This window comes from Halobacterium sp. KA-6, from assembly GCF_021029015.1.
Lineage (GTDB): Archaea > Halobacteriota > Halobacteria > Halobacteriales > Halobacteriaceae > Halobacterium.
Map to the genome: position 1 here is coordinate 1 of NZ_JAJJZH010000007.1, position 104994 is coordinate 104994.

Below are 104994 nucleotides of genomic sequence, written 5' to 3' on the forward strand. Positions count from 1 at the left end.
GCGATGCCGTGCGAGCGCTGGGCTGGTATCGACAGTTCCGTGAAATTGTCTTGATGTTCGCCATCATCAACATCGAACCGCTGTGTGAGCCGCTATAACCGTGACTCAACATCTATTCAACACAGCAGACGTCGCAGTCGTCGGAATTCCGGACGACCGCCGCGGCGAGACAGTCAAAGCGTTCGTGGTGAAAGCGCCGGACGCCGACGTGACTGGCGACGAACTCAAGCAGTTCTGCTTGGACCGCCTCGCGGAGTACAAACACCCACGCGAAGTCGAATTCGTGGACGAACTCCCGCGCACGACCACGGGGAAAGTCCAGAAGTTCGAACTCGTCGAGGAGTAGTCCAACCCACCACGGGTTGTCACGAGTTGACACAGATTTATGCGGTGAGATGCGAAACACGGAGTCGTGACCGCCCGCACCGTCCACTTGCCGGTCGCCGCACAGGACTCGCTGTCTGACGTCGTCGGCATCGGCGAACGCGCCGAAGCACTCGGCTACGACCGCGTCTGGTTCCCGGAGACGTGGGGCCGAGACGCCGTCACCACGCTGGCCGCGCTTGCCGACCGCACCGACACCATCGGCGTCGGCACCAGCATCGTGAACACGTACTCTCGTAGCGCCGCGCTCCTCGGGCAGACCGCCGCCACACTCCAAGAGCACTCCGACGGGCGGTTCCGCCTCGGCCTCGGCCCGAGCGGCCCCGCAGTCGTCGAGGGCTGGCACGGCCAAGAGTTCGGCAACCCCCTGAAGCGAACGCGCGAGTACGTCGAAGTCGTCCGCCAGGTGCTATCGGGCGAACAGGTCGACTACGACGGCGACATCGTCCAGACGCGCGGCTTCCGGCTGCGACAGGACCCGCCCGAGCCCGCTCCCGAAATCGACGTCACCGGCATGGGCCCGAAAGCCGTCGAACTCGCGGGCCGATTCGCCGACGGCTGGCACGCGCTCATGTTCACGCAGGCGGGCTTCAAGGACCGCTACGCGGACCTCCGGCGCGGCGCGAGTCTCGGCGACCGCAGCGCCGAGGACGTTCGCACGACGTTCGTGTTGCCGTGCTGTGCGCTCGACGATGGTGACGCCGCCCGCGACCTCGCGCGCCAGCACCTCGCGTTCTACGTCGGCGGCATGGGGACGTTCTACCGGGACGCACTCGCCCGCCAGGGCTACGAGGACGCCGCCGAGACCATCCACAGTTCGTGGCAGGACGGCGACCGCGAGCGCGCCGTCGCCAGCGTCTCCGACGACCTGCTGGACGCGCTGGCGGCCGCCGGCACACCCGAGACTGTTCGCGAGCGCGTCGCGGACTTCGCGGCCGTCGACGGGGTCGACGCAATCGCCGTCTCGTTCCCCCGCGCCGCCGACCGCGAGGTCATCGACCAGACACTGGCGGCCGTCGCACCGGAGTAACTGTTCAGCGGCGAAGACTTCGACCGCTCTTTGAGCTATCCAGCGTTCTTTACATCCACTCTACCAGGGGTAGGTATGGACAGTCGAAGCAAGCGGGTCGTGCTGGTCGCGCTCGTCGGCATTCTCATCGCGACTGCGGGCTGTAGCGCACTCGGATTCGGAAATTCAGCGACGACGGACATCCTCCTCGTCAACAACGACGAGACGAGCCACAACGTGACCGTCGAAGTACTGAACGACGGTGACAGTGTGTACAGCGAGGATGTGACTGTGAACGCCGAAACTGACGAGGAACTACCGGCGTTCGAGGGGAGCGGCGAGTACACCGTCGCCGTCACCGTTGACGGGGAGACGACCGAACAGGTCTACGACTTCACGAACGACGACGACACCGTCTCCATCGGCATCGCCGACGACGACACCGTCTCCATCGGCATCGCCAACGACGCGACCGTCTCGGTCGGCGGATAACTACGGAATCGCGTCGATGCTGTCGCGTCGCCCGCCGAGCACGTCGAACTGGTCGCCACGCCGGCGTTCGAGCCAGTACAGGAGGCGTTCGGCCCACGCCAGTTTCTTCGCTTTCTGGTCGCCGACCGACGGGTCTTCGAAGTCCCACCCCGGGAAGACGAGGTCGGCGGCACCGAGGTGGTCCGCGAGGAACGCAGCGCGGTCGCCATCCGTGAACCCGCCGAAATTATAGACTGCATCTACCGGTTCGGCCTGCGTTGTGCCGAGGACGTGCGCGAGATCGAATTCCGGGACGTACTCGCGGACGGCAGGGATGTTGTCGCCGTGGGCGTGTGCCGCCACCGGCGTCTCAGACTGGGTGAGCTGGCGTGCAGTACCGGGGTTCTTGTCCAGGTCGGTCACCATCAAGTCGACGTCAACGCCCGCATCGTCGAGCACGTCGACGGCGGTCGACGCCGCGAACACGACGTCAGCATCGGCTGCGACGGCGGTCTCGTCGGCCAGCGACGATGCGCCTCCGGCGATAGCGACCCGCTGGCCCGTGCAATCAAGCCGTGTCAGGTCGAACGGCTCGGCGTACTCCGCGAGCACGTCTCGCGCCTGCTCGTCGGCGGCTCTGTCGAACCCGAAGTCGGCGAGAACCTCCTCGTAGACCGGCGCCCAGTCGGCGAACTCCATGGCTGTCGCTACGAACCTGAATAAATGAAAGGATTCCTGGTTCGAGCCGAGACGCCCCGCGAAGTACCCCTACCCAGCGGGGGTCCGGCTTCCAATCTCGGATTTAGGCCCCGCCGGTATAAGTTTTCTCGTTACGTACGAGTTGACCACGCCGCTGTGAGTTCCCCCAGCACGCCGTCCGGGGATTCGAGTTCGTCCGCGGCCGCCCGAAGCACACTAATCGGGGCTGCGACGAACGCCGGGTCGTCCCCCGTGACGGCGACACCTTTGGCCGCCAGCACCGCGCGGTCGTCGCCATCGAGGCCGTGTACCTCGTACGCGCGAGCGGCCGCGTCGCCGGCAGCGTCGAGGTCCCCGTCCAATCGCGTCACGTGGCGTTCAGCCTCCGCAACAGTCGTTACGTCCAATTCCTCGACGCGCTCAGCCTCGTAACGGTCGCGGCGGAACTCGTAGCCGATGAGCGCAGCGTCCCGCGTTTCGGCGACGTCGTGCGTACGTACGATGTGTGCGCCACGCTCGACGGCCATCGACGTCGCCGCCAGCGACACCGGGAGCGCCTCCTCCGTGGAGCGGTCGGCGACCTCCCGGAGGAAGTTCTTCCGATTGATGGATACCAGAATCGGGTAGCCGTGCCCGCGGAACTCACGGAGGCGGTCGAACGTCTCGCGGTCGTCCGCGAGCGTCTTGTCCTCGCTCCACCCGCCGAACGCCGGGTCGACGATAGTCTTGTCCGTGAACCCGTTCAGCGTCAGCGCATCGTAGATGTCATCCACGTCCTCGATTGCGCCGGGACGTTCGAGGTCCGGCGGGCTCGCCATCTTCACGACGGCCGCGTCGTGAGCCTCACACACCTCGGGCATCTCGGGGTCGGCGAACCCACAAATGTCGTTGACCATGTCGAAGCCACGCGACAGCGCTTCGTCGGCGACCTCCGCGTACCGCGTCTCGATGGAGAACACCGCGTCGCCCTCGACGCGCTGGATGGTCTCGACGGCGGTGTCCAGCCGGTCGAGTTCCTGCTCGGGGGAGAGCACGTCGAACTTCTTGTTCGCGGATTCGAGGCCGACGTCGACGATGTCCGCACCCTCGCCGACGAGCTCCTCGTCGACGTACGCGGCCGCCTCGTCGGGGTCGTCGAAGACACTGGGGTCGTACGGCGATTCCTTCGAGACGTTCAACACGCCCATGATACGGGGCGGGTGGTCGTCTCCGATTTGGAGGCCGGCGGCGTCGACCGTCTGCATACCTCGAAGGCGGGACCCCGCGCTCAAAGGCGAATCGGTTCCGGGGCTCGCGGCCGCCTCCCGCGGGTGCCTTCAGGCGACTTTTGTACGTCGGCCGCCTACAAGCCGCTAATGAGCAAGGTGAGCATCGGCTTCCGGGGGTGGCGCTTCGACGAGGACGAGGTCTTCGACGAGCACGGCGACTACCGGGACTTCGACGAGATGCCCGACGACGCCAGCGCGCGCCTGCAGCGACTACCGGCGCTGATGGACCGGCCGTGTGACGCCTGCTATCTCCTCCACGGCGACGACGATACGTCGCGGAACACGCCCGCTGCGGTGTACGGCGAACCCCGCGCCGAAGTCCTGCTGTGCGCCGAACACGAGGTCGACTTCTACTACTGGTTCCTCGAAGCCGGCGGCGAGCAGTACCGCGGCACCGAAGAACTCCAGGAGGCATTCCGCGAGTGGTTCGCGGACGGCGAGCGCTCGCCGGAGTGGTACGACGGCCCCGAGCACGTCGCCACCGACCCCGAGCAAACGCCGAATCCGGACATCCCGGACCCCGAGATTCACAACGTCGAGTTGCCCGAGGACGAACAGGCCGGCATCGACCTCCGGCCGGAAATCGAGGATGCCGACGAACTCGACCTCGACCTGGACGCCGACTACCCCACGAGCGATGAGTAAGCCAGCCGTCGCCGTCGTCGACGCCAAGACCTCCGGGAACGTCGGCACCATCGCGCGGGCGATGAAGAACTTCGGCTTCGAGGACCTCCTGCTCGTGGACCCGCCGTACCTCGGCCGGGACTCCGAAGCCTACGGCTTCGCGGGCCAGGCCCGCGAGGACGTGCTCCCGAACGCCCGCGAACTCTCCTTCGAGGACCTCACGTCGGAGTTCCACACCGTCGGCTTCACCGCCATCACGAACGAGGACGCCACCAAGCACGTGCGCTTCCCGTTCCGCACGCCCGCGGAACTCTCCGAGAGCCTCGCGGACGTCGAGTCGAACACGGCGCTGGTGTTCGGCCGCGAGCGCGTCGGCCTGACGAACGACGAACTCGCGCAAATCGACGAAGTGGCGTCGATTCCTGCCTCCCACGACTACCCCGTGATGAACCTCGGGCAGGCCGCCACCGTCGCGTTGTACGAACTCCGGGACCTCGCGATGAACGAGACCCAACTGCCGGACGTTGAACGCCACCGCGCCGAGGAAGAGGAAATTGAGCGCTTCTACGACCACGCCGATGCGTTCCTCGCGGAAATCGACTACCCCGAGGAGAAACGCGACAAAGTGATGCGGATGCTCCGCCGGATGGTCGGCCGCACGCACCCGACGGGCCGCGAGATCAACACGGTCCTCGGACTGCTGCGGCGCGCCGAGAACCAGATGGAGTAACGGTCATCACTCGTCGGGCAGCCACGACGGCCGGTCGACGGTCGCGTTACCGAATTCGGAGAGCCGGTACTCCATGTGGTTCGTGAAATCGTCGTTTCTTCGCGTGATGTCGTACGACGCGATGTATCCGGTCTGCGTGACCGTGATGTAGCCACTCGCGTCGGTCGCTGGGACGACATACGGGTCGTCGTCGATGCCGGTCACGTTGTACCGGACCGCCGGCGTTCCTTCGACCGTGACGACGTCGGCGGCTTCGAGTGCGAGGTCCGTGAGCGGTCGGCCCATTCGGTCGATGTCGGCGAACCCCGTCATCGTCCAGTTCTGGTCCGCGGGCCGAACCAGTTCATTCGTCTTCAGGTTGTACTCGAACACGCCTTCCGGCCCGAAGTACGTGTAGAGCTCGTTCCCGAAGAGCGTGTCATTCCACCGTAGCGAGGCGGTACCCGCCTCCACATCGACCGTCCTGACGACTGTTCGATTACCGTCGTCGTAGCTGACGACGAGGCGAGCACGCCGCGAGACGTTCTGAACGACGTCATCGTGGGTCTGCTCGGGGAGCCCGATATCCGTGATGCCGTCCTGCGACCACCCTGTCGGGTACGAGAAGTTCTCTACTGTCGTCTCGGGCGCCGAAGGCTGTTGGTCAGTCGTAGGCAGACCGGAGCAACCGGCCACGACGAGGAGGGTAACAAGTGCTACCGCAGAGAGGGACCAGCGAGGGCGACCAGCCATACTGGTAGGCGACTGTACTAACGCGAAAAAAGCTTGCGACGGGACTGGGAGACGGACGTCTCCGGCGCGAAGGCCGATTATAGCGCGTGATAGTGCGGAACGAGTGCTTTTCACCTAGGACAGATTCGTCCGTGGTATGTCAGGGGCTACGAGCAGACCGGGGGTCGACCAGTCGTGGGGGCAGCGGTGGGAGCGAGCGCTTCGTGACGTTGTCAGGTACACACCGAGCGGCGACACGATTCCCGACGAGACGTGGCGGAGCCGCCACCGGAACGTGCTCGTGTTCCTCGCGGCACACGTGCCGTTTCTCGTGTTGCTGGGCACCTACGAGGGGACCGAGCCAGTGACGGGTGCGGCGATACCCGAACTCCCGTTGACCACGGTTCTCCTCGAAGTCTGCGTCGTCGTGGCATTCGGCGTGCTCGCAGCGCTCCCGTGGTTCGGACGGCGCACACGAACCGGGCTCGCGACGATGGGATTAGCGACCACGTCGGCGTTCCTCGTCCACTTCTCGGGCGGCTACATCGAGGCGCACTTCCACTTCTTCGTCGTGATGGCGGTCGTCGCCGTCTACGAGGACTGGGTGCCGTTCGCGCTCGGCATCGCGTACGTCGGCATCCAGCACGGCTACTTCGGGACGATAGACCCGAGTCGCGTCTACAACCACGCCGCAGGCATCAACAACCCGTGGGCGTGGTCGTTCATCCACGCTGCGTTCGTCCTGTTGTTGGCGGGCGCGCTGCTGTCCCACTGGCAGTCCACCGAGCGCTCCCGCGAAGAGGCTCAAGCCCAACTCGCACAAGCACGCGCGAAGACCGAGGAAGTGGAGGACTTAGAGGAGAAGCAGGCGGAACTCGAACGCGCTCGAGCACAAGCCGGGGAGGCGGAAGCCGCGGCCGAAGCCCGCAAGGAGGAGGTCCAGCAGTTGTACGCGAACCTCGAAGCCGACGCGGACGCGTACAGCGCGGCGATGGAGCGGGCGGCCGACGGCGACCTCGGCGTGCGGCTAGACGCCGACAGCGACAGCGACGCGATGCGGGAGATTGCGCGCGCGTTCAACGGGATGATGGACGAGACGGAGCCAGCGATGCGCGAGATTCAGTCATTCGCCGACGAGGTCGCGGCCGCCAGCGGGGGCGCAGCCACGGACGCTAGCAACGCCGAACAGGCCAGTGAGGCAACCAGCGAGTCGATTCGCGAGATTTCCCGCGGCGCGAACGAACAGCGGGAGATGCTCGAAACCGTATCCGGGGAGATGACGAACCTGTCGGCGACCGTCGAGGAGGTCGCGGCGTCCGCCGAAACCGTCGCCGACCGCTCCCACGAGACGGCTAGAATCGCCGATGAAGGCGAGGCGACCGCCGAGCAGGCAATCGAGGAGTCCCGAGCGGTCCAGACGGCGATAGCCTCGACCGTCGAGAACGTCGAAGCGCTCGACGAGCAGATGGCCGAAATCGGGGACATCGTCGACCTCATCGGCGACGTCGCCGACCAGACGAACATGCTCGCGCTGAACGCGAACATCGAGGCCGCCCGCGCCGGCGCGGAGGGAGACGGGTTCGCCGTCGTCGCGAACGAGGTCAAGCAGTTAGCCGAGGCGACCCGCGAGTCCGCGAACGACATCGAATCCCGAATCGAGGAGACCCAATCGCAGACAGCGTCCGCGGTCGAGGACGCGCAGGCGGCTGAGCAGTCGATGCAGGAGGGCATCGACGCCGTCCAGGAGGCCGTCGACGCGTTCGAGCAGGTGGCGGAGAACGCCGAGGAGACAGACACCGGCATCCAGGAAATCAGTGCGACGACCGACGACCAGGCTGCAAGCACTGAAGAAGCAGTGTCGATGGTCGAGGAGGTCGCGGACATCAGTCGCGCGACGGCTGGGGAGAGCGACGACGCGTCCACGGCTGCCGCCGAGCAGGCCGCGTCGATGTCCCGGGTGAGCACGAACGTCACGTCGCTCAGCGAGCAGGCCGAACAGCTCCAGGCGTTACTGGGGAACTTCGAGGTCAGCGCCGCACAGACAGACACCCACTAACTAAAACGCGGCCATCCCCTCGCGGCTATTCTACCTCACCCGACTATTCTACCTATTGTCTCTATTCGACTGTGCTCGGGCCGTCACTCGGTTTTTCGGCACGCGTACATAACCGTCGGCCGCATCTCCAGTTTGACTTCGCCGTCCTGGTTGGTGACGGTGTGGTCGAGCGTGACGATGCCACGGCTCGGGTCGCTCTCGGAGCGTCGTGTCTCCGTGATTTCGACGGTGACTGTCAGCGAGTCACCCGGAACGGTCGGGTTCGGCCAGCGGAGTTCCTCGATACCGAGCGCGCCGAGACCGGCAGCCTCACTGTAGTGGCCATCGACGACGAGCCGCATCGCCATCGCACAGGTGTGCCAGCCAGACGCCGCGAGGTCGCCGAAGTGCGACTCCTCGCGAGCGCGCTCGGGCTGCGTGTGGAACCACTGTGGGTCGTAGCGCTCGGCGAACTCCACGATTTCGTCCTCGGTGACGTCGTACGTACCGAATTCGAGGACGTCTCCCTCGTCGAGGTCTTCGAAGTAAACGGTCACGTCGAGGGGTTCGAAATGAACTGCGATATCTGTTGGGGACGATTCCGACTAGTGGGAGCGGACGGCGTCGGCAGTGGTGACAGCCGCTTCGAAGAGGACGTCGCGCTCGAGCAGCGCGAATCCGACGAAGATGGCCGCGAAGCCTGCGAGTGCCTGCGAGTCGACGACCTGTCCGAGCAGCGCCCATGCCATCAGCGCGGCGACGACAGGTTCGAGGTAGCCGACGAGGTGGAGTTCCGCCGCGCCGATGCGGTCGAGGAGTTCGAAGTACAGCAGGAAGCCGATGCAGCCCGCGACCAGCGTGAGGTACGCGAGGCTGGCGAGCGCGGGGAGCGTCCATTCGACGCCGGCGAGGGACTCACCGCGGGCGCCCGCGCCAATCCAGAGGACGCCGGCTCCGAGCAGCATCGCCCACGCTTCCATCGTCTCGACGGGGAGGTCCGTCGAGAGCGGGCGCGCGAGGACTGCGCCGAGCGCGAACGCGACGGCACCGCCGAAGACGAGCGCGACGCCGAGCAGGTCGGTGCCACCACCGCCGGGTGAGGCGACGATGACGACGCCGGCGAACCCGGCGAACAGGCCGAGGCCTTCGACGAGGTCGATGTCGCTGTCGAGGAGGATGGCGGCCAGTCCGGCGGTGAGCACGGGCGAGAGGCTGACGACGATGGCCGCGACGGCGCCGGAGACGCGGAGTTCGCCGAGGTATAGCAGGCCGTGGTAGACGGCGATGACGAGGAGGCCAGCGACGCTGACCGCGAGCCACTCCTCGGTGCTGCGGGGCCGCCAGCGGTCGGTGGCGTAGGCAGCGTACCCGAGAATGATGAGACCTGCGAGGCTGTACCTGATGGCGGCGAACGAGAGGGCTGGCACGGTGTGCAGCCCGATTTCGATGGCTGGGAACGAAGTCCCCCAGATGGCGGCGAGCGCGAGGAACATCACGGCCGCGGGGGAGACGCCCAACCGGGGACGTCGGTAGCTCATATTTCTACAAATAGCCGAGCATATATTAGAGTTTTCTTCAAAGAAGCCTTCGTTGATGGTTCACAGGGCAATATAACGGTCGTTCATTAGTGTCGCTGCCAAAACTCTCCCGGGGACGTTGTAGCCGACTCCCACAGGCTTATCCTCGCGCCTATCGATGCCGACAGGCATGGACGAACGCGACGTACGCCTCCTGAAAGCCATCTCCGACCTCGGCACCGGCAGCCCCGAGGAACTCCACGAGGAGACCGACATACCCGTCTCCACCATCCACTACCGCCTCAACAACCTCCGCGAACAGGGCGTCGTCGAGAACGACCTCTACGACCTCGACCTCGACGAACTCGGCCTCGGCGTGACAGTCGTCCTCGAAGTCCTCACCTCCTACGAGGGCAGCTACGAGGACGTCGGCGAGAAAATCAGCGGCGTCGAAGGCGTCACGCAGACGTTCTTCACAATGGGCGAGACCGACTTCATGGTGCTCGCGCGCCTCCCACACTCCGACGACGTCGAACGCCTCATCTCCGACTTCGAGGCCATCCCCGAAGTCGACCGCACGAACTCCACGTTCGTCATTGCCCGCCAGAAAGACACCCAGCGCCCGCTCCAGAGCTACGAATTAGAAACGCTGCTCGAAGAACTGGCCGACGAGTAGTTAGGCGCGCTTCTGAATCTCCTCGCGCAGCACCTCACTGACGAGGTCGCCGTCCGCCTTCCCGCGGAGCGCCCCCATGCACTCGCCCATCAGCCCGGAGAACGCGCCCATCCCTTCCGCTTCGACCTGGTCGCTGTTCCGCTCGACAACCTCCACGACCGCCTCGCGGACTTCGTCCTCACCCGCGGAGCCGAGCCCGAGATCCTCCGCGAGGTCGGCGGCTTCCCGGTCGGGCTGCTCGGCCAGCGCCGCCAGCAGCTCCGGAACCCCTTCCTGGGCGAGTTCGCCCTCCGCCACAAGATCGAGCACGCCGCGGAAGTGGTCGTCGGTGAGATTCTCGACGGGGACGTCGTCGCGGCGCAACTCCGTCACGGTCGACTCCAGCGTCTGCGCAGCGAGCGTCGCATCCACGCCGGCCTCGACGCGCTCCTCAAACAGCGGCCACCGCCGGCCGTACGCAACCTGCTCGGCGAGCCCCGCATCGAGGTCGTAGTCCTCCTGGTACCGCTCGACCTTTTCGGTCAACAGCTCCGGCGGTTCGACCTCCGATGGATCCGGGTCGACGGGCGGCACGTCCGTCTCGGGGTACATCCGCGCCGCGCCCGGCAGCGGCCGCAGGTACTCCGACGTGCCATCGTCGTTCGCACCACGGGTCTCCTCCGGGACACCCTCAATGGCCGTCTCCGCACGCTCCGCAACCGCATCGATAGCGCCCGTCGCCACCGACGGCTCGTCCGCGACGATGGCGACCGCGTCGTTCTCGTCCGCGCCGACTGCCTCCCGGAGCGCTTCGACTTCGTCCTCGGTGACGCCGTACGCCGGCAGTTCGTCCGTGTGGAAGATGCCGCCCGCGCCGTGGCGCTTGGCGTGGTCGGAGAACTCCGTGCCGAGCCGGCGGTCTTCCTGGACTTCGCGGCCGACCAGCCCGTCGAAGCCGTACAAGGGAACCGCATAGACGACGCCGTCAGCATCTAGCGCGCCCCGAATGACGCCCGATCCCGTCTCGGCGAAGACGTCGGAGACGTCCTGCGTATCGCCGACGCTGGGGTCTCTATCTTGGAGTTCGTCGGCGATGTCCACGAGTTCGACCTGTCGACGGACCTCCTCGCGCACCAGGTCGTCGATGTCGCCGAGGCTCTGAACGCCCTTCATCTCCACGCGCGCGCCCTCCGCGATGGAGACGTTGACGTCCTGGCGAATCGTCCCGAGCCCGCGCTTGACCTTCCCCGTCGAGCGCAGCAACATCCCGATGCGCTCGGCGGCCTCCAGTGCCTGCTCGGGCGTCGAGATGTCCGGCTTCGTGCCAATCTCAACGAGCGGAATGCCGAGGCGGTCCAGCGAGAACTGCACGCCGCCCTCGCGTTCCTCCACGCGCTGGGCGGACTCTTCTTCGAGCATCAGGTCCTCGATGCCGACGCTACCCTCGCTGGTCTCGATTTCGCCGTCGTGGGCGAGGAGCGTTGACCGCTGGAACCCAGAAGTGTTCGACCCGTCGATGACGACCTTCCGCATCACGTGCGCGCGGTCGACCGGGTCCATGTCCAGCAGTTGCGTGATTTCCAGTGCCGTGCCAAGAGCTTCCTCGTCGAGGCGGTGGGGTGGTTCGTCGTCTTCCTCGACGAGGCACGTCGTGTCGTACGCGAGGTACTCGAACTCCCGTTCGACCTTGCTCTCTTCGAGGGCGGCCTCGTCGATTTCGCCCAATTCGGAGCGCGTTGGGTGGAGGTAGCGCGTGAACGTACGCTCGGCCTCCTCGGGCTCGCGGAGTTCCGTCGGGCACTCGCAGAACAGCTTCGTCGCCGTGTCCAGTTGCTGGTGGATTTCCAGCCCGGCGACGAGTCCCAGCTCGTCATAGTCGAACTCGGTCATTACGTGGTCGTGTGCGGGCGAACGATAAAAAACCGTTCAGTCTGTCGTCCCGACTACTTCCGGTCGCGCTCGTAGATGACGTCGAGGACGCGGTCGCGGACAGCCACCGCGATGCTGTCGGCGTCGTCCTCGTCGCGGTCCAGCGCCGCGGCGTCACCCGCCGATATCGAGCGGGAACCGGCGGTGTCGAAGATAACCGTCGCGAGCCGCCAGCGCTGCTGGAAGACCGTCTGCCGTCGGATGACCGTCTGAATGCGGCGGTAGGGCACGATGCGCGTGCTGCGGTTCCAGAACCCGCCCTGCGTAACGACGTGGTCCGGGCCGACTTCGTAGCCGCGGTGGCGGTGCGTGAGCCGTGCGGCGGGCCATGCCAGCAGGAGCAACACGCCAGCCGCGTACCACGGGACGCTCGTGAGGAACTGGTCGACGAGGAACCCTGTGGCGACCACCGCGAGGCCCACGAGCAGGTACCGACGGACGTAGCGCTTGCGAGCGCGCTCGGGCGGCCGTTCGACCTCGAAGTCGTGGAACGGTTCGAGCGTCTGCGCCAGCGAAAGCACGTCTTCGCGGGGCGCAATCGGGATGGCTGCTTCCGAGCCGCCGCTGGGCTGACTACCGGGCGCGTAGCCAGCGGTCTCGACGGCCAGCGACGCGAAGCCGAAGCGCCGCATCAGGACGTTCTCCTCGACGGCGACCGTCTGGAGCTTCGATAGCGGAATGGTGCCGTCGTGCCGCGAGAGCAAGCCGCGCTCGTAGCGCAGGTCGTCGCCGACCCGACGCAGCCGGAAGCCGTAGAACTGGACGATGCGCGCGACCGCCGATGCCGCCCACAGCGCGAGCGCGGCGACGACAGCGAACCCGACGATAGCGGCGATGCCGAGTCCGGACAGCGAGATGCGGTCACCGAACGTGGGCGCGAGGAATGTCGCGAGCGCGACCACGCCGGACGCCAGCCGCGGGTCGAACGAGAGCGCGCCGTACAGCACGAGGTCGCGGTCCGAGAGCTCGAACAGTGTCTCGCCGCCCGCCGACGCCGCGGCTTCCGCTTCCTCGGTTTCGGCCTCCTCGCCCTCCTCGCGCTGGAGCGCAGCGCGCTTCGCCCGAATCGCTTCCTGCAGACGGTCGGCTTCCTCACCGCCAACGAACCGCAGGTTCGCCTCGGTGCCGCCGCCGCCCGCCGTCTCCACGTCGACGACCGCGATGCCGAGCAGGCGTGCGACGAACGACCGCGTCACGTCGACGTTCTGCACGCGGCGCAGCGGAATCTCTCGGTCGCGCCGCGAGAATACCCCCGAGGAGATGTCGAGGCTTTCGTCGGTGAGTTCGTAGTCGAAACGCCGGTAGTACGCCACCTCGTAGCCCGCAAGCCCCGCAAGCACGACGACCGCGAGCACGACGACGCCGCTGAGCAACAGCGGGTCGCCGCCCGCGAGCGCGAAGCCCGCGAAGATGAACGCCCACACAATGCCGACGGCGCGCGAGACGACGCGGACGGGAATCGACAGCGGATGGAGTTTCACACTGCATCCCCGGCGTCGCCGGTTTCGGGCTCGCTCTCGATTGCCAGGCGCCGCAGCGTCTCCTGGACATCGTCGGCGCGGTCGGCGACTAGTCCCGGAATCGAGACGTCCGCCCCACGGGACCCAGCCGTGTAGACAACGACGCTACTCAGCCCGAGCGCGCGCTCGATTGGGCCGCGGCGGGCGTCGACGTGCTGGACGCGCACGAACGGGACGACCGTGCGGACGTTCACGAGCACGCCGCGCTCGATGTAGAGGGTGTCTTCGCGGACCTCGAAGCGCCACGCTCGGTACCTGAGGACGACGTGGATGGCGCCGAGCACGAGGAGGACAGCGAACACGCTGCCGCCGACGAGGAGGGGTGAGACGGTCACGCTGTCGACGAATCCCGTCACGATGGCTGCGATGACGCCAGCGACAAGGGAACCGACGAACACGCGGAGGAACCAGATGAGGCGGACGCGGGAGTCGAGTCGTTCCATGCGTCGATCATCGAAACGCGGGTACAAGAAGGTGGGCGGGCTGAATCGACGAGACAGGACTCCGACACACTCACGTGACCCACTCCAGACGAGGAGGACATGGAGGTAGCGAAGTTTCCGTCAGTCTCGCTGTACAACGTCGCGGAGACGGTCTCAGCGGAGTGGGCCGACGGCGGCGACCGATTCTGCCGCGTTCCGACCGCAGTGAGCGACGGCTTGAACGACATGGCCCGCGACCGCGTGGGCCACCCGACCGGCAGTGAGGTCAGATTCGTCCTGCACACCGACGACGCCGAAGTCGAGGTGACGCTGTCCGCGTCCGAACCGGCCGAGATTCACATGTTCTGGGGGAGTTCCAGCCGTGGGAGCCGACCGAAGTCGGCACCGACCCCGAGACGCTGACGTTCCGCGTGCCCGAGCGCCTCCGAGAACTCACGTCCGACGAGACCGGCCGGTTCGACCCGCGCGTCTGCCGCATCCAATTCGACCGCCACCAGGCCATCGCTGTCCACGACGTCACCAGCGACTGCCGGCAGCCCACCGCCGACGAACTTCCCGACCAACGATATCTCGCGTACGGGACGTCGATTACCGAGGGCGCCGCGGCGTCGGTCCCACACACGGACTACGTCACGCCCGTCGCACGCAACTGCGGGGTCGACGCGCTGAACCTCGGCTGCTCCGGGTCCGCGTACTGCGAGGGCGCGATGGCCGAACACATCGCCGCCCGCGACGACTGGGACGTCGCGACACTCGCCATCTCGGTGAACATGGCGGCCTCCGGTGGCTTCTCACCCGAGGAGTTCCACGAACGCGACGACGACTTCGTCAACACCATCGCGGCCGCCCATCCAGAGAAGCCGATTACGTGCGTGACGCTGTTCCCGTACTGCGACGACGTGACCGAATCAGGCGACGCCGAACACGCCACAGCGTACCGAGAGACGTTGCGCTCCATCGTCGAGGACTCACCCCACGACAACCTCTCGCTCGTCGAGGGCCCCGAACTACTGCCACTCTCCGGGCTGGCCGCGGACCTGCTCCACCCCAGAGATTACGGCATGAAACGTATCGGCGACGAACTATCGCAGCGGCTCGACGTCTAACTGCGAGCGCCGTCCGACGCGCCGCAAAAATACTGTGCTCGACTACTTGCCGTCCTGTGTTGTCAGTCGTCGCCCGAGAGGATGCCGCGGTGGGTCATCTTCTCGGGGTCGAGGACGTCCTCGGCTTCCGACTCGGAGAGGTACCCCTTCTCGACGACGACCTCCTTGACGGACTTACCCTCCTTGAGCGCGGCCTTCGCAACCTCGCTGGCCTTGTCGTAGCCGATAGCGGGGTTGAGCGCGGTCGCCAGCGCCATCGAGCGCTCGACCTGCTCCTCGCAGTACTCCTCGTTGGCTTCGAGTTTCGCCACGAATTTCTCCGCGAACGCGACGCTGGCGTTCGCGATGACCTTCGAGGACTCGAGGAAGTTGTGCGCCAACACGGGCTTGTAGAGGTTGAGGTCGAGCTGACCCTCGACGGCGCCTGCGTTCACGGCGGCGTCGTTGCCGACGACCTGCTTGTGGACCTGATTGACGGCTTCAGCCACCACGGGGTTGATTTTCCCGGGCATAATCGAGGAGCCGGGCTGGTTCTCGGGCTGCTCGATCTCCCCGAGGCCGTTGCGCGGCCCGGAAGCGAGCAGGCGGAGGTCGTTGGCAATCTTGTTCAGCGAGCCCGCGACCGTGCGGAGCGCGCCGTGGGCCTCGTTCATCGCGTCGTGGGCGGCCTGGGCCTCGAAGTGGTCGTCCGCTTCGCGGAAGGAGACGCCGGTCTCCTCCGAGATGTACGCGGCAGCCTTCTCGGGGAACTCGGGATGCGTGTTGAGCCCGGTGCCGACCGCGGTGCCGCCGAGCGCGAGCTCCGAGAGGTGGGCTTTCACGTCTCGCACGCGCTCGATGCCCTTCTCAACCTGCGTCCGGTAGCCGCCGAACTCCTGGCCGAGGCGCACGGGCGTAGCGTCCTGGAGGTGCGTGCGGCCGGTCTTGACGACGCCGTCGAACTCGTCGGCCTTCTGGTCGAGCGCGTCCGCAAGCAGTTCGAGCGCGGGTTCGACGTCCTTCTCGACGGCTTCCAGGGCGGCGACGTGCATCGCGGTCGGGATGACGTCGTTGCTGGACTGGCCGTAGTTGACGTGGTCGTTGGGGTGGACGACGCGCGCGCCGACCTCTTCGCCGAGAATCTCGGCGGCGCGGTTCGCGATGACCTCGTTGGCGTTCATGTTCGAGGACGTTCCGCTCCCGGTCTGGAAGACGTCGACGGGGAACTGGTCGTCGTGCTCGCCCTCGATGACTTCGTCGGCGGCCTCGACGATAGCGTCGGCTTTCTCGTCGTCGACCAAACCGAGGTCGTTGTTCGCTTGCGCGGCGGCCTTCTTCACGACACCGAGCGCGCGCACGAAGCGCCGCCCGAACGTGCTGTCCGAGATGGGGAAGTTCTCGACGGCGCGTTGGGTCTGTGCGCCCCAGTAGGCGTCCGCGGGAACTTCGATTTCGCCGAGACTGTCGCGTTCGGTTCGGTAGTCGTCTCCCATACTCGGGGGGACGAAGTGGTGGCGCGTAAAACCCACCGAATCGGTTCCGGACAGCACGACGACGACGCAGGTCTTCGTGGCAACACTACCCCGACACCTCCTCTCGGATAAGAAGGACAGAGCGTGGACCTACCAGAAGTAGACGAATCGTTTGACGACGACTATCACCGCGTCGAGCGCGACGAGTGCGTCGTGCGGCGAGTACCGACAACGTTCGTGACAGACCGTGAGACTCACGTATCTGGGGGGTAAACGACCTCTCACGGTGGACGAGACCGTGCTAGTGTTGAACCTTACTCGGTTTTGGATAAAATATTAGCAACAATTAAGTGGAGCGCTACGAATGGCTTGGTTAGGTTTCGCACACGGTAAATCATGACTTCCAATAACAACCTCACGCGACGACGATACCTGCAGGGTGCCGGCGCAACGGGCGCTGTGCTCACTATGGCTGGCTGTCTCGGCGGCGGCGGAGACGGCGACAGTGGCGGCGACGGCACGACCGAAGCCGGTGGAACGACGACTTCCTCGGGCAGCCAGGAGCTCGAAATCGTCCACTGGTGGACCGCAGGCGGGGAAGCCGACGCCCTCGAAGCCCTCGTCGAAGGGTTCGAGGAAGAGTATCCCGAAGTCACCGTGACAAACAATGCCGCACCCGGCGGCGCAGGGAGCGCGCTCGACACCGAAATTCAGAGCCGCATCCTGAACAACAACCCGCCGAGCACGTTCCAGATCTGGCCGGGCAAGGCGCTGAACACGTACACGGAGTCCGAAGTCCTCGAGGACATCGGCGACAGCGTCTGGGATCAGGAGATGCGCGACGCCTACCTCGACGGCGTCAAGCAGATGTCCCAGCCGGCCGGCAACTACGTCGCCGTCCCGCTGAACATCCACCGGCTCAACAACCTCTTCTACAACGTCGAGGTCGTCGAGTCTGCGGGCGTCGACCCGTCCAGCCTGAGCACGCCGGCCGACGTCCTCTCCGCGATGGAGACCATCGACGCCGAGACGGACGCCACGCCGATGGCACACCAGACGCAGGCGCCGTGGTCGACCCTCCAGCTCTGGGAAAGCGTCCTCATCGGTGCCGCGGGCGTCGACACGTACAACGACATCCTCGCCGGCAACGTCGCCGCCAACGAGGACGTCGTCCGCGAGTCCCTCCAGCTGGTCGCCGACTACAGCGAGTACTTCAACGAGGACGCCGGCTCCGTCGCCTGGGACCAGGCGAACAACGGCGTCATCCAGGGCAACGCCGCGTTCCTCCACCAGGGCGACTGGGCAGCCGGCCAGTACCAGGCCGCCGAGGACTTCGAGTACGAGTCCGACTGGGACTACGTGCCGTTCCCCGGCACCGACAGCGTCTACCACGTCGTCACGGACTCGTTCGTGATGCCAACGTCGAACCCGTCCCCGGAGGCGACCGAGAAGTGGCTCAGCTACTGCGGCTCCGTCGACGGGCAGGAGCGGTTCAATCCCATCAAGGGCTCGATTCCGCCGCGCACGGACGTCCCGAACGACGAGTTCGGACCGTTCCTCACCACGCAGCGCGAGGACTTCAATAACTCCGACGCACAGCCGCCGTCCATCGCTCACGGGACGGGCGTCACGCCGGAAGTCAAGAGCAACATCGAGGGCGTGTTCTCCTCGTTCAACGGTAGCTGGAACGTCGACAACGCCTACAACGGCCTCACGAACGCGTTCTAGACAACGAAATGCGTTCCCGTATTTTGCAATCGCTCGGCGTGACCGAAGAGGACGACCCAGGGGAGACCCGAGGAGACGTCCGCACGGACGGCGGAACGACCAGTGACGCCGCCACCACCGGCGAGTCCTCGCAGTTCCGCCGGCTGCTCGACAGCGAGTTCGCGCAGTCGCTGCCGTTCTGGCTACCGGCGACGCTGCTCGTCGGCCTGTTCGTCTACGGCGCCATCGGCTGGAACTTCCTCATCTCGCTGACCGACTGGCGGGGACTCCGCCAGCCCACGTACGAGTCCTTCGACTTCGAGATGTACACGAGGTTCTTCGAGGGCGTGTTCGCGGGCGGACTGCTCTCCGGCCCCCAAGAGTACTGGGCGCTCCGGAACACGTTCGTCCTGCTCGTCGTGTTCACGGTCGCGGCGCTGGCAGTCGGTCTCTTGCTGGCGATTCTCGTCGACCGCGACATCCGCTTCGAGAACACGTTCCGCACCATCTACCTCCTGCCGATGAGCCTGTCGTTCGTCGTGACGGCCATCTTCTGGGCGTGGATGTACAACCCCCAGTCGGGGCTGATAAACCAGGGGCTCAGAACGATTGGCCTCGGGTCGCTCACCCAGCAGTGGATCAGCGACCCGCAGTTCAAGCTGTTCGCGGTGATGTTCGCGCTCGTCTGGCAGTTCAGCGGCTACGCGATGGTCGTCTACCTCGCCGGCCTGCGCGCAATTCCGTCCGACCAGTACGAGGCCGCGAAAGTTGACGGCGCCGGCCTCCTGAAGATGTATTGGCGGATCATCGTCCCCCAGTTGCGGGCGTCGACCACCAGCGCTGCCGTGGTGCTGATGGTGTTCGCGCTGAAGGCATTCGACTTCCTGTACGTGATGTTCGGGACCCGGCCCGGGCCCTCGGCAGACATCCTCGCGATGATGATGTACCGCGAGTCGTTCGGCACCACCAACTGGGCGTACGGCTCTGCGATCGCGATGATTCTGTTCGCGCTCGCGCTCGGGGTCATCGCACCGTACCTCTACCTGCAGTTCAAGCGAGGTGAACTCTGATGACTACCGGACAATCCGACTCCGCTGTCGCGTGGAATCGCGTCGGCCTGTATGCGGCGCTTGGCCTACTGGTCGCGTTCTACCTCTCGCCGCTTGAGAGCGCTATCATGACGGCGTTCAAGACCCAGACCGGGTTCTTCCAGACGTCGCCGGTGGTCCCGCCGACGCCATCGACGTTCACGCTTGACGCGTGGGGGCAGGCGTTCGAACGCCTCCAGGGCGGCCTCGTGAACAGCCTCCTGTTCACGATTCCCGCGACGCTCTTGTCCGCGACGTTCGGCAGTCTCGTCGCGTACGGGCTGACGAACACGAACTGGCGCGGACAGGCGTTCGTGCTCGTGTTGCTAGTTGCGGGCATCTTCATCCCCTACCAGTCCGTGCTCGTGCCGCTGTCCCGGTTCTGGTCCATCGTCGACTTGGCGTCGGTTTTCGCGTGGCTGCCGCCGGTCGCGGACCGCTCGGGGCTGGTCGCGCTCGCGGTCACGCACACTGCGTACGGCGTCCCGATTACGACGCTGCTGTTCCGCGCGCACTACAAGTCGCTGGATGACTCGATGCTGGAGGCCGCGCGACTGGACGGCGCCAGCATCGCGAAAATCTACCGGCGGATCATCCTGCCGCTGTCGATTCCGATGTTCGCCGTCGCTCTCATCTACCAATTCACGAACATCTGGAACGACCTGCTGTTCGCGCTCGTGCTCATCCAGCAGCCGAGCAACGACGTTGTGACGATTTCCCTGACCTCGCTCCAGGGGTCGATGGTGAGCCAGTACAACCTACAGATGGCGGGCGCGTTCATTACCGCGCTCCCGACCCTGCTCGTGTACATCTTCTTCGGCGAACAGTTCGCCGAGGGTGTCGCTGGCGGAGGTGCTTAACATGGCAGAACTACAACTCGACCACATCACGAAGACGTTCGACGACGGAGGCGACGAAATCGTCGCAGTCGACGACGTATCCATCGACATCGAGGACGGCGAATTCCTCGTGCTCGTTGGGCCATCCGGCTGCGGCAAATCGACGACGCTGCGGACCATCGCAGGTCTGGAGACCATTACCGACGGCGCCATCCGGCTCGGCGGTGAGGTCATCAACGACAAGCGTCCGCAGGAACGGGACACTGCGATGGTGTTCCAGTCGTACGCGCTGTACCCCCACATGACCGTCCGGGAGAACATGTCCTTCGGCCTCGAAGAGTCGACGGACCTCCCGGACGAGGACATCCGCGAGCGCGTCACGGAGACCGCGGAGATGATGGGCATCGCGGAGCTGCTGGACCGCAAACCCGGCGAGCTCTCCGGCGGCCAGCAACAGCGCGTGGCGCTCGGCCGCGCCATCGTCCGCAACCCCGCGGCGTTCCTCATGGACGAGCCGCTGGCGAACCTCGACGCGAAGCTCCGCGCGCAAATGCGCACGGAACTGCAGCGCCTCCAAGAAGACCTCGACGTGACCACCATCTACGTCACCCACGACCAGACGGAGGCGATGACGATGGGCGACCGTATCGCCATCCTCGACGACGGCGAACTCCAGCAGGTCGGCACGCCGCTTGAGTGCTACCACGAGCCGTCGAACCTCTTCGTCGCAGAGTTCATCGGCGAACCGTCGATGAACACCTACGAGACGCGCGTCGACGGCGACCGACTGGTTGCCGAGCACTTCGAGTACGCGCTCGCGGAGCGCCACCGCGACGCCGTCAACGACGACCGCGTCGTCTTCGGCATCCGACCCGAGGACGTCGAAGTCGGCGCCGACCTCGACGACAGCCACACCTACGAGGTGACCGTCGACGTTGTCGAGCCGAAGGGCGACGAGAACTACGTCCACATGACCTTCGACGCCGACCGCGACGAACCCGAGACATTCACCGCGACCATCGGCGGCCTGCGTCGCGTCGACGAAGGCGACACGGTCGTCGTCCGGTTCCCACCGGAGGCCGTCCACTTCTTCGACGCCGACACCGGCGACGCCGTGCTGAATCGGTCGCTGGACACCGTCGAGGACGTCGACCCCGTCCTGTAGACTCGCCGCTCGCGTCCCGGAACGCCCTTGCGTCGCGAGCGGTTCCCGACACACGCTAATGGTACCGGCTCCCTTCGCGTACCCGTTCCGCGGCGAGCGCGGCTTCGACACGCTGCTCGCCGGCGGCGCACTCCACCTCCTCAGTGTCTACGTTCCGGTAGCGCCGCTGGTCGTCGTGCTCGGGTACCTGCTCGTCGTCCTTCGTGAGACCGCAGGCAGGGACGCCGACGAGCGCTTCGACGCGCTGCCGCCGCTCGGGAACATCCGTGAGATTCTCCGCCTTGGCGTCGGCGGCACGGTTGTCGTCGCCGCGTTTCTCCTCCCGGCAGCGGTGACGCTGCTGGTGACCGTCGCGGGCGCGACTCAGTTCTCGCTCCCCGCCGGCGAGATCCCGTTCACGGTCTCGCTGGGTTTCGCACTCGGGTCGACGACGTCACTACTGTTGGCAGTCGCGTTCGTCTACCTGCTGCCGGCCGCGCTCGCAAACTACCTCGCGACCGGCAGACTCCGAGCAGCGATCGACCTCGACGTACTCCGTCGCGCAGCCGCCCACGGCGGCTACTTCTACGACGTCCTCGTCGGCGTCGTCGTGGGGAGTCTTCTGCTTATCGTCGCGCGCGCCACGACACCGTTCGCCGTCGGATTCTTCGTCGCGTTCTACGCGGAGGTCGTGACCATCGCATTCTGGAGTCGCGGCGTCAGCCGCGCCATCCCCGACGTCGTGGACGCGGCGTAACTCCTACAGCGACTCCAGCGTCTCGATGCACTCCACGAGCGCGCGACCGTTGTGGTACGCGCCCTTGTACATCGCGCCCTTCCGACCCAGCGGCTGCCGGTCATCGTCGACGCCAGAGTGCCACTCACCGTGCTCGTCGTCGACGTGATACTCTTCGACGAAGTCGTACGTCTCCGCGAAGACATCCCGGTAGGTCTCCTTGCCGGTCGCCGCGTACATGCGCAGTGCGGCAGTCATGCACTCTGCCTGCACCCACCACGCCTTGACGCGGTTGGTCGCGTCCCCATCTAGCGGGCCGAAGAAGTAGAAGCCGCCGTGTTCGTCGTCGTAGCCGTGCTCCAGTGAGAACTCGAAGAGAGACTCGTAGAGGTCGACGAACAGCCGCGGAGAGACGTCCAGCGCGTCGGCGGCCTGCATCGTCAGCCAGACGTTCTCGAGGTCGTGGCCGTACGAGACCACGCGGAAGTCCTCGTCGTCGAGCCGCGGCGTCCAGTCGGGATCGTACTTGTCCGTGCACGCCGTCAGGTCCTTGCGGACAACCGTGTTCGTGAGCACGTCCAGCAGCTCGTGGAGGCGCTCGCGGGCGGTGTCGTGGCCAGTGGCGCGGTAGAACGTCGTGAACGCCTCCATGAGGTGGAGGTGTGTGTTCATGAGCTTCAGTGTCGGATCGAGGACCGCTTCCCCTGACTCCTTAGGCGACCAGTCGGGTTCGATGTTCGCAAGGTACGTCGTTCCCGTCGTAACCTGCTCCCAGTTGGGCTCGAAGTACTCGTGGTAGCCGCCGTTGGCGTGGTCTTTGGCCGCGTCGTCGATAGTCTCGAAGAGCTCGACGGCGAGGTCCCGGGCGGCGTCATCGCCGGTCGCGCGGTAGTACTCCGAGAGTCCGTAGAGCGCGAACGACTGCCCGTAGAGGTGCTTGCGGGGTTTCTGAACGTTGCCTGTGCGGTCGACTTCCCAGTAGAACCCGCCGTGGTTGCCGTCCCACATCTCCGTCCGCAGGAATTCAAAGCCCAATTCGGCCTCGTCGAGGTAGTCGCCGTCGACGACGTCCGCCCGAGAAAGCCGGGAGAACAGCCACAGCATCCGGGACTGAGTCACGATCATCTTGTCGTCGTTGCCCGCGAAGTCGCCGGTCTCGTCGAAACTCAGGAGGTATCCGCCGTGCTCTTCGTCGAGACACCGCGGGAGCCAGAAGTCGAGGACGACGTCCTCGAGGTTCCGTCGGAGCTTCGGGAGGTACTCGGCCGCGAGGTCGCCAGAATCAGTACTCATAGTCGAGTGAGTGATTCGTAGACGCCCCACTAATTCCTTCGCATCCGCTCGACGGGGCTCGAACGAGACACCGCTACTGTGCGTGCTCTTCGTACTCCTCGGGCGTGTACGTCGACAACTCCAGTGCGTGAATCTCCTCAGTCATGTGTTCGTCGAGGGCATCGTAGACGAGCTGGTGTTGCTGGACGAGGCGCTTGCCCTCGAAGGCGGGCGAGACGACGGTTGCCGCGAGGTGGTCGTCGTCGTGCTCGCCGCGCATCCGCGAGATAGTCGCCTCGGCGTCCGGAATCTCGTCCTCGATGATGGCTTCGATATCCGCGAACGTCAGGTCCATACTCTCTATTCGGTGAGCCGGCGAGAAAAGCCCGTGGGTCCCGGCGTCAGGTCCACTGGTCGAGCCCGGTCTGGACGACGCTGTCCTCGATGCGGGAGAACCCACGTTCAAGTTCCGCAGCGTCGACCTCCCACTCCTCGATTACGTACTCACGCGCTGCGTCGATGTCCGGCGACGGCTCCAGATTGAGGTCGTAGTCGTCGGTGACGTCCGGGTTCAAGAACATCTCGCGGATGCGGTCGGCGTACTCGATGTGCTCACCCTCGGCATCGAGGACACTCCAGAGGTCGCCGTGCTCGTGGATGGCCTTCAGCGCGGTCTTCGGACCGAAGCCCGTGATGCCCTCGTTGAAGTCCGTGCCACAGAGGATGCCGACGTCCACGAGTTGCTCCCACGTCAGGTCGTGCTCGTCGAGCGTCGCTTCGAAGTCCATTCGCTCGGGCGCACCCTTGCTCGTGAGTTGCCGGAGCGTCACGGGCGCGCCGAGCAACAGGCAGTCGTAGTCGTCGCTGCCCGCGTAGTCGACGTCGTCGTCCACGCGCGCCATGTGCGCTGCCTGCGCCTCACCCTCCGCGGGCGCCTCGACCTGCGGCACGTCCAGCAGGTCCAGGAGTTCCCGGGAGGTCTCGTGGATGGTCTCCGTGAGGCGCTGCGTGCGGGCTTCCAGGCGTGCGGCCTCGATTGCCTCGCCCGCTTCGCGTGCTTCTTCGAGTTCCTCCTCGTAGCGCTCGCGCTGCTCGCGGCGTGCCTCGACCTCCTCGTCTTTGAGTTCCGTGACGCCGCCGTCCCAGATGAAAATCGGCGTGAGGTCGTGCTCGAAGAACTTCGGCAGGCCCTGCACGATGCCCACCAGGTTCGCGACCTCGATGCCCTCGCTGGTCGTGTAGATGCTCTCGCTGGTCCACTGGACCGTCGTCGTGAGGTACTTGTACAGCCAGTTGTGCGCGTCCACGGCCACCACGTCCCCCTCCAATTCGTCGAAGGGGACCTCCTCGATGACCGCGAGCTGCCGGAGGTCCGCGTTACCCATTACGCGCCCGTAGGCGGCCCCCGGATTTAACGGTTGAGCTACGACGCGATGCCGTTCCCAACGAGGAGCAAGGAGATGCCGATACTGGTCACACCCACACCGAAGCCACGCCACTCGCCGCGGTTGCCGACCGCCTCGGCGTACCGCTCCGGGAGGCTGGTACGCACGAATCCGGGCGCGAGCAGCAGTGGAATCCTAGCAGCGAGGTGGACTGCACCGAGCGCAAGCAGGGCCGTCGAGAGCAGCGTCACGAGTTGGGATCCGAGCCGGACCCGGAAAAAGTTACGAGTCGATTCGCGCGGGCGGCCCGCTGCCAGCCTTCCGGTCGAGAAACGCCGCTTCCTCCTCGGATAGGTCGCGTTCGCGGTAGACGTCGAGGCCGTCCTGATAGCGCGCCGCGCGGTCCGCGCAGGGACGCTCCAACACTAACTCCGCGATGCCGGTTTCCTCGCCCGTGAACCCGAACCCGGCCTTGTGGAGCGCTTCGTACGCCAACGGGTTGTTCACCGCAATCTTAACGCGCTCGTGGTCAGCAAGCAGGTGGTCGGCCGCGAACGCGCAGAGGCGCGCTCCGATGCTGTCGCCGCGGCGGTCCTCGCGCACCGTGACGTACCGCAGCCACGCCGTCCCGGAGTCGGTGCGGTCGTCGTTGAACGAGACAGCACCCACAATATCCGCAACCGGGTCGTCGGCGTCGCGGGCCGCCGGCGGCCAGTTCGTGCGCTCGGCCAGCGGCGCGCCCTCGAACGCTATCGCTTTCCCGGTGTTCGACATCACGAACTTCCCGGCGTAGCTGAACGCCCGCCAGTCGAGGCGGAGCGTCGGGCCGTCGTCGGGACCACCGAGTACCGCGTACTGCACGCCCGTCGGTTGGATGGCGAGGGCAAAGAGTTGCGTGCCTGCGGGCCGAAGGAAGGTGTATGCACGACGTCCAGTACTTCGAGTGGTTCGCGCCGGTGTACGACCTCGTGATGCCGGCCGCGGACCGCGGCGACCTCGTAGCAGGGCTGGCGGCGGCCGAACGCTCGGTCGAGCGCGTGCTCGACGTCGGCGGTGGCACGGGGCGCGCGGCTCGTGCGCTCGCTCGGGACACCACCGAGGTCGCAGGCCGGGACGTCACGGTCGTCGACGCCAGCGCTCGGATGCTGGCGGAAGCCCGCGAGAGCGGACTGCCAGCAGTTCGCGGCGACGCTGCCGCACTCCCGTACCGCGACGACAGCGTGGACGCGATTACTATCGTGGACGCGCTCCACCACTTCCCCGACCGAGACGGTGCGCTTGCGGAAGCAAAGCGCGTTCTTCGACCCGGTGGCGTGCTCGTCGTCCGCGACTTCAATTCAGAGACGCTGCGAGGCCGCCTGCTTGTCGCTGCCGAGCACGCCGTCGCGTTCCACTCGTCGTTCGACGCGCCCGTCGACCTCGCCGCGCGGATGGAGAAGAAAGGACTGGACGCTCGCGTGCTCAACCGCGGGTTCGCGTACACCGTCGTCGGCGTCGAACCGGGACCAACATAGTCCCTCGTTCCGAAGGCTCCGATATGGACCTCTACGACGCCGACCCGCGCGCAGTCGTTCGATTCCTGCCGGGTGACCTGCTGGCCATCTTCGCGTTCGTGCTCGTGGGGACGCTCTCGCACGGCTCACTGACGCCGCAGCGGTACGCCGGCGTGCTCGTGCCGTTCGTCGTCGGCTGGGTGGTCGTCGCGCCGTTCGCGGGCGGCTACGACGCCAGCGTCCGCGAGTCCACGCGCGCCGCGCTGCTGTACGGCGCGGCGTCGTGGCTGGGCGCAGACTTCCTCGCGCAACTGCTGCGCGGCACACCGTTCTTCCCGGGGAACGCCGACCCCCAGTTCTTCGTCGTCGCGCTCGTATTCGGCACGATAGCGCTCACCGTCGCGCGATTCCTCACGCTCGTAATCGTCGACTACCGTAGCTAGAAGGAGCCGCTACCGGGCGGCGAGCACGGCTGCAATGCTCGCACCGCCGAGCGCGAGCACCGCGAGCACGCCGAACAGCACGGTCGCGTTCGAGTATTCGAGGATGCTCCCCGCCATCGCGGAGCCGGCGGAGCCGACGCCGAACACGCCGAGGTAGGTGTAGCCGTAGGAGAGCCCGCGCGTCCCCGAGGGCGTGTACTGGGCGACGGTCGCCTGGTACATCGGCTGGATGACGAACAGCGTGAACCCGAGGAGTGCGCCGACCACCAGCAGCGGCAGGAGTCCGGCGTTCGCGGCCGGGAGGAAGACGACGGCGAGTACCGCGAGCGCGGCGAACGTGATGCCGATGCCGCGCTCGGTCGGGATGCGCTCGGTGAGTTTCCCGCCGGCGTACTGCCCGGTGACGCCGACCATCAGCAGGCCGGCGTACGCGTAGCGGTACGGCTCGAGTTCGCGGCCGGCGAACTGGACGGGTGCGAACGCGGGCAGCTCGGAGAGCAGGTCGGGGAGGAACGTGAGGATACCCCGGTAGTAAAGCCCGCTCAGCATGACGATGACGAAGACGGCGACGAACGGTCCGGCGAGCAGGAGTTTCGATTCGGCGAGGAACTCGCTCACCGAGGAGATGCCGACGCTGGCTTTCGAGTCGCCGCCGTCGGTAGCGGCGACGGCAGCGTGTTCGTCGAAACGCACGCGGAGGGCGACGAGTCCCGCGACGACGGCGGGCACGGCGAGCAGCGCGGTGACGACCCGCCAGTCCGCTACGAGCAACAGAAGCGTGACCGCGAGCGGGCCGGCGGCGGTGCCGACGTTGCCGGCGATGCCGTGGTACGCGAAGGCGTCGCCGCGGTCCTCGACGCCCGTGGAGATGAGTGACAGCCCGGAGGGGTGGTAGACGCTGGCGGCGACCCCCCAGCAGACGAGCGCGAGCGCGACGACGAGGATGGAGGGCGCGACCGACAGTAGGGCGAACGACGCGGCCATCCCGAACAGGCAGCCCGCGATGAGCCGGCGCGAGCCGACGGTGTCCGAGAGGATGCCGCCGGGGAGCGCGCCGAGGCCGAACAGCGCGTAGCCTGCAGCGACGACGAGTCCGATGGTGCCCTGGCCGACTGGGAATGTATCCAGCCACAGCGGGATGAGAATCGGGATGGAGAGTTCGTACGTGTGGACCATGGCGTGTGCGAGCGCCACGAGTCCGACGATAGAGCGGTCGTTCCGGTTCACTGTGTACAGGCGCAGAATCGCCTGTCAGCGTTATAGGCGTGTGGCCTCCGGCAGCCGAGTGCTATAACTTATGCAGATAATACGCAAAACCTGCACCAAACTATTATGTGGCTGCGCGCAGACGTACCAGGTGACCATGAGCAGTTACTACGACGCCTTGCTCGCGGCGCTCCCGCTCTCGCTGATCGGGCTCGCGGGCGGCCTCTACGCGGTGGGCGTCGACCTCACCGTGGCGCTCACGCTCGGTGCAGTCGTGGCGACCGCGCTGACCGCGCACGGGCTGTTCGTCAACGACCCCGCGTCGGTGACCGAGCGGCACGCCGACCCCGGCTACGAGTCCGCAGACTAACTCCCACGAGCCTTTTCTACGCGACCGCCGAAACGGCGCGTATGACCGAGACGCTGTTCCTCTCTGACGACGACGTCGCAGGGCTCGCAGACCCCGCCAACTACGTCGACGCTGTCCGCGACGCGTACCGACAACGCGGCGAGGGCGCGCCCGCCAAGCCGCGCACAAAACTCCTCAACAAGTCCCCGCCCGGCATGTTCACCGCGTACGCTGCCATCCTCCCGGAGACCGGCGCGATGGGGGGCTACATGTACAGCGCGGGCTTCGCGGACGCCGACGCGTGGTTCGTCACGCCGCTGTTCGACGCCGACACCGGCGAACCGATCGCCATCGTCGACGGCGCGCGCATGAACCCGTTCAAGACGGGTGCGGCGGGCGCGGTCGGCGTCGACGCGCTCGCCCGCGAGGACGCCAGCACGCTCGCCGTCATCGGAAGTGGCGCGCAAGCCCGCGGCCAACTCCGCGCGACCGCCACAGTCCGAGACTTCGAAGAAGTGCGCGTGTTCTCGCCGACTGAAGCCAACCGCGAAGCGTTCGCCGCAGAGATGGACGACGACCTCGCCATCTCCGTCGAGGCTGTCTCGTCCAGTACCGCGGCCGTCGAGGGTGCAGACGTCGTCGTCACCGCGACGAACGCGAGCGAACCTGTCTTCGACAGCGCGGACCTCGCGGACGGCGTGCACGTTACAGCAATGGGACAGTACCATCCCGAGAAGCACGAACTCGACGCCGAAACCATCGAACGTGCGGTCTACGTCCCCGATCTCCGCGACCGCGTCACGCAGGACGCCGGCTCGTTCATCCACGCGCTCGAGGAGGGCGTCGTCACGGAGGACCACGTCCACGCGGAACTCGGCGACGTGGTCGCCGGGAACGCGCCCGGTCGCGTCTCCGCCGACGACGTGACCGTCTTCGACAGCGGCGGCACGGGCATCGAGACTGCCGCGGCCGCGTACATGCTCTACGAGCGCGCGAGCGAGCGCGGCCTCGGCACCGACATCGAGTTCGCGCCCGCGAGCGAGGCGCTCACCGGCGAGTAGGACGAAGGTTGAAGTACGAGAGCGGGACCACCGGGTCCCGTGACTTGACGAGTTGCGCGGAGCGGTTCGGCGGGAGTGTGGTGGCCCGGTCCGCGACTTCGTTTCGCCACCTGTTCGCCCCGACTAGTCGCGACTTCAGCGCGCTTAGACGTACGGCGCGAGCCCGAGCGCTTCCACGAGTGGGATACCCGCTGCGACTGCACCCACCAGGTAGCCCGCGATAGCGCCACCGTTCAGCAGCGGGAGACCGGCGTGCGCACGACCCGCGAACACCATCCGCATCAGGACGAGCAGCCCGATTAGGGTCCCGACAATCGCGGCTAGCGCCACCAACTCCACGCCGAATACGACGGGCGTGTCGAGGAAATGTGCCGCGCTTGCGATGAGAATCGTCGGCATCACGGCGTCCCCGAGCCCGATGAAGTACGCCTCGCGTTCCTCCTCGTCGACGCCTTCGAGTTGGCGCTCCTCGGATTCGCTCTCCTCGTCACCCTCGATGTCTTCTTCCTCGACGACTTCGGCGTCGCCGTCGGCTTCTTCGAGGAACGAGTAGCCGCGCGTCGCCGGCACAACCAACACGATGGGGAGCCGGAGTTCCATCACGCCTTCCGCGAGCGTGAGCATGTGCTCGGTGCCGTAGACGCTGATGGCGTCGTAGACGGCCAGCACCGTCAGCAAGACGAGTGCCGGCAGAATCCCGAAACTAATTCCGAACAATGCCGCCGCGCCCATTCCGAGAATGGCGCCCGCGCTGTCGATGACCCACCACTCCGGGTAGACGTACAGCGCGACGACGAGCGCGACTGCCGGCCCGTAGGTCGCGAGGTCCACCCCCGCGAGCTCGACCGTCGGGAGCACGACCCCGAACACGTACGTCGCGATGAACCCGCTCGTGAACAGGATGAACCCGCGCAGAATCCACTGCTGGTCGTACTTGATGACCAGCAGAATACCAGCCGTCGCAACCAGCAGGAACGCGACGTAGAAAATGCTGTTCAGCGGGTTCTGGGGGTTCTCGGTGGACTGGAGGCCGGCGCTCTCGAACGGTTCGAGGAGCGCGAGCGCGCCGAACTGCACGACGAGAAACAGCGCGACGACGCCCACGATCACCGGGACGCCGCGCAGCGAATCCTTCATGCCCGGGCAGTCGGCCCGCCCGTGCTTTGGCTTTGCGACTCGCCGACCTACCGAATGTACAGCGTCTGGCCGACCAGCACCGGGAGGTGGACGCCCTCGTTGGGCGTGACCGAGAGGTAGGGGCGTTCGACCGGCCCGAAGACGTCGACGACGCGCCCGACTTCGTCGAGGTTTTGGTCGACGACTACAGCCCCGATGTCAGGATGGTCGTCGCTCTCGCAGCGCACGACTGCGACGTTCTGCGCGGTACGGACGACGTCGCCGGCGCGCTCCATTATTCGCGCAGCGCCGTCACGTACGCCGCGACGGCCTGCAGGAGGTCTGACTTCCCGGCGTCGTCGGCACCCTTCACGAGGACGCGCCCGGAGTCCTCCCATTGCTGGCGTGGGTACGCGACGTCGCGTTCGACGACCGCGTCGTAGCCCACCTGTTGGACGGCGGTCGCGACCTCGTCAACCGTCGGGTCTTCGACGGAGAGGGATTCGGGGACGCGGCGGCCCTCGCGACGCGACAGCGTCGCGTCGAAGTACGCGGGCCAGATGACGTTCTCGACCATACGTCGGCTAGCAGGTCGCGCCCTTAAACGGTATCGGACGCGTGGCCGAACGAAGTGAGGCCACGAAACGAGGGAGTGGAGCGCCCCCAGCAGCCAGTAACGCTACTCGAAGCGCCGCGCGAGTAGTCCGGCGACGAGCAGCGCGAGGAGCGCGACCGGGATGCCGAATCCGGGAATACCCGTGCCAGTTCCGAGGTTACCGGCAGACACAGTCACCGACGCGTCGCCGGCTGCGAGCGTGTACTGGCCCGCTTCCGGAAGCGTCACGTTCAGCGTTCGAGTGACGGTCGCACCCGGAGCGAGCGACGCGTCGACGGTCGCGATCTCCTCGCCATCGAGAGTTACGGCGACCGGTCCCGTCGCGGGCACGTCGTTGGGATTCGAGAGCGTGACAGTTGTGGTCACGTCGCTTCCTGGTTGGACTCTGGACTCGGCCACAGAGAGGTCACTCACGGAGAGGTTCCCCGGTTTCCGTACGTCGAGGGTGGCCGTGGTCCGGCCGGCAGTCACGTTGTACGTGCCGGCAGCACCCACTTCCTCGCGGAGCGCGACCTCGATGGTTTCGCCTGACGTAAGGTCGCCGCGCGTCTCCACGAGCACATCACCCTCGAACCCGACGGTGGCGACGTACTCGCCGGTTTGACCGCCGTCGTTGGTCACCGAGCCGACGACGGTGACGGTTTCGCCGACGTACAGCGTCGGCGGCTGCGCGAACGTCTTGTTCCGGAACGGCCCGCTGACGCGGTATTCCTGCACCTCGAAGTTCATGTGCGCAGGCTGCGTACTGAACGCGTCGGCATGCTGGCTGCGCGTCCACATCTCGGGCGTTTCGCGGGTGTTCGTGTACTGGTTCGCGCGCTCCTCGACCGACGGAGTGGAGACCTCCAGCACCACGGCCAGCACGTTCGCGTTCGTCACGGATTCGGAGCGCTGGTTCAGTCGGTAGAGGACGTCGGCCATCGTTGCAGTGCTGTTCGTGACGAGGCGTATGCGCCGGTCGATCGCTCCCCAGACGAGGCTGCCTTTCACGTAGTTTGCGCCGACGGGCCACGTCGACGGCTGCGAGAGGATGGCGTCCCTCCACGGGTCGCGCTCGCCGTACGAGATGTGCGTCTCGAACGCCGAGAAGCTCACGTAGTCAGTCTGTAGCGCCAGAAGAGCGGCGTAGTACTCGGCGCCAGCTTCCATCGTCCACCGGCCGCTCTCCGCCGTGCTGAACGACTGCCTGGTGTGGACGTACTCGTGGAACCAGACGTTACTGGCTCTGTCGATCCGGGCATCGGCGACCACCCACGCGTCGTTGCCGCCGTACTCGACGCCACGAACGCCCCAGTCGGCGCTCGTTGGCGCAGCGACGAACCAGACGTCGTCGTCCCGCGCGCCGACGTGGAGCTGGCTCGACGCCGCGCCGAGCGCGTCCAGCACCTCGCCGGACGACTCGACCATCGACGCGTGCTCGGGAACGGCAAGCGTGAACTGCTGGCCGTTCGCCGTCTGCGTGTACTCTTCGACGGGCCCGAGGTACGCGATTTCGCCGCCCGTCGAGCCCTCACCAGCGACGGTGACGTCCTCCGTGATAGTTACTGATCCCTCCGGCCCGCGGTAGCTCCATCCCGTCCGAAGTTGGGGGACCGTAATGAGCGCCCACTCGCCGGTGTCGACGAACGAGTAGTCGCCGCCGGCTTGCACGGTCGGTCCGCGCGAGCCGCTGGCGGTCTGGTTCGCGGGCAGCGTGAACTGCAGCGTCGCGGGGTTGGTCGTTCCGTCCCACTCGTAGCCGTCGGGCGTCTGCGTGAACGACTCCGAGTCGACGTTTTCAGCGCCCGAGGGAAGCGTCACGCTCAGCGCTGTCACAGCATCCGGGATGTCGTACGTGGCCACGACGTCGACGGAACCTGGTTCGGACGGCGTGAGGTGGAGTTCGATGTCCTTCTGAATCGTCGACGATTGTGCGGTCGCGGCGTCGACTGTCCCGCGGTCGGGCTCGGTCGCCACCTGCACGTTCGAGGACTGCGCGTCCGCATCGAGTGGTCCTTGTACGGCGGCAGCGCCGACAGCCTGTGTCGCGAGGATGACGACGAGTGCGACGGCCACGCGTCTCATAATTGCAGCTGTGTCGGCGACACACAAAGGCGATCCGGCTCCCCCTCAATTGTCCGCCACGTTGCCGCCGTCGGCGACCGCGAACGGCTCGGGTTCGACGTCGAGCGCCGCGAGCGCGTCCACGAGCGAGACGAGTTCGACGCGCGCACCAGCGACAGTTCGCGGGCCAGCGTCGCCGACGACGACGGCTGCGTCGGTGGCGTCGCGAAGCGTCCCGTTCGCCCCCCACGAAACGGCGTCGCCAGCCACGACGACCACATCAGCCGCGCCGACGAGGTCACGGGCGCGAGAAACCGCAGCGTCGTCGGGCGTCGAGAACGGTGGGACGGTGACGGCCTCGAATCCGAATCGAGTCGCAGTCTCGTGGTCCAGCGACCCCTCGCTGACAGGGCCGACAGTCACGGTCGCGCCGGCGTCAGCGAGTTCGCGGAGGACGGGCGTCGCGGCGTCTCCGCCGCCGAGCACGTGGACGCGCTCGGCGAGGTCACCCTCGGCGTCCGGGAGCGGCGTGACTGTCGGGTCGCCGGTCGCAGGGTCGGTGCCGACCGCGACGCGGGCATCGAAGGCTTGCCGTACCTGATCGGGCGTGAGCACGTCTTCGGGGCGGCCGGAGTCGAGCACGCGGCCGTCCGCGACGAGCACGAGTTCGTCGCAGTACCGGGCCGCCAGGTCCAGGTCGTGGATGGCCGCGACGACGGCGCGGTCGGCGTCGTCGGCGAGCCCACGCACGAGTTCGAGCGTGCGCACCTGGTGGTTGACGTCGAGGCTCGCGGTCGGCTCGTCCAGCAGTAGAACGGGCGCTTGCTGGGCGAGCGCGCGCGCCAACAGCACGCGTTGTTTCTCGCCGCCCGAGAGCGAGGTGACCTCTCGATCCGCGAACTGCGCGACCTCCGCGCGCTCCATCGCGCGCTCGACCGCCTCCGGGTCGGGGTCGGAGCCGAACCGTGGGACGTGGGCGTGGCGCCCCATCTCGACGGTCTCGCGGACGGTGAATTCGAAGCCGAGGCTCGTATCCTGTGGGACGCTGGCGATGCGGCGGCTCGCGGCCTTCGACGGGAGTTCGTGGACAGCTTCGTCGTCGACGAGCACGGTGCCGGCGACGGGTTCGACGACGCCGTTCATCGCGCGCAGCAGCGTCGACTTCCCCGCACCGTTCGGGCCGACGACGCCAACGAGGCGACCGTCGCCGACGGCCGCGCTCACAGCGTCCAGAATCTGCGTGCCGCCGAGTTCCACGTCTACATCGCGGACGTCAAGGGTCACAGCGCGTGCACCTCCCGATTCCGGAGCAAGTAGAGGAAGAACGGCGCGCCGACGAACGCCGTCACAATGCCCACCGGGAGTTCGGCGGGGCCAGCACGCGCGAACGTGTCCGCGGCGACGAGGAACGCGCCCCCGGCGAATGCCGACGTGGGCAGCAGGATGCGGTGGTCGGGGCCGACGAGCAGGCGCATCACGTGTGGGACGATGAGCCCGACGAACCCGATGACGCCAGCGACGGAGACGGCGGCCGCGGTGACGACGCTGGACACCGCGAGTAGCACGCGCTTGGTGCGCTCGACTTCGACGCCGAGCGTGTGCGCGTCCTCCTCGCCGGCGAGCAGAACGTTCAGGTCGCGGGCGTACGCCAGCAGGACGACACTGCCAACGGCGACAATGGGGAGCGTGAGTTCGACGTCCGCCCAGTTGGCGAGGTGGAGGTGACCCATCAGCCAGTACATCGCCTCGCGGATGCTGTCCCCGGAGTGGACGATGACGTATGAGGTGATGGCACCCAGGAACGTCTGGACGGCCACACCAGCGAGCAGAAGGGTTGCAACGGGCGTGCGGCCGCCGTCGGTGGCGAGTAGGTAGACGCCGAATGCGGCGACGAGCGCGCCCGCAAACGCCGACACTTGGATGCCAAATGGGAGCAGGAGAGGGAAAGCGATGGCAGTAACGGCGCCGACTGCCGCTCCCGAGGAGACGCCGATGATGGAGGGGTCGGCCATCGGGTTCCGGAAGAATCCCTGCATGACCGTGCCGGCGACGGCGAGCGCGGCCCCGACGACGGCTCCGAGGACGATGCGGGGCAGCCGGATTTCGCCGACGATGAGTTGCTGCTGGTCGGGGACCGCGAAGTCCAGCGGCGAGGTGTAGGCGAGGTCGACGGCGAGCCACGGCACGTCGCCGACGGCGGGAAAGACGACGGAGGTGACGTAGAACGTGGCGGCGGAGGGGACCGCGAAGGCGTCCAGCGCCGCGAGCGCTACCCGGTCGAGGGGGATATCGACCGGGCCGATGGTGGCGCTGGTGAGCATGACGGCGACGAGCGCGAGGAACGTGCCGACGGTCCACGCGCTCGCCCGGGTGTAGGCGCGCATCTGGACAAACGTAGTTTCTTTAGGCAAATATTTATTGCGTTAGGCCTGTCCTCCCCGCATGCATCAGGCTGCAACCGTATTTGGAGTGGTACTACTGCTGTTGTCCGCCGTTGCGCCAGCCGCTGGCGTCGCGGCTTCGCCCGCTGGTGACGCCGTCACGAACGCCAGCGCACAGGACCTTGACTGCTCGTTCCCGGTCACCAAGGAGGACGCGAGCGGGTCCAACGTCACCGTCGTGGAAGAGCCCGAGCGCGTCGTCACGCTCAATCCGAGCGCCGCCCAGACCATGTGGGAACTCGGTGCCAGCGACAAGGTCGTCGGCGTCTCGCAGTTCGCCGGCTTCCTCGATGGCGCCGAAGACCGGGAAGTCGTGACCTCCGGCTCCCCTTCCTCCGTGGACGTCGAGCAGGTCATCAGCCTTGACCCCGACCTCGTGCTCGCGCCCAACACCATTAATAACGAGACGGTCGCCCAGCTCCGGGACGCCAACGTCACCGTCTATCGCTTCGCGGCGGCGTCCTCCATCGAGGACATCTACCAGAAGACCGAGACCATCGGCCAGCTCGCCGGCGAATGCGACAGCGCCGAGTCCACGGTCACGGAGATGCGCGATCGCGTCGAGACCGTCGAAGCGGCCGTCGAGGGCGAGGAGAAGCCGAGGGTCTTCTACGATATGGGCGACCGCTACACCGCGGGCCCGAATACGTTCATCGGCCAGATTATCTCGCGGGCGGGCGGCCACAACATCGCTGCTGACGCGAACGCCACCACCGCGTACCCGCAACTCTCCGCGGAGTTCGTTGTCGAACAGGACCCCGACTTCCTCGTCGTGAGCGCGCAGCCCAGCCAACTCGGCAACGACAGCCGGTCGTACATCGCCGAGGACTCCATCCTCCGGAACACGACCGCCTTCGAGGAGGGCAACATCGTCGTGGTGAACACCAACCACATCAGCCAGCCCGCGCCCCGCGTCGTCGAACCGATGACGCAGATGGCGCAGGCGTTCCACCCCGAAGCGTACGCGGAAGCGAACACGACCACGCAGGAACCCACCGCAACTGAGACCGCGACCGCCACCCAGACGACGACCGAGACCACGGGCACGACCATCCCTGGCTTCGGCATCCCCGCCGCAGTCGTCGCCGCTCTCGGTGCAGCGCTGATCGCGCGGCGTTCGTCGTAACGCCACACTTCTCTTCCTGAGCGAGCACGTAGCCGTTAACACACGTCGGCGAGAACCCCACCTGTGAATCGACGCGCACTCGCCGCGCTCGCCGTGGTCGCACTTGTCGCCAGTGCTGGCTGCGTCGGCCCTCTCACGGGCGACCAACAGCCAGCAGAGAGTCGGAACGCGACGGTCGTCGGCGCCGTGGACGGCGACACCGTGGACGTACGGTTCGCGGACGGCACGAAGGAGCGCGTCCGCTTGCTCGGCGTGGACACGCCCGAGGTCCACGCGGATGTCTCCGCCGGCGAGTTCGAGGGCGTCCCGAACACGGAGGCCGGCCGGTCGTGTCTGCGGTCGTGGGGGGAGCGCGCCAGCGGGTACGCCACCGAGCGGCTCTCTGGCGAATCCGTGACCGTCGAATTCGACGCGGAGAGCGACCGCCGCGGCGGCTACGATAGACTGCTCGCGTACGTTATCGTCGAGGACCAGTCGTTCAATCGCGCGCTGCTCGCGAATGGCTACGCCCGGCTCTACGACAGCGACTTCACGCAACGCGACAACTACGCGGCCATCGAGCAGCGGGCGCGCGAGAACGGAACCGGGCTCTGGACGTGCGCGAGCTAACCCCCGAGGCCACGGAAGGCTTATTCGCTGCGCGCCGGCAGTCCCGAACGTGACAGCACGTCTCCGCGCTGCCATCGCGCGTCGGTTCGGCGTCGACACGCGCGCACTCGCAGCACTCCGCGTGTCGCTGGCAGCGCTCGTGCTCGTCGACCTCTGTCTCCGTGCGCGCTTCCTCGGCGCATTCTACACCGACGCGGGCGTGCTCCCGCGATCGCTGTTGTTCGAGCAGTACGGCACCATCTCTCGGCTGTCGATACACGCCATCTCTGGAGCGGCATGGGTGCAGGCCGTCTTGTTCCTCGTGACCGCGCTCGCCGCGCTGGCGATGCTCGCGGGCTACCGGACGACGCTGGCGACGATCGTCACCGGCGTCTTGTTGGCGTCGCTGCATTACCGCAACCCGCTCGTGTTGAATAGCGGGGACACCCTCCTCCGCATGCTGTTCCTCTGGGGCGTCTTTGTCCCGCTGGGCGAGCGCTGGTCCGTTGACGCGCTCCGCGACTCTGACGACGGTCCGCGCCGCGTGGCGAGCGTGGCGACCGCTGGCTTGCTCGTGCAGGTTATCGTGGTGTACTCGACGAATGCACTCCTGAAGCTCCGTGGAGAGCACTGGATCACCGGCGACGCCATCCGTTACGTCCTTGAACTCGACATGTTCACCGTTCTGCTCGGGGACGTGCTTGCGGATTTCCCCATGCTACTTGCGGCGTTCGACCGGTTCTGGCTGGTGCTGCTGGTCGTGTCCGTACTCTTACTCGTACTTACTGGATGGCTGCGCGCGGCGTTCGCGGGGCTGTTCGTCGCGATGCATGCCGGTATGCTCGTCTCGATGCAGCTTGGGCTGTTCCCGCTGGTCTCGATGACTGCACTCCTCCCGTTCCTCCCGTCAGCATTCTGGGACCTGTTGCCCGGCTGGCAGCGCGTTCCCGGCCACCGTGCACTTCCGATTTCGCGGTACACGAGCATCGTTGAGAGAGAGTTCCCGCTTGTCACGCTGCCAGCGATTCCGAGCGTGGCGCTGCGCTGGAAGCGCCGTGTCGTGCCGGTCGTAGTGGCCGTGGTGCTCGCCAGCATGCTCGTGTGGAATGCCGCATCCGTCGGCGTTGTCGACGCCACTGCGGCCGACCCCGTAACCGAGTCGCCGGAGCCGCGCTGGTCGATGTTCGCCCCCATACCCGCGAGCACCGACTTCTGGGTCGTCGCGCCCGGGGAACTCGTCTCCGGGGGGAGCGTTGACGCGTTTCACGGCGGGGCGGTGACGTGGCGCGAACCGTCCGACGTCGCCGGGAGTTACCCGAGTGCGCGCTGGCGCAAGTACGTCGCCAATTTACGCGGCGCGGACCCAGCGGTTGCCGACGGGTTCGCCGACTATCTCTGTACGCGGTGGAACGGCGGCCAGGACGACGAGCTCGCGTCCGTGAGGGTGTTCGTCGTCGAACAGCAGGTACGCCTCGACGGCCCGGATCCGACCGACCGCGTCGAACTGGCGGCGAAAAACTGCTCGGTTCAGTAAGGGAGCGCGTACAGCGCGACGGCGAGGAATGGAATTAACAGCAGCAGCATCGCGACCGCGTACCCGAACATCTCGCGGGCCTTGACGCCCGTGATGGCGAGCAGCGGGAGCGCCCAGAACGGATTCAGGAGGTTCGTGTGTGCGTCACCGACGGCGTACGCGATGGTGGCTTTCCCGACGGGCACGCCGAGGTCCTGGGCCGCAGCGATAATCGAGGGGCCGAGGACGATCCACTCGCCGCCACCGGACGGAACGAAGAGGTTGACAACGGAGCCGACGAGCCACGCGACGACCGGGAACGTCGCCTGCGTGGAGACGTCCAGCAGTGTCTGCGCGAACGTCTCCGAGAGCCCGGAGGCGTTCATCATGCCCTGGATGCCCGCGAAGAATGGGAACAGCAGGATGATGCCGGCCGCGGACTCGGCGGCCTCACCGAACCGCTCGCGGTACAGCGACGGGCGCTGGTAGATGGCGAGGCCGGCGAACAGGAAGCCGAAGTTCACGACGTTCAGCGTGAGTGCGTCGAGGCCGTCGGTCGCGAACAGGTACGCGACGTACGCGACGCCCGTTAGCGCGATGATGGCGCCGAGAAGTCGGCTGTTGTCGATGCGCTTGGCGGGGCTCACCGTCCCGCCGTCGGGGGTCGGTTCCGGGGATTTGCCGTGTTCTTCAGTCGCCGAGTCGGTCAATTCGCTCTCGTCGACGTAGTCCGTGATGGGGCGGGCGCGCTTCGGCGACGGCGACAGCAGGTAGAGCATCGCCGCCGCGAACAGGATAGAGAGGACGGTCAGCGAGAGTGCGTACGAGCTGAAGATGGTCTGCGTGGTCGGGACGACGCCGTCAATGACGCCGGCCTCAATAAAGTCGTTGCCGGGCGTCGCGAGCGCGAGCGGTGCCGAACCGGATAGCCCCCAGTGCCACGTCAGCCCGAGGCCCATGTAGCCCGCGACCGCCAGTAGGGGGTAGTGGATGTCGATGTCGTTTTCGAGGGCAGTCTTGCCCATCTCGCGGGCGAAGATGGCGCCGAGGATGAGGCTGAAGCCCCAGTGTACCCATGCGATGGCCATCGAGAACACGCCGACGAGCACGACGGCCTGGCCGGGCGAACTCGGGAACTCCGTGAGCTTCTGGAGCACGCCGTTCACGCGCGGGTGGTACGCGATGACGAATCCGGTCATGAGGATGAGCGTCATCTGCATCGCGAAGCTCAGGAACGCCCAGAAGCCGTCGAACCAGAAGCCGACCATCTGGCCGGGACCGGTTCCCTCGACGGCGATGCCGACGACGAAGACGACGTAGCTCAGCAGGATTGCGAACAGGAACGGGCTCGGCATCCAGCGCTCGACGACGCCGGCGAGCCGGTGGCCCATCCGTTCGAAGGCGTTGCCGCCCGACTGCGATGCTGTGTCTCGTGATGACATATCGGGAGCAACCACGGCGGAAGAGTATAATAAAATTAAGGGATATAATGGCAGTATTCTCATCTGAACTCGAATCGCTGATACGCGAGGTACCACGTCCTTGTGCCGCGGTCGTCGCACACTGATCGGAGAAACATACGCGAAGCAGTACGTTTGGCCACGCGCTGGGCTAGACCTGTTCGGACCAACACCTATGAGTCAGCCTGCCCTCCGTTCCGAGGATGCCACGAGTCGACCGATTGCGCGTCTATCCCGTGAAGGGGCTGGACGGCATCGACGTCGAAGCAGCCGATGTCACGGAGGGCGGCACACTCGCCGACGACCGCACGTACGCACTGTTCGACAGCGACGGCGACGTCGTCAACGGTAAGCGTACCGCGCGGGTTCATAACCTCGATACGGACTTCGACCGCGACACCCACGAGTTCGTCGTCGAGACCTCTAGCGGAGCAGTCGAGCGATTCGACCTTGACGACGCCCCCAAGCGGGCCGAGGTGTGGTTCTCGGACTTCTTCGACGAGGACCTCACGCTCGAACGCGACGACCGCCTCGGCTACGTGGACCGCCGCGAGATGGGGCCGTCGGTCGTTAGCACCGCCACACTGCGGGAAGTCGCGTCGTGGTTCGAGGACCTCACCGTTGACAGCGTGCGCCGGCGGCTCCGCGCGAACGTCGAAATTGCCGGCGTCCCCGCGTTCTGGGAGGATCGCTTCGTCGGCGAGGACGCCCCCGGCTTCGACGCCGGTGACGTGCGCTTCGAGGGCGTCACTCCCTGCGGGCGGTGTGTCGTCCCGACACGCGACCCAGACACGGGGGAGGGCACGCCCGACTTCCGGGAGACCTTCGTCCAGCGGCGACAAGAGACGTTCCCCGACTTTGCCGACGAGGCCGCCTTCGACCACTTCTACACACTCATGCTCATCGCAGACGTCCCCGAAGCGAGTCGCGGGCAAACGCTGCGCGTCGGCGACGAAGTACGGGAAGACTGACGCTCACGCGCTCGACCCCGCTAGCTCCGTGGGGTTGGCCATGCCTTCCTTGACACCAACCCGGAGGAGCGCCACGTTCACCGGGAACGCCGCCACGAATCCGACGGATAGCGAGAACGCGAGCGCACCCCAGAACAGCGGTTCGCCGATGGTCGCGCCACCCGCCAACAGGAGGTCCGTACCGATGGCGGTGACTTCCATCACGGTAATCGAGGGTGTCTCCGTGTATAACGCGTCGGCGAGCGCGGTGGTGAGCGTCTCGCCGTCCTGGAGCAGTGGCCCGACGGTCAACGCGTACCCGAACGTGTACGCGAACGCGAACGTCCCGAGCGTGGTCACAAGGGAGTTCCCGATGGCGAGCACGCCGACCAGCAGGACGACCCCCGTCACTTCGCCGGCACCACATCCTGAGTAACAGTGTGCAGTCGAGCGCACGCCCCGGCGCCACAGCGAATCCTGGGATATCTGCGTTCGACCCGCGTACCAGTACAGCGCCAGTCCTGCCGGACCCGAGTACACCACGACGAGCGACCAAACTGCCCGCATCAGCGACGGAATCGCCTCGTTGTTCCGCCGTAGGTCCCACCACAGCACGCCAACCGACGCCGCGACCAGCACCGCCCACGTGGCAAGGACGCGGTGGTCCGAGACGACCGGCCGAACGACCTCACGGGCCGGCGCGAGCGCGTCCTCTATCGAGTGCAGGAGACTAGCGGCGGACATACCCGCTCCTCGTGCCTTCACGCCTTAGGAACTGGTGGCGGCGTCCTGTTCACGGCTCGCCCTTGCTGACCCGTCGACGGTGAGCGGAGTGTCCGAAGTGATGCGTTCGAGGTGAGTCTCGGGTCAGTGAAATCCCGCGGAGCAGTCCTCATATTTGGGCTTCCACCCACTCGCGAGCGTCCGCAATCGAATCCGGCAGCTCGTCGACGTCGAGGACGTAGCACTCGCAGAACGGCTCCCCGCGATAGTACCGACTAATCTTGTCCGAGACGACGTCCTTTGTGGGGTTAGTCTCGACCTCGACTGCGAACGGTGGCTCGTCGAGTCCGTACGCGACGACGTCGATTTCCCCGACGCCGTCCTTGACGACCTCGGTGTCGATGCGGTAGCCCCGGTCCCGCAGCACTTTCGCGACCAGCGTCTTCGCGACGAGGTGTCTGTCTGTCTCACTTCCGGAGTTGAACGCCACGGCGTCTCGCTTCTCGACCTGCCAGCCAGCGTCCTGGAGGGCCTTACGGCCGCCATACTCGTCGTGGTGGCGCTTGTTGTTCACTGGTGGCCTCCCCAGATGTCACCGAACTGTGGGCCACGTGAGTCGGTCGCCAAGTCGGAGATTTCCCAGGAAACGGTCGTGTACACAACTCTCCGATAGTTGTGCAGCCGCTATCCCGGTTCCGGTCCGACGAACGCCCCAGTTGGACGACGCTAACGCTCGGACGTTAGCACTTGGAAAATGTGGGTGCAGGCTTCGAACCTGCGACGTAGAGCCGGTAAAGGGCTTTCAACCAAACCTTTACCAGCCGACGGATAAACCGTTGTGTCGTGACTTCCAACCCGAAACGCGCCATCGACACCCTTCGGGGCAAACTCGACACCGGAGACCGCGGCGGCTGCACTCGAGACCGCGAACTCCTCCTCGAGTTCAGCGACGAACTCCAGCTCCGCCACGAAGACTACGGGAACCATCGACACGAGAAGCTGCTCCGGCACCTCACGCGCATCAGCGAACACGCGGACGCCTGCCTCCACGACACCCTCACCAAGGAGTCCGACACTCCCGACGCTGAGGAGACGTTCGAGGACGCGAAGGACGCCGCGAAGACGGTCGTCGGCTGGATTCACGAGACCTACGACATCGAGGACGGCAGCCAGGAGACGAACCGCGACTACCGCGTCGCCTTCCGCCTCCTCGGCAAACACGTCACCAGGGGCGACGACATCCCCGACACGCACGACTGGGTCTCGACGAAGACCAGCCGGGACTACCAGCCCGAGCCCGACGAGGCCGACATGCTCGACCTCGACGAGGACGTCAAGCCGATGATCGAGGCTGCCCGCAACCCCCGGGATGCGGCGCTCATCGCGCTCCAGTTCGAGGGCGGGTTCCGTGGCGGTGAACTCTACGACCTCCGCGTGAAGGACATCACGGACGGCGATCACTCGCTGAAGGTGCGCGTCGACGGGAAGCGCGGCGAGCACGACGTCCACCTGATCACGTCCGTTCCGTACGTCAACCGGTGGCTGGCCGAGCATCCTGGTGGGCGCGACGACTACGTCTGGACGAAGCTCACCGAGGCCGAGCGGTACAGCTACCAGCGGTTCCTCCAGTGCTTCAAGCAGGCCGCTAAGCGCGCTGGGGTCGAGAAGCCGGTGACGCCGACGAACTTCCGGAAGTCCAACGCGTACTGGCTGTCCACGCGCGAGAAGTCCCAGGCGTTCATCGAGGACCGCCAGGGCCGTGCCCGTGGGTCGACGGTCATCAGTCGGTACGTCGCGAAGTTCACCGGGGAGACCCAGGAGAAGCAGTACGCGGCGATGCACGGCCTCGAGGTTGAGGAGGACACTACCGAGGAGAAGCCGCCGGTCCCCTGCCCGCGCTGTGAGAAGGACACGCCGCCGGATCGGGACTTCTGCGTGCACTGCAACCAGGCGCTGGACCTGGAGACGAAGCAGCTCCTGGACTCCGTGAGTGAGACGCTCGACGAGGAGGTCGTCCAGGCCGAGGACGCGGACGACCGGCGGGACCTGCTGCGTGCTCGGCGCACGCTCCAGGACAAGCCGAACGTCATGGACTCGGACGAGCTTCATGAGCTGGCCTCCTCACTTTCGTCCGAGGACTGAAGCACGACGTCACAGATGCGTTGGACGTCGTCGTCCTCGTAGTCTTGGAGTCGTTCGAACACCTCGCGCTCGTCGTCGGTGAGCTCGTCGTCGCGCTGCTGGTGGCGTTCGCTGGGGGTGGTGGTTTGACTCACTCGTGTAGCACCTCGGGGTACTGGTCGCGGACCGCCGCGCGGACGGCGTGCCCGTGGAACGTGTCGACGCGGTCGAGGTCGAAGCACGTCACGAGCACGCTACTTCTCCGGAAGAGGACGGTCCTCGTGTCGGGGTCGATGCGTGCCTCGTCGTGCTCGGGGAGTCGGGGGTACGCGCCCGTGGTGTAGCCTTGCGGGATGTCGAGTGGGTGGGCGCGGTACCATGCGGTCTCCGGGTCGACGTCCCTGGTAAGGGTTGCGCGACCGGGCCACCGTTCCTCGCTGAGGTGGTGGCTCGATTGGATGCCGGGTTGGTAGGTCGCACTCATGGCTTCCCTCCCTGCGTTTGGTCGGGCTGGAGATGCTGGGGGAGGTCGTCGAGGTCGCTGGCGTCGACGCCAGTCATCACCGCGCGGTTCTCGTTCGCGAACCCGCAGTGCTGGCAGTCGAACTCAACGATGTAGTGATAGTCGCTGCCGTCGTAGTCAGTCGAGAACTCGAAGTCCGCGTGCGGGTTCTCACGACCGCAGCCTCGACACGTCACCAGCTCTTCCGCGGTTTGGTTGCCGACGTTGGGGGCGTCGGGGTTGATGTCGGCGTACTGTTGGCGTTCGGGGCAGTCGTCTTTCTCGTGGAGACGCAGCCGAGTGAGCGTCTCGAAGGTCTCGCCGCAGGCATCGCACTCGTGCGTCATGGCTGATCACTCGATTCCTCGAGGGTGATGCGGTAGGTCGTCCGGCGCGCGTCGTCCTTCCACTTGGAGAGCGCGCCCGCTTCCGTGAGTTTTGCGAGTGCGGCGCCCGCCTTCTGGGGTGTGACGTCGAACTCTCGGGTGACTTTTGTCGCGGTGACGTACGTGTTGCCTTGCTCGTGGCGGCGGTACCGACAGTACTCCCGGACTTGCGTGCGGAAGTCCTCGACGTCCGAGGCGACACCAGCGCTGGTACTGTTGGGTGGGTAGTGGTGGTCGGCGAGTTCCGACATCAATCGTCACCTCCGGCGGCCGTAATCTGCTCCCAGGCACTCTGGATCTCGCCGAGGAGTTCTGGGTCGGTCGGCCCGTAGCCGCAGTCCGTACACTCGGTGTGGTCGGTGAACCCCCAGCGGTGGCTGCCGCACTCGGGGCACTCCGGCTGCTCGACGTCGGTGCGCTCGAGGAGTTCGTTCCAGACTTGCTGACGGCGCTCGCGGTCGGCTTCACTGGCGGTGTGGGAGAACCGGCGTTCGTTGAGTTCGCGGTACTCCTGGGTGAGCGTCGCCTCGTCGAGTGCTTCCGGGGCGGTCCCGTAGTTCACCTGGCCGGGGTGTTCGCGGAGCTGGGCTTGCACTGTCGGGGAGACGCTGGGTGCGCAGTCGTGGCAGGCGACGATATTGTCTCGGTCATCGTCGTCCTCGCGCATGGTGGCTTCGTAGACGGCCACGACGTCGGCGTCACGCGTACAGGGTGTTCGAGGCGGTGGTCCAGTCCAGCACTGGCACTCGCGGTCCTGTTCGCCTCGGGGGAGTTCAACGACGTCGTAGATCGTCGGCTCCTTGGCTGACCGCGCGGACATCAGGCTTCACCCCGGTTGTCGATATCGTCCTTGCACACGAGACAGACCTCGCGGCCATCCGACGCCTCCTCGAGGCCGTACTCGGGCTCGCGGCCACACACCTCACAGACCTCCGCCTCGGTGTCGTCGAGGGTCTGCTGGGCGTCGGCCGTCCCGTCTTCATCGTCGCCGTTGTTGCGGGCTTGCTCGCAGGCCTCGCAGAGGATGTCCCCGCCCGGGACCTCGCGAAGCTCGTGGGTCTTCCCGCAGTCGTCGCAGCCGTACTCGAAGTCCGCGTCACCGCGGGCGATGTCCTCGGCGCTGCCGACGTCGGGGATGCCGGAGAACTGGAGAGGTGGTTGCCGATCCACGCGGCCATCTCCACGGCACCCCAGGATTCGGGCGTGTAGAGTTCGGCGTACCCGGACGCGGCGATGGTGCCGTCGAGGAACTCGCCGCCGTCCTGGTAGTGGAACCCGATCTGGTTCTTGTGGCGGTCGAGGCCGTGCTTGACGATCTCGTTGTCGTTGCCGACTTCGGGGTAGATGACGCCGGATTCCTCGTCGAGTTCGTCGGTCCAGCCGACTTGCCACCAGTTCGCGTTGTACTCGTCGTCAAGGTACTCGGCGATGGCGTCGACGTTGTACGCGGCGTCGCTGATGATGCCGTCGGCGATCAGGCCGAGGGTGTTGCGCGCGAATCGGTTGTCGCTCGTGTTGAACGCGGCGAAGCCGGGGTTGGCGTCGGGCACCGCGAAGAAGTCGACGACCTTGTGATCGGGGATGACGCGCGTGGTCTCGGTGATCTCGAGGCTGTCGTCGGTCTCAGTGATCTTTGGCGCGGAGACTTCCCGCTCTCCCTCGTAGGCGGCTGTGCCTTCGTAGACGGTCGTGCCGTCGAGGGACTGTTGGACGTCCTCGATGGCGATGGTCGTGTTGCCGCGACGGAGGGATTCCAGTTCGGAGTCGGCGGGTTGGGCGAACAGCCCGAGGATAGTCCGCCGCATCAGGCATCACTCCGGATGGCGCGGATCTCTTCGACGCGCTGGCGGGCGTCCTCAAGTGCTTGCTGGATGTCGTCGAGGTCGTGGTCGCCGGCGATGGCGGACTCCAGGCTCGAGTTGAGCTGGTCGCGGAACGCCTCACTCTCCCCCGACATCACGCACCACTCTCGTTGTCGTGGTCGCGTTCCAGGTGACTACGGCGTGCACCCTCGGTCGGGAGGACTGCAGGACAGTCGTCGTAGTCGCAAAGGAACGGAGCGCTTTCGCTGGTGGTTAGAGTTGGTTCGTCCGGGTTTGTGGGGCTGGTTTTATACCCCGTCTGGCTCGTAGATTGCATCGGCGTCGGATGTCGTATCGTGGGTTTGGTTCGCGTACGGTACACCGGCGCCACCCCCGCACGCTCGCGAACCCGCCGTCTTTGGTAGGGTGGGCGGATTCGTGGGCGTGCGACAGGGGCAGCTGTTACGCTTCTGCGGTAGTGGTTTCCAGGTAGTCGGTCCGTGCCTCCTCGAGCAGTGCGTCGAGGTTGTGTTCGTCGCGGTCGTCGAGGAGGAACCGGAGAGCGATGGCCTCTCGGATGTACTCACTACGGCTGGTCGTGGAGTGCCGGCGATCGTCGATGTCGGTTTGCATCGCGTCCGGCATGCTGAGACTTGGCTGGGCCATCTTTTGCTAACGTAGCAGTGTGGTTACTTAGTTTTAACGCAGGTTCGCGGATTAGCAGTATCGCTGTTCTGCGTGGGGTGTCTTTTATGTTGGTGTCCGGCTAACCTGCTAACATGGCAAACCCGAGTTTCAGTATCGATGACGAGGTCCTCGACGACCTCGACGACGTCATCTGGGAGAAGAAAGTCGCCGGGGAACTCGACAAAAACACCTCTCGCAGTGAGGTAGTCCAGGGACTCATCGAGGACTACATCGAGGGAAACGGGAACTCCTCGACGGGGACGAAAGCGACAGCGACGAGTAACTAACGCCACCGCTACGCCCCCGTCGCGTACTCCGTCAATCGTTCTTCCACCTCCTCCGGTAACTCAACGTCGGCGAGCTCGCCATCCCGCCAGGACGCCACGACCTGCACGCCGTCCCGGGCGAGGACATCGACGTGCCATTTGCAGTTGCCTTGTTCGATGGCGACGCGACCGCCGCCCTCGACGCGTCGGAGTTCGGTGAGCTGGACGTCGCCGGTGCGTGTTTCGAGCGTCGGCATACACGACTAGCTATGGGGAGTGGTTACTTAGCCGAAGGGAGATATTTCGGATAATTCGCAACCTATCGCTCCGGGCCTTTTTTCTTGATATGGTGCGAGCAACTGTCCGTAATGTCACCAGACCTCGAAGAACTCTTCATGATCCCCGTGATAATCGTCATCGGTATCGCACTAATCGCCGGCGTCTGGATCGGTGGACAAGGCGGCGACATCTCCTGGGTCGACGACTTCGTCACAGCGCTCATCGGGCCCGCACTACTCGTCGGTGGCGTCCTCGTTATTGCAGCGGTACTTTTGGACGCCCTCTAAACCGAACCCGAGACGGTCCCCGACGACAGCACTCGGTACGTCCGTCCGCGCTTCTCACCCTCTGCCACCACCAAATTATACGACTCCAACTTCCCGAGATAATCGCTCACCCGGCGCCGGCCCCTAGCGTCCTCCCCACCAATCCGACTGACGTACTCGTCGTAGACCGCGCCCAGTTGGGACTCGCCGAGCTCCTCGAGGGCCTCGAACACGATACGCTCGTGGCGCTGCAACCGCGACCGTGTCTTCCGCCTGATTTGTTCGACCGCCGCCTCGACACCCGCCTCGACATCCGCAACCTCAATCGCACGGTGGTCCTTCTCGTGAGCGTGTTCGGCAGCCGCCCGCAGCCCCTGAATCGCAACGCGGGCGTTCCCCTGGGCGCGGGCGGCGACCTCCTGGAGAGCGCCCGTTCGCGAGTAACTGATCTGGAGGCCGCGGCTCGCGCGTGGGCGGAGAATGTCGACGAGCTCGCGCTCGCTGTAGGGGCCGAACGGGATCGACTCCCGCCAGTCGACAGTACTGGACGTCCGGTCGAGGCGGTCGCGGAACCCCTGCTCGTCGTTGACGATCGCGACGACGGCGATGCCAGTCATCGCATCGAGGTCCCGGAGCAGTCCCGGGTCGTCGAGTTGGTCGGCCTCGTCGAGGACAACCACAACGCCGCTGTCGGGGGTGGCGTCGCGGACGCGGTCCCGGAGGACACTGTGTGGGGTCTGTGGTTGGACGAGGCCGGCTTTCCCGAGTTCCTGGAGGATCGCCGCAAAGGTCTGGTAGGGTTTGTGCGCGGTCCAGGCGTCGACGAGTGCTGTCCGGACGGCGGTGGTCTCCTCGAGGTCGTGGAGGACGTACCGAGCGCTGGCGGTTTTGCCGGCGCCGGGTGGCCCGGAGAGGAGGACGGGCTGGGGCGCGCGCCAGCCGCGGGCGAGGTCGTCGAGGACTTGGGCGAGCGCTTGGAGCTCGCCGTCCCGGGAGTGGAGGTCCTCGGGCACCCAGCCTTCGTCGAAGACGTGATGGCGGGCGAACATACTGGGGAGTGGTCGCTGGGGTGTGATAAGCGCGCGGGGTTATTTCGGAAAACACACCGTGTGTGTTGATGCGTGGGATCTGGTGTTAGCAACGCCCGGGTGCCAGTGTTCGGTTCGCTGTCTGGCGATTTACGCGCGCACGCGGAACGTGGGGCTTTTTATGTCAACGACCGGTCTAGACGCGTAGCGCCCGAAAAAGGCGCAAGTCCACGTTCGTGGGCGATAGACCGAAGATATGCTGGAAGTATCTCACTTGCCGGCACCGACAGCAGGCGTTCTCGTCTCGCTGGGCGCGCTGGCTCTCGGCTACCCCGCCTGGGCTCTGCTATACTGCATCCTGGGACTCGGGATTTATGTCTACCTGCAACGGTAGCTTGCTCGACCACTAATACGAGTCGAGTCCACGCACGGCCCTACCAGGGGCTATTCTTTGCATTAGTGAAAGACCGAAGAGGGATGCTGGAAGTATCCCAGCCCCGCGTCACTCGAGATTCGCTATGTTGAATCCGACTGTGACACGACTTGGGATCGCCTCTTAGCGGCGTACGTTGGCAGGCTGCATGGTCATGGCCACCTCACAAAGGAGGTGGTCGATCTGCCAACGTGAGCTATTCGTTCCTCTGGCCAAATAAGAGTAACGGGGATAACACGACAGTACGGCCCGAGTACTCCCTTAATCCCCGGTCGACAAGAAGTGGTCGCGCCACCACGGCGTCCGCGCCCACCTTTGCGGGCAGTCCGGGTCGTGGGGGAGTTCGTCGACGCCCGGCGAGGGCTCCTCAGTCAGGAGCACGCGAGCACTGCAGTGCGCGCACTCGAGATACTTCGGCTCTCCCAGCTTGTATCCATCCTCACTGATGGGGGTCTCGCTGCGCTGGATTTCGAACTCCGTGCTGGGGTCGAAGACGTCCTTCACGCCCGACCACCCTGGATGTAGTCGCCAAGCTGGTCGTCGACGCGATCCTCCTGGACCCAGCCGGGGATGTCGCGCTGGCCGGTGGCGAATTGGACGCGGCGCTGGTGCTTGCACGTGGTGCCGCGGTAGAAGCTGTCCGCGCACTCGCAGCGCCCCTCCCGGTGGTCGACGAGATAACTGGCGCCCGACGAGGAGACGACGACGTAGAGGTCGGGGGCGTCGCGAGCGCGGCCGATGTCGTCGAGGACGGTCATTGGTTCGGTGAGCGCGTCGGCGTCACGCTTCTCGAGGACGTCACTGGAGGACTGGACGGCCGCCATCAGTGGTCACCCGTGGCGCTCTCGATGACGGTCGTCCCGAACTCGCCATCATCCCGCGACGTGGTTTCGTCGGCACCGTCGTGGGGGCACGCGGTCGAGTGAATGCGTTCGGCGAGCCCGGTCTTGCCACAGCAGGTGCATTCGACGAGGCGTTCTCCGACAGTGTCCTCGGCGGGTGGCTGGGTCGTGATCGGCGCCGACACCAGCGCATCGCTAGCGCGGCGAGCACTCCGGCGCGCGTCCTGGATGCGGGCCGCGACACTGGGGTCGTCGACGTCCTGGAGGGCGAGCCGGAGTTGCTTGCGTGCGCCCTTGAGGCGGCTTGCTGGGCTGCCGGTCTCGTGGTTACTCATCGCTGTCCTCCGTGGTGTCGAGGCGTTCTTCGAGTTCGTCGAGGCGCTCCGCGAGCGTGCAGGTCGGACAGTCCCGCTTCGGGTGGAACACCATGACGGTGCCGCACTGTACGCAGTAGGACAGTCCGTCAGGGAGGTCGGGGTTCGGTTCGGTGGCCGGCCCGTTAAACGGCATTAGTCGCTCACCTCCTCCTCGTCGTCGCGATCGTGCAGCGGCGTCTCGAGCTCCAACCGGCTCCGCGGGAACGCGTAGTCGTCCAGGTGGTCGATGTCCTGGGTGGTGCGCTGGGGGTACCGCACCTCGATGACGCGATCGTCCTGAGGGTAGTCCTCGTTGTAGTCAGCGACCGTCTTGTCGCCGACCGCGTACTCGGCGGCGGTCTTGGGGCTGACCGCGGTGACGAGCAGCGTCGCGTCGTCGTCCTCTTTGTCATGGACGTGGTCGCCGACGTGCAGCTGGGGCTGGCCGTTAGTCATCGGTGGCCTCCACGAGGTCCGCGAGCAGCTCGTCGCCACACGGCTGGCAGAACGACACCGCGAAGTCCTCTCGGTCGTCGTCGTGGTAGGAGACGGAGACGCTCGTGAACGGGTCGCCGCCGTGGCCGGCTTCGTACTCGGTGCCGCAGCGCGTGCATTCGTACGTCGACATTAGGCTTCACCCGTGGTGGTGGCGGTGACGCGGTGGCCTTGGCGTGAGTACTCGTCGGCGGTCGCGGCGTCGCGAGTGCGGAGGTAACTGTACTCGGTTCGACGGTGTAGGCAGTTGCCGCCATCAGTCTTCGACCTCCAGGGCGTCCGCGAACGCTTCACCAGCCGAGTCGAAGAGGAACCGGGTGTCCCAGCCGCGCTTGCCTTCGACGTAGTGCATCCACTCGCTGACGAAGTGGCCGTCCAGGTCCTGAACGAGCTCGCGCTCGCCGTTCTGGATGACGTGGACGGCGTTCGTGCGGGTGTCGTGGATGTGGTGCGCGCCCTCGTTGTCGATGCCGAGGAGGCTGTAGTTGGGGCGTGGGTCGCTGCTCTTATCCTGAGTGCGTGGTTTGGTACTCATGCTGGTTACTCCAGCACGGTCAAGGGCGCTCCAACGCCCGCGACCACCCTTTCTGAGTGGCCGACTCCCGTGCTCTACCTAAGGGTAGGCGTCCCGACCACTTAACCTTTCTGTTGTAAACTACTGTTTGGAACATCTAACCAGAATGGGCGACAGAAACTTTATCCGGCCGGCACGAGTCGTTACTGTTGTAAATGACGGGAAGAAACCCACAAGCAGTGACCCTCACTGCCGACGACCTCAACGATCTGGACGAGGCAGTGCTGGATCTCCTTCACGAGGGACGAGTCACGCCGACACTCGCGCAGAAGCTCCTGGTCGATCGCGGCGAGAAAGACAGCGTCTCTCGCCAATACGTCAACCAGCGACTGAAGCGCCTCGAGGAACACGAACACATCGAAAACCTCCTCGACACCGGCGTGTACGAACTCGACTCCGACCCCCGTGAACAGGCCAGCACACCATGAGTACCCAGCCAACCCTCGACGACGCCAGCAGCGACGGCGGCGACCCCGACGGCGACGAGGACCTCCGGCTCGACGACATCGGCGACCGGCTCCGCAACGCCACCCCGAGCGACCTTCTCGCGTTCGCCGATCACCTCGACGAGCTCGCGCGCCGCCACGAAATCACGCACCGCGCGAACATCGCCACCGACGAAGACAACGACGACGTCGAGGAACGCATCCGACTGTACCCGAGCCAGCTCCGGCTGCACGTCGACAGCCCCAGCCAGGAGACGAAGACGACGCTCGGGAACTTCGCGCACCTCGAAGAGACGAGCCTTGACGGCGACGCCTCCATCTACGAGACCGACCCCCTCGACATCTGGACGAGTCCCTACGAGCACCTCGACGTCCTCCTCGACGACTACGCCACAACCGTCGGCCAGCTCCCTGACTCCGTCGAGCAGCAACTCCGCCGGATCTGGGAGCGCGGCCACGCCTTCACCCTCCGCACGCACCCCGACGGCTACACCGTCCTGGAGGCCAGCAGCGAGGACCTCTTCGAAGACGTCGCGAAGGAGAATCTCGAACACAACACCCACTACACGCAGTACCTCTCGGACACCGAGATGCGCGTCAAATCCGGCGCCGAAGGCGACGTGAAGAACGCGCTCTACGACGCGGGCTACCCGCCCATCGACCACCGCGACCTCGAAACCGGCGACCCCCTCGACGTCTCCCTCGACGACGATCTCGAACTCCGGGACTACCAGTCGGAGTGGGTTGAGCGGTTCCTCGATGCTGGGTCGGGCGTGATCGACGCGCCGCCCGGCGCCGGGAAGACCATCGCCGCGCTCGCCATCCTCGCCAGGCTCGGCCAGCAGACGCTGATTCTCGCCCCATCGCGGGAGCTCGCCCAGCAGTGGCAGGACGAACTCGAAGCACACACCGATCTCGCGTCGGGGTACAGTCCGAAGATCGGGCAGTACCACGGCGGCGAGAAGAACATCCGCCCGGTGACCATCACGACCTACGACATGGCCTCGAAGAGCCGGCACGGACGGAAGCTGTTCGACCGTGAGTGGGGGCTCGTCATCTACGACGAAGCCCACCACACGCCCGCCTCGGTCTGGCGCCGCACCAGCAACCTCCAGGCACGCAGCCGCCTCGGGCTAACTGCGACGCCGGTCCGGTCGGACGGCAAGAGTGAGGAGATCTTCACGCTCATCGGTCGCCCGGTGACGTCGACGTGGGAGGAGCTCTACGAGGACGGCTGGGTGCATCGGCCGAACGTCGAAGTCCGGTTCGTCCCCTGGGCGAGTGCGGGTGACCGCGACACGTACCGGAGTGCCGAGGGGACGCGGAAGATGATGGCGGCGGCGATGAACCCGGCGAAGCTTCGGGAGACCAAACGCCTCCTCGACCAGCACGCCTCGGAGAAAGTCCTCATCTACGCTGGGTGGACCGACCAGGGCAAGCACTACAGCGACGAGCTCGGGCTGCCGTTCGTCCACGGCGAGACCAGCCACGCCGACCGCGAAGAGTACTACGCGGCGCTCCGCGACGGCGACCTCGATGGTCTCATCGTCTCGCGTGTCGCCGACGAGGGCATCGACTTGCCGGACGTCGACGTCGTGGTGATGGCGTCGATGCTCGGCGGGAGTCGTCGGCAGGGCGCGCAGCGTGTCGGGCGTGTGATGCGGCCGCTCGGCGGCGCCGACGCCTACCTACTGGCGACGCGTGGCTCCAGTGAGGAGGAGTACGCGCGCGGGCAGATGGACTACCTCCGTGAGCGTGGGACGACCGTGACGGAGGTGGAGGTCGACGGTGGCGAGTAGGCTTCACAGGGCACGTGACTTCTGCTATTCTCCGGTACCCAGCTCGGAGCGCCTTTAGCTGAGTACGATGGTTGCGAATGCGAGCGCTTCCTGAATTAGCTCGAAACCGTCAACGCCGCCCTCGATGGCGTCGACAACTTCACTCGGGGGGATGTCCCGGCCGGTCCCCCAAAGGTAGAGGGTATACCCCATTATGCCGACGAGACACGTCCCGGTGATGAACTTGATGGCGTCTATGATTTGGGTTAATCTTGACATCGGACATAGACAGGGACGCGACCACTATAGTTCTTATCCGCCAAATGATATTATAAAGGGTGAATGGGCCACACCCTCCGGGGTGAGGCCCCGGGTCGCGTACGCGCGTGCGAATGCTGACAGACAACCGGCAATTACTGATAAAACATCGATAATCCGGGGAAAGAATTAAGTTTGAAGTATAGTTCCGCATCGGCGCCGATGTGCTATCTTCTTCGCGTCCTAACCCTACTCGGGAATCGGCAGTCCCGATGCCTGCCTCCGCGAGTGTGGGGCGACTGTGACGGAGGCGGAGGTTGGCGATACTGAGTGGTGTGTGAGAAGTCTTGCCACTGTCAAAAGCCACACCATCAATCCGCTCACAGTATGCTCTCGTGTTGCCGGGACTTGCCATCGGCTGACACACCCGCCACTGAGGCTTCGAGGACCCCTGTCCGGCAACACCCCGCCATCTCGCTCTATAGTACCAGGCTACTCGGATACTGGTGTGTACATTGAAACACTTGTAGTGGTCCGAAAACATACAATACCCCAGTAACCACTCTCGAATGTGTCGCCGGCCCGGCGGTAGAAGTGAGACCGCTGCCGCCATATTGCCTGTCATCCACCCCACTTCGGCGACACACCCCCTTTTAGACACCCAGCAAAGCCAGCGTCCACTACGAAGGAAGTACCCGAGACAATTAGCCAGGGGCGGAATACGCGACCTCCCCATTCACCAGAATCCGGATCCGGAAGTTCCCCTGATTAATCTGGGTTTGCTGCTCATCAGTCGCATCCGCAACCCCCTCACCCTCAACCAAGTCAGCGATCGTCCACGTCAACTGCCGTGACTCCCCCGGCTGCAGCGTCACTCGCTGCTTTGACGTCCACTTATCATACGATTGCCCGTCGACCATGAATTGTGCCGTGACCGTCGTCTCAACAAGCTTGCTGCCAGTATGATTGACAGTCGCATACACAGATAGCGTGTCGCCCCCATTATATCCGACCTGTGTCGCCGGCACGGTGATGTCTGCTGGGTCGCCACTTGAGAGATTGATGGCACTCCCGGGTGTCACGGCAGCCGCCCCAGCGACACTCCCCGCGATGAGGATGGCAACACCGACAACCGCAAGCGCGGGCCGCAGGGGGACGGCCATCGTTCGCCCGCCGTCATCGCTGGTGGTGTCTTGGCGGCCGCCGAGGTACGCGCCGCCGACGCCGACCAGCCCGGTTGGGATGGCGACGCCGATGATTGGGATGAGGTACTGCATCCAGTTGATACTCGACTGTGCTGCCGTCCCGCTACTGGTGCTTGCCGCGCCACCAGTACTTCCGGCAGCACTCCCAGCAGCTCCACCGCCGCCGCTGGTGGCGATGCTGAGTGCGAGCGAGAGCACGATGATGACAACGAGCATCATAACGGCGTATCCGCCGATTGTACCGATAGCGCTCGAGAGGTAAGCGGTGGGAGAGCGGTCGAGGCGCGCGCCGATTTGGAGGCCGCCGAAGACGGCGACGAGTGGTCCGAGGAGGAAAGCGACGGTGAGGATTATGAAGAAAATGATGCCGGAGAAGAGGCTGGAGCCGTCGCCGAGTTGTGTGAGAGCGACGGCCCCGGTCGCACCAATACCGAAGCCGACGAGTGCGAAGACGCCGATGAGTGCGGTGATCGGGGCGACCGGAAGGTCGAGTGTTGTGTCTTTGAGGCGTGATGCCATGCAGGTATCTAATCAGGCGCTCGAAAAAGTGTTACCCTGATACCATAATGGCTGTTGCTATCCTGCCCGCCTTGACGACAGGCTCCGTTCCATCCGACTAACTACCCGCAAGCCGGCTCACTCCGTGATGCTGCGGGACATGCTTGTGTGTCGGCTTGCTGGTCGGAAAAAGGAACGCGCTACTGAAGTTCGCGGCCAACACAGCCACGGTGAACGCTACGGGAGTGATTCGCAGGCTTCGCCATCGCCATTACCATCCAACCCGTGCGGATCGCCCGGCGTACTATGCAGGACCGCGTTCGCCTGCGCCTGCGTCGCGAAATCACTGCAATCATAATCGCCATCCGCCGGCGGTGGCGGCACGTCACTCCGCTCAGTCGTCTCGCGACTCGAGGACTCCTCATCGTAGTCCCAGAGCCCGATATCTCCAACGCGTGCGGTCTGCTCCGCCAGCGCGAACCCATCGCGTTTCGAGAACTCGCTATCATAGAAGCGTGCGTACCCACCCTCGAGCAGTCGCTTGTTGAAGTTCTCGCCACCAGCGTAGACGTACACGAGGAGTCGGCCGAAGCTTCCGCGGCGGTCCGCTTGCTCGTCAACCTCGATGCGGATCTCTTCGTCGGCCAGCTGCTCGGTTGCATACTCGCTGGCTTTTCCACCCCACTCGTAGAGATGAATCCGGCCACGATCTGTGTCGGGGATGCCCTCGAACTCGTCGGGCGTCACGGACCCGTAGGCTGTCTCTGGTGTATCCACACCCAGGAGTCGGAGCGTGTCCGTCTCTCCATTCGGGAACCGCACTTCGAGCGTATCCCCATCAACGACGCGCGTGACGGTGACCGTCCACACCGTCCCCTCGCTGGGTCCGCGGGGCTCCGAAGTAGTTGACTCGGGTGTCGTCGCTACGGTCGTGGACGCCTGCGTTGTCGGTGGTGCCGTCGACGTCGTCGGTGCCGCTGTGGAGGTTTCGCCTGGAGTGGGTTGCGTGGTGTCCGGTGTGCCGGCGCAGCCCGCGAGCAGGATGAGGACCACGACGAACCCTGTCGTTCGTCGCCGGGTCACGTGACGATCACTCTGTCTGCGGAATGTCTTTGAGTGCGCCCGCTGTCGGCGTTGAGCGTCATGAGCGGGCGTTTGTTGGTCGTCCAGAAAAAGGCCGGTGTGGGAGAATAGTTAACTGGTTGACCACACACCACCTGGGTATGCCAAGCCGACGTCGTCTCCTCGCACTCACCGGCACAACCCTCACAGCTGCACTCGCCGGCTGCTCCTCATCAGGTACCGACGACACCTCCACGACGAGCCCGCCAACCCAGACCCAAGCTCCAACCCAGACCCAGACCGAGACGGAGACGCAGACGTCGGCGGAGACGACGCAATCTCCGGAGGCCGCCGACGCGATTACGGACGCGATCGAGCAGCTCTACCAGGCCAGCAGCTCGCTCAACGACGAACGCGAAGATGCCTGGACAACCGACTGGGACAACGACACGTCCTTCGACACGAACCAGGTTGCGACCTCGCTCCGGCGTGCGAACGACGACCTCGACACCGCCAGCAACTCCGCGACCAGCGGGCAGCAGACCACCATCGACCACCTGCGGACGTACCACGACGCACTCACAGAAGCGAATGCCGTCTACGAAGCCCTGGGGTCACTCTACACGCGTATGTCGACTGCGGACGCGTACATCGACTCCGAATCATATGACCGCGCCGTCGAAACCTTCTCAGCGATCCGGTCTGGCGCGCACGCCGACGCCCAGACCGCAATCGAAGCGGCGCAATCCAAACTCGACACCTACCCCAACAGCGACGTCAACGCAGACGTCGGCTACTCGCTCGCCGCCCAAACGCTCGAGACGCTTGCGAGCACCATCACCGGGCTCGGCCATGTTGTGGATGGGCGGCAGCGAATCCTCGAGGGACGCGAGCAGTATAATGACGGACTCGACGACTACCGGGAGGGCCGGGGTGGGGCGTTCGACGCTCGGAACTACTTCATCGAAGCACGCAACACCTTCCAGTCCGCGAAAGACGCGTTCCAGGCGGGCGAAGAGGACGAGAATGCGCTTCCGGATATGGTGCCGTATTTCGTGCGGAAACAGTGTCGTGCGACCGCGCGGCAGGATGCTGCCAACGCGATGTATGAAGCGTGCGGCGCAGCGATCGCGCGCAATCCGGGGGAGGCCGACGCGTACGAGACGGAGGCGCGCCGCGCACTCGCCCGGGACTGCTAACCCCTCTGGGGTTAGGTGCGTTGGCTGACGGCTTCGATGCGATCCCGCACATCCGCGAACACCTCACTGAAGTCATCGACAGCCAACCGCAACGACAACCCCCCACCAGACGTGGGCGTGATCTCCCGCACCTCCAACCCCCCATCGCCGACGTCGACGACTCCAGGATCAATCAATTGGAGGACACCCCAGTCCTCGGGCGTCCGCGACACAGTGACGTCCGCCTCCCACAACGGCTCCTGCACGCGGCGCTTAATCCGCCGCGCCGCAATCTCACACCCCCGATCCGTCACCAACCCCTGGATCGTCCGCTCCCGCAACGTGGGCACATCGACATCACTGGGGTTGGTGAGCCACGCACTCCCCTGTGGCTTATACTGATAGGAGACCACGACCGTCGCATCACTGGGGATGTTCCCACTGGAGAGGAACTCGATTGTCCCCGGATTGTACTGGATCTGGTAGTCCACATGCCGCTGGTAGGTCTCGTCACTGGACTCGATGCTAACTGACTCACTCCCGGAGACCAGATTCGCCTCATTGAGGTCGAACTCCGTGTCATAGATACTCCCCGCGTAGGACTGCGATGCCTCGAGGGCGCTGCCTTCCACGCGAATCTGGTCCACCCGAGCGCGCGTCGACTTCGAAATATCGTAGTCGACGACATTCTCGAGCTCCCGGACCCCGCGGCCACCCGGCGTACTCCATTCGACCTCCAGTTTGCCCTGGTCGGTGTTCCACACGAGCTGGAACAAGCTATCCGCGTACTCGGCGTACGACTGGAGTTCCCCAAGGAGGGGGTCGTCGTGGACTTCGTCGATCGCGAGCGGGATATCGTCGAGGTCCGCGTACACTTGGATGCTGGTGAGTTCGTGGCCGGTGTTCCCCGATGTGGGTGGCGCCGTTCCCGTATCCGAGGTGGTCGCGCCAAGCGTCACGCGTGCGGTGACGGTCGCTCCCAGCGAATTGAAACTCCCATCCAGACTACTACTGTCGGTGGCTGTGAGCGGCCAACTACTGCCCTGGTCGTTCGACAACCCGAGTCCTTGGGGTGGCGCCGGCGAGGCCTCGCTCGCGATGCGCGCCCCCGTCACGGACACTGGCGGCGTCGCCGTCACCAGCTCGAACTCATACGCTTGCGGGTAGAGTCGCGGACTCTCGATCGGCCCATCTCCACTGGGCTCACCCCACGTCCCCGGAGCGTACATCGTGTCGTAGACACCGAGACCGTCAATCCGGTACGCGAAGTCTGGAGACCCATACAACTCCAGCGAGTACGTTGAGCCGGCTTCGAGCATGCCGACGCCCGGGCTGGTGTTGTGCGTCCAATCACCGCTGGGTGCGGGCGCATCATCAACCACGGTCGTACTCCCATCCGGATGCACGAACTGGAGGGTGCCGGGCGTCCCAGAGCCAGTGATGTCGCCGTGGTAGGCAACACCCACTCGATCCGCGGGGACGTCATGCTCGGGGACGAAGGTGATGTCGACGAAGTACCCCGCGCCAGCAACCTTGGCAGCGCGCCCCGCAATCCACTGCGTGTTGGTAGTGCCCTCGCCGACAACCGTGTAGTTGCCGTCGAACGCGATCGTGTTCTTCGGGTTAAAATTCGGGAGGTTGCTCGCGGATTCTTGGATGTACCCCAGCCACGTCGTCCGATGGAGCTCGGGGTAGCCGTTGCGGACGCTGAGCGGCTCCGTGTCCGCGTAGTACTGGCTGGGGATGAGATTCTGCCACGACGTCAACTGGCTGGACTGCTGCAATTGGTCCGGCGTCGTCTCCGAACTATAATCGTCGACGTCAACGACGTAGTCGGTGGTCTCCTGGAGGAGCGTGCGGACGGCATCATCAACGGGGGTTTGGTCGAACTGATGGGTGGCTTTCCGCTGGAGCTGGTGGCCACCACTGGCGACGAGGGTAGTGCGGTCGCCCGTGTGGCCCGCATCATCGAGTTGCGTGATGGGCTGGCGGATGCCATCCCGGTACGCGCGAATTGGGGCGTCCTCGAACCCCCGTGCTGTCCACTTGTCGTCACGGGGAACCTCAAGCGTGAGCTTTGGGGTGTTGTTGAGGCGTTGCTGGGGCGTCGCCTCAAGCACGCGCGGCGTGTGCGTCGCCCCCGAGGCGTGGTCGATCTCCACGTGCCAGTCCGACGACGAGACACTCGCGCGTGGGGCATCCTCGAGGCCCGGCGTCTCGACCGCTGCCGTCCAGCTGGACACCGCGCTCGTGTGCTCCGTATAGGCCTCCACTCTCCATCTGTACTTGGCGCCCGGACTCGCGGTGTCGTCCGTGATCGTCATCGCGCCCTCGCCAGCGTGCGGCCCGCGCTCGGCGACCACGCGGCGGTCCGCCCACACCCCATCGATCTGTTCCTCGCGTTCGAGGCGGAACCCCGTCTCGTTGTCGGCGTTGTCTTGGACGTCAACGGGGATGCTCGTCGCCGAGACCGCGCCGACAGTGGGATTCGCCGCACCCGGGAACTGCGTCGTAATACTGACGGGCTGCGTCCACTCCCCGGTCTTGTGCTCGGTCTCTGTCCTGATTCGGGCCTCGTACTCTTCGCCATCCTCGAGGCCGGTGAAGATCGTCTCGACGGTACCCGAGGTGTCGCCGTCCGCTGAAATGACTTTCTCGGCGAACCCGACCACGCTGGAGCCCCACGAGTCTTGTCCCGTCTCCCTGATTTGGATGCGGTAGTCACCGTTGTTGAGAACATCGGGAGTGCTGACGGCGACCTCGTCCTCGACACCGTTCCCGAGCGATGGTTGCTGGGCATCCGGGAGACTCGTCGTGTACGCAACTGTCATCCTATTGGTCCTCCGTCTGGGCGTGCTCGGTCACAGCGACCACTCTCACGTCGTATTGCTCGCCGTGCAGCAGGCTCGCTATCGTGTACGTCTCCGTACTGCGGTCGAGACCAGAAACCACGTCCTGCCAGCCCGAGTCGTCGTGGCGAGCCTGTATCTTCACCGTGCCGTTGTTGTGGTTGTTCGTCCAGGAGTGGTCCGCGCCTACCGCGGTGACGGTCGAGTATTGGTGGTTCGTCGGTGCTGGCAGCACCGTGACCGCCGCCTCCTGCGTGTCCGCGGTTGCGTGGTTGGTAGCCCGGCGGACCGTGTAGTGATAGCGCTCACCGTCTGGGAGCCCAGTGTCGGTGTACGTGGTGGTCGAGAGGTCTGACCACGAGCCGACGAGCGTCCCGAGCGAGCCGTCGGTCGAGCGGTATAGTTCCCAGTCCCCGGCGGGGTTATCATCGGTCTGAGTCCACGAGACGGTAATCTCCCGTTGGGTGGACGTGTCGAAGCTGATGGACGGCGCGGGTAGGACAGTCGTCCCTGTGGCTGCCCCGCTCGTGGTCGTGGCGTGGGCTGTTCGCCGCCGAACGCGGTAGTAATACTGCTCGCCATCCTCCAGTCCGGTGTCCGTGTACGCCGTGGTCGTCGCACTCGTGGTCCCGGCGTTCGTCCACGTCGCGTTGTCCTGCGAGCGCTGTATCAGGTGGTCGCCGTCTCCAGAATTATCGCTGCGAGTCCACGACACCGCGATTTCGTCATCGGTGGACGTGTCGAGCGTCGGCGTTGACGGGCCGGGAAGGTCAGTGATTGCGTCTGCCTCGCCCGACGGGTCAGACTCGCTGTTGGCGTAGGCTGTGACGCGGTAGTAATATCGTTCGCCGTCCTCCAATCCGGTGTCCGTGTATGATGTGGTGCTCGCGGAAATATCGGCAATCTGCGTATAGTCCGACAGGGTGCTCCCCGAGGACTCGGAACGGTATATCCGGTATCCAGTGGCGTTGGCGCTTGCATCCCAAGACAGCGTGGTCTCCCGATACCCCCCGGAGACGGTCAGGTTCGTCGGTGCAGCGGCTGTGAGGACCGACTGAACATTATCATATACACCCTCTGTGTTCCGGCCAGTCGCCCCGGCATAAGCCGCAAACACAATCCCCGACACGGCATCATAACTGTCGTGGGTGAACCGTAATTCGGCGGCTGGCTCGTCAAACACCACGTTGCCGGAGTAATCCTCTACCTTTATTCCGAGGGTATTGTTTTGATAATCGAAGTTGTAGTACGTGAGGATGTAGTCTTTTGAGGGGTCGAGCGTAGCTCCGAAATTCGTTGAGCCATCTCCGTATATGGATGCGAGTTTCCCATTTGCTGGGGATTCGCCATCGGCTCGTACAAGAAGATCAATTCGTATGTAGTCTTCCGAGTGGACGTTGTGTAATGCGAAGTCGGTCTGTAAACTCTCGATGTTCGAGGTCGGGCTGTCGAACTCGTACTGGATTTCACTAAAGTCGTTATCTCCGCTCTGGAGTAGCCCGACGTAGTTTCCCGCGCGGCTCGAATCCAACTCGATTGTCGGCTCTGCCGTCCACGACCCGGGTAGATTGCTCGTGGTCCAGCCACTGTCCACTGATCCGGACTCGAAATCATCAATAACTGGCATCAGTACCGCACCTCCTCACGAGCAATCAATCCGAGACTCCCATGCGAGCGCACGACCTCGGGAGCCGCGATACTATCGAGGTAGTCCTGGAGACCCTGCGGCGTCGCCGCCTCAACAGAGTCGGGCACCAACAACTGGACGCGGTCGCGGCCACGCCACGCGACCAGGTTGAGCGCAAACACGCCCTCCGATGGATGGCTGAACTCGAGCTGCGCCTCAACGCGAAGCGGGCTGACAGTCGTGATATCGACGTCGCGGAGACTCCAGTCGCTGGTGGGGAGGCCAGCCGAGGTCCACGAGTCGGTGGTGGGGTCGTAGGTTTCTGCGGTGAGGCCCTGGGTTTCGTTGAGGTGGAGGCGGAGGCGGCCCGTATCCACAACCGGCACCCCACTGTACTCGTGGCTGGTCGCGAACACCCACTGCCAGGAGTTCACCCCCTCGCTGTCGATCTTCTCTCGGTCGTGGTCGTCCCAGAGGATGACGTCACACTGCCCGCCGGCGTCGTAGGAGACGTCGTAGACGAGCTCGTACGGTGCCGAGAAATCAACAGCACGTGCGTCGACGAGATCGACGTCGGCTTGACTCCCCTCGCACTGGACAGTCTCGATGACAGAGACGGGTTCACGCGCTTGGGTTTCGCGCTTGTACCACGTCCGCTTCCCTGCGGCCGTGGGGATCGCGACGAGCGCCGACGTCTCGTTCCCGTAGTCGTTCCGATGCACCTGCTGGGGGTCGACACGCAGACTCCGCCGGTGGCTCTGCCGCGTCCCCTCACGGGTGAGGCGGCCGTCGAAGTCCTGCACAGAGTCCCGTCGCGGGTCGCTGCGGCCGACGTCCATGTTCGACAGCGCGTAGTACCCCGTCTCTCGCAGCTGGCCATCCTGGGAGTAGTATGGGACCGTGTCGAAATCGTTGTCGGGGCCGAACAGTTCCTCGAGTTCTTCGGCCATCAGTTCGGCGTACTTGCCGCGGTACTGGCCGACGAGCGTGTATTCGCCGGGGTCGCCGCCGAGGTCCTCGACGCTGCTGCCACTCTGCAGGCCGGCGAGCTTCGAGAGCTGGCGGCGCTGCTGGCTACTGGTTCGCGTCTGTGCTTGCTCGGGGATGGCTTGCCGGTAGAGGTACGTATCACTCATCGCTTTTAGGTGGTGAGGCGGTTTGCTGCGTCCTGGATATCGCGGAGATTCGCCGCCGAGACGAGTGTCATCGACCCCGAGATGTGTTGGCCGTCCTCAGCAACATCCCGGATTGTCGGCTCCTCGAACACGATCTCCTTCGGCTCGTAGATTCCCTGGTCGTAGTGCTGGCCGTACTCCAACAGCGCAGGGTTCTCCGAGTCGATCGTCGTCTGCTCCCACCAGTACAGGAGACACTCAAGCTTGCTGAGCGCCGACGCACCGGTCGCTGACGTCTTCGTGTGGACGGTGGGGTCTTGGGAGTCGCCCCACTGGAGCGGATCACCTGCTTGGTCACTGGACCCCTCCCACTGCCGGAATTCCATGCTCCAGGTGAGGGAGCCGCCGCCGGCGTCGAGGTAGACACCTTTACGTTTGGAGTCTTCACCGTCGTTGGCGAGCTGACCGAGGACGGCATTGACCGTGCTGCCGCGGCCGCCGACGACGTACCCCGTTCTGAGCGACGGGGCGACGGTCGTGTGGTACGTCTCGAAGATACCGGTGCCGAGCTCACCATCGATGGTGAGTCGGAGTGTCTTCAGTGGGTCTGGCATGAGTTGTATGGAAACTACTGGTGGTGGGGTGGCCGAACTTATTTGACAACTGTCAGAGTAACAGCCGACTATGAGCTACTGCACCGACTGCGGAACAGAACTCTCCGCGGACGCCGCGTACTGCCCGGAGTGCGGTGCCGCCGTCAACGGCGACAGCGAGGCCGTCGAAGAGACCGGCGACGTCGACGATGATACCGCCACTCTCGGGGGCGCATACATCGAAGACGGCGACGACAAGACGTCGTGGTCGATTGTCATCGCCGCGGCCATCATGGGGTTCTTCCCGGGGTTCCTCCTCTGGTGGGGGTTCGACACCATCGGCGGCGGCGGCATCGTCTTCCTTATCGGCTGGATCGGGTCGACAGTATACCTCCGCAACAAACGCCTCGTGAGTGAGGTCGTCGGGTCCGGCCTCTATATCACAGCTCTCCTACTCCCACTGGTGCCGGTGTTGTTCTACGTCCCGAACCTCATCGGCGATCCGCAGACCGCCAGTGAAGCGGGGACGTTTGTTGGGAGCTTCATCGGGATGTTCGTGTACGGTGTCGTCTTCGCGATCATCGGTGTGATCATCGCAGCTATTGGGTACTTCGCGAAGAAACGCGCCGCGAAGAAACTTGAGGCGGCGAGTTAGAGCCGATTCGGCATATCATCCCGAATCTGGGCGACGACCTCGTCTTTGATCTCTGGCGTCACGTTCTCCAGCTCCGCGCGAAGCGCCTCCTCGAGCGTCCGGCCACTCTCGATGCGTGCCGCGACCTCCTGGACAACGACGTCAACACGCGGCGCTTGCCCTGTTGAAGCCGTGGACGTTGCCTGCGACGACGGGTTGTTGTTCATCGCCCACTGCTGTTTCTCCGCGGGACTCATCTCCGAGACGTAGTCCGGCACCTCGTTGTTGTCTGGAAGTTCAACGGGCCCTCCGAAGCCGTCGAAGTTACTGGTCGGCCCGACCGTCGTCTGCCCAGGGGCGTCCTGCGTCCCTTCCTCGATACGTCCGTTCCCGCCGCTGTTCGGGTTGAGGAAACTCCAGAAGCCCTGGCTGGGTGCATTGAGGTCTGGCCAGAGATCACCCGGGGGGCTGAGGTCGACGCCCCACAGGTTATCGGGTGGGCTGAGGTCGACGCCCCACAGGTCGTTGGGTGGGCTCAGGTCAATCCCCCAGAGATCATTCGGCGGGCTCAGGTCAACGTTCCAGAAGTTATCTGGCGGTTTTAGGTTCGGCCAGAAATCCTCTTTGAGTTGGAACTCGCCAGTCGCGATGTCCCCCATTACACTCGTCACCGGGCCTCCTGCTCCCCCAGATCGAGGGCCTACGTTCCGTTCCCCGGCTGTCTGCGAGAGGATCGTGAACGGACTCCGACCGATCAGCCCCTTGATGCTCCCCCTCCCCTTCAACAGTGACCCAAGCCCACTCTTGCCTTTGCCGAGGACGGTCCCGAGCAGGCCGCCTCCGCCGCCAAGCATGCTCCCGATGGCAACACCGGATGTTCCGCCGAAGAGGCTACCCCCGCCACCGCTGCCTCCACCACCGGAGACTCCGATTTTCTCGAGCTCCTGGTGGATGTCGGTGAGGAGGTCCGTCTGGTCACTGAGCTCGTCGAGGGCGCCGGCGCCGCCAGCAAGACTCGCCGCCGACCCACCCCCGCCAGGGCCGCCCTGGGTCGCGTCGACGTCGATGGTGACGTCCCCAATTGATTGCTCGAGATCACGCTTCGCTTCTCGTTTCTCGCGGTCCGGAATGCGGATGCCAGACTCGACGGTGAAGTCAGTCATCGGCTTCCCTGCCAGGGGTTGGTGTACTGCATGTATTGGCTGAAGTGCATGATGTCGCTCTCACTGTACTCGCGGACTTCGCGGGGATCATGGCCGCACGCCATCGCCGCCATGATTCCATCCCGGAGGATGTCCTGGATGCTCGGATCGATCGCCTCCCCAGCAGCGAGTCGGCGCGTCGTTACGAGTTTCCCTCGGAGAGGTCGTTCAACTGCGTGAGTTCGTCGTCGAGGAAGTCCTGCACCGCCGGCGGCAACGCCCCCGTCACGCGGGCCGCTTCCGCAAGATCCTCACTGCCGTTGAGCCACGGCGCCTCCTCGAGGGCGGCGGCGAGCAGCCAGATGCGGGACTCCATCCCGCCGACGTCACCCATCGTCGAGGACTGCATCTCGTCGAGCGTCCGCGCTCGCGTGGTCGCCGTGAACGCCTCGAGTGTGATGGTGGCGTCCTCGCCGAACTCCCGGATCGCCCACTCCAGGGCGTTCCGTTTGCTCGCCGCATCCTCACGCTCCGATCGAGCGTCCTGGAGCGCGGACGCCTGCGCGTGCTCGTCGTCCTCGAGTTCGTCGACGCGAGCCTCGGCGTCCGCGAGTTCCGACCGGACGTCGGCGAGCGCGGTCTCGAGTGTGAACTCTCGCGTGGGCGGGTAGTCGAAGCTGGTCATACTGCCGGATCACTCCCAGTGACGCCGTGCCCGAGGAAGTTCACGGACTCCTGGAGGTCGTTGTCGGGATTCACCAGGTCCTGCCAGTTGTACGTGTCCGGCGCAACGCCGGCGACATCGTAGCTCGCAACTTCACTGCCGTTGACATCGAACGAGAGCGACGCGGACACCTCGTCGACGTCCGGCTCTACGCTGGTTGCGCCACTACTACCGAGTGCGAGCGAGTACTGTTCCGGCCCGTCGTAGATGCTCGTGACGTCCATCGACGTGGAGACGTTCCCGATCACTGCATCGACGGGCTTCTGACTCGGTCCCAAATGCAGCCTGGAGATGTTCTCGAAGTTCAGGGTCGCGGACTGTAGTTTCGTCATCGAGACGCCGTTGATGGTGAGGCTGGCCCCATGCCCGGGGACTTCGTCACCGGACGTCGAGATCGTGCCCGCGGTCAGGTCTGTGTTCTTGACCTCGTCTCCGTACGCGCCGGTGACGGTGACGCGCACCGTCTCGGTTGGGCCGTTGTACACGACCTGCACGGAGGCGGGCGCCCAGCCTTTCAGCTGGCGTTCGGTCGTTGCGCTGATGTAGTCGACACCGAGGTAGACTTCCGCACTGTTCGCGAGCCCCGACGTGAAGCCAGTGTTCCCGTCGTTGAAGATGAGGCGATGGAACTCGTCGTTGGTGAGAATCCAGGAGATCGAGAGTTGTCCCTCGAGGTTCTGCGCGAGCAGCGCCTGCGTTTCTGGGTCGCCTGGGGCGTAGATTTCGAGGAGGTTCCGGGAGAGTTCGGCGTCCTCGACTTGGATGTTGCTGCCGGGTTCTCGGTAGGTCGGATCGGTTGCGGTGCCGCCGAGGTAGCTTGTTTCGGGCGCCCACGCAACGCTTGCTGCGCCGGCGCCAGTCATCGGTCGATACCTCTACTCGTAGGTGTGGTTGCGTAACTCATGGTTTCCTTACAGTTCTTCGTAGCCGTTGAAGACGACGTCCCAGTCAGCACGGTAGAAGTCCGCCCACTGCTCGGACTGGTTCGCTTCGTTCTGCAGCTCGAGGTGCTTGTAGTACACACTCGGGCCGGGGCCCGCGTCGGGCCACGTGCGCTCATTCCAGAGCGCATCCTTCAGCCGGTTAACAAGCCCATCAGTTCCGTTGTCGAACGGGATGCCTTCGTTCCCCTCCGAGTCGATGTGGCCGTACTCCGCGGACGTCAACCCCGTCACCCTGACGCCGACGACGACCTCCCGGCTGGCGTCGTACTCGGTGCCGACCGGGTCGCGGACGGTCTCGACGTGCGTAGCGCCGACGTAGTTCGCATCCTGCAGATCACCTCTGATCGAGCGGACGTCCTGCTCGAGGAGTCGGGAGTTGTCGCGATCGATGCGCTCCACTTGCACGGGGTCGCCGGAGGCGAGCGTGTACTCGGACTCGATGTCGTCGACAACCGAAGCGAACTGCTCGAGCACCCAGTCCAATTCAGCGGTCATGTTTGCGCCACCTCCCTACGCAACCAGTGCAGGCTGTCGCGGACCCAGCGGGCTTCCGAGATGCCGCCGGTCTCGCTCCCCCAGTTGACCTCGTCCGTCTGAATCCACTGGTCCTTCGCCGCCCAATAGAAATGCAGGGGGTCACCCCTGATCGTGTGCGGTGGGACGCCGAACTCCCAGAGGCCCGCCGCGACGTGCCCCCACGACCACTCGATGGTGAGGCCGCGTTGGCCGCGATCGACGGTGACGCCCTGGAAGGACTCCTCGACGGGATCGTACGCGTACCCGCCCTGTTCGCTTGCGTACGACGCGAGCTGGTCGTGCGCCTCCGAGACAGCCTGCGAGACGAGGTTCCCCCGCTGCCCGACGAGCGCGCTCTGTGCGGAGTCGAGGAACGCCTCCCGCGCACCCTGGCTAGCCGCATCTGGCACCGAGACCTCGAGCACCGCACCCAAGGGGTCCGTCGTGAGGTCCAATTCGAAGTCGATGGTGACCGTCGCCGCAGGATTCTCGTCTGGCATGTAGGGGTCACTTGTAGACCTCGAGGAGGCGGTCGGCTTGCTCCCGGAGCTCCGATGCTTTCGACTCTGCACCGTACACGTTCGCGTTGTCCGGAATCTGGAAACTGGGTTCCTCGACGAGGTCCGCGGCTGCCCTGAAGGCGACCGCACGCCGGACGTTCTCTGGAATCTCCTTGTGGCCGTAGTCGAAGTCCACGTAGACAGCGTTCGACAACGAGACGAGGTCGTCGTCCATCGCGTGGACGTCCAGGTACAGCTCGGAGACGCCGCCGTTGTTGATACGAACCCAATAGTCCTCGCCCCTGTGCATCATCCCGACGCCACCCGAGTAGTCGTCGCTGGCGACCCAGTCGTCGTACCCCCCGCTTTCGTTCACGACGAGGAGCTCGTTGACCGCGCTGACGTCTTTCCGGTTCAGCGTGATGCGCGTATAGGCGGGGATGTCGGTGTTGACGGCGGGGTCGAGCGCGTTGTCGTCGCCGAACGCGATGCGGATCTTCCGCTTCGTGACGTCGTTGTCCTGGCGGCGCCGCTCGTACCGTGGGCCGGCCTCCAGGAGTGCGTCGGAGTTCTTGCGGTACCGATGGCGCTTCCGTTCGCTATCTCCGTGCACGAGTCCGCCGCGCGTCTGGATGTCGTGTTCGTCGTTCCGAGTGTTCGGCCCGCTCGGAATCGTAACCTCGGTGGCGTTGCTGATGCCGTCGGGCTCGTACCAGTGCCTGTGTAGGGTCTTCTCCAACGGCTCCGTCTGCGCGGTGATGGCGTCGACGGCGATCCGCGGGTCCTGACTGACGTCGCCGGGGAGGTCACTCGAGCGGAGTGCGCGGCGGACGTAGTCGAGCGTGGTGTAGCCCTCGGGCATCCTCGGTTAGTCCTCCTGGGTCTCGAGGGTAGCGCGGCGTTCGCCGATGGCATCCTGTACGGTGACGCGCTCGGCGGCCTCGTTGACCTCGTCGAGGTGGCCGTCGACGTCGCCGGCCTTGATGTCCTCGACGACGGGGTCGACGTTCCGGTCGAGGAAACTCCCGGGGTCGAACCCGGACGCCTCGTCGACATCCTCCGGGGAGTCCTCGTTGTTGGTCTCCTCGAACTCGACGTCCTGCACGTCGACGAGCCGGAAGTCGGTGCGCTCCTCGACGAGATACTCGGCGAACTCCTCGGAGACGTCGACGCGGTCACCGATAGACACGCGCTGGTCGATCCCCCGAAGGTAGACTTCACCGCCGGTGGTTTTCTCAGCGACCGGCATCAGGCACCACCCGTCCCGACGACGACCCAGCCGCTGGACGTGCCGTCGATGTTCGCGACGGTCGCCGTTGCACCCTGCGTGGTGATGTTGCTCGGGCCGGTCCCGAGGAAGTCGCCGTCGGTGAACGCCAGCGTCGGCGTACTGGCGCCGCCGTTGTGAACGACCGTCACGACGCCCCCCTCCTCGGCCGCTCCGGAGAGGTCCACCGTGTTCGTGCCATCCGCCGTGACGACGTGGACGTCGGCATCCTCGTCGACGACAGTGTCCGCACCGTTGCCGGGAGCGTCGGTGGTGACGTGCTTGCGGGCGCCGTCGACGAGCTGGAGGCCGCGCTCGTAGCGCTCCCGAATCTCGGCGTTAGTTGTTGGTCCAGTCATGGGCTACCTCACGCCACCGTGGGCGCCTTGAGGTCGGTGACGAGCACGCCGGCCTGCATCTCCTTGATCTGGAAGTCGAACTGGCCCTCGAGCCAGTTCCGGGAGTGGAGGCGCTGCTCGTGGACCTTGTCGGTGTCCCGAGACTGGTCGAGCTCCATCTCCTCGTAGAGCCCGAACGCGAGGTTGTCCGGGTCGGTGAACATCATGTACTCGTCCGGCCACCCATTCACGCCGATCAAGTCGTAACTGAACGGCGTGATGTCGGAGTCACCCATGATGACCGCGGAGCCGAGCGGGTCTTCGCGCTCGGTGAGCGCCATCGCGTACCGCTGCACCTGGTTCGGGCTCGTCATCAGCACCGGGTCGACGCCGTCGCCATCCCGGTAGCGGGAGTCCAGGCGCGTGATGGTCTGGTCGAACAGCGCCGTGTCGATCGGCTGCGGGTTCCCCGAGCCGTCGGTGTTCGCGATCGACGGCATCGAACCGGCCTCCGCGGTCGTGGTGTCCTCGAGGCCGATGCGCGTGCTGTCCCCAGCGTCGTCGACGGACTGGGTGTCGCCTTCGGCGCGCGCGATCCAGCCCGTCCACGTCTGGTCGAGTTCCGCAGCGCCACCGAGGGACTGGAGGTTCCCGCTGGACGCGCCGGCGCGCAGCCCGATCAGCCCGAGGTCGTTGCCGTACCGCTCGACGAACTGGTCGACGATGTAGTCGCCGAACTGGTCGGGGCCGTAGTGCGTGTTCTTCAGCGCGTCACGCTTCGGCTCGACGAGGATGTAGTACTGCTTGTCCGTCGCGTTGAACTTCACCGACCCGGACTCCACCGAGGAGTTCTGGGTGCGGCTGCCTTCCTCGTCGCGCGCGTGCCCCGACAGGCGGGGGACGCCGAACTGCGGGACCTCCATCTCCAGCCGCGGGAGGACCATCGTGTCCGCCATCCCGAGGACCTGGACGCCCTTCTGCATCCGGTCCAGCATCTCCTCGGTGACGTCGACGGGAAGCTGGAAGCCGTCGAGCGTCGCGAGGTCGACGTCCTTCGCCGCGGTGCCTGCGAGTTCGTTCTGCCGACGCGTTGCTTCGATGGTGTTGTTGGAAATGCTCATGTCAGAGTGCCTCAGGAGAGTGCCTTGCCGATGCGATCGAGACCACCGTCTTCGTCGCCCTCACCGCCGCCCTGCCCCTTCGCCGCTGCAGGGTCGACCTGATTGCTGCCACCAGACTGGCGGGCGATGGAGTCGATGCGCGTGTTGTTCGCTTCGACCTCGCTCTTCAGCTCCTCGAACGCCTCGGCGACGGTCTTGTCGGTGTCTTCGTCGACACCGAACGCGGCCTTGACCTGGTCCTCGGGGACTTCGTAGGTCTCGCCGTCGATCTCGATTTCCGCCGTCTTCGGCTGCGGCCCCGTCAGGGCCTTGGTGAGGTTGTCGACGGCCTGCGTGAGTTCGTTGATCTGTTCTGCGTTCTGTTCGGCGAGCTCCTTCGCATCGTTGGAGCCACCATCGTCGTCGGTGGGGTCGTTGTCACTCATGTCAGTCGTGTTGTCGCTGGCGTCGACGTCCCCGCCGTCGCCATCCTTGTTGTCCGGCGTGTCGCCACCGGTAGCGTCCTTGGCTGCCTGTCCACCTCGCGGGTCCTCCGCGGACGTCTCCGACACGCGAGCAGCCTCACCGGGAGACTTCCCGCTGCCGGGGAGCGCGTCGAGGACGGCCTTGCCGACGCGCTCGAAGACGGATTTCTCACCCGGCTCCCGCGCGCCCTCCACTTCGACCGCCGTCGAGAGGACGTCCCAGAGCCGTTCAGCGTCCTCCTCGGAGTGGCCGCGCTCGAGCGCCTCCTCGACGAAGCCGTTCGGGTCGCCGAGATAGCTGCCGAGCCGCTTCTCCACAGCGGCCGTCTTCGTGTCGAGAATCATGGCGTCCGGCACTGCCGGGATGTCCACCGTACTGACTTCCCGCATCAGGCCGTCGACGAGCTCGTAGACGACTTCGTCGTCCGGGAGTTCGGACGTGTCGACGTCGTCGAGTTCGTCCTGCTCGTAGGGGCCGTCCCAGTCGACGGAGCGAGCGCCGATGGAGTAGCCGGCGAGGATGCCGTCCTCGACGAGGCTCCAGAGTTCGTCGTTGTGGTACTCCCACTCCTGGACCCACGCCCCTTCGGGGACCTCCTGGCCGCCGATCTCCTCCGCGGTGTCGAGGACCTCGTTGCGCTCGAGGGAGAGCCAGTCGTCGGGGAAGACGGCGTGCATGATGCCGCCGCCAGCTTCGCCGGCCTCTTCGAACGTCTCGAACTGGTCGGCGAACCCGCGGATGGTGTCCTCGCGAGCGAAGTCGTTCTGCAGGTCGGCTTTGTCCGGCACCATCACGATGCCGGCCGCCTTCTGCTCGCTGTCGTCCTTCTCGGCGAACTCGACGTTCTTCTGGAACGCCTGGCCGCCTGCTTTCGTTACCGGAGGCATCCGTCAGCCCCCATCCTGTCCGTCGTCGTCGGCAGCGTCGGCGTCCTTGGTCTTGCTGAGGTCTTTGGCACGACCGGTGTCGAGGACGCCACGCTTGCTGCCGCGCTGCTTGTCGTTCTTGCTCATCGTTGAGAATCCGTAGTGCCCGGTCGTACCTCGGCGGGGGAGTCGGGCACTCCCCGCGTCATCGGCAATTGGAATAATGGTTAGCGAGATGCAACGCCAAATTTCTTCATCCTACCATGAGTAGAACCGGTTATGATTCAAGACAGTCCGGTTCAATCAGTCCGCCTTCGAATTCGATCAAACGAGAGCACAGAGTCAGGCGCATCCTGGAAAGATGTCTACACCCTCATAATCGACGAAAGCGGAGTTCATCCGGTGAAGGTTTTCGAATCGGATGTGCCCAGATACGACGCATTTTTCGAAAACGAGGGAGTTGACCTCGGGGATATTCCCGATCCAGTCCTCGCTGTCATGCAGCGGTATGTTAGTGATAAGGTAGTCAACTGGCCATCATCTCCTTCTCCTCAAGCTGCTGATGTAGAACAGGAGGAGGCAGAGATATCAATCGAAGCTGACGACAACAAGTACTCATTCATGGTATATGGGGGCGAACACGTCCGGATTAAACGAAATGGGGAACCCATTCGGGCTGACGATGTACCCAAAAAGATCCAATCTGAAGCAGACCAGTTCATCCCAAAAGGCGCTAAATACCTCTAATCCCAGCCACTTTCTCACAACTCTGAAGGAACCCCCTCCGGGATGTCGCCGGGGTCGGGCGTCGGTCCCTCGGGCAGCCGGTCGTGGAAGTTCGTGATCTCCAGGTACGGGTACTCGAGACGAATCGAATCGTAGTGGTAGCCGCCCGCGCTACCGGCGCTCACGAGGCCCGCCCACTCCGACGGCGGGACGTCCACGTACGCGTACAGACTGTTCTGTCCGCCCTCACGGATGAACGACAGGTACAGCGTCTGCTCCTCGAAGTCGTACAATCCCTCGTCAAGGTTCGAGGAGGAGAACTGGACTTGCTCGATGGGGTCTTTCTCGACGAGCGTGCTCTTGACCGCGTCCCAGTCCTGGCTGCCGACCTTGTACTCCTCTGGGGGCTCGTGGATGGCTGCCGTCTCATCCTCGCCGGTCGGGTTGCCGCCGAACTCCTCCTCGAACTCCTGGAGTGTCATGCTGCCGTAGGGCTCACCCAGCGGTTCCAGCCCGAGCTCCTCGCGCGCCTCGTCGACGAGGCCGACGCCAGCTAAGCGCATCGCGCGGACGCGCTGCTCGGCCAGCTTCGCCTCCTGCTTCGGCTGATCGGCGCCGCGGAGCTCGTAGTCGAGCGTCCAGTCGTCGACGCCGAACGCCGTCTGATGCAGCGTCTTGTAGAGCCGTGTACTGAACTTGTGCTGCTCCGGCTGGATGACCTCGAGCGCGAAGTCCTTGTCCTGCTGGTCAGAGTTCGAATAGTTCGCTGACTCGGTGACGCCGATTTTGATCGGCGGCATCTCCAGGACCTTCGCGATCTCGTGCTCGTTCTTCTCCCGGAACTGCCGGAAGTCCATCTCCTCACTGATGCCTTGCCCCAGCGGCTCCAACTCGATCTCGACGTCATCGTCGATCTGTTGCTGGAACTTCTCGACCTCGAGGATGACCGCGCGGTGGGATTCCTCGCGGAGGCCGTCGAGCATCGCTTCGAGGTCGTTCCGGGACTCCTCGCTGAGCTCGCCGCCGGTGACCTTGATGACGAACCGGGGGATGGTGTCGTTCTGGAAGAACTCGCGGTTGTAGTCCTTCGCCGCCTCGTCCGCAGAGATGGTGCGGATGGCGCTGACCCAGTCGGGGACGCCGTAGTCGTCCTCCAGGGGGTTCGGGTTCTTGATGAAGATGAGCTCGTTCGCCGGCTCGTTCTCGAGGGCGTCCGCGGAGCCGAGGGCGACGTCCCCAGATTCGCGGTCGACGAACACCGGCTCCTCCTCGTCTTCAGTCGCCGAGTACGTGACCGTTGGGGGCTCGTCGCCGTTGTCGATGTACGTGGGTTCGAGGCCACGGTACCGGTCGCCGAACTCCCCGAAGTACCGACGTCGGCCATTCCGCACCTGGACGTACCCACGGGATGCGAACTCCCGGAGGTCGTCGCTGACGAATCGGCCGTCCTCGGGATGCTGGGGCTGGTCGTGCCCGATCGCGCCCTGTGGTCGACGGACGCGAATCGTACGTGCGGGGACGTGGGCGAGGCCGACCGGCTTCCCCTCGTTGTTCGTGAGGACTTCGAGGGCGAGCCAGCCGACGAGGTGGTAGTCCTGCCTGGCGAGCTCCTTCACTTCCTCCGGCGTGGCGGGTTCGGCCGCCCGGTTCGCGGACGTCTGCCAGCGGCTGCCGGGGCCACGCCAGAAGTCGCGGACGACCGCGCGCTCCTGGTCGTTCGCGTTGTCGGCGTCGATGTATGGGTGCGGGACGAGGTCGAACCCGAGGCCGACTTCGTACCGGGCTTTCTTTCGGATGCCCACGGCGAGCGTCTCGTTCAACTCGAGGAACGCGGCGAGGCGGTCCGGGTTGTAGGGTGGCTTGACGCCGACGCCGGCCGTGTGGATGCGGCGTTCGGCGAGCTGCGTCGAGGTGGTGGCCTTCGACAGCGTCGTGTTGCCGCCGACGCCCTCGACGTGGAGCTTTGCTGTTGCGTCTCCGTCAGTCATCGCTTGCCTCCGTGGTGATCGTGCTCGTAGTCATAGGTAGGAAACACCGGTCGACCCCTCGCCATCGCGGTTCGCCTGTCGTTGCGCCACGGCTGCGATGTCGTCCAGCTTCGAGACCGCCAGCGCGTAGCCGTCGACACTGTCGTCGTGCCCGTTGTCCGGCGCGTGGTATTTCGTGTACCCACCGTCGGAGACGTCCTCCTGGAGCTGCCGAAGTTCGAGATGCAGTTGATCCAGCGCCTCGATATCCGGTACCACGAGGTCGCCAGTCTCGACAAGTGTGGCCAGCGTCTCGATGAGCTGCTTCTTCGTCTTCGGGCTGAACGACACCGGGTCGACGTTGACGCCGGCGCCGGCGAGGTCCGAGACAATCTTGTTGTCACGGGACGCGTCCGGGACGAGGATGCCACCATAGGTGTTGTAGACGCCGCGGAGGTGGTCCTCGATACCATCCCAGGACTCGTTCCGGCCACGGTGGTAGTACGCCAGCTCGCCCGCGGCGTCGACGGCAATCGTCACGCGGTAGTCTCGCGAGCGGGCGAAGTCGGCGCCGATCGCGACCGGCCGAGTGACGGCGTCGACGGGCCGCCGGACTTCCCCGGTGAACTCACCGCTCGGATCGTACTCTTGGTTGACGTCGACGTCGTACGCGCCAGTGAACAACTGGTCGTCGAGCTCACGGAATACCTGCCCACCGTCGTCCGGGAGCTCGGCGAGGTACTCGCGTTCGAAGAGGTGCGGCGGGACGGTCCCGCGTTTGTCCTCGGGGTTCTCAGCGAGGAACGGGTTGTCCGCGCTGGTCGCGTGCCACGACGCGTACTCGGGATAGTCGCTGGACTGGCCGTAGTCGTAGAAGCGGTGGAACCACGACCGGGGACGGTACGGCTTCGAGATGAACAACGCACACCCTTGGCTGTCGAGGAGCATCGGCTCAAGGTCGCCGTACCAGATCCCTTCCCGCATCTGGTCGGCCTCGTCGAGGACGATCCGATCAACGCCCTCACCCTGGAGGCTCTCCGGGCGGTCGAACGTCCGGAACTCCACGCGGACGCCGTTGATGAACTCGATGAACCGCGGCTTCGACTCGCCGTAGTCCTCGATCCAGGCGTTCGGAACGGCGCTCTTGACCTTGTCGTAGCCGTGCTTGTTCGCCTGATCGTAGGTTGGGCCGACCCACCAGATGAGGACCTTCCGCGGTTCGTCGGGCCCCCACTGGGACGCCCAGGGCTGGCGGGCGTACTCGACGACGTCGATCGCACCGGTGACGTTCTTCCCCGCCCGTCGCCCCCACCGGCAGACACGGTAGCGGACGTCCGACTCGAGGACTTCGCGCTGTTTCTCGTGGACGGAGTACTGCGGCCGGGGAACCAGCGGCGTCCCCCGCGGAGCGGTGTCGACGCTACTCATCGTCGCTGTCCTCCGCGCTGTAGGTGACGAACTCTGCGGTCACGTCGTGCGTCCCGTCGACGTCCGCGTCCAGGTCGACCTCGCGCTTCTCCGTCTTCACGTAGTCGTACGACCGCTCCAAGACGAACTCCGCGTCGACGTCCTGGATGAGCTCGCGTTCGGCTTCCGCGCGGGCGCGTTCGAGCGACTCCGAGAACTGATCGTGTTCGTCGCGCCACGCGTGAAGGGTGGAGACGCCGACGCCGGCGACGCGGGCGATGCCTTCGTAGGTGAGGCCTTCACGAGCGGCCTCGAGGATGTCGTCCTTGTACTTTTCGAGCTTGGACGGGCGGCCACCGTGTGCCTCGTCGTCGCCTTTGAGGATGGCTTGGGCTGAGGCCTCGCCGATCAGGTGGACGCCGGCGAGCTCCTCAACCGACGCGTCGTGGACGTCGTCGACGGTGGTGTAGCCGGCGCTGGTGAGTTCGTCGGCGATGGCGGGGCCGACGCCGTCGATGCTCGTGAGGTCCTCAGTCATGGTTACGAGACGTCAGTCTGGTAGTTGATGTTGCGGTCCTCGAGGACGCCACGGACTTCCTTGACGCCGCGTTGGGCGTTCCAGGACTTGGCGACGTAGTGCCGCCACGCCGTCAGGGGGTTCAACGAGTTGGGTTCGTCGTGGGCGAACACCCAGATCGTCGTGGCGCCAGCCTGGGTTTGGGTGAAGATGGTGACGTCGGTCTGGCGGCGTGCCATGATGTCGCCGGCCGCGGCGAGGAACCGACCGAGCATCCGGCCGGGTGGACCAGCGACCGGGATCTGCAGGGAGCGCAGGGCGTCGGCGAGCCAGCGCACCTTCCCGTAGCGGCGGGCCCACGAGCCGTCACTCTCCCAGCCGTTCGGCGACCGTTTCACCGCCGAAAGGGGATTGCGGTAGAATCCGGCGGCCTCGAGTTCGCGTTCGAACTCGTCCTCGGGCATCTGGACGGTGCCGACGAACTCGTCCTCGAGGACCTTGCCTTGGGCGTAGAGCCCACTGGTCGCACCGAGGCGGTGGAGGATGGGGAGGAGGCGGTTGCGGAGCTGGGGCCAGTAGTCGTCATCGGCGCCGAGCATGCGTTTCCCCAACACTCCGTAGAGCACCCAGGATGCAGCGAGTGCAACCAGGGGCGCGGCGATCTGGAGGTTGTTCGCGACCAGCTCGCTGGCAGTCTCAGTGAGAGTCATGAGTTAGTGTCGTCGCTGTTGTCGCCGCCCTCTTGGAGGTCGTTGACCGCGTCGACCCCTTCGTCCATCGCGCTATCCCAGAGGTGGTAGCCGGCGCCGAGCACGATCGCGGCAGCGCCGAGCAGGATAATCGTGTCGGGCTCGCGGCCCGTCCACTCCATGGCGAGCCACGTCCCGAAGAACGCGAGGATGACGAGGCCCGCGACGCCGGTACGGATGGGACGCGACTTGCTCATTCGCTGTCGCCTCCGTCCCCGGGGTCGAGGGCTTGGACTTCTTGGTACGCCTGGACGAGTGCGAGATAGTCGCCAAGCTCGAGGCCGTTGTACGCGCCGATCACCATGATCGAGACGAATCCGAGGACGGTGGGGTGGCCGCCTTGCTGGATGGCGTACCCGGAGAGCGCTAGGAGACCGAGGTTGACGATGATCGCGCGAAGGATTTTGAGGGCTTTGAGCATCGGCAACTTCTCACCGCCAGTAGTCAGCGTCGTACGATACTCGTCGACAAGGTCGTCCCGGCAGTACCAGGGACGGGATGCGTGGTCGGTACTCATGATACATTCCTGAACCGAACAGTGGGCTGGCTGGCGGTGCGATGCGGGTGCTGCATGCTTCTGAGGCCCTCGCTCGATCGTGAATCGCGCCGTCTGGAAGCGGGGCGAGGCTGTGTTCTGGTATGGAAAAGGAGTCGGGGTGGCCGGAGTCGCACCGCGCCCAAGCTCGTGGGGTCCGTGTTGTCCACGGGGTAGTCCACGCGTGTCGGGCCCTACTGCCACCCCAGATTGTGGCTGGTCCACGGTCCCCCGCTCGACACCCTGGAAGGAGACGGACGGGATTCAGTTCGTGTACGATACAGTCCCTCGCCGCCACACCCTGAATGATCAGGGTGAGTCCAAACGGGTCATCGGGACTGAGTTACGCTGACGAGGTCGAATCTGAATCCGGGACACGCATCGTACTGGACTCCGGAACGCGGAACCGTCCCGCACCATCGACATCCACGAGGAGGAATCGCTCTGGCCCCGGCCCGTAGCACGCCTCGACGTCGTCATCGACAACACTGCCTTCAACGTAGCGCCCCGCGATAACCGCGTGAACGCGCTGCGGAGGTTCAGAGGCAGCCATCACCGATCCCCCTCACCGTCGACGGCGACGCCGACCGCGTACTCGAAGTCCAACCCACTGCCGTAGTTCACCTGACTCCGCAACGCCGCGATGAGCGCCTCGAGGTCCACGCGTTTGTCGTGCTGGCCCTCCTCGCGGAGTGTCTCGAGGCTCTCGTAGAGCTGGCGGACGACCGCCCGGACGTTCGCGCGCTGGAGGAGTGCTTCGCGTTCCCTCGTATTCGCGTTCCCGCACTCGCAGACCACGCCGATCCGGGTCTCGAACTGGTAGGCATCCCGTCGACGGGCGACTTCGCCGCGCTCGGCGTGCTCGGTCAACGACTGGAACCCAGTCGCGGCGCGCTCGGTGACCGGGCCGAGACTACTCCGCCGCCACTCCGGGACGTCGTCGACGACTTTGAGCGGTCGGAAGCACGTGGCGCAGTACCGGTGGTCGTGCTCGAAGAGCGCGAGGAGGCGGCGGCCCCGGTCGCGGGCCTGGCAGGGTTTGCTGCAGTACGCGCCGACCGGCCCATGCGCCGCGGGTTCGTTGGTGTCGCAGTCGTCGTAGTTGCAGTCGAACCCCTCGTTACGTGGACTCGTGTCTGTGGGGGTGCTGGTGATGGACATGACTAACGGGTAGCCCGACGAGCCAACGCCGGACCAGGGGAAAACACTGGATTGCGCACTCAGTCGTGCGTGCTTGCCAGAACCATCGGACGCTGGGATGATAAACGCGAGTACACCGGACTATACACCCGGGGTTTCCAGTTGGTGATTCAGAGGAATGAGTGAGAGCGGTGAGAGGGGGAGTGGTGGGGGAGTTGAGTGCTCTCACTCGACACACGCTTGTCCAAGACGCGTTTGGCCCCGACCCAGGTAATCCAGTCGAGACCGCGAATCACCCTGACCGTTCACGGGGATTCGCAATTTGACGATATACTCATCACAAACATAAACTTTCTGCCCGTGTCGGAACCAGCTAAATTAACCAGCTATTACGACCTGCAACTACTCTGACGACACCACATACTGCTTCTCCCGCAAATCCCGAAGATTCGGACGCTCCTCAACAACACCATACTGATCGAGCGTCGCGAGCGCTGCGCGCGTCTGCCGGACGTCCATCTCGACTCGGTTCGCGACCTCCTGCTGACTCATCATTCCCTGCTCGTCCTCGAGGATGAGGTAGACGAGTTTCACCGACGGTGGCTCATCCGCGATCTCCTCGGGCACCTCCACGCTTAGACCACCCCTCCATCGAAGTGTTCCCAATAGGGCGTGCCACACTCCTGGCAGACGTCGACGCGCGAGTAGTCGACACCGAGATCGACGCGACCACGGGGAGAGTCGCAGGCCGGACACGTCCCAGGGACCCGGCAACTCGTGTGCTTGACCGCGTTCTCCGTGCCCGTGATTCGGTCACCGCAGCCGATGCACTCGTAGACCTGATTCCCGAAGCCACCCTCGCCCGGCTGGAACTCCAGCGAGTCCGGAACGCCGCGCGTCTCCGACGTCATAGCTGGATTCCCTCCGCGGCCTCGTGGCCCACGAGGTAGTCGTCGTCACCGTGGAACGCTGTCCGGCCGCCGTACACCGTCATCCCGTCGCCCCCGAACTGGGGGTCGAGGCGGCAGCACCGTGGACACCGGTACTCGGGGTTCGCGAGGTCCGCGCCGAGGCAGACCGCGGGCAGCGAGTGTCGGGTGCAGCGCCGCCAGTCATGCTCGCGCTCCTCGCTGGGGGTGGTGCGGAGGCGACGCCACGCGATTTTGAGGGATTCGAGCGGCCCGAGGTTCGGGCTGTTGCTCATCGTCAGCCCCCAGTCACTCTCCTCGCGACGATCTCCGCGGTCGTCGTTGGTGGTGTCGTTCTGCGACATCAACGACCACCTCCGCCAACAGTTACGCAACCCGGCTTAAATGGGGTTTTATGGCCTGTAAGAACCATTCTGCATGTGATGATTGAGTTCAGCTTACCGAGCGTAGCACCGTTCTCGATGACCCTGCTCAAGATAGACTTGAGTAAATCCTGCAGGGAGCGCGAGCCAGATGCAGATGGCGACCGCAGTGATGAGAAGGACGACTTAGAGGGCGGGATGGTCGCAGTAGACTGGGGGCGGCACTCGCCTCGAGAGAGTCCGAGGCAGCGGCGTCGATAAGCTCTGGCGGAGGATTGCGTGTCTCCGCGGTCGTACCCCGCACCGTCGTCACTCATCGGGCCACCTCGCGTCCGATGCCTGTTTCGAGCGTTTCAGCGAGTCGTGCCATTCGGGGTGCTCGCTCGCCGACGCGGTTCCTCGTTCCTCACCTGTTGACTCATCAAGCGCGAGGCGTTGGCGTTCCACGAGCTTCCCCGCAACGGCCGGGTGTGCCTCGCCAAGCGCGTCGAGGAGGTCGTTGAGCGTCTTGTCGCCGCTGTCGTGGTTCGCGGACCCACAGAGTGCGAGGAGTTCCGCGACAGTCATATCCTCACTGGCGTGCGGACCCCCACGGCCGTCCTCCGCATCGTTCTCGTTGCTGTCGTTGTTGTCACTCATATCAGGGGTCACCGAATTGCCGTCGTCTCCGACTGCTTCGCCATGTCCGCCCGGCACTCCGAACACCGGTAGCAGTCCTCGGACTCGCCACCACAACTGTCACAGCGGTACGTCGTCACGACGAACCACCCCGGTCTGCGGGAGTTCCCCGCGTCGTCGACGAGCTCAGCGATGTCCTCGCCGCAGCCATCACAGATCACGCAGTCCCCGACCTGCGACTCGTCAAGATCCTCCCGTGCCTCGTCATCGATGTCCACCGTGTACGCGCAGTCCGAGCAGTAAATCGCGGCCGGACTGGGAGAGTGGTCGATGACCGCCGGCGGGAGATCCTCGTCGGTCATGTCCGACGCACCTCCGCCGTCTCCCCACTGCCGACAGTGTAGATCTCGCCCGCCCGCTCAAGCGCGTCCAATTCCTCCTGGACAACCTCGAGTTGGACGTCTTCCTTGCGTGCGACCGTCCACGTGACGGCACGCCGGGAGAGCGACGGGCGGCGGTCGGCGAGTGCGAGCACGCTCGAGCGGACGTCGCGACGAGCAGCTGCGGTATGACTCACGACCCATCACCTCGACTTTCGGGAGCTCCCCCATCCTCGTCGTCGCCGAACCCAGGCATCCTCGACAGCGACCGATTCCGATACGACCCCCCGTCGGAGTACGCGCGCTCGTTCTCGGCAGGCATCTGCCGGCCACCCGGCGTCTCGATGTAGTCACCCATCGTCGACGCCGTCGGCCCGTCCAACAGCCCGGTCTCAGTCTCGTCACGGTACAGGAGAATCTCCTGGGTGAGCTCCAAGTCGACCTCCTCGAGCATCGCGATGTCCACGACCACCGCCGCGGGCGACGTCTCATCGTCTACTTCGATACCCGCGGACAAGCTCGCCGCCCGCATCAACGAGAGCGTGCTCGACCGGGAGACATCCCCGTCGAGCACTTGCTCCTGGACCGCAGGCGTCTGCACGCGCACCTGCCCAGACTCCCGCTCCGCAGCGGCACGCCCGACAGCAAGCTGGATGCGCCGGACGCGTTCCTCGCGGTCAAGGCGCTCGACCGGCTGGCGAACCACGCGCGGTTCGCCGCCGGTGAGGTCATCGGCGACCTCGTGAGGCACCCAGAGATGGTCGGCGTTCGGATGGCGTTCCATCCCAAGCCGGTCAACGACCCGCCCGCGGTACTTCTCAATCGAGGGGTCGCTAGAGACCTCGGCAACGCGCTCGATGGTGTCGACGAGCTCGTCGTCGGTGAACTGCTCGCCGAGCTCGTCGCAGATGGCGATGGTCTTCCGCTCCGCCAGCGACAGCCCCTCGGAGGAGTCTTCGGTGTCCTCGCCGTTGTCGGGCTGCAGGTCGCTGAGGAGGCGTTCGGCGTCGTCGAGGACGCGGTCGAGCTTCCGTTCGACTCGCTCCGAGCGGCCGCCGTCGCGGTACGTCCGGAGTGCGCGCGCGAACTCTACGCCGAACGGCTGGTCGCTGTCCTTCGCGACCTCGCGGAACTTCGCTTTGACCTCGCGCTCGATTTTGACGGTGACGCGAGTCTTGTCCGCGTCCGCCCAGTCCTCCAGCAGCCCCGAATTTTTTTCTTTGAAACCATCCTCGGGACGACGACCGGCGGCCGTGACGAGCTGGTCGACGCGCTCCTCGACGCTGGCGTACTCGTCAGTGTCGGCGTACTCCGCCATCGCCTGCTCCGCCTCATCGCCGAGATAGCCGTCGAGACTCCCGTTCTCTTCCTCGACGAAGCGGCAGAAGCGATCCCACTCCTCAGACGGGACGAGCCAGTCGAGAGGAGTGTGGTCATACATCGGCGACCACCCCACGAGCCTGCTCCCACCAAGATGGTGTGAGGCGGTGGTTGGAACCACCACCACTCACACCAACATGGTGGGAGACAGGGGTGGGGGTACGCGTACCCCCACCCCAGTACTTCGTACTGTTCAGACAGCACAGCACAGCCAGACCGCAACAGCAACCGCTCTCCGTGCTGTTCTCATTCTCGCCGTGGGGGAGAGGCAGCGCGGTGGGGTCGGCTTTCAAAGAAAAAATTTCTCGCGGAGAGTCGTGGTCGATGTCCTGCTCGTGGACGTCGTCGATCTCCGTCGCGATAGTCGTCGACGTCACGCCGACCACCCCGTGGCCGTGGAAATTACACCAGTATAGGGTTTAGATTCCTTCCCGAGGTCCTCGACGCGAGCCTTCCACTCCTGGAGTGCGGCTTCTCTCGCGACGATTCCGTGGACGCGCTTGTGGCAACGGGCACAGAGGCCGATGAGGTTCAGCGGGTGGCCGTTGAGCCAGTCACCGTCGATGTGGTGGACGTGGAACTCACCGTCGACGCCGCGGGCTTCGTAGCCGCAGCTCGGGCACGTGTAGGACTCGCGGTCGTACTCGGTCCAGAAGCGCTCCCGATGGCGGTCACGGACTCGGAGTTCGAGGCGGCGACGCGACGATAACGTCACGCCATCCCACCCCCATTATGTGTGCCCGAGCCAGCGAATGCTGGTGCCGCCGCTCGGGGCTTGAGGCGTGGGATTGTAAAGGAATTAGTTGAAGCCGGTAAAGGGATTTGAACCCTTGGCCTATTCCTTACGAAGGAATCGCTCTACCAGTCTGAGCTATACCGGCACGACCTGTGCACTTCTCCGTAACCGGATTCAAGAAATAAGCCTTGCGAATCACCGGCGCGTCAGCCGGGCATCCACGACGACGTTGAATTCATGGGGCGCGTACGAACGCACCGTGCGCTCGTCCTCGACTGTGACGTCATACGCAGGCTCGGCGGCATCGCGGATGGCGGACTCACAGGGCCCGAAGCGGTCGTCCTCGTGCTGGAAGTCATAGAAGTGAATCACGCAGTCGTCGCCGGCAAGCGCGACGGCGGTGTCGAGGAACTCGTCGGCGGTGTGGGGGAGGTTCATTACGATGCGGTCCGCCCAGTCCTCGTACTCGTCGGCGGTCTCGCGGACGTCTCCAGCGATGGCGGTCACGCGCTCGCTCACGTCGTTGCGCTCGGCGTTCCGTCGGAGGTACTCGATGGCGTCCTCGTTGATGTCCGTCGCGACTACCTCCGCGCCCTGCTTTGCCATCGGGACGGTGTACGGGCCGACACCCGCGAACATGTCAAAGGCGTGCTCGCCCGCCTGGACTTGCTCAACGACGCGGTGGCGCTCGGTCGCGAGCCGTGGCGAGAAGTACACCGTCGCGAGGTCGAGTTCGAACTCGCAGCCGTACTCCGTGTGCACCGTCTCGGTGCCGTCCCCGGCGACGACGTCCCAGTCGCGGACGCGCTCGGTGCCCTTCACCTTGGACGCGCGGTTGACAACTGTTTTCGCGCGGACGTCCGACTCCATCACCGCCTCGGCGATTTCGCGGGCGCGTTCGGGTGAATCCTCGTCAAGGATGACGACGTCGCCGAGTCGCTCGTACGTCGGTTCGAAGCCGAGCAATTCGGCGGGCGTCGTCGGCGTCTCGCGCTCGGGCGCGTCGAACTCCACGACCGTGAGATCCTCTGGAACTGCGTCTGGGTCGCTGACGGGGATGTAAAGGTCGCCGTCGCTGGCCGTGATGGCGTACTCGTCGACGAGGAGGTCTTCCTCGGCGAGCCGGCGGCGCGTGGCTTCGCCCTCGTCCGTGGAGACGCGGACGCACGGCACTGACATGCCCGGGAGTCAGGCGGGCGCGGCCTTACTCGTGTCGCTTGCGTCCCGAAACCCATAGGGCGGCGCGCGCGCTACCGTGGGTATGCTCACGTTCGTCGGGCTCGGCCTCTATGACGAGCGCTCGGTCACGGTCGCTGGCGCCGACGCCATCGCGGCCGCCGACCGCGCGTTTGCGGAGTTCTACACCAGCAAACTCGTCGGCGCGGACGTCGCTGACCTCGAATCCTACCACAACACCGACATCGAGGTGCGGGACCGCGCGGGCGTCGAACAGGACCCCGAGCCGATTCTTTCGGCCGCCGAATCCGGCGATTGTGTCTTCCTCACGGCCGGGGACACGATGATTTCCACGACGCACGTCGACCTCCGGCTGCGCACCGAGGAGCGCGGCATCGACACGCGCGTGATTCACGCCCCCACCGCGGAGTCCGCAGCGTCGAGTCTCACGGGCCTCCAGAACTACCGCTTCGGGAAGGCGACCACGCTTCCCTTCGAGTGGGCGCACGGCGCCGACGGCGTACCGAGTTCGGTCGTCGACACCATCGAGGCGAACCGCGAGCGCGGCCTCCACACGCTCTGTTATCTGGACATCAAGGTCGACCACCCGCGCGTCGAGGGCGACGAGTACATGACAGCGAGCCACGCCGCAGGCCTGCTCGCAGACAACTGGAATCCGGACGCGCTCGGCGTCGTCGTCGCCCGCGCCGGCGCCCCCGACGCAACCGTGCGCGCTGACCGCCTCGGCGCGCTCGCTGAGATGGACTTCGGCGAGCCCCTGCACCTGCTCGTGATTCCGGGCGACCTCCACCACGTCGAGACAGACGCGCTCGCTGGGCTCGCGGACGCGCCCGACGCCGTCCTCGACGAGTACCGAGAGTAACTGGCCGGCGGGCTAGTTACGCGAACATCGGGTCGTAGGTCTCGGGAAGCTGGGCCTGCATCCGGTCGAGTTCTTCCTCGCCGACGGCGTCCGCGAGCACGTCAGTGACCGCTTCCGCGTGCTCGATTGCGAGTTCGCGCGTGACGTTCTCCTGGTCGGCGACCTCGGCGACGAGTTCGTCGAAATCGTAGTCGAGCGCGCGTGCCGGCTCGTCGGGCACCAGCCACTCCGCGGCGTCCTCCGGGAGATACTCAGCAACGTCCTCGGCTTCGCCCTTCGAGAGGCGTTCCCCGAGCGTGGCGAGGACGACCTCGCTCGCGCGCCGGGCGTGCGCTCGTGAGAGGTCGCCGTGGTCGGCGACGGCCTCCACGAACGACTCGCTGCCCAGCGCCTCCCCAGGCTCGAACACCTCCTCGTACTCAGGTGGGAGCTGGGAGCGCGCGTCCTCCACTTCCTCAACCCCGACCGTCTCGGAGAGCGCCGCGACGACCGCCTGCGAGCGCGCTTCCGCCTCGTGCTCGGAGACGTCGAGGCGGTCGCCCACACGCGAGACGAACTCCTCGAACGCCGGTGGTTCCGCGCGGCCGCGTTCGGTCTCCCGGAGCACGCGCGCGTACGGCTCGGGCAGCGGCGCCGCGAGATCCGCCGCCTCGCCATGCGAGATACCCTCCGAGAGCGTCTTCAGGACGGCTTCCGCGGTGTCTTCGGCTTCCGGTGTCGATACATCCGCTCGCTCGGCGACGATATCGAGGAACCCAGTCATGAGGACTCGTGGCGCTCGTACACCACGGCAGACACGTCGACCAGCAGCCGCTTGAAGGAATTGGCCGATTCGCGCGCTAGGCCCGCTCGAAGAACGACTCGTAGGCGACAGGGAGTTGTTCGAGCGCGCGGTCGAGTTCCTCGTCGTCGGCGACCTCTGCGAGCCGACCAAGCACGACGTTGGCGTACTCGTGGGCGGTCGGGTTGTCGACGTCCGCGCGCTCGCCGACCCGCAGCACGAACTCGCTACGCGAGTAGTCTGTCGCTTCCGCCGGATCGTCGACGACAATGGCGTCCTCGACGTCCGCGGGGAGGTAGACCGCGAGGTCCTCGGTTTCGCCCTTCGGGAGGCGTTCCCCGAGCGCGCCCAGCACCGCTTCGCTGGCCTCTTGAGCTTCCTGATCCGAGTCGAGGTCAAGGCGGCGGCGCACGGTCTCGGCGAACGGCTCCCGGCGCACGGCGGGCGGCTCGAACAGTTCTTCGTACGCCGGCGGCAGTTGCGCGCGGGCGTTCCCCAATTCGTCGCCGACGGATTCAGCGATGGCGACGCCGACGGCCTGGGCCTTCTGTGGTGTGGTCGCTCGGTCGAGGTCCGCGCGTTCGGCGACGCGGTCGTAGAACTCGTCCAGCGGTGGGGATTCGGGCTCTTCGGCGTCCGCCGACGCGTCCAGTAGCGTCTCCGAGACGTCCTCGGGGAGGTGTTCGGCAAGGTCGACTGTCTCCCCACGAGAGAGGCTCTCTCCGAGCGTCTCGGCGACCGCGTCGACGGTCGCGTCGACCTCCGCGTCGGTGTCGAACGCGTCGTTCGTGCGGGCCAGCGAGTAGAAGCCTTCAGTGACCATGTGTGGCCCCCCGAGCGGAGACAGGTTGAATCCGACGGCCGAAGTCATGCCCGCTCGTCGCTCTCGAGGCCGTACTTCAAATCCAAGACGGGCTACCGTCGACCATGTCCACGCCAGAAACGTCGACCGTTCCCGTCGCTCGGTGCACGTCGAGCACGTCGCAGGTCGTCACGCAGACCGGGTTCGGGCGCGCCTGCGAGCGCGTCGTGAACACGCCCCGGTCGCCGTCGCGGACGCGGAGGACCGAGCGGTCGGCGTCGTCGGCCCACCACACGACGTTTATCGTGTGACCAGCGTCGAGGCCAGCCAGCCCTTCGCGGTACGGCTCGGCGACGTGGACGGTGCCGGTCGCGTCGTCAAGGAATCCCTGACGGGGCGCGTCGGCGGCTTCCGCGAACGGCGTCTCGACCCGACCGATGGGCGCACATTCCATGCTGGCGGCTTCCGCACGCGGCAAGAAAAACGGGCGGGCACAAACCCGCGGCGTGGGAACGTCAGTCCTCGCGGTCGACCGGCGACTCCGCGGGGTTCAGCACCTCGATTTCGTGGCCGTCGGGATCCTTCGTGAACGCATAGTTGTAGTCACAGGACTCGGGGTCGCGATAGTCCTCGGCCTCGCGCTCCATCAGCGTCTCCCAGTCCTCGACGAGGTCGTCCGTGCGAACCGCGAGGTGGCCCCAGGCGTCCCCGAAGTCGTACGTACGGCCGTCGTAGTTGTACGTGAGTTCGACCGCCATCGCCTCCTCGGCGCTCCCCTCGGGCTTCATGAAGTAGTTCGCGAACGTATCCGCCTCCCAGCGGCCCGTGTGCTCGTACTCGAACTTCCGCGTCCAGAACCCGAGCTGTTCGTCGGCGTCCTCGACGCGAATCATCGTGTGGTCAAGGCTCCACTTCGCACCGTGGTCGCGCTCGACGATTTCGACCTCGTGGCCGTCCGGGTCCTTGACGAAGGCGTACGACCCGCCGCAGGAGTCGGGGTCGCGGTAGTCCTCGACGCCCTCGTCCATGAGTTGCTCGTAGGCGTCGTAGACGTCCTCGACGCGCACGGCGATGTGGCCCCACGCATCGCCGACGTCGTACTCGTCGGTGTCGTGGTTGTACGTGAGTTCCAGGAGCGCGCCCTCCTCGTGGACGTTCTCGGGGCCGAGGTAGACGATGTCGAACGTGTCGGCCTCCCAGCGGCCGTATTCGACGTAGTCGAGGTTGGTCTTGTACCAGTCGAGGCTCGCGTCGAGGTCGCCGACGCGCATCATCACGTGGTCGAGTACGAACTCGCTCATGCCCGGGGATTGTCGGGCGCGTCGAAAAGCGTACCGAACGCGGAAACGTCCGCTCCCGTTCAGTCGCCGAGCAAGGCGTCACCGTACCCCACCCAGACGGCCGCCCACAGATAGAGCGCGCCGACCGGGAGAGCGAGAATCGTCGGCTGGCGGGACAACGAGAGCGCGAGCAAGCCGACGTCGACGCCCGCGAGGAAGAGCAAGCCAGCGGGGATGCGCGAGTCGAGCGAGGAGACGTAGTCGAAGAGTGCCGTGGCGAGCGCTGCCACGTACAGCAGTGTCGCCATCGGCCACGCGGTCAGGCGCGGTGGGACGCTTCCGACGCGGGAGACGTACGTCGGGAGTGAGGTGAACGAGACGGGGTCGAGGTGGAGGAAGCCGAAGGAGAAGACCGGATACCAGCCGCCGTCGAACGTGACAATCACCCACGGGAGCACACCCGCGAGCACGACCATTGCGAGGCGTCGCTGGGGACTGGCCACGCTACCGCCGCGCGATGACGCGCAGAACGTCTTCGTCTTCGAGCACGTGGTCGCGGCCGACCTGTTGGTCGTCGTGTTGCGCGGACGGCCCCGAGACGCGCGCGAACCGGAAGCGCTCGTCGAGCGTGCCGCCGAGCTTCTGGAGGGCGTCGTCGACGGTGTCGCCTCGTCGGATGACCAGCGGTTCCTCGTAGTCGACGCCGCGGCCGGGCTTGTCCATGTAGATGCGGATGAGTCCGAGTTCCTCCCACATCTTCTCTTTGAGAGCGTCCAGGCCCTTCTCCTCCACCGCGGAGATGAAGATGGCTTCCTCGGGGTCGATGTCGTGTTCGCGGAGATTGGCCTTCATCGTCTCCGCGTACGAGGGCTCAATGAGGTCAACCTTGTTGACGGCGACCAGCGACGGCATATAGACGCGGTTGTTCATCACGCCGTCGATGAGTTTGTCCACGGAGGGGTTCCCGCGGATGGTGACGTCGGCGTTGATGAATCCGCGCTCGCGGAGAATCTCCTTGACCGTATCGTGGTCGAGTTCGAGGTCGCCAGACGTGTTGACGTCGATGCCGTCCTTGCCCTTCCGGCGCACCGTCACCGATGGGGGCTCTTCGTCGACGCGGATGTTGACGTTGTAGAGTTCCTGGTAGAGTCGCTCGTACTGCTCGATTTCGAACGCAGACAGCATGAAGATGACGAGGTCTGCGGCCCGAATGACCGACAGGATCTCTTTCCCGCCGCCGCGGCCGCCGGCCGCACCCTCGATGAGCCCTGGCACGTCCAGGAGTTGGATGTTTGCGCCGCGGTACTCCAGCATCCCGGGGTTGACGTCGAGCGTCGTGAACTCGTAGGAGCCGACCTCGCTGTCGGCGTTCGTCATTGCGTTGATAAGCGAGGACTTGCCGACCGAGGGGAACCCGACGAGCGCGACTGTCGCATCACCGTGCTGTTCGACGGCGTAGCCGCCACCGCCGCTGCCGCCGGACTGCTGTTTCTCCAGTTTCTCCTTCTTCTCGGCGAGCTTCGCCTTCAGGCGGCCGATGTGCGCCTCTGTGGACTTGTTGTACGGCGTCTCCGAGATTTCTTCTTCGAGCTGTTCGATTTCCTCCTCCAGACCCATTACTCTGCAGTAGGCTACTGCCGCCGAAAAGCGCTTTCCCTCCCGCCCGACAGGGATTGTTTTCGACACGTTCATACTTCATCTCAAGAGAGTGCCGGGTGATGCCTGACCCCTCCAGCCTGCGCGACAGCACGCAGATTGTGCTTCCCGTCTCCACAGTGGAGGGGTACCGCGAGGACATCGACGAGAAGTTTACGGTGAGTTTTCTCGAACACGAGGAGATGGTGCGCATCATCGGTAGCCCTGTCGTCATTAAGAACGTCAGCGAGTATCTCGCTCGGCAGGGCGTGAACGTCCCGTAGCCCGACTCGGCGACGCCGCCAGCGCCTCCGGAGAAAGAAAGGGTTAAAGCCGCGGCGACGGTTCGTTCGGGTATGGCTGAGACGATAGAAGTGCTCGTGGCAGGCGGCCAGGCCGACCCCGGCCCACCGCTCGGTCCCGAGCTCGGACCGACACCCGTCGACGTGCAGGCTGTTGTACAGGAAATCAACGAACAGACCGCCGCCTTCGACGGTACGGAGGTTCCGGTCACCATCGAGTACGAGGAAGATGGTTCGTTCAGCATCGAGGTCGGTGTCCCGCCGACGGCCGCCCTCATCAAGGACGAGGCTGGCTTCGAGACCGGTTCCGGCGAACCCAACGAGGAGTTCGTCGCGGATCTCTCCATCGAGCAGCTGAAGACTATCGCCGAGCAGAAGAAGCCCGACCTGCTGGCGTACGACACGCGTAACGCCGCCAAGGAAGTCGCGGGTACCTGTGCTTCCATGGGCGTCACCATCGAGGGCGAGGACGCGCGGACGTTCAACGAGCGCGTCGCGTCCGGCGAGTACGACGAGGTCCTCGGCGCGGAAGAAGCAGCGGCGTAACGCAGCAGTTTCAGTTCCTTTCGTGCGTCCGTATTTTCCGGCTCTGTAGCCGTGACACCGTCTCTTGGCGCTCGTCGCGGGAAGCGTGGTTCGACGGTTTTAAGGGCGCGATGCCCTTCTCTCGAAGCGAGACAGGCTTCGCCTGTTTCACTGACCCGTAGGAGATCCGACCTTCACAGGGTCAACGCACTACGGAGGTGAAAGATGGCAGACAACGATATTGAAGAGGCCGTAGCTCGCGCACTCGAGGAGGCCCCAGAGCGGAATTTCCGTGAGACGGTGGACCTCGCGATCAACCTGCGCGACCTCGACCTCAACGACCCGTCGAATCGTGTCGACGAGGGCGTCGTGCTGCCGTCGGGCACCGGACAGGAGACACAGATTGTGGTTTTCGCAGAGGGCGAAACCGCAGTTCGAGCCGAGGAAGTCGCGGACGAGGTCTACGGTGGCGACGAAGTCGCCGATCTCGCCGACGACACCGACGCCGCGAAGGACCTCGCTGACGCGACGGACTTCTTCGTGGCCGAAGCATCCATGATGCAGGACATCGCGGGTGCGCTCGGTCAAGTGCTCGGTCCGCGCGGCAAGATGCCGACGCCGCTCCAGCCCGACGACGACGTCGTCGAGACAGTCAACCGAATGAAAAACACCGTGCAGCTTCGCAGCCGCGACCGTCGCACGTTCCACACGCGCGTCGGCGCGGAGGACATGTCCGCCGAAAACATCGCGGACAACATCGACGTCATTCTGCGCCGCCTGCACGCGGACCTCGAAAAGGGCCCACTCAACATCGACGCAGTCTACGTGAAGACCACGATGGGGCCCGCCGTGGAGGTGGCTTAGATGTCCGCTGAAGAACGCACGACCGAAACTGTCCCCGAGTGGAAGCGCGAAGAAGTCGACGAGCTCGTCGACCTGCTCGAGAAGTACGACAGCGTCGGTGTCGTGAGCGTCACCGGCATCCCGAGCAAGCAGCTCCAGGACATGCGCCGCGGCCTGCACGGCAGCGCCGCGCTCCGCATGAGCCGGAACACGCTCCTCGTTCGTGCGCTCGAAGAGGTCGACGACGGCCTCGAAGACCTCACCCAGTACATCTCGGGTGAGGTCGGCCTCGTCGCCACGAACGACAACCCGTTCGGACTCTTCCAGCAGCTCGAAGAGTCGAAGACGCCCGCGCCCATCAACGCTGGCGAGGTCGCGCCCAACGACATCGTGATTCCCGAGGGCGACACCGGTATCGACCCGGGTCCGTTCGTCGGCGAACTCCAGCAGATTGGCGCGAACGCGCGCATCCAGGAAGGCTCCATCCAGGTCATGGAGGACTCCGTCGTCGTCGAGGAAGGCGAGACGGTCTCCACGGACGTCGCGAACGTCCTGACCGAGCTCGGCATCGAGCCGAAGGAAGTCGGCCTGGACCTCCGCGGCGTCTACTCCGAGGGCGTCCTGTTCACGCCGGACGAACTCGAAATCGACGTCGAGGAGTACCGCGCGGACATCCAGTCCGCAGCCGCGTCCGCACGGAACCTCTCCGTGAACGCGGAGTACCCGACGACGCAGACCGCTCCGACACTCATCCGGAAGGCCCAGGGCGAGGCAAAGAGCCTCGGTCTGCAGGCGTCCATCGAGAGCCCGGACCTCGCGGACGACCTCGTCAGCAAGGCGGACGCGCAGGTTCGCGCGCTCGCCTCGCAGATCGACGACGAGGAGGCGCTCCCCGAGGAGCTCCAGGACGTCGAGGCCCCCGCCGCCGCGGCGGAGCCGGAAGCCGAAGCGGACAGCGAAGACGAACAGAGCGACGAACAAGAACCTGAATCCGAGGCAGACGCCGACGACTCCGACGACGACGAAGACGGAGGCGACGGTGCCGAAGGCCTCGGGGAGATGTTCGGTTAACAATGGAGTACGTTTACGCAGCACTCATCCTGAACGAATCTGGCGAAGAGATCAACGAAGACAACATCACCGGCGTCCTCGAGGCCGCCGGCGTCGACGTCGAGGAATCCCGCGTCAAGGCGCTCGTCGCGGCCCTCGAAGACGTCGACATCGAGGAAGCCGTCGCCGAGGCGGCTGCCGCTCCTGCTGCGCCCGCCGCGGGCGCGGCTGGCGGTGAGGAAGCTGAGGAAGCGGAAGAAGCCGAAGCCGAGGAAGAGGCCGAGGCTGAGGAAGAAGAGGAAGCCGCGGAAGAAGAGGAAGAAGAGGCCAGCGGCGAAGGTCTCGGCGACCTCTTCGGTTAATCCGGTTCCACGATCATCCGTTTTCTTTCGCGCACAGTACGGACAGCCAGTGGCTTGCCACGCACACGGAAGTCCTTGGCAGCGACGCGTCGCTTGAACTGCGAGCGCGGGACCGACTCGCTGCAATAGACATCGTCGCCGGGCGACCATTCATCGCTCCGAGTGCATCAGCGGTGGCGCTGGTCGCGGCTTGTCCGGGTGCGATGCTCGTTCTGATAGTCGTGTTCGCGCGCCGTTGGCGCTATCTTGACTCAGCGAGAGAATCTCGCCGTTTACGGCGGGCGTGAATCGCGTAAGCCCGGTGCCACAGTCCACACAGGTCTGCCGGACTGAATACCAACGCACAAGAGTTATTGAAATTGGGTGTCTCGTATTTGGTGAGGCCAAATGGAGTCTCATCTGCAATCCGGGTCGCATACGGTCTACGCGCTCCAATATCACTTCGTGACCGTCACGAAGTCCCGCGCCGATATCCTTACCGATGAGCGCCTGGAGCGCGTCGCCGAAGTCACTCACGAGATTGCAGACGACTTCGAGGCCGAAATCAAAAACGTGGACGGCGGCACCGACCACGTTCACATCCTGTTCACGACCAAACCCACTACCGACCTCACGAAGTTCATCAACTCGCTCAAGGGAGTTACCTCGCGTCGGATTCGTAAGGAGTATCCCGAGGTAAAAGACCGCCTCGAAGATGCGTTCTGGCAATCGGGATATTTTCTCGCCACGACCGGTCAAGTGAGCATCGACGTGCTGATGGACTACGTGGACGACCAGTAGTATGACCGCGACAACCACGAAAACGCTGGAGGCAACACTCGCGCCGCCGACAACCCACAAAGAGCGCAAACTGTGCGACCTGCTCGACACCTACCGGGCAGGACTTCACGAGGCGTTCGAGGCTGGGTGTGAGACGATGACTGCTACCAGCGACGTGGTGACGCCCTACGACCTGCCGTATCAGGCGAAGGCGGCCCTGTGCAACTACGTCCCGCAACTGCACGGCACCTACGATGCACAGGAGTTGGACGACGACCACCCGGTTCGACTCACCAACCAAGCCGCCGAGTTCGACCACTCGCCGGAACGGGACTACGCGTTTACGTGGTGGGTGCCACAGCCCGGTCGCGGGACGAACTTCTGGATACCGCTTCGGATTAACCCAGCCCAAGAGGGGTTGTGGCACGATCTCGTGGACGGCGAGGCGTCGGCAGGCCAACTCCGCCTGCAACGCCACCGCACGTCGTGGACGCTCCACGTCACTGTCGAGTTCCCGGTCGAACAACCGGACTACGAACCGACCGACGAGGATGTGACGCCAGTCGGCTTTGATATTGGCGAAGCGCACCTGCTCGCGGGCTGTGCCTGCAAGCAGGGCACTCCGACCGACCCACTACTCATCAACGGTGGCCGCGCTCGTCACCTCCGCAAAGAGATGTACACGACGCTGAAGCGACTCCAAGAGCGCGAGGCCGCCGCATGGCGGATTGACGAACGATTCGATCACTACCAGAACGCACTCACAGACATCATCGAGAAGGCGTCTCGGCGTGCCGTTGAGTACGCAAGCCGCTTCGGGAAGCCTGTGGTCGTGCTGGAAGACCTCTCGGACATCCGCGAAGACCTCGATTACGGCCAGTGGATGAACCGACGCCTTCACGCATGGGCGTTCGCCCGCCTCCAACAACGTATCGAGGACAAAGCACGAGAGGCCGGGCTTCCGGTCGAATACATCCGTCCGGAGTACACGAGCCAGACGTGTCACGAGTGCGGCCACGTCGGGCACCGGAACGGCGACGAGTTCCAGTGTACGAACGACGAGTGTTGGGTGTCGGAGTACCATGCAGACATCAACGCGGCGGTCAACATCGCTGATCGCCACGACCCGTGGGGTGAGAGCCTGCCGCTGAAACCGGCGGGCGATGACATCTCAGGGGATGGGAGCGCCTGTGACAGCGCCGCGACCCCCACCGAGCAGAGCCAACCACGGCAGATGACGCTCGGAGAGGTCGGGTCGGAACCCACTGCCGGTAGTTAACCGGTATTCCCATGCAAGGAAGCCGCGCCGTTCACGGCGCGGAGGATGTCACTCCCGTGGTACTGCCACGTTCCGCACTCGTTCGCCGCACTCCGGGCAATTTACGAGGTGCGACTCGCGTTCGAAACGGCTGAGACAGCCGGTGCACTCGTAGCGGCTAGTCGACGGCGGCGTGTACGAATCCATTCGAACCATGTGCATAGGTACCACCCCATCCACTTGTAAGGGTGACCATAATACTGGTTTAGGGGAACTATATTGCTAGTACTTCGTGCTTTAACCAGTTCTATCGGACGCTTGGTCGATTTATGCGGCTAGAAAAATACATAGGGACGAATGAAGTCGTTCGTGAGCAGCGTCCTCGAACGCACGTCACACTTCGACCGCGTGAGCCCGAAAACGAGGGGGTTACCGTATCAGTGCTCGAGGCCGGTCAGGAGCGTCTCGATGCGCTCCTGCTCGCCATCAAGGTCCTGGGGGTAGATGGCGACCGCGACGACGTAGTCGCCGTCGTGTTTGACCCTCGTAACGTGAACGTAGACGTCCACGGACTGCCCGCTAATCTCGGCTGTGCCCTCGAACTTCGTAACCTCCGTGGACTCATTGAGCACGGTCATTTCACTGGTGTTGATGGCCTGCCCGACGGAGAGACCATCATACTGCTGTTGGGCGAGTTCGGCGAGTTCGCGATCCGAGTAGTCTTTGATGGGGTTGAACGACTGGCCAAGCACGCTCACCTCAGGGCTGGAGAACGCGCCGAAGACTGCGGCTCGCTGCTCGCCGAGGACGGGCACGTCAACGGTGCGTTCGTACATCGCTATCCAGTTCGTAACGGTGACATTCCGCGACTGACCCGCCACGGAGTACTCTCGGGTGACTTCCGATTCGTTCACGCGAACCTCCTCGTACCCGGTCTCTTGGAGGGCGTTCTCGGAAACGGTAGCCTTCGACGCCGAGACTTCCACGCCGCTCCCGCCAAGGATGCCGAGACAGCCGCTGGTCGCGATTAGTGCGGCAAACGCTACGGCGACCGCCGTTCGTCGGTGCATGGAGAACAGAACCCGGCCGGCAGGAATAAGCTTGGTGGCTTTCCTGTCAATCGGACAACTTCGGTTCGATGGAGAGTTAGAGCCGGTAGGTCGAACCCTCGTCGGTGTCCTCGACGGTGACGCCGAGGGATTCGAGGCGGTCGCGAAGTTCATCGGCGCGCTCGTAGTTTCCTTCCTCACGGGCTTCCTCTCGGATATCCAAGACGAGGTCGACGAGGTCGCCGGCGATTTCGACCTCGCCACCGTCGACGGTCACGAATTGGAAGCCGAGTACGTCGCCACCCAGTTCTTCGAACGTCTCGATGGCGTCCACGAGCCCGCGGTAGTCGTACTGCTCGGTCGCGTCGACGTACCGGTGGACGGCCGACGCGAGTTCCAGCAGCGCGCTCACCGCCGCGCGCGTGTTGAAGTCGTCGTTCATCGCCGCCTCGAAGTCCTCGCGGGCTTCCGTGACTGCGTCGCGGAGGTCCTCGGCTTCGACTTTCGCGTACGCGTCCGGGCTGTCGGCGGCGTCGGTCGCGCGCTCGTACGCCCGTTCGAGGCGCTCCCAGCGCTGCTGGGCCTCCTGAATCGTCTCCTCGGAGTACGTCTGGCGCTGCGTGTACGACGTCGACACGAGGAACATCCGGACGACGTTCGGGCCGAACTCCTCGATTGCGTTCTTCGTCGTGAAGAAGTTCCCGAGACTGGAGCTCATCTTCTCGCCCTCGGTTTCGAGGAGGCGGACGTGCAGCCAGTACTTCGCGAACGGCTCGCCCGCGGCGGCCTCGCTCTGCGCGACCTCGTTCTCGTGGTGAGGGAAGACGAGGTCCTGCCCGCCGACGTGGATGTCGATGTGGTCGTCGAGGTGGGTCATGCTCATCGCCGAGCACTCGATGTGCCAGCCCGGACGGCCCTCGCTCCACGGCGACTCCCACGTCTGTCCCGCGGGCTCCTCCAAGGGCGGTAGGTCCTCGCTACGGTGTTCGTTGGCGTCCTCGGGAGCGACCGCGCCCGCCTTCCAGAGCGCGAAGTCCGCGGGGTGGCGCTTCTCGCCGCGCTCGGACTCTGGGCCTTGAGCTTCCATCTCTTCGACCTGCTGGCCGGAGAGTTTCCCGTAGTCCTCGAAGGCGGTGACGTCGAAGTAGACCGAGCCGTCGGCTTCGTAGGCGTACCCCTCTTCGATGAGGGTCTCCACGAGGTCGATGATTTCGGGGACGTGCTCGGAGACCCGCGGGTACACTTCCGCGCGCTGGAGGTTGAGGTCGCGCATGTCCTCGATGACGGAGTCGATGTAGTGGCGCGCCACCGACTGTTCGGTGTCGCCGAGGTCGTCCTCGCCGGTGCGCGCGACGATTTTCTCGTTGACGTCCGTGAAGTTCTGGACGTGGCGGACGTCGTAGCCGACGTGGGAGAGCCACCGCGCCATCACGTCCGACTGCACCCAGAGGCGAGCGTGGCCGAGGTGGGCGTCGTCGGAGACCGTGAGCCCACAGGTGTACACGAGCGCTTGCTCAGGGTCGTGGGGCTCGAACGCCTCCCGCTCGCCGGAGAGGGTGTTCGACACGTAGAGAGTCATACAGCGGTACGTACGCGCGCCGGCGTTTCAAAGCGTCGGAACTGACGGCGTCTGTCGCGGTCAGACCGGAACCGCGTCGAGCGCGTCCTCGACGACGCGCAGCGCGTCCGCGCCGTCCCGCCGCTCGACGACCACCGCGAGCGTATCCTCGGCGACACCCGCAGCCACCGGATCGACGTCTGCGGCGTGGAGACGTTCTAGCGCCGACGCGAGCGTCTGGGTGTCCACGTCGCCGCTCGCGAGCAGCGCCGTCAAATCCCCCTCCCCGGGTTCGAACCCGCAGCCTGCGACGACCAGCAGGCCGTCGTCGCTGGGGCCGAGCCCGGACTGCATCGAGACGTGCGCGTCCCGCGCGTCGGCGTCGAACTCGGGAAGGTCCTCGCTGTACCGCCGAATTGCCGCCGCGACCGCGTCCTCGTCGCCGTCGACGTCGAGGAAGCGCGCGGCCGCCGCGTGGTTCACGACGCCTGCGCGGAGCGCTCGCCGCAGGAACGGGTGTTCGTCGACCGCTGCGCGCGTCACCGCCGCCTGAGTCATACCTCGATTTCGTCGCCGCGGGGGCATAAGTCTCAGCGACTGCGAGCACTCCACCATTTTAAACCCCCGTGGCGAGTACGACGCGCCGTGAGCGAGGACAGCGACCCGACATCGGTGCTCTCGTTGCTCGACGACGAGCACGCCCGCGCCATCCTCGCAGCGGCGAGCACGGAACCCATGTCCGCGAGCCAACTGAGCGAGGCCTGTGACGCGTCGACCGCGACGGTGTATCGGCGAATCGACGACCTAACCGACCACGAGTTGCTGGAGGAGTCCATCAACGTCCGGTCGGACGGCAACCACCACCGCGTCTACCGCGCGACGTTCCGCCGGTTCACGCTCGAACTCAACGACGGCGAGTACACTACCGAGGTCGAGTGCGAATCCGAGGACGTCGCCGACCGCTTCACGAGAATGTGGGAGGGACTGTAATGAACGCACTCTACGTCGTCAACGTCGCCGCGTCGTTCGCCGCGACCGCCGTCGGACTGTTCATCGGCTACCACGCCTACCGGGGGTTCCGTCGCCACCAGAGCGTGCCGATGCAGTACCTCTCGGCGGGGCTGGTGCTCCTGACGGCGGTGACGTACACCGCGACGTTCGTCGGCTCCGCGATGCTCCGGTACGGCGTCCTCGACGCGACTCTCGAAGCGCCGTTCCGGCTCGTTGTCCGAATGCTCCAGCTCGCGGGCTTGCTCTGCATCGCGTACTCGCTGTACCGCCGACCGTCGTAGCTATTCGCAGCCGACGGAGTCGGCGACCGCCAACAGCGACTCCTTTTCGAGGTCGGTGGCGACCACGGCGTACCGGGTATCGCCGCACGACCACGACACGAAGTTGCTTCGCGGCGTCGTGAGGTACTGGCTGTCGTGGCCCGCGACGGTGACGTTCTCACCGGAGGTAAACCACCCGTTCGCGTTCGGCCCGGACGTCGTCTTGGTGACCGTGAGTTGCTCGCCGTCCGCCGTGACGTACTGGAGGCTGGCCTGCGTCACATTTCCGCTGACGTACTGTGCTTCGTCGAACTCGTACGCCGCGGGCACCTCTGGGTCGGGAACGGAGAAGTCGACGTGCTCCCGGAGCGCGCTCGCCGAGTCGAACGTCTGCGTGGAGACGTTCAGCGTCTCCCCTGTCGCGTCCTCGGGGACGTCAAAGTGGAACGCGTCCGCCGGGAGGTCGGCGTCGAACGTGACTGTTTTTAGGCGCGACGTCGCCTCGATAGTGCGGTTCCGGTAGTCGATGCGGCGGCTGGTCTTTAGTGGGTAGTAGTACTCGCTGTCCAGCCACAGCGTCTGGTTCGCGGTCAACGCCGCCTCCGAGACCGCGGTCAACTCGAAGCCGTGGGCGGTCCGCCCGGCGACGCGCTGCGTCCCGAGATACTCGACCTCGAAGCCCTCAATAGCGTCCTCGGGAATCGACGGTCCGCTCCGGGTCGTTGGGATGATGGGAAGCGGCGAGACGCCGTCCGACACCTCGGCCACGCCATCGCCGTGCGCGGCCGCGACGATTCGTGCGAGGTACGCGGACTGGTTTCTGGTCGTCCATCCATCGATCCGTGGGACGCGCCTCACTGTATTCTCGTCAGCGTCGTACAGCAGTGCCCCGGACTCGTTGAGCACCGTCACGTCTCCCGCACGGGATTCGGGCGCGAGCGTTCGCTGGTACCGGCGGGGCGGGTCGGTCGTGAAGTCGACGCGGACGAGCGCGCGAGTTTCGTTGGTGGTGGTCCCGTCGTCGACGGTGGTCACCCGGGTGGCTTCGAGGGTGTCGAGGGAGTCGTAGCGCTGGGCGACGTCGACGTCCGACGGCGTCGCCGCGCCGTCCGCGAGGACGTCGAGGCCGGTGCAGCCGCTTGTGACGAGGAGGGCAGCGACCGCGACCGCCAGCAGCGTCTGTCGCCCCATCGATAGGACGTGATTCTCGCACAACAGGATAAAAGGGGCGAATTTGTCCGCTACTCGGGTCGTTGGCCGCCGGTTGCGAAGCCACTAAGGACGCATCTCCCCAACGAGAGAGCATGCAAGCGCTGGTCATCGTCGGCCACGGTTCACACCTCAACCCGGGTTCGTCGGACCCGGCGTTCACACACGCGGACACAATCCGCGCGTCGGGCGCATTCGACGAGGTCCGGGAGGCGTTCTGGAAGGAAGAGCCGTCGTTCCGCGAAGTGCTGCGCACGCTCGAATCCGAGGAGGTGTTCGTCGTCCCGCTGTTCATCTCGGAGGGCTACTTCACGGAGCAAGTCATCCCCCGGGAACTCCGCCTCGACGAGTGGGATCCCGAGGACTGGGACTCGGACGGCACGGACGCCGATCACGTCACCGTGCGGGCCGAGGACGTCGACAAGACCGTCCACTACTGCGGGCCGGTCGGCACCCACGACTCGATGAGCGACGTCATCGTCGAACGCGCGAAGTCCATCACCGACGATCCCGACGTCGGCGAGGGCTTTGGGCTCGCGGTCGTCGGCCACGGCACCGAGCGCAACGAGAACTCCGCGAAAGCCATCCATTACCACGCCGACCGCATCCGCGATACCGGCCGCTTCGAGGAAGTGAAGGCGGTGTTCATGGACGAGGACCCGGAGGTGGACGACGTCACGGAGTTCTTCGACGCGGAGGACATCGTCGTCGTCCCGCTGTTCGTCGCCGACGGCTTCCACACCCAGGAGGACATCCCCGAAGACATGGGCCTCACCGACGACTACCGCACGGGCTACGACGTCCCGACGGAAGTCGACGGCCACCGCATCTGGTACTCTGGCGCCGTGGGAACTGAGCCGCTGGTCGCAGACGTGATCCTCGAGCGCGCCGACGACGCGGGCGCCGACCTCGCGGACGCCATCGAGCGCGTGCGCCAGCAGACCGAGAGTGACAGCGCCACGAGCGCGGGAGACTGATGTCCGCAGCCGACACCATCGACGACGTCGAAGCGGCGCTCGTCGAGCACGCCGACGCCGGCATCGACTTCGACGGCCTCGTCGTCGAACCCGCGAACGGTGGCTATCGCTGGGAGACGCCCGGCGAACAGCTCACGGTCAGCGAGGACCTGCTCCGGGAGCGTGCCGGCGACCCGTACGCGACCAACTGGTACTACTGGGAGCACGTCGTCGAGGGCCACGACACGGCCCGACGCGCGTTCCTGCGATGGCTCGAAGGCGCCGACGAACTCGACGTCCCCGAGCGCTACGACGAACTCCGCGGCGGCCACACGAATTCGTGGGGCGAACTCGCGGTCACCGCCGTCCTCAGCGAGGGCGGACAGCGCCGCTACGAGGTTCGCCACGAGGACGACCTCGGCGAGGATGTCGACGCCTACACGGACCCGCTAGAAGCCCGCCACCTCGTGAAGCACGACGACGAGGGACGCTACCGGCCGCTCTCGACGGCCCCGTCGCTCCCGCACGGCTGGGCGTTCGTGGATCTCGACGGCAGCGACCTTGTGCAGACGGTCGACTACGTCTATCCCGCGACGGTGTCGAACTGGCACCGCGAGCGCGAGGGCGACCTCGACGTCGACCACTGGAGCGAGGTCGCGGGCCGCCAGTCCGGCATCTACAGCATCGTCGAACAGCTCGACGACGACGCCCTCGAATGGGCAGCCGAGGCCTGCTGCGTGGACTCGCAGTGCGTGAAGCGCCGCGAATGGGACAAAAGCGAGGACGAAGAACTCGACGTGCCTCGTGGCGACGGCGAGTTCCCGTGCCGGGAGCCCTGTTCGCTGTTCATCGCCGCAGCGCGAAAATTCACGACGCTCGAACGTGAGGAGACCCGGGAGTACACCTTCGAGTTGACGCCCGCGGAGAAAGAACAACTCGAGGACATCGTCGACGCGGTCGCGGACGGCCGCGTCGACGAGATTCGGGAAGCCGACGTCAACGAGGGCGCGAACCGCTACCGCGCCCGGTTCCTGCGCGCCAAGCGCATGGACGAACACGGGCTCTCAGGGACGCCGACGTACCCCGAAGACCACGAGTGACATCCTCGCCCGGCCTGAAGGGCGGGATTCTCTCGCTGCTTAAAGATAGTTCTCACGTCGCCAACACGTAGGCGGCGACCCCGATGCCACCCAACAGCGCGAGCACGCCGATGAGCATCGCGACCGAATCCGAAATCGAGAGGGTGAGCGCCGCGGCGATCACGACGACGGCAGCCGCGGCGGCTGTCGGGAGCGCGACGTCCGCCAGCGAGACTGACTCCTCGTCGTGAGCGGGCTCGGACTTCTCGGAGAGCGACTCGTCGACGGCGACGTCCGGGCCGCCGTCTTTGCGTTTGTCGGTGACGGTGACGTTCACGCGCGCCTGCTCTGCGCCGTACCCGATGGACAGTTCGACGTAGCCCTTCACCGGCGGGTGGTCAGGCGGAATCGCGATTTCGACGCCACGGGTCTCGCCCTCGTCGACGTAGACTTGTGTGGCCGCGATGTCCGCGATTGCGGCGAGCGCGTCGTCCAAGTGGAGGTGGACGTGGACGGGGCCGCCGTGGTTCTCGAAGACGAGAATGAACGACCGGTCCGTCTCCAGCGACGCCGCTTCCGGCTGGAGGTCGCGTGGGTGGTCGCGGTTGAGGTGAACGGACAGCCGTTCGGGCACGCACGATGGATTGTCGCGCGGTAAGAAAAAGGTTCCCGACGGTTACGCGGGGGCTTCCTCGCGCATGTCCGGCGGCAGGAGGTTCGGGATACCGTCCTCGATGGGGTAGGTTTCGCCACACTCCGTGCAGGTGAGTGTCCCCGAGAGGATTTCGTCGTCCTCGCGCTCCTCGACGTCGAGGTCGAGGTCGTGTTTGTCCAGCGGGCAGCAGATGATGTCCACGAGGTCTTCTTTCATGCGCGAACCGACGAGGGCGCGGACAAAAAGCGTGCGGGTTCCGCGAGTGCGGGGTGAATCGGCGAGAAGCCTGAAGTTGTGTCCGCGAGTCGTCCCTCCCGGAGTCGCCATGCGACAGAAGCCATTCACCAACATCGAGGACGTGCTCGAACGGATGGGCGAACAGCTCGAACAGACGCGGCTGTCGGTGGGTGGCGAAATCGCCACCGCCGCCGTGGACGTCGGTGAGTGGGACGGCGAGTTCGTCGTGGAAGCCGACCTCCCCGGCTACGAGCGCGAGGACATCGACGTCCGCGTCACGGACAACACGCTCCACATCGACGCCGAACACAAGGCCGAACGCGAGGAGCGCGAGGAACTCTCCTACCTCCGGAAGGAGCGCGTGAAGACGGACGTCTCCCGGACGATTACACTCCCCGAGGAAATCGACGAGGACGAGGTCTCGGCGACCTACGAGAACGGCGTGCTGACCGTCGTCCTCCCGAAACACGAATCCGAGGAAGGCGAAGCAGGCGGCCACCGCGTCGAGATCCAGTAGGCGGCCGGTTCGCTGTCCACGTTTTTCGAGCGCGTACTCCTACAAATCCGAAAAAAGCGCGGCCGCCCGAGTTACGCGCGCGGCGACTGTGCTTCGAGAATGTCCCCGACGGCGTCGAACTCCTCTTCGAGCGTGTAGAGGATGTCGTCCAGCGAGACGAGGCCGACTAGTTCCTCGTCGTCGTCCACGAGCGGCGCGCGCCGCACGCCCTCGTCGGCGAGCGCCTGGGCGGCCTGGTAGACGCCCGCGTCCGCGTCGATGGTCATCACGTCGCGAGTCATGATTTCGTCGACGTGCTCGTAGCCGAGTTCGGGGTCGTCGCCGAGCTCTGTGGCGATTTGGCGGTC

Annotated in this window: 131 protein-coding genes, 1 tRNA gene and 3 pseudogenes (1 of these 135 only partly in view); 45 read left to right on the plus strand and 90 right to left on the minus strand. The window is 65.2% G+C overall.

The genetic code is table 11. The features are described from left to right. The 4 genes and pseudogenes from LPA46_RS13440 to LPA46_RS13455 form a co-directional block, all read left to right on the plus strand. Positions 1-98, plus strand: a pseudogene (locus LPA46_RS13440) (IS5/IS1182 family transposase); the annotation flags it as partial. 20 nt (positions 99-118) lie between these two features. After that, positions 119-346 (plus strand): annotated as a pseudogene (locus LPA46_RS13445) (AMP-binding enzyme); the annotation flags it as partial. A gap of 66 nt (positions 347-412) precedes the next feature. Next, positions 413-1414, plus strand: a complete 1002-nt coding sequence (locus tag LPA46_RS13450; RefSeq protein ID WP_230892912.1) for a TIGR04024 family LLM class F420-dependent oxidoreductase — start codon at positions 413-415, stop codon at positions 1412-1414. 75 nt (positions 1415-1489) lie between these two features. Further along, positions 1490-1885 (plus strand): hypothetical protein, encoded by a 396-nt coding sequence (locus LPA46_RS13455; RefSeq protein WP_230892913.1) that lies wholly within the window; start codon positions 1490-1492, stop codon positions 1883-1885. Here LPA46_RS13455 and LPA46_RS13460 read toward each other — a convergent pair whose 3' ends face one another. Beyond that, positions 1886-2563, minus strand: coding sequence for a 6-hydroxymethylpterin diphosphokinase MptE-like protein (locus LPA46_RS13460; protein WP_230892914.1), 678 nt, complete (start codon positions 2561-2563; stop codon positions 1886-1888). It abuts the gene before it with no gap. A gap of 131 nt (positions 2564-2694) precedes the next feature. Continuing rightward, positions 2695-3807, minus strand: coding sequence for a dihydropteroate synthase (gene folP / locus LPA46_RS13465; RefSeq protein WP_230892915.1), 1113 nt, complete (start codon positions 3805-3807; stop codon positions 2695-2697). Positions 3808-3918: 111 nt separating this feature from the next. Between folP and LPA46_RS13470 the strand changes: the two genes are divergently transcribed. After that, complete coding sequence (locus LPA46_RS13470; protein ID WP_230888744.1) at positions 3919-4476, plus strand: hypothetical protein; 558 nt, start codon at positions 3919-3921, stop codon at positions 4474-4476. Further along, the gene (locus tag LPA46_RS13475) at positions 4469-5185 is read left to right on the plus strand and encodes an RNA methyltransferase (protein WP_230892916.1); all 717 of its coding nucleotides are present in this window, start codon (positions 4469-4471) and stop codon (positions 5183-5185) included. The genes LPA46_RS13470 and LPA46_RS13475 overlap by 8 nt, the downstream gene beginning before the upstream one ends. Positions 5186-5191: 6 nt before the next feature. Here LPA46_RS13475 and LPA46_RS13480 read toward each other — a convergent pair whose 3' ends face one another. Continuing rightward, entirely contained in the window at positions 5192-5917 is a 726-nt protein-coding gene (locus LPA46_RS13480) for a hypothetical protein (protein WP_230892917.1), read from the minus strand. 136 nt (positions 5918-6053) lie between these two features. Between LPA46_RS13480 and LPA46_RS13485 the strand changes: the two genes are divergently transcribed. Beyond that, positions 6054-7952: a methyl-accepting chemotaxis protein gene (locus tag LPA46_RS13485; RefSeq protein WP_230892918.1), complete on the plus strand. Its 1899-nt coding sequence runs from the start codon at positions 6054-6056 to the stop codon at positions 7950-7952. Positions 7953-8035: 83 nt separating this feature from the next. Here the strand turns inward: LPA46_RS13485 and LPA46_RS13490 are convergent, their stop codons facing one another. Then, entirely contained in the window at positions 8036-8488 is a 453-nt protein-coding gene (locus tag LPA46_RS13490) for a MaoC family dehydratase (protein WP_230892919.1), read from the minus strand. A 48-nt stretch (positions 8489-8536) separates the two neighbouring features. After that, positions 8537-9469, minus strand: a complete 933-nt coding sequence (locus LPA46_RS13495) for a DMT family transporter (protein ID WP_230892920.1) — start codon at positions 9467-9469, stop codon at positions 8537-8539. 169 nt (positions 9470-9638) lie between these two features. On the opposite strand from LPA46_RS13495, the gene LPA46_RS13500 reads away from it, so the two are divergent. Beyond that, the gene (locus LPA46_RS13500; protein ID WP_230888739.1) at positions 9639-10124 is read left to right on the plus strand and encodes an Lrp/AsnC family transcriptional regulator; all 486 of its coding nucleotides are present in this window, start codon (positions 9639-9641) and stop codon (positions 10122-10124) included. Here the strand turns inward: LPA46_RS13500 and gatE are convergent, their stop codons facing one another. From gatE to LPA46_RS13515, 3 genes are read right to left on the minus strand one after another with little or no spacing between them, the layout of a single operon-like run. Continuing rightward, a complete protein-coding gene (gene gatE / locus LPA46_RS13505) occupies positions 10125-11993 on the minus strand; it encodes a Glu-tRNA(Gln) amidotransferase subunit GatE (protein WP_230892921.1) in 1869 nt (622 codons plus the stop codon). A 53-nt stretch (positions 11994-12046) separates the two neighbouring features. Further along, positions 12047-13513, minus strand: coding sequence for a PH domain-containing protein (locus LPA46_RS13510; RefSeq protein ID WP_230892922.1), 1467 nt, complete (start codon positions 13511-13513; stop codon positions 12047-12049). Further along, complete coding sequence (locus LPA46_RS13515) at positions 13510-13995, minus strand: PH domain-containing protein (protein WP_230892923.1); 486 nt, start codon at positions 13993-13995, stop codon at positions 13510-13512. Before LPA46_RS13515 ends, LPA46_RS13510 begins: the two co-directional genes overlap by 4 nt. 99 nt (positions 13996-14094) lie before the next feature. Here LPA46_RS13515 and LPA46_RS19005 point away from each other — a divergent pair, with 99 nt between their 5' ends. Continuing rightward, complete coding sequence (locus tag LPA46_RS19005; protein ID WP_330166339.1) at positions 14095-14397, plus strand: hypothetical protein; 303 nt, start codon at positions 14095-14097, stop codon at positions 14395-14397. Positions 14398-14405: 8 nt separating this feature from the next. Beyond that, positions 14406-15101 carry an SGNH/GDSL hydrolase family protein gene (locus LPA46_RS13520; RefSeq protein ID WP_330166340.1) on the plus strand — a complete coding sequence of 232 codons (696 nt, stop codon included), beginning with the start codon at positions 14406-14408 and terminating at the stop codon, positions 15099-15101. A gap of 62 nt (positions 15102-15163) precedes the next feature. Here LPA46_RS13520 and LPA46_RS13525 read toward each other — a convergent pair whose 3' ends face one another. Next, complete coding sequence (locus LPA46_RS13525) at positions 15164-16573, minus strand: class II fumarate hydratase (protein ID WP_230888735.1); 1410 nt, start codon at positions 16571-16573, stop codon at positions 15164-15166. 375 nt (positions 16574-16948) lie between these two features. Between LPA46_RS13525 and LPA46_RS13530 the strand changes: the two genes are divergently transcribed. Genes LPA46_RS13530 through LPA46_RS13550 form a run of 5 tightly spaced genes read left to right on the plus strand, consistent with a single transcriptional unit; the run spans position 16949 to position 22087 of the window. Beyond that, positions 16949-18280 (plus strand): ABC transporter substrate-binding protein, encoded by a 1332-nt coding sequence (locus LPA46_RS13530; protein ID WP_230892924.1) that lies wholly within the window; start codon positions 16949-16951, stop codon positions 18278-18280. 8 nt (positions 18281-18288) lie between these two features. After that, complete coding sequence (locus LPA46_RS13535; RefSeq protein ID WP_442908255.1) at positions 18289-19329, plus strand: carbohydrate ABC transporter permease; 1041 nt, start codon at positions 18289-18291, stop codon at positions 19327-19329. Then, complete coding sequence (locus LPA46_RS13540; RefSeq protein WP_230892926.1) at positions 19329-20207, plus strand: carbohydrate ABC transporter permease; 879 nt, start codon at positions 19329-19331, stop codon at positions 20205-20207. Before LPA46_RS13535 ends, LPA46_RS13540 begins: the two co-directional genes overlap by 1 nt. Before the next feature lies 1 nt (position 20208). Next, a complete protein-coding gene (locus tag LPA46_RS13545; RefSeq protein ID WP_230892927.1) occupies positions 20209-21351 on the plus strand; it encodes an ABC transporter ATP-binding protein in 1143 nt (380 codons plus the stop codon). A gap of 58 nt (positions 21352-21409) precedes the next feature. Further along, positions 21410-22087: a DUF4013 domain-containing protein gene (locus tag LPA46_RS13550; RefSeq protein WP_230892928.1), complete on the plus strand. Its 678-nt coding sequence runs from the start codon at positions 21410-21412 to the stop codon at positions 22085-22087. A gap of 3 nt (positions 22088-22090) precedes the next feature. Here LPA46_RS13550 and LPA46_RS13555 read toward each other — a convergent pair whose 3' ends face one another. The 5 genes from LPA46_RS13555 to LPA46_RS13575 all read right to left on the minus strand — a co-directional run bounded on the left by LPA46_RS13555 (position 22091) and on the right by LPA46_RS13575 (position 25584). Then, positions 22091-23359 carry an AGE family epimerase/isomerase gene (locus LPA46_RS13555; RefSeq protein ID WP_230892929.1) on the minus strand — a complete coding sequence of 423 codons (1269 nt, stop codon included), beginning with the start codon at positions 23357-23359 and terminating at the stop codon, positions 22091-22093. 73 nt (positions 23360-23432) lie between these two features. After that, positions 23433-23693 carry a BolA family protein gene (locus LPA46_RS13560; protein WP_230892930.1) on the minus strand — a complete coding sequence of 87 codons (261 nt, stop codon included), beginning with the start codon at positions 23691-23693 and terminating at the stop codon, positions 23433-23435. A 46-nt stretch (positions 23694-23739) separates the two neighbouring features. Beyond that, on the minus strand, positions 23740-24723 hold the full coding sequence (gene fen / locus LPA46_RS13565; RefSeq protein ID WP_230892931.1) for a flap endonuclease-1: 984 nt from the start codon (positions 24721-24723) through the stop codon (positions 23740-23742). A gap of 38 nt (positions 24724-24761) precedes the next feature. Then, positions 24762-24974, minus strand: a complete 213-nt coding sequence (locus LPA46_RS13570; RefSeq protein ID WP_230892932.1) for a hypothetical protein — start codon at positions 24972-24974, stop codon at positions 24762-24764. A 31-nt stretch (positions 24975-25005) separates the two neighbouring features. Then, entirely contained in the window at positions 25006-25584 is a 579-nt protein-coding gene (locus LPA46_RS13575; protein WP_230892933.1) for a GNAT family N-acetyltransferase, read from the minus strand. 59 nt (positions 25585-25643) lie between these two features. Between LPA46_RS13575 and LPA46_RS13580 the strand changes: the two genes are divergently transcribed. Both LPA46_RS13580 and LPA46_RS13585 read left to right on the plus strand, forming a co-directional pair. Continuing rightward, positions 25644-26237, plus strand: coding sequence for a class I SAM-dependent methyltransferase (locus tag LPA46_RS13580; protein ID WP_230892934.1), 594 nt, complete (start codon positions 25644-25646; stop codon positions 26235-26237). Between the two features lie 23 nt (positions 26238-26260). Further along, positions 26261-26659 carry a DUF3054 domain-containing protein gene (locus tag LPA46_RS13585; protein WP_230892935.1) on the plus strand — a complete coding sequence of 133 codons (399 nt, stop codon included), beginning with the start codon at positions 26261-26263 and terminating at the stop codon, positions 26657-26659. Between the two features lie 9 nt (positions 26660-26668). Here LPA46_RS13585 and LPA46_RS13590 read toward each other — a convergent pair whose 3' ends face one another. Further along, entirely contained in the window at positions 26669-27886 is a 1218-nt protein-coding gene (locus LPA46_RS13590; protein WP_230892936.1) for an MFS transporter, read from the minus strand. Positions 27887-28022: 136 nt separating this feature from the next. On the opposite strand from LPA46_RS13590, the gene LPA46_RS13595 reads away from it, so the two are divergent. Then, complete coding sequence (locus tag LPA46_RS13595; RefSeq protein WP_230888721.1) at positions 28023-28235, plus strand: hypothetical protein; 213 nt, start codon at positions 28023-28025, stop codon at positions 28233-28235. 41 nt (positions 28236-28276) lie between these two features. Further along, positions 28277-29275 (plus strand): ornithine cyclodeaminase family protein, encoded by a 999-nt coding sequence (locus LPA46_RS13600; RefSeq protein WP_230892937.1) that lies wholly within the window; start codon positions 28277-28279, stop codon positions 29273-29275. 144 nt (positions 29276-29419) lie between these two features. Here the strand turns inward: LPA46_RS13600 and LPA46_RS13605 are convergent, their stop codons facing one another. The 6 genes from LPA46_RS13605 to btuC all read right to left on the minus strand — a co-directional run bounded on the left by LPA46_RS13605 (position 29420) and on the right by btuC (position 35434). Beyond that, positions 29420-30412, minus strand: coding sequence for a presenilin family intramembrane aspartyl protease PSH (locus LPA46_RS13605; RefSeq protein ID WP_230892938.1), 993 nt, complete (start codon positions 30410-30412; stop codon positions 29420-29422). A gap of 47 nt (positions 30413-30459) precedes the next feature. Beyond that, complete coding sequence (locus tag LPA46_RS13610) at positions 30460-30687, minus strand: H/ACA ribonucleoprotein complex subunit GAR1 (protein ID WP_230888718.1); 228 nt, start codon at positions 30685-30687, stop codon at positions 30460-30462. After that, on the minus strand, positions 30687-30968 hold the full coding sequence (srp19, locus tag LPA46_RS13615) for a signal recognition particle subunit SRP19 (protein WP_230892939.1): 282 nt from the start codon (positions 30966-30968) through the stop codon (positions 30687-30689). The genes LPA46_RS13610 and srp19 overlap by 1 nt, the downstream gene beginning before the upstream one ends. 102 nt (positions 30969-31070) lie before the next feature. Further along, positions 31071-33071, minus strand: coding sequence for a PGF-CTERM sorting domain-containing protein (locus LPA46_RS13620; RefSeq protein WP_230892940.1), 2001 nt, complete (start codon positions 33069-33071; stop codon positions 31071-31073). 45 nt (positions 33072-33116) lie between these two features. Further along, positions 33117-34334: an ATP-binding cassette domain-containing protein gene (locus tag LPA46_RS13625; RefSeq protein WP_330166341.1), complete on the minus strand. Its 1218-nt coding sequence runs from the start codon at positions 34332-34334 to the stop codon at positions 33117-33119. Continuing rightward, positions 34331-35434, minus strand: coding sequence for a vitamin B12 ABC transporter permease BtuC (gene btuC, locus LPA46_RS13630; protein ID WP_230892941.1), 1104 nt, complete (start codon positions 35432-35434; stop codon positions 34331-34333). Before btuC ends, LPA46_RS13625 begins: the two co-directional genes overlap by 4 nt. Before the next feature lie 58 nt (positions 35435-35492). On the opposite strand from btuC, the gene LPA46_RS13635 reads away from it, so the two are divergent. The 3 genes from LPA46_RS13635 to LPA46_RS13645 all read left to right on the plus strand — a co-directional run bounded on the left by LPA46_RS13635 (position 35493) and on the right by LPA46_RS13645 (position 38739). Then, entirely contained in the window at positions 35493-36617 is a 1125-nt protein-coding gene (locus LPA46_RS13635; RefSeq protein ID WP_230892942.1) for a PGF-CTERM-anchored ABC transporter substrate-binding protein, read from the plus strand. Between the two features lie 63 nt (positions 36618-36680). Then, positions 36681-37226, plus strand: a complete 546-nt coding sequence (locus LPA46_RS13640; RefSeq protein WP_230892943.1) for a thermonuclease family protein — start codon at positions 36681-36683, stop codon at positions 37224-37226. A 49-nt stretch (positions 37227-37275) separates the two neighbouring features. Further along, complete coding sequence (locus LPA46_RS13645) at positions 37276-38739, plus strand: HTTM domain-containing protein (protein ID WP_230892944.1); 1464 nt, start codon at positions 37276-37278, stop codon at positions 38737-38739. On the opposite strand, the gene LPA46_RS13650 is transcribed toward LPA46_RS13645, so the two are convergent. Next, positions 38733-40109: a short-chain fatty acid transporter gene (locus LPA46_RS13650; RefSeq protein ID WP_442908256.1), complete on the minus strand. Its 1377-nt coding sequence runs from the start codon at positions 40107-40109 to the stop codon at positions 38733-38735. The two genes, LPA46_RS13645 and LPA46_RS13650, sit on opposite strands and share 7 nt — an antisense overlap. 272 nt (positions 40110-40381) lie before the next feature. Between LPA46_RS13650 and LPA46_RS13655 the strand changes: the two genes are divergently transcribed. Beyond that, a complete protein-coding gene (locus tag LPA46_RS13655; protein ID WP_230892946.1) occupies positions 40382-41149 on the plus strand; it encodes an MOSC domain-containing protein in 768 nt (255 codons plus the stop codon). Between the two features lie 3 nt (positions 41150-41152). Here the strand turns inward: LPA46_RS13655 and LPA46_RS13660 are convergent, their stop codons facing one another. Beyond that, positions 41153-41872, minus strand: coding sequence for a DUF4396 domain-containing protein (locus LPA46_RS13660; RefSeq protein WP_230892947.1), 720 nt, complete (start codon positions 41870-41872; stop codon positions 41153-41155). A 148-nt stretch (positions 41873-42020) separates the two neighbouring features. Beyond that, positions 42021-42425 carry a hypothetical protein gene (locus LPA46_RS13665; protein WP_230892948.1) on the minus strand — a complete coding sequence of 135 codons (405 nt, stop codon included), beginning with the start codon at positions 42423-42425 and terminating at the stop codon, positions 42021-42023. 269 nt (positions 42426-42694) lie between these two features. Between LPA46_RS13665 and LPA46_RS19010 the strand changes: the two genes are divergently transcribed. Next, positions 42695-43993, plus strand: a complete 1299-nt coding sequence (locus LPA46_RS19010) for a tyrosine-type recombinase/integrase (RefSeq protein WP_230892949.1) — start codon at positions 42695-42697, stop codon at positions 43991-43993. Here the strand turns inward: LPA46_RS19010 and LPA46_RS13675 are convergent. From LPA46_RS13675 to LPA46_RS13710, 8 genes are all read right to left on the minus strand, one after another. Continuing rightward, positions 43957-44127: a hypothetical protein gene (locus LPA46_RS13675; protein ID WP_230892950.1), complete on the minus strand. Its 171-nt coding sequence runs from the start codon at positions 44125-44127 to the stop codon at positions 43957-43959. The genes LPA46_RS19010 and LPA46_RS13675 overlap by 37 nt on opposite strands. Further along, positions 44124-44456 (minus strand): hypothetical protein, encoded by a 333-nt coding sequence (locus tag LPA46_RS13680; protein WP_230892951.1) that lies wholly within the window; start codon positions 44454-44456, stop codon positions 44124-44126. The genes LPA46_RS13675 and LPA46_RS13680 overlap by 4 nt, the downstream gene beginning before the upstream one ends. Beyond that, complete coding sequence (locus tag LPA46_RS13685; RefSeq protein ID WP_230892952.1) at positions 44453-44821, minus strand: hypothetical protein; 369 nt, start codon at positions 44819-44821, stop codon at positions 44453-44455. Before LPA46_RS13685 ends, LPA46_RS13680 begins: the two co-directional genes overlap by 4 nt. After that, positions 44818-45111, minus strand: coding sequence for a hypothetical protein (locus LPA46_RS13690; protein WP_230892953.1), 294 nt, complete (start codon positions 45109-45111; stop codon positions 44818-44820). Before LPA46_RS13690 ends, LPA46_RS13685 begins: the two co-directional genes overlap by 4 nt. Beyond that, positions 45111-45680, minus strand: coding sequence for a hypothetical protein (locus tag LPA46_RS13695; protein ID WP_230892954.1), 570 nt, complete (start codon positions 45678-45680; stop codon positions 45111-45113). Before LPA46_RS13695 ends, LPA46_RS13690 begins: the two co-directional genes overlap by 1 nt. Further along, entirely contained in the window at positions 45634-46665 is a 1032-nt protein-coding gene (locus tag LPA46_RS13700) for a hypothetical protein (protein ID WP_230892955.1), read from the minus strand. Before LPA46_RS13700 ends, LPA46_RS13695 begins: the two co-directional genes overlap by 47 nt. Then, on the minus strand, positions 46665-46817 hold the full coding sequence (locus tag LPA46_RS13705; RefSeq protein WP_230892956.1) for a hypothetical protein: 153 nt from the start codon (positions 46815-46817) through the stop codon (positions 46665-46667). Before LPA46_RS13705 ends, LPA46_RS13700 begins: the two co-directional genes overlap by 1 nt. A gap of 307 nt (positions 46818-47124) precedes the next feature. Next, the gene (locus LPA46_RS13710) at positions 47125-47328 is read right to left on the minus strand and encodes a ribbon-helix-helix domain-containing protein (protein ID WP_230892957.1); all 204 of its coding nucleotides are present in this window, start codon (positions 47326-47328) and stop codon (positions 47125-47127) included. Positions 47329-47441: 113 nt separating this feature from the next. Here LPA46_RS13710 and LPA46_RS13715 point away from each other — a divergent pair, with 113 nt between their 5' ends. After that, a complete protein-coding gene (locus tag LPA46_RS13715) occupies positions 47442-47636 on the plus strand; it encodes a hypothetical protein (protein ID WP_230892958.1) in 195 nt (64 codons plus the stop codon). An 8-nt stretch (positions 47637-47644) separates the two neighbouring features. Here LPA46_RS13715 and LPA46_RS13720 read toward each other — a convergent pair whose 3' ends face one another. Continuing rightward, positions 47645-47872 (minus strand): hypothetical protein, encoded by a 228-nt coding sequence (locus LPA46_RS13720; protein WP_230892959.1) that lies wholly within the window; start codon positions 47870-47872, stop codon positions 47645-47647. A 111-nt stretch (positions 47873-47983) separates the two neighbouring features. On the opposite strand from LPA46_RS13720, the gene LPA46_RS13725 reads away from it, so the two are divergent. Then, a complete protein-coding gene (locus tag LPA46_RS13725) occupies positions 47984-48181 on the plus strand; it encodes a hypothetical protein (RefSeq protein ID WP_230892960.1) in 198 nt (65 codons plus the stop codon). On the opposite strand, the gene LPA46_RS13730 is transcribed toward LPA46_RS13725, so the two are convergent. The 8 genes from LPA46_RS13730 to LPA46_RS13765 form a co-directional block, all read right to left on the minus strand. Then, the gene (locus LPA46_RS13730) at positions 48178-49209 is read right to left on the minus strand and encodes a Cdc6/Cdc18 family protein (RefSeq protein WP_230892961.1); all 1032 of its coding nucleotides are present in this window, start codon (positions 49207-49209) and stop codon (positions 48178-48180) included. The two genes, LPA46_RS13725 and LPA46_RS13730, sit on opposite strands and share 4 nt — an antisense overlap. Before the next feature lie 673 nt (positions 49210-49882). Further along, on the minus strand, positions 49883-50125 hold the full coding sequence (locus tag LPA46_RS13735) for a hypothetical protein (RefSeq protein ID WP_230892962.1): 243 nt from the start codon (positions 50123-50125) through the stop codon (positions 49883-49885). Continuing rightward, a complete protein-coding gene (locus LPA46_RS13740; protein ID WP_230892963.1) occupies positions 50122-50445 on the minus strand; it encodes a hypothetical protein in 324 nt (107 codons plus the stop codon). The genes LPA46_RS13735 and LPA46_RS13740 overlap by 4 nt, the downstream gene beginning before the upstream one ends. Continuing rightward, positions 50445-50798, minus strand: coding sequence for a hypothetical protein (locus tag LPA46_RS13745; RefSeq protein WP_230892964.1), 354 nt, complete (start codon positions 50796-50798; stop codon positions 50445-50447). The genes LPA46_RS13740 and LPA46_RS13745 overlap by 1 nt, the downstream gene beginning before the upstream one ends. Beyond that, positions 50791-50973 (minus strand): hypothetical protein, encoded by a 183-nt coding sequence (locus LPA46_RS13750; RefSeq protein WP_230892965.1) that lies wholly within the window; start codon positions 50971-50973, stop codon positions 50791-50793. The genes LPA46_RS13745 and LPA46_RS13750 overlap by 8 nt, the downstream gene beginning before the upstream one ends. Then, on the minus strand, positions 50973-51275 hold the full coding sequence (locus tag LPA46_RS13755; protein ID WP_230892966.1) for a hypothetical protein: 303 nt from the start codon (positions 51273-51275) through the stop codon (positions 50973-50975). The genes LPA46_RS13750 and LPA46_RS13755 overlap by 1 nt, the downstream gene beginning before the upstream one ends. After that, positions 51268-51447 carry a hypothetical protein gene (locus tag LPA46_RS13760; protein WP_230892967.1) on the minus strand — a complete coding sequence of 60 codons (180 nt, stop codon included), beginning with the start codon at positions 51445-51447 and terminating at the stop codon, positions 51268-51270. The genes LPA46_RS13755 and LPA46_RS13760 overlap by 8 nt, the downstream gene beginning before the upstream one ends. Positions 51448-51570: 123 nt before the next feature. Further along, positions 51571-51849 (minus strand): hypothetical protein, encoded by a 279-nt coding sequence (locus LPA46_RS13765; protein ID WP_230892968.1) that lies wholly within the window; start codon positions 51847-51849, stop codon positions 51571-51573. A 194-nt stretch (positions 51850-52043) separates the two neighbouring features. Between LPA46_RS13765 and LPA46_RS13770 the strand changes: the two genes are divergently transcribed. Both LPA46_RS13770 and LPA46_RS13775 read left to right on the plus strand, forming a co-directional pair. Next, positions 52044-52316, plus strand: a complete 273-nt coding sequence (locus tag LPA46_RS13770; RefSeq protein ID WP_230892969.1) for a hypothetical protein — start codon at positions 52044-52046, stop codon at positions 52314-52316. After that, a complete protein-coding gene (locus LPA46_RS13775) occupies positions 52313-54133 on the plus strand; it encodes a DEAD/DEAH box helicase (protein ID WP_230892970.1) in 1821 nt (606 codons plus the stop codon). The genes LPA46_RS13770 and LPA46_RS13775 overlap by 4 nt, the downstream gene beginning before the upstream one ends. 54 nt (positions 54134-54187) lie before the next feature. On the opposite strand, the gene LPA46_RS13780 is transcribed toward LPA46_RS13775, so the two are convergent. The 3 genes from LPA46_RS13780 to LPA46_RS19015 all read right to left on the minus strand — a co-directional run bounded on the left by LPA46_RS13780 (position 54188) and on the right by LPA46_RS19015 (position 57156). Then, positions 54188-54391, minus strand: a complete 204-nt coding sequence (locus LPA46_RS13780; RefSeq protein WP_230892971.1) for a hypothetical protein — start codon at positions 54389-54391, stop codon at positions 54188-54190. A 683-nt stretch (positions 54392-55074) separates the two neighbouring features. Next, positions 55075-56094: a hypothetical protein gene (locus tag LPA46_RS13785; RefSeq protein ID WP_230892972.1), complete on the minus strand. Its 1020-nt coding sequence runs from the start codon at positions 56092-56094 to the stop codon at positions 55075-55077. Between the two features lie 216 nt (positions 56095-56310). Further along, on the minus strand, positions 56311-57156 hold the full coding sequence (locus LPA46_RS19015) for a thermonuclease family protein (RefSeq protein ID WP_230892973.1): 846 nt from the start codon (positions 57154-57156) through the stop codon (positions 56311-56313). A 140-nt stretch (positions 57157-57296) separates the two neighbouring features. Here LPA46_RS19015 and LPA46_RS13795 point away from each other — a divergent pair, with 140 nt between their 5' ends. Next, positions 57297-58334, plus strand: a complete 1038-nt coding sequence (locus LPA46_RS13795; protein ID WP_230892974.1) for a hypothetical protein — start codon at positions 57297-57299, stop codon at positions 58332-58334. An 11-nt stretch (positions 58335-58345) separates the two neighbouring features. Here LPA46_RS13795 and LPA46_RS13800 read toward each other — a convergent pair whose 3' ends face one another. The 4 genes from LPA46_RS13800 to LPA46_RS13815 form a co-directional block, all read right to left on the minus strand. After that, positions 58346-61144, minus strand: a complete 2799-nt coding sequence (locus LPA46_RS13800) for a fibronectin type III domain-containing protein (protein WP_230892975.1) — start codon at positions 61142-61144, stop codon at positions 58346-58348. Position 61145: 1 nt separating this feature from the next. Next, positions 61146-62345 (minus strand): fibronectin type III domain-containing protein, encoded by a 1200-nt coding sequence (locus LPA46_RS13805; protein ID WP_230892976.1) that lies wholly within the window; start codon positions 62343-62345, stop codon positions 61146-61148. Positions 62346-62788: 443 nt separating this feature from the next. Further along, positions 62789-63925: a hypothetical protein gene (locus LPA46_RS13810; protein ID WP_230892977.1), complete on the minus strand. Its 1137-nt coding sequence runs from the start codon at positions 63923-63925 to the stop codon at positions 62789-62791. Positions 63926-63930: 5 nt separating this feature from the next. Beyond that, positions 63931-64518: a hypothetical protein gene (locus tag LPA46_RS13815; RefSeq protein ID WP_230892978.1), complete on the minus strand. Its 588-nt coding sequence runs from the start codon at positions 64516-64518 to the stop codon at positions 63931-63933. A gap of 70 nt (positions 64519-64588) precedes the next feature. On the opposite strand from LPA46_RS13815, the gene LPA46_RS13820 reads away from it, so the two are divergent. Beyond that, a complete protein-coding gene (locus LPA46_RS13820; protein ID WP_230892979.1) occupies positions 64589-65152 on the plus strand; it encodes a zinc-ribbon domain-containing protein in 564 nt (187 codons plus the stop codon). Here the strand turns inward: LPA46_RS13820 and LPA46_RS13825 are convergent. From LPA46_RS13825 to LPA46_RS18875, 11 genes are all read right to left on the minus strand, one after another. Beyond that, positions 65149-66294 carry a hypothetical protein gene (locus LPA46_RS13825; protein ID WP_230892980.1) on the minus strand — a complete coding sequence of 382 codons (1146 nt, stop codon included), beginning with the start codon at positions 66292-66294 and terminating at the stop codon, positions 65149-65151. The two genes, LPA46_RS13820 and LPA46_RS13825, sit on opposite strands and share 4 nt — an antisense overlap. A 181-nt stretch (positions 66295-66475) precedes the next feature. Then, positions 66476-66958: a hypothetical protein gene (locus LPA46_RS13830; RefSeq protein WP_230892981.1), complete on the minus strand. Its 483-nt coding sequence runs from the start codon at positions 66956-66958 to the stop codon at positions 66476-66478. Further along, the gene (locus tag LPA46_RS13835) at positions 66955-67860 is read right to left on the minus strand and encodes a hypothetical protein (protein WP_230892982.1); all 906 of its coding nucleotides are present in this window, start codon (positions 67858-67860) and stop codon (positions 66955-66957) included. The genes LPA46_RS13830 and LPA46_RS13835 overlap by 4 nt, the downstream gene beginning before the upstream one ends. 48 nt (positions 67861-67908) lie before the next feature. Continuing rightward, positions 67909-68436, minus strand: a complete 528-nt coding sequence (locus LPA46_RS13840) for a hypothetical protein (protein ID WP_230892983.1) — start codon at positions 68434-68436, stop codon at positions 67909-67911. Continuing rightward, entirely contained in the window at positions 68433-68957 is a 525-nt protein-coding gene (locus LPA46_RS13845; RefSeq protein ID WP_230892984.1) for a hypothetical protein, read from the minus strand. The genes LPA46_RS13840 and LPA46_RS13845 overlap by 4 nt, the downstream gene beginning before the upstream one ends. A gap of 7 nt (positions 68958-68964) precedes the next feature. Beyond that, positions 68965-69819 carry a hypothetical protein gene (locus LPA46_RS13850; RefSeq protein WP_230892985.1) on the minus strand — a complete coding sequence of 285 codons (855 nt, stop codon included), beginning with the start codon at positions 69817-69819 and terminating at the stop codon, positions 68965-68967. 6 nt (positions 69820-69825) lie between these two features. After that, positions 69826-70206 (minus strand): hypothetical protein, encoded by a 381-nt coding sequence (locus tag LPA46_RS13855; protein ID WP_230892986.1) that lies wholly within the window; start codon positions 70204-70206, stop codon positions 69826-69828. After that, positions 70206-70583 carry a hypothetical protein gene (locus LPA46_RS13860; protein WP_230892987.1) on the minus strand — a complete coding sequence of 126 codons (378 nt, stop codon included), beginning with the start codon at positions 70581-70583 and terminating at the stop codon, positions 70206-70208. The genes LPA46_RS13855 and LPA46_RS13860 overlap by 1 nt, the downstream gene beginning before the upstream one ends. Before the next feature lie 8 nt (positions 70584-70591). Next, positions 70592-71683, minus strand: coding sequence for a hypothetical protein (locus LPA46_RS13865; protein WP_230892988.1), 1092 nt, complete (start codon positions 71681-71683; stop codon positions 70592-70594). 11 nt (positions 71684-71694) lie between these two features. Beyond that, positions 71695-73035, minus strand: coding sequence for an XkdF-like putative serine protease domain-containing protein (locus LPA46_RS13870; RefSeq protein ID WP_230892989.1), 1341 nt, complete (start codon positions 73033-73035; stop codon positions 71695-71697). A 3-nt stretch (positions 73036-73038) separates the two neighbouring features. After that, entirely contained in the window at positions 73039-73161 is a 123-nt protein-coding gene (locus LPA46_RS18875; protein WP_269073696.1) for a hypothetical protein, read from the minus strand. Between the two features lie 132 nt (positions 73162-73293). Between LPA46_RS18875 and LPA46_RS13875 the strand changes: the two genes are divergently transcribed. Further along, a complete protein-coding gene (locus LPA46_RS13875) occupies positions 73294-73761 on the plus strand; it encodes a hypothetical protein (protein ID WP_230892990.1) in 468 nt (155 codons plus the stop codon). Between the two features lie 14 nt (positions 73762-73775). Here the strand turns inward: LPA46_RS13875 and LPA46_RS13880 are convergent, their stop codons facing one another. The 10 genes from LPA46_RS13880 to LPA46_RS13925 form a co-directional block, all read right to left on the minus strand. Further along, complete coding sequence (locus LPA46_RS13880; RefSeq protein WP_230892991.1) at positions 73776-75728, minus strand: phage portal protein; 1953 nt, start codon at positions 75726-75728, stop codon at positions 73776-73778. Between the two features lie 30 nt (positions 75729-75758). After that, the gene (locus tag LPA46_RS13885; RefSeq protein WP_230892992.1) at positions 75759-77135 is read right to left on the minus strand and encodes a phage terminase large subunit; all 1377 of its coding nucleotides are present in this window, start codon (positions 77133-77135) and stop codon (positions 75759-75761) included. After that, the gene (locus tag LPA46_RS13890; RefSeq protein WP_230892993.1) at positions 77128-77652 is read right to left on the minus strand and encodes a helix-hairpin-helix domain-containing protein; all 525 of its coding nucleotides are present in this window, start codon (positions 77650-77652) and stop codon (positions 77128-77130) included. Before LPA46_RS13890 ends, LPA46_RS13885 begins: the two co-directional genes overlap by 8 nt. A gap of 2 nt (positions 77653-77654) precedes the next feature. Then, positions 77655-78341: a hypothetical protein gene (locus LPA46_RS13895; RefSeq protein WP_230892994.1), complete on the minus strand. Its 687-nt coding sequence runs from the start codon at positions 78339-78341 to the stop codon at positions 77655-77657. Then, complete coding sequence (locus tag LPA46_RS13900) at positions 78338-78577, minus strand: hypothetical protein (protein WP_230892995.1); 240 nt, start codon at positions 78575-78577, stop codon at positions 78338-78340. The genes LPA46_RS13895 and LPA46_RS13900 overlap by 4 nt, the downstream gene beginning before the upstream one ends. After that, positions 78574-78897, minus strand: a complete 324-nt coding sequence (locus LPA46_RS13905; protein WP_230892996.1) for a hypothetical protein — start codon at positions 78895-78897, stop codon at positions 78574-78576. The genes LPA46_RS13900 and LPA46_RS13905 overlap by 4 nt, the downstream gene beginning before the upstream one ends. Before the next feature lie 570 nt (positions 78898-79467). Next, positions 79468-80076, minus strand: a complete 609-nt coding sequence (locus LPA46_RS13910; protein WP_230892997.1) for a hypothetical protein — start codon at positions 80074-80076, stop codon at positions 79468-79470. Positions 80077-80457: 381 nt separating this feature from the next. Further along, complete coding sequence (locus LPA46_RS13915; RefSeq protein ID WP_230892998.1) at positions 80458-80688, minus strand: MarR family transcriptional regulator; 231 nt, start codon at positions 80686-80688, stop codon at positions 80458-80460. A gap of 2 nt (positions 80689-80690) precedes the next feature. Then, positions 80691-80966: a hypothetical protein gene (locus LPA46_RS13920; RefSeq protein ID WP_230892999.1), complete on the minus strand. Its 276-nt coding sequence runs from the start codon at positions 80964-80966 to the stop codon at positions 80691-80693. Beyond that, a complete protein-coding gene (locus LPA46_RS13925) occupies positions 80963-81328 on the minus strand; it encodes a hypothetical protein (RefSeq protein ID WP_230893000.1) in 366 nt (121 codons plus the stop codon). Before LPA46_RS13925 ends, LPA46_RS13920 begins: the two co-directional genes overlap by 4 nt. Positions 81329-81406: 78 nt before the next feature. Between LPA46_RS13925 and LPA46_RS13930 the strand changes: the two genes are divergently transcribed. Beyond that, positions 81407-81607 (plus strand): hypothetical protein, encoded by a 201-nt coding sequence (locus LPA46_RS13930; RefSeq protein ID WP_230893001.1) that lies wholly within the window; start codon positions 81407-81409, stop codon positions 81605-81607. Between the two features lie 48 nt (positions 81608-81655). On the opposite strand, the gene LPA46_RS13935 is transcribed toward LPA46_RS13930, so the two are convergent. The 7 genes from LPA46_RS13935 to LPA46_RS13965 all read right to left on the minus strand — a co-directional run bounded on the left by LPA46_RS13935 (position 81656) and on the right by LPA46_RS13965 (position 85639). Continuing rightward, positions 81656-81985, minus strand: a complete 330-nt coding sequence (locus LPA46_RS13935; protein WP_230893002.1) for a hypothetical protein — start codon at positions 81983-81985, stop codon at positions 81656-81658. Between the two features lie 8 nt (positions 81986-81993). Further along, positions 81994-82326, minus strand: coding sequence for a hypothetical protein (locus LPA46_RS13940; protein ID WP_230893003.1), 333 nt, complete (start codon positions 82324-82326; stop codon positions 81994-81996). Beyond that, complete coding sequence (locus tag LPA46_RS13945) at positions 82323-82541, minus strand: hypothetical protein (RefSeq protein WP_230893004.1); 219 nt, start codon at positions 82539-82541, stop codon at positions 82323-82325. The genes LPA46_RS13940 and LPA46_RS13945 overlap by 4 nt, the downstream gene beginning before the upstream one ends. Next, on the minus strand, positions 82538-83785 hold the full coding sequence (locus LPA46_RS13950) for a hypothetical protein (RefSeq protein WP_230893005.1): 1248 nt from the start codon (positions 83783-83785) through the stop codon (positions 82538-82540). The genes LPA46_RS13945 and LPA46_RS13950 overlap by 4 nt, the downstream gene beginning before the upstream one ends. 312 nt (positions 83786-84097) lie before the next feature. Next, positions 84098-84439: an HNH endonuclease signature motif containing protein gene (locus LPA46_RS13955; RefSeq protein WP_230893006.1), complete on the minus strand. Its 342-nt coding sequence runs from the start codon at positions 84437-84439 to the stop codon at positions 84098-84100. Between the two features lie 92 nt (positions 84440-84531). Next, positions 84532-84605 (minus strand) — tRNA-Thr (locus LPA46_RS13960). A gap of 50 nt (positions 84606-84655) precedes the next feature. Beyond that, positions 84656-85639: a class I SAM-dependent methyltransferase gene (locus tag LPA46_RS13965; RefSeq protein ID WP_230893007.1), complete on the minus strand. Its 984-nt coding sequence runs from the start codon at positions 85637-85639 to the stop codon at positions 84656-84658. Positions 85640-85721: 82 nt separating this feature from the next. Between LPA46_RS13965 and dph5 the strand changes: the two genes are divergently transcribed. Then, on the plus strand, positions 85722-86519 hold the full coding sequence (dph5, locus tag LPA46_RS13970) for a diphthine synthase (protein ID WP_230893008.1): 798 nt from the start codon (positions 85722-85724) through the stop codon (positions 86517-86519). Positions 86520-86535: 16 nt separating this feature from the next. Here dph5 and LPA46_RS13975 read toward each other — a convergent pair whose 3' ends face one another. From LPA46_RS13975 to LPA46_RS14000, 6 genes and pseudogenes are all read right to left on the minus strand, one after another. Then, positions 86536-87282, minus strand: coding sequence for a DUF2267 domain-containing protein (locus LPA46_RS13975; protein ID WP_230888705.1), 747 nt, complete (start codon positions 87280-87282; stop codon positions 86536-86538). A 76-nt stretch (positions 87283-87358) separates the two neighbouring features. Then, positions 87359-88171, minus strand: a complete 813-nt coding sequence (locus LPA46_RS13980) for a DUF2267 domain-containing protein (protein ID WP_230893009.1) — start codon at positions 88169-88171, stop codon at positions 87359-87361. Beyond that, positions 88168-88556, minus strand: a pseudogene (tsaA, locus tag LPA46_RS13985) (tRNA (N6-threonylcarbamoyladenosine(37)-N6)-methyltransferase TrmO). Before tsaA ends, LPA46_RS13980 begins: the two are co-directional and overlap by 4 nt. A 61-nt stretch (positions 88557-88617) precedes the next feature. Continuing rightward, entirely contained in the window at positions 88618-89403 is a 786-nt protein-coding gene (locus LPA46_RS13990) for a VOC family protein (protein ID WP_230893010.1), read from the minus strand. Between the two features lie 59 nt (positions 89404-89462). After that, positions 89463-89858: a TIGR04206 family protein gene (locus LPA46_RS13995; RefSeq protein WP_230893011.1), complete on the minus strand. Its 396-nt coding sequence runs from the start codon at positions 89856-89858 to the stop codon at positions 89463-89465. 28 nt (positions 89859-89886) lie between these two features. Further along, complete coding sequence (locus LPA46_RS14000) at positions 89887-90999, minus strand: OBG GTPase family GTP-binding protein (RefSeq protein ID WP_230893012.1); 1113 nt, start codon at positions 90997-90999, stop codon at positions 89887-89889. Positions 91000-91100: 101 nt separating this feature from the next. Between LPA46_RS14000 and LPA46_RS14005 the strand changes: the two genes are divergently transcribed. The 7 genes from LPA46_RS14005 to LPA46_RS14035 all read left to right on the plus strand — a co-directional run bounded on the left by LPA46_RS14005 (position 91101) and on the right by LPA46_RS14035 (position 96137). Next, on the plus strand, positions 91101-91301 hold the full coding sequence (locus LPA46_RS14005) for a VNG_1110C family protein (RefSeq protein ID WP_230888699.1): 201 nt from the start codon (positions 91101-91103) through the stop codon (positions 91299-91301). 72 nt (positions 91302-91373) lie between these two features. After that, complete coding sequence (locus LPA46_RS14010; RefSeq protein WP_230888698.1) at positions 91374-91865, plus strand: 50S ribosomal protein L11; 492 nt, start codon at positions 91374-91376, stop codon at positions 91863-91865. Positions 91866-92069: 204 nt separating this feature from the next. Next, a complete protein-coding gene (locus tag LPA46_RS14015; protein ID WP_230888697.1) occupies positions 92070-92708 on the plus strand; it encodes a 50S ribosomal protein L1 in 639 nt (212 codons plus the stop codon). Then, positions 92709-93758, plus strand: a complete 1050-nt coding sequence (locus LPA46_RS14020; RefSeq protein ID WP_230893013.1) for a 50S ribosomal protein L10 — start codon at positions 92709-92711, stop codon at positions 93756-93758. A 2-nt stretch (positions 93759-93760) separates the two neighbouring features. Further along, positions 93761-94099, plus strand: a complete 339-nt coding sequence (rpl12p, locus tag LPA46_RS14025) for a 50S ribosomal protein P1 (RefSeq protein ID WP_230888695.1) — start codon at positions 93761-93763, stop codon at positions 94097-94099. 387 nt (positions 94100-94486) lie between these two features. After that, the gene (tnpA, locus tag LPA46_RS14030; protein ID WP_230893014.1) at positions 94487-94879 is read left to right on the plus strand and encodes an IS200/IS605 family transposase; all 393 of its coding nucleotides are present in this window, start codon (positions 94487-94489) and stop codon (positions 94877-94879) included. Between the two features lies 1 nt (position 94880). Further along, positions 94881-96137, plus strand: coding sequence for a transposase (locus LPA46_RS14035; protein ID WP_230893015.1), 1257 nt, complete (start codon positions 94881-94883; stop codon positions 96135-96137). A gap of 48 nt (positions 96138-96185) precedes the next feature. On the opposite strand, the gene LPA46_RS14040 is transcribed toward LPA46_RS14035, so the two are convergent. The 4 genes from LPA46_RS14040 to LPA46_RS14055 form a co-directional block, all read right to left on the minus strand. Continuing rightward, positions 96186-96338: a rubrerythrin-like domain-containing protein gene (locus LPA46_RS14040; RefSeq protein WP_330166342.1), complete on the minus strand. Its 153-nt coding sequence runs from the start codon at positions 96336-96338 to the stop codon at positions 96186-96188. 215 nt (positions 96339-96553) lie between these two features. Then, on the minus strand, positions 96554-97186 hold the full coding sequence (locus LPA46_RS14045) for a DUF6517 family protein (protein ID WP_230893016.1): 633 nt from the start codon (positions 97184-97186) through the stop codon (positions 96554-96556). 76 nt (positions 97187-97262) lie between these two features. Then, entirely contained in the window at positions 97263-98744 is a 1482-nt protein-coding gene (gene cysS, locus LPA46_RS14050) for a cysteine--tRNA ligase (RefSeq protein WP_230893017.1), read from the minus strand. Positions 98745-98804: 60 nt separating this feature from the next. Next, complete coding sequence (locus LPA46_RS14055) at positions 98805-99281, minus strand: DUF7523 family protein (RefSeq protein WP_230893018.1); 477 nt, start codon at positions 99279-99281, stop codon at positions 98805-98807. Between the two features lie 87 nt (positions 99282-99368). Here LPA46_RS14055 and LPA46_RS14060 point away from each other — a divergent pair, with 87 nt between their 5' ends. Together LPA46_RS14060 and LPA46_RS14065 are read left to right on the plus strand one after the other, a co-directional pair. Further along, on the plus strand, positions 99369-99713 hold the full coding sequence (locus LPA46_RS14060) for an ArsR/SmtB family transcription factor (RefSeq protein WP_230893019.1): 345 nt from the start codon (positions 99369-99371) through the stop codon (positions 99711-99713). Then, on the plus strand, positions 99713-100015 hold the full coding sequence (locus LPA46_RS14065) for a DUF7521 family protein (protein WP_230893020.1): 303 nt from the start codon (positions 99713-99715) through the stop codon (positions 100013-100015). The genes LPA46_RS14060 and LPA46_RS14065 overlap by 1 nt, the downstream gene beginning before the upstream one ends. On the opposite strand, the gene LPA46_RS14070 is transcribed toward LPA46_RS14065, so the two are convergent. Continuing rightward, the gene (locus LPA46_RS14070) at positions 100016-101185 is read right to left on the minus strand and encodes a LolA family protein (RefSeq protein ID WP_230893021.1); all 1170 of its coding nucleotides are present in this window, start codon (positions 101183-101185) and stop codon (positions 100016-100018) included. It abuts the gene before it with no gap. Positions 101186-101298: 113 nt separating this feature from the next. Between LPA46_RS14070 and LPA46_RS14075 the strand changes: the two genes are divergently transcribed. Then, the gene (locus LPA46_RS14075) at positions 101299-102180 is read left to right on the plus strand and encodes a CbiX/SirB N-terminal domain-containing protein (RefSeq protein WP_230893022.1); all 882 of its coding nucleotides are present in this window, start codon (positions 101299-101301) and stop codon (positions 102178-102180) included. Continuing rightward, positions 102180-103259 (plus strand): DR2241 family protein, encoded by a 1080-nt coding sequence (locus tag LPA46_RS14080; RefSeq protein WP_230893023.1) that lies wholly within the window; start codon positions 102180-102182, stop codon positions 103257-103259. The genes LPA46_RS14075 and LPA46_RS14080 overlap by 1 nt, the downstream gene beginning before the upstream one ends. A gap of 52 nt (positions 103260-103311) precedes the next feature. Here LPA46_RS14080 and LPA46_RS14085 read toward each other — a convergent pair whose 3' ends face one another. Both LPA46_RS14085 and LPA46_RS14090 read right to left on the minus strand, forming a co-directional pair. Next, positions 103312-103872, minus strand: coding sequence for a DUF7524 family protein (locus LPA46_RS14085; protein WP_230893024.1), 561 nt, complete (start codon positions 103870-103872; stop codon positions 103312-103314). A 42-nt stretch (positions 103873-103914) separates the two neighbouring features. Then, complete coding sequence (locus LPA46_RS14090; protein WP_230888683.1) at positions 103915-104109, minus strand: methytransferase partner Trm112; 195 nt, start codon at positions 104107-104109, stop codon at positions 103915-103917. Positions 104110-104218: 109 nt separating this feature from the next. Here LPA46_RS14090 and LPA46_RS14095 point away from each other — a divergent pair, with 109 nt between their 5' ends. After that, on the plus strand, positions 104219-104647 hold the full coding sequence (locus LPA46_RS14095) for an Hsp20/alpha crystallin family protein (protein ID WP_230893025.1): 429 nt from the start codon (positions 104219-104221) through the stop codon (positions 104645-104647). A 71-nt stretch (positions 104648-104718) separates the two neighbouring features. Here the strand turns inward: LPA46_RS14095 and LPA46_RS14100 are convergent, their stop codons facing one another. Further along, positions 104719-104994 carry the 3' portion of a CBS domain-containing protein gene (locus LPA46_RS14100; protein WP_230888681.1) on the minus strand. 144 nt of this gene lie beyond the right edge of the window, so the window shows 276 of its 420 coding nt (coding positions 145-420); the start codon falls outside the window, past its right edge; it ends in the stop codon at positions 104719-104721.

Excerpts from the sequence above, each read along its gene's own strand:
- LPA46_RS13455 (WP_230892913.1), top strand. The coding sequence starts at position 1,490 with ATGGACAGTCGAAGCAAGCGGGTCGTGCTGGTCGCGCTCGTCGGCATT.
- LPA46_RS13460 (WP_230892914.1), bottom strand. The coding sequence starts at position 2,563 with ATGGAGTTCGCCGACTGGGCGCCGGTCTACGAGGAGGTTCTCGCCGAC.
- folP (WP_230892915.1), bottom strand. The coding sequence starts at position 3,807 with ATGCAGACGGTCGACGCCGCCGGCCTCCAAATCGGAGACGACCACCCG.
- LPA46_RS13470 (WP_230888744.1), top strand. The coding sequence starts at position 3,919 with ATGAGCAAGGTGAGCATCGGCTTCCGGGGGTGGCGCTTCGACGAGGAC.
- LPA46_RS13475 (WP_230892916.1), top strand. The coding sequence starts at position 4,469 with ATGAGTAAGCCAGCCGTCGCCGTCGTCGACGCCAAGACCTCCGGGAAC.
- LPA46_RS13480 (WP_230892917.1), bottom strand. The coding sequence starts at position 5,917 with ATGGCTGGTCGCCCTCGCTGGTCCCTCTCTGCGGTAGCACTTGTTACC.
- LPA46_RS13485 (WP_230892918.1), top strand. The coding sequence starts at position 6,054 with ATGTCAGGGGCTACGAGCAGACCGGGGGTCGACCAGTCGTGGGGGCAG.
- LPA46_RS13495 (WP_230892920.1), bottom strand. The coding sequence starts at position 9,469 with ATGAGCTACCGACGTCCCCGGTTGGGCGTCTCCCCCGCGGCCGTGATG.
- LPA46_RS13500 (WP_230888739.1), top strand. The coding sequence starts at position 9,639 with ATGGACGAACGCGACGTACGCCTCCTGAAAGCCATCTCCGACCTCGGC.
- gatE (WP_230892921.1), bottom strand. The coding sequence starts at position 11,993 with ATGACCGAGTTCGACTATGACGAGCTGGGACTCGTCGCCGGGCTGGAA.
- LPA46_RS13515 (WP_230892923.1), bottom strand. The coding sequence starts at position 13,995 with ATGGAACGACTCGACTCCCGCGTCCGCCTCATCTGGTTCCTCCGCGTG.
- LPA46_RS19005 (WP_330166339.1), top strand. The coding sequence starts at position 14,095 with ATGGAGGTAGCGAAGTTTCCGTCAGTCTCGCTGTACAACGTCGCGGAG.
- LPA46_RS13525 (WP_230888735.1), bottom strand. The coding sequence starts at position 16,573 with ATGGGAGACGACTACCGAACCGAACGCGACAGTCTCGGCGAAATCGAA.
- LPA46_RS13530 (WP_230892924.1), top strand. The coding sequence starts at position 16,949 with ATGACTTCCAATAACAACCTCACGCGACGACGATACCTGCAGGGTGCC.
- LPA46_RS13535 (WP_442908255.1), top strand. The coding sequence starts at position 18,289 with ATGCGTTCCCGTATTTTGCAATCGCTCGGCGTGACCGAAGAGGACGAC.
- LPA46_RS13540 (WP_230892926.1), top strand. The coding sequence starts at position 19,329 with ATGACTACCGGACAATCCGACTCCGCTGTCGCGTGGAATCGCGTCGGC.
- LPA46_RS13545 (WP_230892927.1), top strand. The coding sequence starts at position 20,209 with ATGGCAGAACTACAACTCGACCACATCACGAAGACGTTCGACGACGGA.
- LPA46_RS13550 (WP_230892928.1), top strand. The coding sequence starts at position 21,410 with ATGGTACCGGCTCCCTTCGCGTACCCGTTCCGCGGCGAGCGCGGCTTC.
- LPA46_RS13555 (WP_230892929.1), bottom strand. The coding sequence starts at position 23,359 with ATGAGTACTGATTCTGGCGACCTCGCGGCCGAGTACCTCCCGAAGCTC.
- LPA46_RS13560 (WP_230892930.1), bottom strand. The coding sequence starts at position 23,693 with ATGGACCTGACGTTCGCGGATATCGAAGCCATCATCGAGGACGAGATT.
- fen (WP_230892931.1), bottom strand. The coding sequence starts at position 24,723 with ATGGGTAACGCGGACCTCCGGCAGCTCGCGGTCATCGAGGAGGTCCCC.
- LPA46_RS13580 (WP_230892934.1), top strand. The coding sequence starts at position 25,644 with ATGCACGACGTCCAGTACTTCGAGTGGTTCGCGCCGGTGTACGACCTC.
- LPA46_RS13585 (WP_230892935.1), top strand. The coding sequence starts at position 26,261 with ATGGACCTCTACGACGCCGACCCGCGCGCAGTCGTTCGATTCCTGCCG.
- LPA46_RS13595 (WP_230888721.1), top strand. The coding sequence starts at position 28,023 with ATGAGCAGTTACTACGACGCCTTGCTCGCGGCGCTCCCGCTCTCGCTG.
- LPA46_RS13600 (WP_230892937.1), top strand. The coding sequence starts at position 28,277 with ATGACCGAGACGCTGTTCCTCTCTGACGACGACGTCGCAGGGCTCGCA.
- LPA46_RS13605 (WP_230892938.1), bottom strand. The coding sequence starts at position 30,412 with ATGAAGGATTCGCTGCGCGGCGTCCCGGTGATCGTGGGCGTCGTCGCG.
- LPA46_RS13610 (WP_230888718.1), bottom strand. The coding sequence starts at position 30,687 with ATGGAGCGCGCCGGCGACGTCGTCCGTACCGCGCAGAACGTCGCAGTC.
- srp19 (WP_230892939.1), bottom strand. The coding sequence starts at position 30,968 with ATGGTCGAGAACGTCATCTGGCCCGCGTACTTCGACGCGACGCTGTCG.
- LPA46_RS13620 (WP_230892940.1), bottom strand. The coding sequence starts at position 33,071 with ATGAGACGCGTGGCCGTCGCACTCGTCGTCATCCTCGCGACACAGGCT.
- btuC (WP_230892941.1), bottom strand. The coding sequence starts at position 35,434 with ATGCGCGCCTACACCCGGGCGAGCGCGTGGACCGTCGGCACGTTCCTC.
- LPA46_RS13635 (WP_230892942.1), top strand. The coding sequence starts at position 35,493 with ATGCATCAGGCTGCAACCGTATTTGGAGTGGTACTACTGCTGTTGTCC.
- LPA46_RS13650 (WP_442908256.1), bottom strand. The coding sequence starts at position 40,109 with ATGGGCCACCGGCTCGCCGGCGTCGTCGAGCGCTGGATGCCGAGCCCG.
- LPA46_RS13655 (WP_230892946.1), top strand. The coding sequence starts at position 40,382 with ATGCCACGAGTCGACCGATTGCGCGTCTATCCCGTGAAGGGGCTGGAC.
- LPA46_RS13660 (WP_230892947.1), bottom strand. The coding sequence starts at position 41,872 with ATGTCCGCCGCTAGTCTCCTGCACTCGATAGAGGACGCGCTCGCGCCG.
- LPA46_RS13680 (WP_230892951.1), bottom strand. The coding sequence starts at position 44,456 with ATGAGTGCGACCTACCAACCCGGCATCCAATCGAGCCACCACCTCAGC.
- LPA46_RS13685 (WP_230892952.1), bottom strand. The coding sequence starts at position 44,821 with ATGACGCACGAGTGCGATGCCTGCGGCGAGACCTTCGAGACGCTCACT.
- LPA46_RS13690 (WP_230892953.1), bottom strand. The coding sequence starts at position 45,111 with ATGTCGGAACTCGCCGACCACCACTACCCACCCAACAGTACCAGCGCT.
- LPA46_RS13695 (WP_230892954.1), bottom strand. The coding sequence starts at position 45,680 with ATGTCCGCGCGGTCAGCCAAGGAGCCGACGATCTACGACGTCGTTGAA.
- LPA46_RS13700 (WP_230892955.1), bottom strand. The coding sequence starts at position 46,665 with ATGCGGCGGACTATCCTCGGGCTGTTCGCCCAACCCGCCGACTCCGAA.
- LPA46_RS13705 (WP_230892956.1), bottom strand. The coding sequence starts at position 46,817 with ATGTCGGGGGAGAGTGAGGCGTTCCGCGACCAGCTCAACTCGAGCCTG.
- LPA46_RS13710 (WP_230892957.1), bottom strand. The coding sequence starts at position 47,328 with ATGGCCCAGCCAAGTCTCAGCATGCCGGACGCGATGCAAACCGACATC.
- LPA46_RS13715 (WP_230892958.1), top strand. The coding sequence starts at position 47,442 with ATGGCAAACCCGAGTTTCAGTATCGATGACGAGGTCCTCGACGACCTC.
- LPA46_RS13720 (WP_230892959.1), bottom strand. The coding sequence starts at position 47,872 with ATGCCGACGCTCGAAACACGCACCGGCGACGTCCAGCTCACCGAACTC.
- LPA46_RS13725 (WP_230892960.1), top strand. The coding sequence starts at position 47,984 with ATGTCACCAGACCTCGAAGAACTCTTCATGATCCCCGTGATAATCGTC.
- LPA46_RS13730 (WP_230892961.1), bottom strand. The coding sequence starts at position 49,209 with ATGTTCGCCCGCCATCACGTCTTCGACGAAGGCTGGGTGCCCGAGGAC.
- LPA46_RS13740 (WP_230892963.1), bottom strand. The coding sequence starts at position 50,445 with ATGGCGGCCGTCCAGTCCTCCAGTGACGTCCTCGAGAAGCGTGACGCC.
- LPA46_RS13745 (WP_230892964.1), bottom strand. The coding sequence starts at position 50,798 with ATGAGTAACCACGAGACCGGCAGCCCAGCAAGCCGCCTCAAGGGCGCA.
- LPA46_RS13750 (WP_230892965.1), bottom strand. The coding sequence starts at position 50,973 with ATGCCGTTTAACGGGCCGGCCACCGAACCGAACCCCGACCTCCCTGAC.
- LPA46_RS13755 (WP_230892966.1), bottom strand. The coding sequence starts at position 51,275 with ATGACTAACGGCCAGCCCCAGCTGCACGTCGGCGACCACGTCCATGAC.
- LPA46_RS13760 (WP_230892967.1), bottom strand. The coding sequence starts at position 51,447 with ATGTCGACGTACGAATGCACGCGCTGCGGCACCGAGTACGAAGCCGGC.
- LPA46_RS13765 (WP_230892968.1), bottom strand. The coding sequence starts at position 51,849 with ATGAGTACCAAACCACGCACTCAGGATAAGAGCAGCGACCCACGCCCC.
- LPA46_RS13770 (WP_230892969.1), top strand. The coding sequence starts at position 52,044 with ATGACGGGAAGAAACCCACAAGCAGTGACCCTCACTGCCGACGACCTC.
- LPA46_RS13775 (WP_230892970.1), top strand. The coding sequence starts at position 52,313 with ATGAGTACCCAGCCAACCCTCGACGACGCCAGCAGCGACGGCGGCGAC.
- LPA46_RS13780 (WP_230892971.1), bottom strand. The coding sequence starts at position 54,391 with ATGTCAAGATTAACCCAAATCATAGACGCCATCAAGTTCATCACCGGG.
- LPA46_RS13785 (WP_230892972.1), bottom strand. The coding sequence starts at position 56,094 with ATGGCATCACGCCTCAAAGACACAACACTCGACCTTCCGGTCGCCCCG.
- LPA46_RS13795 (WP_230892974.1), top strand. The coding sequence starts at position 57,297 with ATGCCAAGCCGACGTCGTCTCCTCGCACTCACCGGCACAACCCTCACA.
- LPA46_RS13800 (WP_230892975.1), bottom strand. The coding sequence starts at position 61,144 with ATGACAGTTGCGTACACGACGAGTCTCCCGGATGCCCAGCAACCATCG.
- LPA46_RS13810 (WP_230892977.1), bottom strand. The coding sequence starts at position 63,925 with ATGAGTGATACGTACCTCTACCGGCAAGCCATCCCCGAGCAAGCACAG.
- LPA46_RS13815 (WP_230892978.1), bottom strand. The coding sequence starts at position 64,518 with ATGCCAGACCCACTGAAGACACTCCGACTCACCATCGATGGTGAGCTC.
- LPA46_RS13820 (WP_230892979.1), top strand. The coding sequence starts at position 64,589 with ATGAGCTACTGCACCGACTGCGGAACAGAACTCTCCGCGGACGCCGCG.
- LPA46_RS13825 (WP_230892980.1), bottom strand. The coding sequence starts at position 66,294 with ATGACTGACTTCACCGTCGAGTCTGGCATCCGCATTCCGGACCGCGAG.
- LPA46_RS13830 (WP_230892981.1), bottom strand. The coding sequence starts at position 66,958 with ATGACCAGCTTCGACTACCCGCCCACGCGAGAGTTCACACTCGAGACC.
- LPA46_RS13835 (WP_230892982.1), bottom strand. The coding sequence starts at position 67,860 with ATGACTGGCGCCGGCGCAGCAAGCGTTGCGTGGGCGCCCGAAACAAGC.
- LPA46_RS13840 (WP_230892983.1), bottom strand. The coding sequence starts at position 68,436 with ATGACCGCTGAATTGGACTGGGTGCTCGAGCAGTTCGCTTCGGTTGTC.
- LPA46_RS13845 (WP_230892984.1), bottom strand. The coding sequence starts at position 68,957 with ATGCCAGACGAGAATCCTGCGGCGACGGTCACCATCGACTTCGAATTG.
- LPA46_RS13850 (WP_230892985.1), bottom strand. The coding sequence starts at position 69,819 with ATGCCCGAGGGCTACACCACGCTCGACTACGTCCGCCGCGCACTCCGC.
- LPA46_RS13855 (WP_230892986.1), bottom strand. The coding sequence starts at position 70,206 with ATGCCGGTCGCTGAGAAAACCACCGGCGGTGAAGTCTACCTTCGGGGG.
- LPA46_RS13860 (WP_230892987.1), bottom strand. The coding sequence starts at position 70,583 with ATGACTGGACCAACAACTAACGCCGAGATTCGGGAGCGCTACGAGCGC.
- LPA46_RS13865 (WP_230892988.1), bottom strand. The coding sequence starts at position 71,683 with ATGAGCATTTCCAACAACACCATCGAAGCAACGCGTCGGCAGAACGAA.
- LPA46_RS13870 (WP_230892989.1), bottom strand. The coding sequence starts at position 73,035 with ATGCCTCCGGTAACGAAAGCAGGCGGCCAGGCGTTCCAGAAGAACGTC.
- LPA46_RS18875 (WP_269073696.1), bottom strand. The coding sequence starts at position 73,161 with ATGAGCAAGAACGACAAGCAGCGCGGCAGCAAGCGTGGCGTCCTCGAC.
- LPA46_RS13875 (WP_230892990.1), top strand. The coding sequence starts at position 73,294 with ATGATTCAAGACAGTCCGGTTCAATCAGTCCGCCTTCGAATTCGATCA.
- LPA46_RS13880 (WP_230892991.1), bottom strand. The coding sequence starts at position 75,728 with ATGACTGACGGAGACGCAACAGCAAAGCTCCACGTCGAGGGCGTCGGC.
- LPA46_RS13885 (WP_230892992.1), bottom strand. The coding sequence starts at position 77,135 with ATGAGTAGCGTCGACACCGCTCCGCGGGGGACGCCGCTGGTTCCCCGG.
- LPA46_RS13890 (WP_230892993.1), bottom strand. The coding sequence starts at position 77,652 with ATGACTGAGGACCTCACGAGCATCGACGGCGTCGGCCCCGCCATCGCC.
- LPA46_RS13895 (WP_230892994.1), bottom strand. The coding sequence starts at position 78,341 with ATGACTCTCACTGAGACTGCCAGCGAGCTGGTCGCGAACAACCTCCAG.
- LPA46_RS13900 (WP_230892995.1), bottom strand. The coding sequence starts at position 78,577 with ATGAGCAAGTCGCGTCCCATCCGTACCGGCGTCGCGGGCCTCGTCATC.
- LPA46_RS13905 (WP_230892996.1), bottom strand. The coding sequence starts at position 78,897 with ATGAGTACCGACCACGCATCCCGTCCCTGGTACTGCCGGGACGACCTT.
- LPA46_RS13910 (WP_230892997.1), bottom strand. The coding sequence starts at position 80,076 with ATGTCCATCACCAGCACCCCCACAGACACGAGTCCACGTAACGAGGGG.
- LPA46_RS13920 (WP_230892999.1), bottom strand. The coding sequence starts at position 80,966 with ATGACGTCGGAGACGCGCGGCGTTCCGGACTCGCTGGAGTTCCAGCCG.
- LPA46_RS13925 (WP_230893000.1), bottom strand. The coding sequence starts at position 81,328 with ATGTCGCAGAACGACACCACCAACGACGACCGCGGAGATCGTCGCGAG.
- LPA46_RS13930 (WP_230893001.1), top strand. The coding sequence starts at position 81,407 with ATGATTGAGTTCAGCTTACCGAGCGTAGCACCGTTCTCGATGACCCTG.
- LPA46_RS13935 (WP_230893002.1), bottom strand. The coding sequence starts at position 81,985 with ATGAGTGACAACAACGACAGCAACGAGAACGATGCGGAGGACGGCCGT.
- LPA46_RS13940 (WP_230893003.1), bottom strand. The coding sequence starts at position 82,326 with ATGACCGACGAGGATCTCCCGCCGGCGGTCATCGACCACTCTCCCAGT.
- LPA46_RS13950 (WP_230893005.1), bottom strand. The coding sequence starts at position 83,785 with ATGTATGACCACACTCCTCTCGACTGGCTCGTCCCGTCTGAGGAGTGG.
- LPA46_RS13965 (WP_230893007.1), bottom strand. The coding sequence starts at position 85,639 with ATGTCAGTGCCGTGCGTCCGCGTCTCCACGGACGAGGGCGAAGCCACG.
- dph5 (WP_230893008.1), top strand. The coding sequence starts at position 85,722 with ATGCTCACGTTCGTCGGGCTCGGCCTCTATGACGAGCGCTCGGTCACG.
- LPA46_RS13975 (WP_230888705.1), bottom strand. The coding sequence starts at position 87,282 with ATGACTGGGTTCCTCGATATCGTCGCCGAGCGAGCGGATGTATCGACA.
- LPA46_RS13980 (WP_230893009.1), bottom strand. The coding sequence starts at position 88,171 with ATGACTTCGGCCGTCGGATTCAACCTGTCTCCGCTCGGGGGGCCACAC.
- LPA46_RS13990 (WP_230893010.1), bottom strand. The coding sequence starts at position 89,403 with ATGAGCGAGTTCGTACTCGACCACGTGATGATGCGCGTCGGCGACCTC.
- LPA46_RS13995 (WP_230893011.1), bottom strand. The coding sequence starts at position 89,858 with ATGGTCGTGCTCGCGGGTGTGCTCCCGTGGGTGATTGTCACGTTCGAC.
- LPA46_RS14000 (WP_230893012.1), bottom strand. The coding sequence starts at position 90,999 with ATGGGTCTGGAGGAGGAAATCGAACAGCTCGAAGAAGAAATCTCGGAG.
- LPA46_RS14005 (WP_230888699.1), top strand. The coding sequence starts at position 91,101 with ATGCCTGACCCCTCCAGCCTGCGCGACAGCACGCAGATTGTGCTTCCC.
- LPA46_RS14010 (WP_230888698.1), top strand. The coding sequence starts at position 91,374 with ATGGCTGAGACGATAGAAGTGCTCGTGGCAGGCGGCCAGGCCGACCCC.
- LPA46_RS14015 (WP_230888697.1), top strand. The coding sequence starts at position 92,070 with ATGGCAGACAACGATATTGAAGAGGCCGTAGCTCGCGCACTCGAGGAG.
- LPA46_RS14020 (WP_230893013.1), top strand. The coding sequence starts at position 92,709 with ATGTCCGCTGAAGAACGCACGACCGAAACTGTCCCCGAGTGGAAGCGC.
- rpl12p (WP_230888695.1), top strand. The coding sequence starts at position 93,761 with ATGGAGTACGTTTACGCAGCACTCATCCTGAACGAATCTGGCGAAGAG.
- tnpA (WP_230893014.1), top strand. The coding sequence starts at position 94,487 with ATGGAGTCTCATCTGCAATCCGGGTCGCATACGGTCTACGCGCTCCAA.
- LPA46_RS14035 (WP_230893015.1), top strand. The coding sequence starts at position 94,881 with ATGACCGCGACAACCACGAAAACGCTGGAGGCAACACTCGCGCCGCCG.
- LPA46_RS14040 (WP_330166342.1), bottom strand. The coding sequence starts at position 96,338 with ATGCACATGGTTCGAATGGATTCGTACACGCCGCCGTCGACTAGCCGC.
- LPA46_RS14045 (WP_230893016.1), bottom strand. The coding sequence starts at position 97,186 with ATGCACCGACGAACGGCGGTCGCCGTAGCGTTTGCCGCACTAATCGCG.
- cysS (WP_230893017.1), bottom strand. The coding sequence starts at position 98,744 with ATGACTCTCTACGTGTCGAACACCCTCTCCGGCGAGCGGGAGGCGTTC.
- LPA46_RS14055 (WP_230893018.1), bottom strand. The coding sequence starts at position 99,281 with ATGACTCAGGCGGCGGTGACGCGCGCAGCGGTCGACGAACACCCGTTC.
- LPA46_RS14065 (WP_230893020.1), top strand. The coding sequence starts at position 99,713 with ATGAACGCACTCTACGTCGTCAACGTCGCCGCGTCGTTCGCCGCGACC.
- LPA46_RS14070 (WP_230893021.1), bottom strand. The coding sequence starts at position 101,185 with ATGGGGCGACAGACGCTGCTGGCGGTCGCGGTCGCTGCCCTCCTCGTC.
- LPA46_RS14075 (WP_230893022.1), top strand. The coding sequence starts at position 101,299 with ATGCAAGCGCTGGTCATCGTCGGCCACGGTTCACACCTCAACCCGGGT.
- LPA46_RS14080 (WP_230893023.1), top strand. The coding sequence starts at position 102,180 with ATGTCCGCAGCCGACACCATCGACGACGTCGAAGCGGCGCTCGTCGAG.
- LPA46_RS14090 (WP_230888683.1), bottom strand. The coding sequence starts at position 104,109 with ATGAAAGAAGACCTCGTGGACATCATCTGCTGCCCGCTGGACAAACAC.
- LPA46_RS14095 (WP_230893025.1), top strand. The coding sequence starts at position 104,219 with ATGCGACAGAAGCCATTCACCAACATCGAGGACGTGCTCGAACGGATG.